General features: G+C 35.5%; 104 protein-coding genes, 3 pseudogenes, 4 riboswitches and 1 other annotated feature (1 of these 112 cut by a window edge). Of the genes and pseudogenes, 32 read left to right on the plus strand and 75 right to left on the minus strand.

The annotated features are described in order from the left end of the window. Positions 1-121: 121 nt before the first annotated feature. Together AABL52_RS24535 and AABL52_RS24540 are read left to right on the plus strand one after the other, a co-directional pair. Complete coding sequence (locus AABL52_RS24535; RefSeq protein ID WP_000914737.1) at positions 122-679, plus strand: GNAT family N-acetyltransferase; 558 nt, start codon at positions 122-124, stop codon at positions 677-679. A 110-nt stretch (positions 680-789) separates the two neighbouring features. Further along, on the plus strand, positions 790-909 hold the full coding sequence (locus AABL52_RS24540) for a YfhE family protein (RefSeq protein WP_000358484.1): 120 nt from the start codon (positions 790-792) through the stop codon (positions 907-909). A 370-nt stretch (positions 910-1,279) separates the two neighbouring features. Here AABL52_RS24540 and AABL52_RS24545 read toward each other — a convergent pair whose 3' ends face one another. From AABL52_RS24545 to nagE, 12 genes are all read right to left on the minus strand, one after another. Continuing rightward, the gene (locus AABL52_RS24545; protein ID WP_000594695.1) at positions 1,280-2,446 is read right to left on the minus strand and encodes a diglucosyl diacylglycerol synthase; all 1,167 of its coding nucleotides are present in this window, start codon (positions 2,444-2,446) and stop codon (positions 1,280-1,282) included. Positions 2,447-2,858: 412 nt separating this feature from the next. Next, entirely contained in the window at positions 2,859-3,590 is a 732-nt protein-coding gene (pflA, locus tag AABL52_RS24550) for a pyruvate formate-lyase-activating protein (RefSeq protein ID WP_341518608.1), read from the minus strand. Between the two features lie 68 nt (positions 3,591-3,658). Further along, entirely contained in the window at positions 3,659-5,908 is a 2,250-nt protein-coding gene (gene pflB, locus AABL52_RS24555) for a formate C-acetyltransferase (protein WP_341518609.1), read from the minus strand. Between the two features lie 339 nt (positions 5,909-6,247). Continuing rightward, a complete protein-coding gene (locus AABL52_RS24560) occupies positions 6,248-7,795 on the minus strand; it encodes a glycosyltransferase family 2 protein (protein WP_120449448.1) in 1,548 nt (515 codons plus the stop codon). Beyond that, entirely contained in the window at positions 7,788-8,753 is a 966-nt protein-coding gene (locus AABL52_RS24565; protein ID WP_000037045.1) for an NAD-dependent epimerase/dehydratase family protein, read from the minus strand. The genes AABL52_RS24560 and AABL52_RS24565 overlap by 8 nt, the downstream gene beginning before the upstream one ends. Further along, on the minus strand, positions 8,750-9,994 hold the full coding sequence (locus AABL52_RS24570) for a nucleotide sugar dehydrogenase (protein ID WP_001103210.1): 1,245 nt from the start codon (positions 9,992-9,994) through the stop codon (positions 8,750-8,752). The genes AABL52_RS24565 and AABL52_RS24570 overlap by 4 nt, the downstream gene beginning before the upstream one ends. Beyond that, a complete protein-coding gene (locus AABL52_RS24575; RefSeq protein WP_341518610.1) occupies positions 9,984-11,564 on the minus strand; it encodes a glycosyltransferase family 2 protein in 1,581 nt (526 codons plus the stop codon). Before AABL52_RS24575 ends, AABL52_RS24570 begins: the two co-directional genes overlap by 11 nt. Beyond that, complete coding sequence (locus tag AABL52_RS24580; protein ID WP_000899471.1) at positions 11,545-11,739, minus strand: hypothetical protein; 195 nt, start codon at positions 11,737-11,739, stop codon at positions 11,545-11,547. Before AABL52_RS24580 ends, AABL52_RS24575 begins: the two co-directional genes overlap by 20 nt. 17 nt (positions 11,740-11,756) lie before the next feature. After that, positions 11,757-12,158, minus strand: a complete 402-nt coding sequence (locus AABL52_RS24585) for a DUF2642 domain-containing protein (protein ID WP_341518611.1) — start codon at positions 12,156-12,158, stop codon at positions 11,757-11,759. 168 nt (positions 12,159-12,326) lie between these two features. Continuing rightward, complete coding sequence (locus AABL52_RS24590) at positions 12,327-13,142, minus strand: hypothetical protein (protein WP_016137009.1); 816 nt, start codon at positions 13,140-13,142, stop codon at positions 12,327-12,329. 187 nt (positions 13,143-13,329) lie between these two features. Beyond that, on the minus strand, positions 13,330-14,571 hold the full coding sequence (locus tag AABL52_RS24595) for a serine hydrolase domain-containing protein (protein WP_341518612.1): 1,242 nt from the start codon (positions 14,569-14,571) through the stop codon (positions 13,330-13,332). 262 nt (positions 14,572-14,833) lie between these two features. Next, the gene (gene nagE, locus AABL52_RS24600) at positions 14,834-16,327 is read right to left on the minus strand and encodes an N-acetylglucosamine-specific PTS transporter subunit IIBC (protein WP_000938886.1); all 1,494 of its coding nucleotides are present in this window, start codon (positions 16,325-16,327) and stop codon (positions 14,834-14,836) included. Positions 16,328-16,651: 324 nt separating this feature from the next. Here nagE and glsA point away from each other — a divergent pair, with 324 nt between their 5' ends. Together glsA and AABL52_RS24610 are read left to right on the plus strand one after the other, a co-directional pair. Next, on the plus strand, positions 16,652-17,581 hold the full coding sequence (gene glsA, locus AABL52_RS24605) for a glutaminase A (protein WP_144615606.1): 930 nt from the start codon (positions 16,652-16,654) through the stop codon (positions 17,579-17,581). Positions 17,582-17,757: 176 nt separating this feature from the next. Then, positions 17,758-18,099, plus strand: coding sequence for a DUF3969 family protein (locus AABL52_RS24610; protein ID WP_000766602.1), 342 nt, complete (start codon positions 17,758-17,760; stop codon positions 18,097-18,099). A gap of 122 nt (positions 18,100-18,221) precedes the next feature. Here AABL52_RS24610 and ytaF read toward each other — a convergent pair whose 3' ends face one another. Continuing rightward, positions 18,222-18,833, minus strand: a complete 612-nt coding sequence (ytaF, locus tag AABL52_RS24615) for a sporulation membrane protein YtaF (RefSeq protein WP_073518166.1) — start codon at positions 18,831-18,833, stop codon at positions 18,222-18,224. A 130-nt stretch (positions 18,834-18,963) separates the two neighbouring features. Here ytaF and AABL52_RS24620 point away from each other — a divergent pair, with 130 nt between their 5' ends. Further along, the gene (locus tag AABL52_RS24620; protein ID WP_097844083.1) at positions 18,964-19,617 is read left to right on the plus strand and encodes a helix-turn-helix domain-containing protein; all 654 of its coding nucleotides are present in this window, start codon (positions 18,964-18,966) and stop codon (positions 19,615-19,617) included. Between the two features lie 99 nt (positions 19,618-19,716). On the opposite strand, the gene AABL52_RS24625 is transcribed toward AABL52_RS24620, so the two are convergent. The 3 genes from AABL52_RS24625 to AABL52_RS24635 all read right to left on the minus strand — a co-directional run bounded on the left by AABL52_RS24625 (position 19,717) and on the right by AABL52_RS24635 (position 22,854). Then, positions 19,717-20,991: an acetylornithine deacetylase gene (locus AABL52_RS24625; RefSeq protein WP_098238094.1), complete on the minus strand. Its 1,275-nt coding sequence runs from the start codon at positions 20,989-20,991 to the stop codon at positions 19,717-19,719. Positions 20,992-21,099: 108 nt separating this feature from the next. Further along, positions 21,100-22,521: an amino acid permease gene (locus AABL52_RS24630; RefSeq protein WP_341518613.1), complete on the minus strand. Its 1,422-nt coding sequence runs from the start codon at positions 22,519-22,521 to the stop codon at positions 21,100-21,102. Between the two features lie 78 nt (positions 22,522-22,599). Next, entirely contained in the window at positions 22,600-22,854 is a 255-nt protein-coding gene (locus AABL52_RS24635) for a biotin/lipoyl-containing protein (protein WP_000859484.1), read from the minus strand. A 274-nt stretch (positions 22,855-23,128) separates the two neighbouring features. On the opposite strand from AABL52_RS24635, the gene AABL52_RS24640 reads away from it, so the two are divergent. Together AABL52_RS24640 and AABL52_RS24645 are read left to right on the plus strand one after the other, a co-directional pair. Next, complete coding sequence (locus tag AABL52_RS24640; RefSeq protein ID WP_016089440.1) at positions 23,129-24,532, plus strand: sigma-54 interaction domain-containing protein; 1,404 nt, start codon at positions 23,129-23,131, stop codon at positions 24,530-24,532. Positions 24,533-24,644: 112 nt separating this feature from the next. Further along, positions 24,645-24,842 carry a hypothetical protein gene (locus AABL52_RS24645; protein WP_341518614.1) on the plus strand — a complete coding sequence of 66 codons (198 nt, stop codon included), beginning with the start codon at positions 24,645-24,647 and terminating at the stop codon, positions 24,840-24,842. Between the two features lie 53 nt (positions 24,843-24,895). On the opposite strand, the gene truA is transcribed toward AABL52_RS24645, so the two are convergent. From truA to AABL52_RS24675, 6 genes are all read right to left on the minus strand, one after another. Then, positions 24,896-25,633 carry a tRNA pseudouridine(38-40) synthase TruA gene (gene truA / locus AABL52_RS24650; RefSeq protein WP_341518615.1) on the minus strand — a complete coding sequence of 246 codons (738 nt, stop codon included), beginning with the start codon at positions 25,631-25,633 and terminating at the stop codon, positions 24,896-24,898. A 56-nt stretch (positions 25,634-25,689) separates the two neighbouring features. Next, entirely contained in the window at positions 25,690-27,069 is a 1,380-nt protein-coding gene (gene rlmD / locus AABL52_RS24655) for a 23S rRNA (uracil(1939)-C(5))-methyltransferase RlmD (protein ID WP_341518616.1), read from the minus strand. A 10-nt stretch (positions 27,070-27,079) separates the two neighbouring features. After that, positions 27,080-27,943, minus strand: a complete 864-nt coding sequence (locus AABL52_RS24660) for a DNA-3-methyladenine glycosylase family protein (RefSeq protein ID WP_341518617.1) — start codon at positions 27,941-27,943, stop codon at positions 27,080-27,082. 59 nt (positions 27,944-28,002) lie between these two features. Then, positions 28,003-28,785 (minus strand): delta-lactam-biosynthetic de-N-acetylase, encoded by a 783-nt coding sequence (gene pdaA / locus AABL52_RS24665; protein WP_061676720.1) that lies wholly within the window; start codon positions 28,783-28,785, stop codon positions 28,003-28,005. Between the two features lie 126 nt (positions 28,786-28,911). Next, positions 28,912-30,432: a class I fumarate hydratase gene (gene fumA / locus AABL52_RS24670; RefSeq protein ID WP_341518618.1), complete on the minus strand. Its 1,521-nt coding sequence runs from the start codon at positions 30,430-30,432 to the stop codon at positions 28,912-28,914. A 205-nt stretch (positions 30,433-30,637) separates the two neighbouring features. Further along, positions 30,638-30,820, minus strand: coding sequence for an SE1561 family protein (locus AABL52_RS24675; protein WP_000513558.1), 183 nt, complete (start codon positions 30,818-30,820; stop codon positions 30,638-30,640). A 213-nt stretch (positions 30,821-31,033) separates the two neighbouring features. On the opposite strand from AABL52_RS24675, the gene yfkAB reads away from it, so the two are divergent. Then, on the plus strand, positions 31,034-32,161 hold the full coding sequence (yfkAB, locus tag AABL52_RS24680) for a radical SAM/CxCxxxxC motif protein YfkAB (RefSeq protein WP_000156026.1): 1,128 nt from the start codon (positions 31,034-31,036) through the stop codon (positions 32,159-32,161). Between the two features lie 35 nt (positions 32,162-32,196). On the opposite strand, the gene AABL52_RS24685 is transcribed toward yfkAB, so the two are convergent. After that, the gene (locus AABL52_RS24685) at positions 32,197-32,994 is read right to left on the minus strand and encodes a YfkD famly protein (RefSeq protein ID WP_341518619.1); all 798 of its coding nucleotides are present in this window, start codon (positions 32,992-32,994) and stop codon (positions 32,197-32,199) included. Positions 32,995-33,073: 79 nt separating this feature from the next. Continuing rightward, the gene (gene cax / locus AABL52_RS24690) at positions 33,074-34,129 is read right to left on the minus strand and encodes a calcium/proton exchanger (protein WP_341518620.1); all 1,056 of its coding nucleotides are present in this window, start codon (positions 34,127-34,129) and stop codon (positions 33,074-33,076) included. A 178-nt stretch (positions 34,130-34,307) separates the two neighbouring features. Between cax and AABL52_RS24695 the strand changes: the two genes are divergently transcribed. The 3 genes from AABL52_RS24695 to AABL52_RS24705 all read left to right on the plus strand — a co-directional run bounded on the left by AABL52_RS24695 (position 34,308) and on the right by AABL52_RS24705 (position 35,608). Beyond that, entirely contained in the window at positions 34,308-34,724 is a 417-nt protein-coding gene (locus tag AABL52_RS24695) for a pyridoxamine 5'-phosphate oxidase family protein (RefSeq protein ID WP_341518621.1), read from the plus strand. A gap of 154 nt (positions 34,725-34,878) precedes the next feature. Beyond that, positions 34,879-35,025, plus strand: coding sequence for a BH0509 family protein (locus AABL52_RS24700; protein ID WP_001250571.1), 147 nt, complete (start codon positions 34,879-34,881; stop codon positions 35,023-35,025). Between the two features lie 154 nt (positions 35,026-35,179). Further along, positions 35,180-35,608 carry an EamA family transporter gene (locus tag AABL52_RS24705; protein WP_000100307.1) on the plus strand — a complete coding sequence of 143 codons (429 nt, stop codon included), beginning with the start codon at positions 35,180-35,182 and terminating at the stop codon, positions 35,606-35,608. An 8-nt stretch (positions 35,609-35,616) separates the two neighbouring features. Here AABL52_RS24705 and AABL52_RS24710 read toward each other — a convergent pair whose 3' ends face one another. Further along, a complete protein-coding gene (locus tag AABL52_RS24710) occupies positions 35,617-36,213 on the minus strand; it encodes a DedA family protein (RefSeq protein ID WP_000434863.1) in 597 nt (198 codons plus the stop codon). A gap of 422 nt (positions 36,214-36,635) precedes the next feature. On the opposite strand from AABL52_RS24710, the gene AABL52_RS24715 reads away from it, so the two are divergent. Further along, positions 36,636-39,398: a tetratricopeptide repeat protein gene (locus tag AABL52_RS24715; RefSeq protein WP_341518622.1), complete on the plus strand. Its 2,763-nt coding sequence runs from the start codon at positions 36,636-36,638 to the stop codon at positions 39,396-39,398. Between the two features lie 42 nt (positions 39,399-39,440). Here AABL52_RS24715 and lepB read toward each other — a convergent pair whose 3' ends face one another. The 3 genes from lepB to AABL52_RS24730 form a co-directional block, all read right to left on the minus strand. Next, positions 39,441-39,977, minus strand: a complete 537-nt coding sequence (gene lepB / locus AABL52_RS24720; RefSeq protein ID WP_341518623.1) for a signal peptidase I — start codon at positions 39,975-39,977, stop codon at positions 39,441-39,443. Positions 39,978-40,230: 253 nt separating this feature from the next. Next, positions 40,231-40,911 (minus strand): lysoplasmalogenase, encoded by a 681-nt coding sequence (locus AABL52_RS24725; protein ID WP_001051061.1) that lies wholly within the window; start codon positions 40,909-40,911, stop codon positions 40,231-40,233. A gap of 121 nt (positions 40,912-41,032) precedes the next feature. Then, positions 41,033-41,983, minus strand: a complete 951-nt coding sequence (locus AABL52_RS24730; RefSeq protein WP_341518624.1) for a DMT family transporter — start codon at positions 41,981-41,983, stop codon at positions 41,033-41,035. A 270-nt stretch (positions 41,984-42,253) separates the two neighbouring features. Here AABL52_RS24730 and AABL52_RS24735 point away from each other — a divergent pair, with 270 nt between their 5' ends. Further along, entirely contained in the window at positions 42,254-44,179 is a 1,926-nt protein-coding gene (locus AABL52_RS24735; protein WP_341518625.1) for a heavy metal translocating P-type ATPase, read from the plus strand. A gap of 187 nt (positions 44,180-44,366) precedes the next feature. Here the strand turns inward: AABL52_RS24735 and AABL52_RS24740 are convergent, their stop codons facing one another. Genes AABL52_RS24740 through AABL52_RS24750 form a run of 3 tightly spaced genes read right to left on the minus strand, consistent with a single transcriptional unit; the run spans position 44,367 to position 46,276 of the window. Continuing rightward, positions 44,367-45,236 (minus strand): YihY/virulence factor BrkB family protein, encoded by an 870-nt coding sequence (locus tag AABL52_RS24740; protein ID WP_001226525.1) that lies wholly within the window; start codon positions 45,234-45,236, stop codon positions 44,367-44,369. Between the two features lie 6 nt (positions 45,237-45,242). Further along, positions 45,243-45,758, minus strand: a complete 516-nt coding sequence (locus AABL52_RS24745; RefSeq protein WP_151631904.1) for a DUF4075 domain-containing protein — start codon at positions 45,756-45,758, stop codon at positions 45,243-45,245. 53 nt (positions 45,759-45,811) lie between these two features. Then, complete coding sequence (locus AABL52_RS24750) at positions 45,812-46,276, minus strand: low molecular weight protein-tyrosine-phosphatase (protein ID WP_341518626.1); 465 nt, start codon at positions 46,274-46,276, stop codon at positions 45,812-45,814. Between the two features lie 173 nt (positions 46,277-46,449). On the opposite strand from AABL52_RS24750, the gene AABL52_RS24755 reads away from it, so the two are divergent. Together AABL52_RS24755 and AABL52_RS24760 are read left to right on the plus strand one after the other, a co-directional pair. Further along, positions 46,450-46,674, plus strand: a complete 225-nt coding sequence (locus tag AABL52_RS24755; protein ID WP_000366197.1) for a DUF1128 domain-containing protein — start codon at positions 46,450-46,452, stop codon at positions 46,672-46,674. A gap of 192 nt (positions 46,675-46,866) precedes the next feature. After that, positions 46,867-49,533, plus strand: a complete 2,667-nt coding sequence (locus AABL52_RS24760) for a cation-translocating P-type ATPase (RefSeq protein WP_341518627.1) — start codon at positions 46,867-46,869, stop codon at positions 49,531-49,533. A gap of 35 nt (positions 49,534-49,568) precedes the next feature. Here AABL52_RS24760 and AABL52_RS24765 read toward each other — a convergent pair whose 3' ends face one another. The 7 genes from AABL52_RS24765 to AABL52_RS24795 all read right to left on the minus strand — a co-directional run bounded on the left by AABL52_RS24765 (position 49,569) and on the right by AABL52_RS24795 (position 56,146). Then, complete coding sequence (locus AABL52_RS24765; protein WP_001064416.1) at positions 49,569-50,651, minus strand: toxic anion resistance protein; 1,083 nt, start codon at positions 50,649-50,651, stop codon at positions 49,569-49,571. An 18-nt stretch (positions 50,652-50,669) separates the two neighbouring features. Then, positions 50,670-52,301, minus strand: coding sequence for a YceG family protein (locus AABL52_RS24770; RefSeq protein WP_000492847.1), 1,632 nt, complete (start codon positions 52,299-52,301; stop codon positions 50,670-50,672). Positions 52,302-52,411: 110 nt separating this feature from the next. Then, on the minus strand, positions 52,412-53,203 hold the full coding sequence (locus AABL52_RS24775) for a TerC family protein (RefSeq protein ID WP_000025698.1): 792 nt from the start codon (positions 53,201-53,203) through the stop codon (positions 52,412-52,414). 72 nt (positions 53,204-53,275) lie between these two features. Continuing rightward, the gene (locus tag AABL52_RS24780; RefSeq protein WP_000236651.1) at positions 53,276-53,854 is read right to left on the minus strand and encodes a TerD family protein; all 579 of its coding nucleotides are present in this window, start codon (positions 53,852-53,854) and stop codon (positions 53,276-53,278) included. Between the two features lie 80 nt (positions 53,855-53,934). Continuing rightward, complete coding sequence (locus AABL52_RS24785) at positions 53,935-54,519, minus strand: TerD family protein (protein ID WP_000146729.1); 585 nt, start codon at positions 54,517-54,519, stop codon at positions 53,935-53,937. A gap of 23 nt (positions 54,520-54,542) precedes the next feature. Beyond that, positions 54,543-55,139, minus strand: coding sequence for a TerD family protein (locus tag AABL52_RS24790; RefSeq protein ID WP_001121594.1), 597 nt, complete (start codon positions 55,137-55,139; stop codon positions 54,543-54,545). A 128-nt stretch (positions 55,140-55,267) separates the two neighbouring features. After that, a complete protein-coding gene (locus tag AABL52_RS24795) occupies positions 55,268-56,146 on the minus strand; it encodes an ROK family protein (RefSeq protein WP_097844100.1) in 879 nt (292 codons plus the stop codon). Positions 56,147-56,348: 202 nt separating this feature from the next. Here AABL52_RS24795 and AABL52_RS24800 point away from each other — a divergent pair, with 202 nt between their 5' ends. Continuing rightward, positions 56,349-57,557, plus strand: coding sequence for a cell wall anchor protein (locus AABL52_RS24800; protein ID WP_341518628.1), 1,209 nt, complete (start codon positions 56,349-56,351; stop codon positions 57,555-57,557). A gap of 114 nt (positions 57,558-57,671) precedes the next feature. On the opposite strand, the gene proS is transcribed toward AABL52_RS24800, so the two are convergent. Together proS and AABL52_RS24810 are read right to left on the minus strand one after the other, a co-directional pair. Further along, complete coding sequence (gene proS, locus AABL52_RS24805; protein ID WP_097844102.1) at positions 57,672-59,102, minus strand: proline--tRNA ligase; 1,431 nt, start codon at positions 59,100-59,102, stop codon at positions 57,672-57,674. Positions 59,103-59,148: 46 nt separating this feature from the next. Next, positions 59,149-59,355 (minus strand) — a binding site (T-box leader). Positions 59,356-59,448: 93 nt separating this feature from the next. After that, positions 59,449-59,742 (minus strand): YesK-like family protein, encoded by a 294-nt coding sequence (locus AABL52_RS24810; RefSeq protein ID WP_000383867.1) that lies wholly within the window; start codon positions 59,740-59,742, stop codon positions 59,449-59,451. 154 nt (positions 59,743-59,896) lie between these two features. Here AABL52_RS24810 and AABL52_RS24815 point away from each other — a divergent pair, with 154 nt between their 5' ends. Together AABL52_RS24815 and AABL52_RS24820 are read left to right on the plus strand one after the other, a co-directional pair. Continuing rightward, the gene (locus AABL52_RS24815) at positions 59,897-61,210 is read left to right on the plus strand and encodes an ectonucleotide pyrophosphatase/phosphodiesterase (RefSeq protein WP_341518629.1); all 1,314 of its coding nucleotides are present in this window, start codon (positions 59,897-59,899) and stop codon (positions 61,208-61,210) included. Between the two features lie 108 nt (positions 61,211-61,318). Continuing rightward, a complete protein-coding gene (locus AABL52_RS24820) occupies positions 61,319-62,602 on the plus strand; it encodes an MFS transporter (RefSeq protein ID WP_341518630.1) in 1,284 nt (427 codons plus the stop codon). A gap of 42 nt (positions 62,603-62,644) precedes the next feature. On the opposite strand, the gene AABL52_RS24825 is transcribed toward AABL52_RS24820, so the two are convergent. The 8 genes from AABL52_RS24825 to AABL52_RS24860 form a co-directional block, all read right to left on the minus strand. Continuing rightward, positions 62,645-63,037, minus strand: a complete 393-nt coding sequence (locus AABL52_RS24825) for a hypothetical protein (protein WP_000514002.1) — start codon at positions 63,035-63,037, stop codon at positions 62,645-62,647. Between the two features lie 12 nt (positions 63,038-63,049). Continuing rightward, positions 63,050-63,301 (minus strand): helix-turn-helix transcriptional regulator, encoded by a 252-nt coding sequence (locus AABL52_RS24830; RefSeq protein ID WP_002070345.1) that lies wholly within the window; start codon positions 63,299-63,301, stop codon positions 63,050-63,052. Positions 63,302-63,357: 56 nt separating this feature from the next. Next, positions 63,358-64,590, minus strand: a complete 1,233-nt coding sequence (locus tag AABL52_RS24835) for an MFS transporter (protein ID WP_341518631.1) — start codon at positions 64,588-64,590, stop codon at positions 63,358-63,360. 66 nt (positions 64,591-64,656) lie between these two features. Continuing rightward, positions 64,657-65,238 carry a TetR/AcrR family transcriptional regulator gene (locus AABL52_RS24840; protein ID WP_341518632.1) on the minus strand — a complete coding sequence of 194 codons (582 nt, stop codon included), beginning with the start codon at positions 65,236-65,238 and terminating at the stop codon, positions 64,657-64,659. 80 nt (positions 65,239-65,318) lie between these two features. Continuing rightward, entirely contained in the window at positions 65,319-65,462 is a 144-nt protein-coding gene (locus AABL52_RS24845; protein ID WP_000817982.1) for a hypothetical protein, read from the minus strand. Positions 65,463-65,588: 126 nt separating this feature from the next. Then, positions 65,589-65,840: a hypothetical protein gene (locus tag AABL52_RS24850; RefSeq protein WP_000394367.1), complete on the minus strand. Its 252-nt coding sequence runs from the start codon at positions 65,838-65,840 to the stop codon at positions 65,589-65,591. A 13-nt stretch (positions 65,841-65,853) separates the two neighbouring features. Continuing rightward, on the minus strand, positions 65,854-66,168 hold the full coding sequence (locus tag AABL52_RS24855; protein ID WP_001091214.1) for a thioredoxin family protein: 315 nt from the start codon (positions 66,166-66,168) through the stop codon (positions 65,854-65,856). Positions 66,169-66,178: 10 nt separating this feature from the next. Then, on the minus strand, positions 66,179-66,550 hold the full coding sequence (locus tag AABL52_RS24860; RefSeq protein ID WP_000382352.1) for a DnaJ family domain-containing protein: 372 nt from the start codon (positions 66,548-66,550) through the stop codon (positions 66,179-66,181). Positions 66,551-66,956: 406 nt separating this feature from the next. On the opposite strand from AABL52_RS24860, the gene AABL52_RS24865 reads away from it, so the two are divergent. Beyond that, positions 66,957-68,981: a glycosyl hydrolase family 18 protein gene (locus tag AABL52_RS24865; RefSeq protein ID WP_341518633.1), complete on the plus strand. Its 2,025-nt coding sequence runs from the start codon at positions 66,957-66,959 to the stop codon at positions 68,979-68,981. Between the two features lie 448 nt (positions 68,982-69,429). Here AABL52_RS24865 and AABL52_RS24870 read toward each other — a convergent pair whose 3' ends face one another. Then, positions 69,430-70,974 (minus strand): ABC-F family ATP-binding cassette domain-containing protein, encoded by a 1,545-nt coding sequence (locus tag AABL52_RS24870; RefSeq protein ID WP_341518634.1) that lies wholly within the window; start codon positions 70,972-70,974, stop codon positions 69,430-69,432. 659 nt (positions 70,975-71,633) lie between these two features. On the opposite strand from AABL52_RS24870, the pseudogene AABL52_RS24875 reads away from it, so the two are divergent. After that, a pseudogene (locus AABL52_RS24875) lies at positions 71,634-72,989 on the plus strand (RNA-guided endonuclease TnpB family protein). 265 nt (positions 72,990-73,254) lie between these two features. Here AABL52_RS24875 and AABL52_RS24880 read toward each other — a convergent pair. The 6 genes from AABL52_RS24880 to AABL52_RS24905 all read right to left on the minus strand — a co-directional run bounded on the left by AABL52_RS24880 (position 73,255) and on the right by AABL52_RS24905 (position 78,872). Next, a complete protein-coding gene (locus AABL52_RS24880) occupies positions 73,255-73,995 on the minus strand; it encodes a hypothetical protein (protein WP_341518635.1) in 741 nt (246 codons plus the stop codon). Positions 73,996-74,062: 67 nt separating this feature from the next. Continuing rightward, positions 74,063-74,812 carry an ABC transporter ATP-binding protein gene (locus AABL52_RS24885; RefSeq protein ID WP_341518636.1) on the minus strand — a complete coding sequence of 250 codons (750 nt, stop codon included), beginning with the start codon at positions 74,810-74,812 and terminating at the stop codon, positions 74,063-74,065. Continuing rightward, complete coding sequence (locus AABL52_RS24890) at positions 74,809-75,807, minus strand: ABC transporter substrate-binding protein (protein ID WP_341518637.1); 999 nt, start codon at positions 75,805-75,807, stop codon at positions 74,809-74,811. The genes AABL52_RS24885 and AABL52_RS24890 overlap by 4 nt, the downstream gene beginning before the upstream one ends. Then, a complete protein-coding gene (locus AABL52_RS24895) occupies positions 75,804-76,577 on the minus strand; it encodes an ABC transporter permease (protein WP_001057159.1) in 774 nt (257 codons plus the stop codon). Before AABL52_RS24895 ends, AABL52_RS24890 begins: the two co-directional genes overlap by 4 nt. Beyond that, entirely contained in the window at positions 76,549-76,869 is a 321-nt protein-coding gene (locus AABL52_RS24900) for an MTH1187 family thiamine-binding protein (protein WP_000082898.1), read from the minus strand. The genes AABL52_RS24895 and AABL52_RS24900 overlap by 29 nt, the downstream gene beginning before the upstream one ends. Positions 76,870-76,969: 100 nt before the next feature. Further along, a riboswitch (TPP riboswitch) is annotated at positions 76,970-77,071 on the minus strand. A 61-nt stretch (positions 77,072-77,132) separates the two neighbouring features. Next, complete coding sequence (locus tag AABL52_RS24905) at positions 77,133-78,872, minus strand: methyl-accepting chemotaxis protein (protein ID WP_341518638.1); 1,740 nt, start codon at positions 78,870-78,872, stop codon at positions 77,133-77,135. A 143-nt stretch (positions 78,873-79,015) separates the two neighbouring features. Continuing rightward, positions 79,016-79,100, minus strand: a riboswitch (cyclic di-GMP riboswitch). Between the two features lie 283 nt (positions 79,101-79,383). Here AABL52_RS24905 and AABL52_RS24910 point away from each other — a divergent pair. Then, complete coding sequence (locus AABL52_RS24910; RefSeq protein ID WP_097844113.1) at positions 79,384-80,697, plus strand: anaerobic C4-dicarboxylate transporter family protein; 1,314 nt, start codon at positions 79,384-79,386, stop codon at positions 80,695-80,697. Between the two features lie 58 nt (positions 80,698-80,755). On the opposite strand, the gene AABL52_RS24915 is transcribed toward AABL52_RS24910, so the two are convergent. The 3 genes from AABL52_RS24915 to thiM all read right to left on the minus strand — a co-directional run bounded on the left by AABL52_RS24915 (position 80,756) and on the right by thiM (position 83,253). Then, positions 80,756-81,691: a DUF3089 domain-containing protein gene (locus AABL52_RS24915; protein WP_341518639.1), complete on the minus strand. Its 936-nt coding sequence runs from the start codon at positions 81,689-81,691 to the stop codon at positions 80,756-80,758. Positions 81,692-81,770: 79 nt separating this feature from the next. After that, positions 81,771-82,430 carry a thiamine phosphate synthase gene (thiE, locus tag AABL52_RS24920; protein ID WP_341518640.1) on the minus strand — a complete coding sequence of 220 codons (660 nt, stop codon included), beginning with the start codon at positions 82,428-82,430 and terminating at the stop codon, positions 81,771-81,773. Between the two features lie 16 nt (positions 82,431-82,446). Further along, positions 82,447-83,253 (minus strand): hydroxyethylthiazole kinase, encoded by an 807-nt coding sequence (thiM, locus tag AABL52_RS24925; RefSeq protein WP_341518641.1) that lies wholly within the window; start codon positions 83,251-83,253, stop codon positions 82,447-82,449. A gap of 72 nt (positions 83,254-83,325) precedes the next feature. Next, a riboswitch (TPP riboswitch) is annotated at positions 83,326-83,435 on the minus strand. A gap of 228 nt (positions 83,436-83,663) precedes the next feature. Between thiM and topB the strand changes: the two genes are divergently transcribed. Further along, positions 83,664-85,853, plus strand: a complete 2,190-nt coding sequence (gene topB / locus AABL52_RS24930; RefSeq protein WP_341518642.1) for a DNA topoisomerase III — start codon at positions 83,664-83,666, stop codon at positions 85,851-85,853. Positions 85,854-85,894: 41 nt separating this feature from the next. Here the strand turns inward: topB and AABL52_RS24935 are convergent, their stop codons facing one another. The 4 genes from AABL52_RS24935 to AABL52_RS24950 all read right to left on the minus strand — a co-directional run bounded on the left by AABL52_RS24935 (position 85,895) and on the right by AABL52_RS24950 (position 93,420). Continuing rightward, positions 85,895-88,810: a YhgE/Pip domain-containing protein gene (locus AABL52_RS24935; protein WP_341518643.1), complete on the minus strand. Its 2,916-nt coding sequence runs from the start codon at positions 88,808-88,810 to the stop codon at positions 85,895-85,897. 306 nt (positions 88,811-89,116) lie between these two features. Next, on the minus strand, positions 89,117-89,908 hold the full coding sequence (locus AABL52_RS24940; protein ID WP_001238540.1) for an endonuclease/exonuclease/phosphatase family protein: 792 nt from the start codon (positions 89,906-89,908) through the stop codon (positions 89,117-89,119). Positions 89,909-89,912: 4 nt separating this feature from the next. Next, the gene (locus AABL52_RS24945) at positions 89,913-91,550 is read right to left on the minus strand and encodes a PTS transporter subunit IIBC (protein ID WP_000705545.1); all 1,638 of its coding nucleotides are present in this window, start codon (positions 91,548-91,550) and stop codon (positions 89,913-89,915) included. A gap of 205 nt (positions 91,551-91,755) precedes the next feature. Then, on the minus strand, positions 91,756-93,420 hold the full coding sequence (locus tag AABL52_RS24950; RefSeq protein WP_341518644.1) for a glycoside hydrolase family 13 protein: 1,665 nt from the start codon (positions 93,418-93,420) through the stop codon (positions 91,756-91,758). Positions 93,421-93,665: 245 nt separating this feature from the next. Between AABL52_RS24950 and AABL52_RS24955 the strand changes: the two genes are divergently transcribed. Further along, the gene (locus tag AABL52_RS24955; RefSeq protein WP_341518645.1) at positions 93,666-95,000 is read left to right on the plus strand and encodes an FAD-dependent oxidoreductase; all 1,335 of its coding nucleotides are present in this window, start codon (positions 93,666-93,668) and stop codon (positions 94,998-95,000) included. 31 nt (positions 95,001-95,031) lie between these two features. On the opposite strand, the gene AABL52_RS24960 is transcribed toward AABL52_RS24955, so the two are convergent. Together AABL52_RS24960 and AABL52_RS27180 are read right to left on the minus strand one after the other, a co-directional pair. Then, positions 95,032-95,982 (minus strand): methyl-accepting chemotaxis protein, encoded by a 951-nt coding sequence (locus AABL52_RS24960; protein ID WP_422677943.1) that lies wholly within the window; start codon positions 95,980-95,982, stop codon positions 95,032-95,034. Positions 95,983-96,021: 39 nt separating this feature from the next. Further along, positions 96,022-96,324: pseudogene (locus tag AABL52_RS27180) on the minus strand (HAMP domain-containing protein); the annotation flags it as partial. A 210-nt stretch (positions 96,325-96,534) separates the two neighbouring features. Between AABL52_RS27180 and AABL52_RS24965 the strand changes: the two are divergent. The 3 genes from AABL52_RS24965 (at position 96,535) to AABL52_RS24975 (ending at position 98,938) form a co-directional block, all read left to right on the plus strand. Beyond that, complete coding sequence (locus tag AABL52_RS24965) at positions 96,535-97,257, plus strand: amino acid ABC transporter ATP-binding protein (protein ID WP_341518646.1); 723 nt, start codon at positions 96,535-96,537, stop codon at positions 97,255-97,257. Between the two features lie 100 nt (positions 97,258-97,357). Continuing rightward, a complete protein-coding gene (locus tag AABL52_RS24970) occupies positions 97,358-98,152 on the plus strand; it encodes an ABC transporter substrate-binding protein (protein ID WP_000823732.1) in 795 nt (264 codons plus the stop codon). Positions 98,153-98,245: 93 nt separating this feature from the next. Continuing rightward, complete coding sequence (locus AABL52_RS24975; RefSeq protein WP_000461617.1) at positions 98,246-98,938, plus strand: amino acid ABC transporter permease; 693 nt, start codon at positions 98,246-98,248, stop codon at positions 98,936-98,938. A 52-nt stretch (positions 98,939-98,990) separates the two neighbouring features. Here AABL52_RS24975 and AABL52_RS24980 read toward each other — a convergent pair whose 3' ends face one another. Continuing rightward, positions 98,991-100,076: a fatty acid desaturase family protein gene (locus tag AABL52_RS24980; RefSeq protein WP_098258448.1), complete on the minus strand. Its 1,086-nt coding sequence runs from the start codon at positions 100,074-100,076 to the stop codon at positions 98,991-98,993. A 582-nt stretch (positions 100,077-100,658) separates the two neighbouring features. Here AABL52_RS24980 and AABL52_RS24985 point away from each other — a divergent pair. Both AABL52_RS24985 and AABL52_RS24990 read left to right on the plus strand, forming a co-directional pair. After that, a complete protein-coding gene (locus AABL52_RS24985) occupies positions 100,659-102,185 on the plus strand; it encodes an FAD-dependent oxidoreductase (RefSeq protein ID WP_341518647.1) in 1,527 nt (508 codons plus the stop codon). A gap of 295 nt (positions 102,186-102,480) precedes the next feature. Next, complete coding sequence (locus tag AABL52_RS24990) at positions 102,481-103,782, plus strand: MFS transporter (protein WP_341518648.1); 1,302 nt, start codon at positions 102,481-102,483, stop codon at positions 103,780-103,782. Between the two features lie 14 nt (positions 103,783-103,796). On the opposite strand, the gene AABL52_RS24995 is transcribed toward AABL52_RS24990, so the two are convergent. Beyond that, positions 103,797-104,579 carry a nucleotidyltransferase domain-containing protein gene (locus AABL52_RS24995; RefSeq protein ID WP_341518649.1) on the minus strand — a complete coding sequence of 261 codons (783 nt, stop codon included), beginning with the start codon at positions 104,577-104,579 and terminating at the stop codon, positions 103,797-103,799. 120 nt (positions 104,580-104,699) lie between these two features. Next, entirely contained in the window at positions 104,700-105,809 is a 1,110-nt protein-coding gene (locus AABL52_RS25000) for a PRK06851 family protein (protein ID WP_341518650.1), read from the minus strand. A 149-nt stretch (positions 105,810-105,958) separates the two neighbouring features. Further along, positions 105,959-106,071, plus strand: a riboswitch (SAM riboswitch). An 85-nt stretch (positions 106,072-106,156) separates the two neighbouring features. Between AABL52_RS25000 and AABL52_RS25005 the strand changes: the two genes are divergently transcribed. Continuing rightward, the gene (locus tag AABL52_RS25005; protein WP_341518651.1) at positions 106,157-106,789 is read left to right on the plus strand and encodes a cyclase family protein; all 633 of its coding nucleotides are present in this window, start codon (positions 106,157-106,159) and stop codon (positions 106,787-106,789) included. Positions 106,790-106,816: 27 nt separating this feature from the next. On the opposite strand, the gene AABL52_RS25010 is transcribed toward AABL52_RS25005, so the two are convergent. The 7 genes and pseudogenes from AABL52_RS25010 to AABL52_RS25040 form a co-directional block, all read right to left on the minus strand. Continuing rightward, positions 106,817-107,197 carry a hypothetical protein gene (locus AABL52_RS25010; protein WP_000424110.1) on the minus strand — a complete coding sequence of 127 codons (381 nt, stop codon included), beginning with the start codon at positions 107,195-107,197 and terminating at the stop codon, positions 106,817-106,819. Positions 107,198-107,421: 224 nt separating this feature from the next. After that, a pseudogene (locus AABL52_RS25015) lies at positions 107,422-107,749 on the minus strand (ATP-binding protein); the annotation flags it as partial. Between the two features lie 157 nt (positions 107,750-107,906). After that, positions 107,907-109,172 carry an S-adenosylmethionine decarboxylase related protein gene (locus AABL52_RS25020; RefSeq protein ID WP_341518652.1) on the minus strand — a complete coding sequence of 422 codons (1,266 nt, stop codon included), beginning with the start codon at positions 109,170-109,172 and terminating at the stop codon, positions 107,907-107,909. A gap of 237 nt (positions 109,173-109,409) precedes the next feature. After that, on the minus strand, positions 109,410-110,078 hold the full coding sequence (locus AABL52_RS25025; RefSeq protein ID WP_098872610.1) for a DUF2642 domain-containing protein: 669 nt from the start codon (positions 110,076-110,078) through the stop codon (positions 109,410-109,412). 163 nt (positions 110,079-110,241) lie between these two features. Then, positions 110,242-110,691 (minus strand): hypothetical protein, encoded by a 450-nt coding sequence (locus tag AABL52_RS25030; protein WP_063262205.1) that lies wholly within the window; start codon positions 110,689-110,691, stop codon positions 110,242-110,244. 20 nt (positions 110,692-110,711) lie between these two features. Continuing rightward, a complete protein-coding gene (locus AABL52_RS25035) occupies positions 110,712-111,236 on the minus strand; it encodes a spore coat protein (protein ID WP_341518653.1) in 525 nt (174 codons plus the stop codon). A 236-nt stretch (positions 111,237-111,472) separates the two neighbouring features. Beyond that, positions 111,473-111,712, minus strand: coding sequence for a helix-turn-helix domain-containing protein (locus AABL52_RS25040; protein ID WP_341518654.1), 240 nt, complete (start codon positions 111,710-111,712; stop codon positions 111,473-111,475). A 179-nt stretch (positions 111,713-111,891) separates the two neighbouring features. Here AABL52_RS25040 and AABL52_RS25045 point away from each other — a divergent pair, with 179 nt between their 5' ends. Next, positions 111,892-112,260: a hypothetical protein gene (locus AABL52_RS25045; protein ID WP_097844138.1), complete on the plus strand. Its 369-nt coding sequence runs from the start codon at positions 111,892-111,894 to the stop codon at positions 112,258-112,260. 194 nt (positions 112,261-112,454) lie between these two features. Here the strand turns inward: AABL52_RS25045 and AABL52_RS25050 are convergent, their stop codons facing one another. After that, a complete protein-coding gene (locus AABL52_RS25050; RefSeq protein ID WP_341518655.1) occupies positions 112,455-113,504 on the minus strand; it encodes an NAD(P)/FAD-dependent oxidoreductase in 1,050 nt (349 codons plus the stop codon). Between the two features lie 332 nt (positions 113,505-113,836). Here AABL52_RS25050 and AABL52_RS25055 point away from each other — a divergent pair, with 332 nt between their 5' ends. Together AABL52_RS25055 and AABL52_RS25060 are read left to right on the plus strand one after the other, a co-directional pair. Then, on the plus strand, positions 113,837-114,754 hold the full coding sequence (locus AABL52_RS25055; RefSeq protein ID WP_000732569.1) for an iron-hydroxamate ABC transporter substrate-binding protein: 918 nt from the start codon (positions 113,837-113,839) through the stop codon (positions 114,752-114,754). Positions 114,755-114,802: 48 nt separating this feature from the next. Continuing rightward, positions 114,803-115,343: the 5' portion of a FecCD family ABC transporter permease gene (locus tag AABL52_RS25060; protein WP_341518656.1), read on the plus strand. It continues 500 nt past the right edge of the window; the window shows 541 of its 1,041 coding nt (coding positions 1-541); the start codon lies at positions 114,803-114,805; the stop codon falls past the right edge of the window.

Here is a 115,343-nt window from a genome sequence, read left to right on the forward strand (position 1 = left end):
GCGTTAGAAACTGGTTCTAGTGGGTTCGATTCCCACCCCGAAATTTTTTAAAGATTGATATAAAAATTTCGAGGGTGGGGTGCTTTTTCGTCATGCTACCCTCGTGTGAGGAGGAGTTAGTATGTTGAAAAAACGCGACTTACACGACAGCCACGTTCTATACGAGTTAATGGTGGATCCAGCTGTCTTCCCTTTTGTGCGTCAAAAGGCTTATTCTTATGAGGAGTATTTATTTTTAACGAAACAAACGATTGAAGCTGAAGAGCGCGGGGAATTAATTTCACGCACAATTTTAGATGAATGGGGTAACCCCATCGGAACAATTACTTTATTTGATGTGCAAGAAAAAGCCGGATTTCTCGGAACCTGGCTTGGCAAACCCTATCATGGAAAAGGCTATAATAAATTGGCGAAAGATTCATTTTTTAGTGAACTTTTCTATGAATTAGATATTGAAACAATCTTTATGCGTATTCGCAAAATAAATATTCGTTCTATTAAAGCTGCCGAAAAACTACAATATGTTAATCTAGCAAACGAAACAAGAAAAGCCGTTTATGATGAAATTAACGCAAATGAAGAAGTATATAACTTATATGAAATCCCAAAAGATCAATATACACTTGCTACAATGCGAGATACAACGTTCCAAGATGCTCACCAATTAAAAGAAGCATAATCTAAATTTTCAGAAAAAATAATTAACCATTAACATTTTGCCATATACGTATATCACCCCATGTCTTTGGAAACGATAGATAGTGACTTTAGGACACGAGGTGATTTGTAATGGATAAAAAGAAACGTGACAAAGCAAAAAATACATTATCTAGTACACAAGAGGTTCTCTACCAACGAGAATTTCGCAAAGCAGATCGCGCAGCGGGTTATCGCTCGAAAAGTATTTAAAGTGAGAATGAATAATTAGAAGTTTTCCCCCCTAATTATTCATTCTCATTACATATTTTTTCTACGTGATAGAATAGACAAAAAAGGTTCCTTATAAATAAGGAACCTTTTTTGTGTGGATAACGTTATCCACACAATTTATAGAATTGTGAATAAATTCAATAAACCCTTCACAAGTTTATATGTTGCAACGCATAGTAAATGTTAGAATTGTGGATATTTTTCTAAAAATTGTGGACAATGTGGATATAGTTGTTAATATTTCGACTTTACCGTTTATTGAAAGCGCAATCTCCATGTGGATAAGTTACTACTTTATCGTATAAAACAATAAAAAACCCTCTTTAACCATATAAAAGAGGGTTTCATATTAAGTAAATAATTGTGCAAGAGCAGGTGATTTAATAGGTATATGATTCGGTTCTACATGATTTTCTGCCAAAATTGTATCCACAATATGACCAGCTGGCTCCGGACGATAAATGCTTTTCATCGCTTCTTTCATTTGAAGAAGCTTCATATCATCTTGTAATAACGCCTCTGTCTTTGCAAAAACCTCACTATCATCACGAATGACAACTGCAGCTCCTTTTCTTTCAAAGTACATCGCATTTTCATTTTCTTGTCCTGGAACGGGCTTATATAAAATGACAGGTACTTGCAATGCTGCCGCTTCACTTAACGTAATACCGCCCGGCTTCGTAATCATACAAGAAGTAACACGGAATAATTCATCAATATTTTCAACATAACCAAATACTTTTAATGCATCAGGATTTTTTTCCTGAAGCCCTAATAAATCCTGTTTTAACGCTTCATTTTTCCCACAAACGACAACTACTTGTAAATCAGGTACTGACATAAATGATTGGCATAGTTCTTTTACACTTCCTAATACCCCATGAGCACCTGCTACAATTAGTAAAATCTTTTTATTCTTACATAACTGATATTTATTATATATAATGTCTGGATTGATCTTCAGCTCAAAACTACTACGAATCGGAATTCCAGTTTCAACAATTTGCTCCGCAGGCACACCGATATCAACCATAACTTTTTTCACGTGATCAGTTGCTACAAAATAACGATCTACTTCCCGATGAATCCATATTTTGTGCACACAAAAATCCGTTAATACGTTATACACAGGAATTGAAATACCTGTTTGCTTTTTTAACTCTGGTACAGCTATGATCGGAAATGTATTAATAACAATATCCGGTTTCTCTGCTTGTAAAAGTAATTTCAAACGTTTTCTTCCAAAATTCGCATACCAAGATGCTATTTTTTTATCATAAATTTTTTCTACGCCGTAATAAAACAAGCGGTATAATTCTTTTCCTATTGTATAACTTTTTAAATATAAATATTTTGTAATATCGGTTATAACTGGATGTGATTCTCCGAACAAATCGCATACAATTACATCTTCAATTCCTTTTTGGCGAAATGTTTGTTCTAATGTTTTCGCTACTTGCACATGACCATTACCGTAATGTGCAGTTAATATTAAAACCTTGGGGTTTTTTATCAAACAAATCCACTCCTAGCTTATTGTTTCTCCATATTGCATATACGACAATAGGAAAAACATTTTCCTTAAAAATTACATAAACAGATTCTAATACTTCTCTTTCAGCTATGTACCTGTCGTGGATATGCAAAGCATATAAGATTGACCCCTTAATCCTATCTGTGCTCATATCTTTACATTATACTTTCCTATAAGAGCTTTCGCAATAACTTACAAATGTTCTCTATTCCATGATACTCACTCTTTTACTTCTTAATTCTTTTTACTATTTTGATTTCCCTTTACAATTATGTAAATTTCTCCACTTATTCCTTACAAAAATATGGATATTCTATTTTCAGTATACTCTTTTCTATATACATACTCTAGGTTTTATTGTAAAGAAAGCAAAAAGTCTAATCCAATATTTGGATTAGACTGCTTGTAAAATATATCTTGCTTTCTCTACATTCTTTTCAGTAGGTGGTTCTACACTTGCAAGTGGATACTTATGCCCAAGTGCCTCCCATTTATATACACCAAGCTTATGATATGGTAGCACTTCAACTTTCTGAACATTAGACAGGCTTTGAATAAAGCTAGATAATTTTTGTAGATCCTCTTCATTATCCGTAATACCAGGAACTAATACGTGTCGTACCCAAATCGGTTTATTTTTATCCGATAAATAACGAGCAAATTGTAAAATATGTTCATTTGGTTTTCCTGTTAATTTACGATGTTTCTTTGAATCAATATGTTTCAAATCCAATAAAACTAAATCTGTGTAATCCATTAAAATGTCTAGCTTGTTTTGGAATTCTGGTTCTTCTGAATAACAACCACCCGAAGAGTCAATTGTTGTATGAATTCCAGCTTCCTTACATTTCTTAAATAATTCAATTAAGAAATCTAACTGTAATAATGGTTCCCCACCACTAACTGTTATACCGCCTCCGGAAGCTTCAATAAAAGGAAGGTAACATGTCACATCCTGCATTACTTCTTCAACTGTTATTTCTTTTCCTTTACCGATCTCCCACGTATCAGCATTATGACAATATTGACAACGTAATAAACACCCTTGTGTAAATATGACATAACGAATTCCTGGGCCATCAACAGTACCACAAGACTCTACAGAATGAATTCTTCCTTTTACCATGTTACTTCCTCCTTTATTGAAGCAGCCTCCCTCTGCTATTTATATAAAGCAGAGGGACACTTTTTCACTTACATACTTTCATGCATTGTACGGTTAATTACATCGATTTGTTGTTCACGAGTTAATTTAATAAAGTTTACAGCGTAACCAGATACGCGAATTGTTAATTGTGGATATTTTTCAGGATGTTCCATTGCATCCATTAATGTTTCACGATTAAATACGTTAATGTTTAAGTGATGACCTTCTTTTACTGCATAACCATCAAGCATTGATACTAAGTTACGTACTTGTACATCATCTTCTTTACCAAGTGCTTTTGGAATAATAGAGAATGTATTAGAAATACCATCCTGTGCATCTTCATACGGTAATTTAGCTACAGATAATAATGAAGCTAATGCACCTTTTGTATCACGGCCATGCATTGGGTTCGCACCTGGTGCAAATGGTTCTCCAGTACGGCGACCATCTGGAGTATTACCAGTTTTCTTTCCGTATACAACGTTAGATGTGATTGTTAAGATCGACATTGTATGAACAGAATTTCTGTATGTTTTATGTTTACGAAGTTTATTCATAAATGTTTTTACAAGATTTACAGCGATTTCATCTACACGGTCATCATTGTTACCGTATTTAGGGAAATCTCCTTCGATTTCAAAGTCAACTGCAATACCGTTTTCATCACGAATTGGTTTTACTTTTGCGTGCTTAATTGCACTTAAAGAGTCTGCTACTACAGATAGACCCGCGATACCTGTTGCCATTGTACGAAGAACATTTGTATCATGGAGTGCCATTTCAATACGTTCGTAGCTATATTTATCGTGCATGTAGTGAATAACATTTAATGTGTTTAAATATAGACCCGCTAACCATTCCATTGTCATATCAAACTTATGCATAACTTCTTCATAATCTAATACTTCAGAAGTAATTGGTGCGTACTCAGGACCAACTTGCGCTTTAGATTTTTCATCTTTACCACCGTTAATCGCATATAGTAATGCTTTTGCTAAGTTTGCACGTGCGCCGAAGAACTGCATTTGTTTACCAATTCTCATTGCAGATACACAACAAGCAATTCCATAGTCATCGCCGTAGTCAGCACGCATAATGTCATCATTTTCATATTGAATTGCTGATGTTTTAATAGACATTTTCGCACAGTAGTTTTTAAAGTTCTGTGGTAATTGTTTAGACCAAAGAACTGTTAAGTTTGGTTCTGGAGCTGGTCCTAAATTATCTAGTGTATGCAAGAAACGGAATGAGTTCTTTGTTACTAATGGACGACCATCTAATGCCATACCACCGATAGACTCAGTTACCCAAGTTGGGTCACCAGAGAATAATTCATTATAATCAGGTGTTCTTGCAAATTTCACAAGACGCAATTTCATAATGAAGTGATCCACAATTTCTTGTACTTCTTCTTCTGTTAAAGTACCATTTGCTAAATCTCTTTCAATATAAATATCTAAGAATGTAGAAGTACGTCCAAGACTCATCGCAGCTCCGTTTTGCTCTTTAATTGCTGCAAGATATGCGAAGTATAGCCATTGGAATGCTTCTTGTGTATTTGTTGCCGGCTTAGAAATATCAAAGCCATGAGAAGCAGCCATTTGTTTTAACTCTTGAAGCGCACGCATTTGCTCAGATAACTCTTCGCGTAAACGCATTGTATCTTCGCTCATTACACCGCCAGTTAAATTTAAATCAGCTTTTTTCGCTTCAATTAAATGATTAATACCATATAATGCTACGCGTCGGTAGTCACCAATAATACGTCCACGTCCGTATGCATCTGGAAGACCAGTAATTACACCTGATTTACGTGCATTTCTCATTTCTGGTGTATAAGCATCGAATACACCTTGGTTATGAGTTTTTCTCCAATCTCTAAAAATACGACTAAGCTCTTTGTCCATTTCGTATCCATAAGATTCACAAGCTTGTTCCGCCATACGAATACCACCATATGGTTGTAAAGAACGTTTAAATGGTTTTTCAGTTTGGAAACCGACTACTTTTTCAATATCTTTATTTAAATATCCTGGTTCATGTGATGTAATAGAAGAAACAATTTTTGTATCCATATCAAGAACGCCACCGTTTTCACGTTCTTTCGTTGTTAAATCCATTACTTGATCCCAAAGTTGTTTCGTTGCTTCAGTTGCTCCCGCTAAGAAAGATTCATCTCCTTCGAAAACGTTTACATTATTTAAAATGAAATCGCGAACATCAATCTCTGCTTTCCATTTTTCACCTTTAAAGTTTTCCCATGCGTTTTTAACATTTTCTAATACTTGAGTCATCCTAATCTCCTCCATTTTTGATTAGTACAGGACTAAGATTTTTTATATAACAGCTTACACACTTAGAATACTACTTTTTTGCGAAAGTGAACGAAATAGTTGTGACATGTTTGTGAAACGTTGAGCAAACTACTATATGCATAGTGTTAACTTCACTTAAAAGTCTTTATAATTAACCCTTTCCTTAATTGTATTTTTTTGGTATCCTTATATACGAGTCCTATTTTGTAATATAAGAACAATACCCATTGTAGAGCTGTAATACTCTTATCTCCTAATCTGTTATAGTTTTTATAACAGAACAAAAAAGTGTACATATGTTGTACACTTTTTTTGTTACTACTCTAAAGCATCTCTTTTTCTATTCCCATCATAGAATCCACCACGACTGCCTTCTAATACAATTAATTGCTCTAATCCTTCTATATGATCACCTATAATTCGCAAGACAGCTGGAGGATGACCTATTTTCGCAAAATGTTCACTGGGACGAATACGGTTCATCTTATCGACCTCTACACGACATACACACGCAATCTCGAATCCTGACAGAATAGCTTTCACTTGGGCTACACAAGGTGAAAGTAAAGATCTATATCCGATTTCTTTCAAACACTTACGACTAAACGCATTCGGTACAGCGATAAGAGAGCCTACTCCTAGATCTTTTCTATCACAAGCTAAATTTAATGCATATTTAAATGCAGTTACAAGATGAAGCGGTACTCTTAAATCTAAATAATGATTTAGATCATTTAAGGCGACATCCATTCCATCTGCAATAGCTTTTGCGAAAGGATATAACTCCCTAGCCGGAATAACAAAGTCGCCGTCTATAAATAATACAATTTCCCCTTTTGCAAAATAAGTTCCAAGTGAACGCCCCACATCATTTCCAAGTGCTTCTTTATATACAATTGTTGTTGCTCCCTTTTCTTTTGCAATCGTTGCTGTTTTATCAGCTGAACCATTTACAACAACGATAATTTCAAAAGGTTCAATTTTGCGGAGCTCTTCTATAACGTTTCCAATTGTTTTCTCTTCATCTTGTACAGGAATAATGACCGATAGTTGCTTTCCTTTATACAACTTAGAGGTGACGCCCCATCCTTGATAAAAATCTTCGAAACTTAAAGTATGATAAACACACTCTCTTTTCCTATTTCCATCATAATACCCTCCGCGCTCATCACTGCCTACTATTCGCTCCGCTACAGCTTCTATATGATCACCTATCATCCTTTTTTCAGATTGAGAAAGACCCGTGCCATATGCAGCATGCTCGGTCGGCCGAAATTTATTCGGCGTAATAACGTCAATTGCACAATGACGACTAATTCTCCATTTGCTTTGTACTAGGCGTAAATGAGCGACAATAGGATTAACAAAACATTCATATCCAATGCTTTGAACAACTTCTTTCGTCAACGCATGAGGTACAGATAATAAAGAATCAATTTTTAACTCTTCACGCTCTAACATTGCATTTAATATTTGGCGCCATACTGTCACGGAGTGCGGTTTTTGTTTCTTTAAAAATAGTGCGTCCAAATTATTTAAAACGATGTCGGCCTGATCATGTAAAATTGGATTCAGAAATAATTGTAATTTTGAAGTTTGAATAGCAAAATCTCCATCTATAAATAGTAGTACATCACCTATCGCGTGTTTTGCACCGACCGCACGTCCAACGTCGTTCCCGAGTAGCTCTGTATACTCGATTACTTTACACCCTAAACGACTGGCAACCTCTTCTGTACCATCGTTACAACCGTTTGCTACTACAATAATCTCTACTGGATTTAATCCGTTTACAGATTGAATAACGTCTGAAATCGTATCCGCTTCATTACATACAGGTATAATAATTGATAGCGACTTAGCCATTGTTTTCTTCACGAAACCATTTAATAGTTTCTTTCAATCCTTGTTCCCACGTTACTATCGCTTTAAACTGCACAAGTTCTTTTAATTTCGTTACATCTGGTCTTCTATTTGGAATTTCTTCAAAGCCATGTGGGTATACCTCTTCGAAAGGAACTTGGACAATCTTTGAAGAAGATTTCGTTAGCTTTTTAATTATTTCTGCTACTTGTTTTATACTCTTTTCGTTCTCAGAACCTATATTAATAATCTCACCATTTACCTTCTCATCCATCGCTCGAATCGTTGCCTCTACCGCATCACTTACATACGTAAAGCAACGTGTCTGCTTTCCATCTCCATATACGAGAATGTCTTCTCCTTGCAGGGCCGCACTGATAAATCGTGGGATTACCCCTGCATACGGACCATCTTTCGCTCTTGGACCATAAATATTAAAATAACGAACAATCGTTACAGGTAAACCTTCTAAAGCGTATCCTAAACATAATGTTTCTTCTAACGTTTTACAAATTGCATAACTCCAACGTATTTTAGAAGTCGCCCCGTATAATCGATCCCCCTCTTCAGAGAAGGGTGGCTTTGCCTTACCATATACTTCTGAAGTAGACGCAAAGACTACTTTCTTCTTTCCTTTTAGTGCTGCTTGTAAAATGTTTCTCGTTCCATCAAAATTCGTTTCAATAAGCTCTATACTCTTTTCCATTGTCGTTTTCACACCTAAAATTGCTGCTAAATGAAACACTACATCATGTTGATTTACTAATTCATAAATTGAGCTTTTATCTAAAACGCTTATTGGAATAACCCGAATTTCTTTCATTAACTCATCATGATATTTATTTTTTCCTTTATAGAAGTTATCAACGATTGTGACCCCATAACCTCTTTTCACCAATTCTTCAGCTAGATGTGATCCAATGAACCCTGCTCCACCTGTAATTAAACATTTCTTACTCATACACTCACCTTCTTTACAATTCCACGTGTATCTATTACTCGCTTCATTCCTTTAAAAAGCTTCCAATCGATATTAGAGTGATCAGTTAAAATTAAAATACAACCCGCTTGTTTAATGACTTGTTCATCCAAAGAAACAGATTGGTATACCTTATCTCCAAATTTTGCAGAAGAAATATATGGATCATGATATTCTATCTCATATCCTTCTTCTATTAACAATTCAATAATTGGCAACGCTGGTGATTCTCTTAAGTCATTTACATCTTTCTTATACGCAATTCCTACAATTAAAACTGATGCAGGTGATTGCACCATGCCTTTTACTTTCCGAACTATTTTCTCTGGCATTTCTTCATTAATTACATGTGCCGCCTCAATTAATTGACTAATTGCTCCATTCTTTTTTATTCTCCATTGAAAATATAAAGGGTCTACTGGAATGCAGTGTCCCCCTATCCCTGGCCCTGGCCAATATGGAGTAAATCCAAACGGTTTTGTAGATGCAGCTTCAAGCGCCTCATAAAAATCAATTCCTAAACTTTCACATAATGTGTTTAACTCATTTACTAATGAAATATTGACTAGGCGCTGAATATTTTCAAATAACTTACACATTTCCGCTACTTTCGGAGAACTGACTGGAACAACTACATCAAATGTAGTACTATACAACTCCTGTACTTTTTGTTTACACGTTTCTGTTTGTCCACTAATAACTTTTGGAATCGTTTGAACGGAATAATGACTATTAGCCGGATCAATTCTCTCAGGGGAATATCCGATATAGAAATCTTCTCCTACCTTTTGACCTGCTTGAGAAATAATCGGAATAATAACTTCCTCAAGTGTGCCTGGATATGTGGAGCTTTCGAAAATGAAGGTTTGTCCTTTTTGAAGATGTTGTTGTATATAATGAGAAGCTGAAATGAGGGCACTTAAGTCTGGTTCTCTTTTTTCATTAATTGGAGTCGGAACAGTGACAATAACATAATCACTATTTTGAAAATCAGCAATGCCTTGATCTGGTGTATTTACTATTAATTTTTTTTTAGTCAATAAACTTTGTAACAATTTAGAAGAAACATCTGGAATATAACTTTCTCCTTTTATAATCGATTCTATTTTTCTAGTATCTTTATCTAATCCAATTACTGTATGTCCTCTCTCTGCAAAATGAACTGCCAAAGGAAGGCCAACATATCCTAATCCGATAATAGCAACTGTACTACTAACATTCATCTGTATTCTCTTCTTCCTTTCTCAATTGTTGAATTATATTTCTATCCCGCTCTCCATCTGTAAAACTCCCACGCTCATCTGTGGATTGCAATAAATATGCAATTGCCTCAAGCTGATCACCGAAAATACGGTCAAATGCTGGAATACGTCCATTTACAAATCCATGTTGCTCTGGGCGTACCCGATTTGTTTTTATAACATCTACAAACTCTACCGCTGTAATAGAGAATCCCTCCAAAATAGCTTTCATTTGAGCTAGTGGCGGAATGATAAGAGAATCGTATCCTATTTTCTCTATTACCTTTTTATGCATAGCATGTGGTACTGCCGTTAATGAGTTATTCCATAAATCTGGTCGTTTCGCTACCAAATTCACAAAATATTTTCCCATGCTAATTGGATCTGCCGGATGAAACATATCTAATAAGCACTGTAAATCATTTAATGCCACATCATGTCCATCTTCAATCGCATGTAAAAATGGAATTAGTTTTTTTCCTGGAATAACAAAATCACCATCGACAAATAAACAAATGTCGGCCGTGGCATGCATAGCTCCTATCGCTCGAGCCACATTATGTCCGAGCGCTTCCTCGAATTCAATAACGATAACATTCTCTAACTTTGCTTGTTTAATTGTCTCCATATCAGCTCCATTCGCAACCACTATAATTTCATCTACACCTGCTTTTTTCACTTCTTGTATAACAGATCTTATAGTCATTTTCTCTTCTGATACGGGGATAATGGCACTATATTTCGCTTTTTTCTTTTGTAATACAACTGGTTTATACTTTCCTATAAACGCTCTATCCCTATTTCCTTCTGAAAAACCACCACGCTTACCATATATTTCGATTGCATATTGCAAAGCACGTAAATGATCTCCCATAATACGACTAGTCGCTTTCGGATAAGGAGAACCGGGTGATGTACCAGTATGAACAGGACGCACTTTATTTGTATGAATAACATCGACCGAAGCCATATCGACAATATCTACTCCTCTAGACATCGCCATCGCTTGAAACAGTGCTGGATCTGCTAAATTCCACCAACCAAATTTCTGAATAACTTCCCTACTCATTGCATGTGGAATTGCGATTAAAGATCCAACAACAAGCTCTTTTTTATTCAAATAGCGATTCAACATAAATTTGCCAACTGTCGTATAATGCGGTCTCACCTTTAAATATACGGACCATGTTAAATTATTCACAACAATTTGGTGGCCTTGCTGAATTCGTTTTATGAAATGTTGCAACTCTTTATTATCAATAACGATGTCACCATCTAAAAATAAAACCATGTCACCCTTCGCTTCTCTTGCTCCAATCGCCCGTCCAACATCATTGCCAAGAGAATATTGATAATAAATGACATGACAATGATGTTGTAACGCTATTTCTTTTGTCCCATCTGTCGATCCATTATCTACTACGATAATTTCATATGGTTTCAATTTCTCTACTTCTACTAAAACTTGTGATAAAGTACTCGCTTCATTATGCACTGGAATAACAACTGATACTCTCATACTTGTATCACTCTTACCCTTCCAAGCGAACATAAGCAATAATAGGAGTACGCACGATTACATCTTCCGGTGGTCCATAAGAAGGAGAAGTACGAACACTTACTGCCCCATCCGTCACAGATAACAGAATGCCTGCAACAATTTCTACAGCTGTAACAACTTGCACTAACTCACCAACATGGTTACGCAATTCATCAGTAAATAACATAATATAAGTCTCCTTTCTTACGCTTCTTTTATTGATATAATACTTGTAAATGGTAATAAAACTTCTGTCCCTATTCCTTCTTGCAGTGTTAAGAAATCATCACCAACTGCTACAATTACACCTGTTAGCTGTCCAACCGTCACAGTAATTTCAACGTTTTTACCTAAATATTGCTTTGCAATTTCTTTAAACGGTGATGTATTACATTCTTTTAATATGTTACAAATAATAGATTGAAATTGACTTGATTCAATAAATTCTTCCGTAGCTTTCTTTGAATTTCTTTGAATAAACCTTGCGAAGTTTTGTGAAAATAAAAGTCGTTCCACAGCAGGCAATAACTTATTATCTAAAAAATAATCTAATTGTCTATTAAACAATCTCGATAACTTTTTCCAATACTTACCGAACAGACACATACACTTCTCCTCCTATTATTTTTAGATTATAAAAATACATCCATACATCTTAATGTATACAAAGCAGATTTTTTTGTGATAGGTAAGACATACATTTTTTAACAAAACAATATGTTCTAATTACAAAAAAAAGATAGATGGTATCCCATCTATCTTTATATATATATATTAATTTTTAATTGTAACTATCGCAGAGACACTGTAATAAACTGCTCGTGGTAATTCTGCCTGTTCACTTATAGAAGCTGTAACAAGAGACCCTCCGCTTGCCGAAAAATACTTAACAGCTTCTAACGGAATACCGTCTTCTTTCACATCTATATGTGTTCCATCCCGCCAATCTATTTTCTGCATTGTTGCTGAAAGGTCCCCAGTCACTTTACCAAATTCTTTACCATCCACCCCTAAAAAAATCCATTCCCACTTTGTTAAACTTAGTATTTGTGTTAACTCTCCAATTTTCTTTCCATCTACATTAGAGAAAATATAGACGTTGCGTACTCCCATCTTCTTTTGAACACGCAACAATCTTTCTCCCGAGTGATTATATAAATACAATTGTTGCTTATGTAATCCCCTAAAAAGAAAAGAAAGTACAGCTTGCCATACACGTTGAATAACAAAATCATACTCTTCTTTTAAAAACCCTACTGTATTTCCATCTAATCCAAAGTACGTTATTGCTTGAAATACCCCTACCTCTTTGCGAACAACAAATTTTTGTTGCTCAAATAATTCAGAAGTCTCTATATTATAATTTTCCTGTTTAAGTATTTTTGATCTTCGTTTTTCCATAAAGCTATATATTAATAATCCAAATGCCGGTAGTACAACACCTATTAATTTTAGATTTTCTTTCTCCGAAGTGAATAGCGTCCCTTTTTTATATTCCATCAACAATGCAATTGCAACGATAATCCATACAATGATAGATACAAAGAAAATTCGTTTCGCATTACGTGCGTGATGCTTATGTATACTCATACCCCTCCTCCTTTTCCATTTATCCTGCATTAACGGGCAGTAAGACCCACACTTCAAAATTCGGCGAAAGCCAAGAAGTTAGGTGGGGGATGAAGCCCCCCCCACTGATTAAGGTTTCACTTTATTTCATTATCTCATTGCACATACACTTCCTCAATAAAAAAAGACTATCCATCAGGATAGCCTCTTACACTTCAATATTTCGCAACATCGTATAAATGTCGTTGTTCACTTTACCAAACGATTTAATGTTGTTTTGGATGTTAGATAATAAAACGACATATACACTTCCGTTTTTACTAAATCCATTTAAACAATTCCATCCTGGCATTACACCGTGATTCGAATAACTTCCCGGGTCTACATACCAACCAAATCCGTAATCCTTCTTCACGGCCGTAAACATTTGATTATAGCTCTCTTTTGAAATTAACTTTCCAGAGAATAGCGCTTCATTAAATAAATATAAATCATGTGCACTTGTATATATATCACCACAACCATATAGTTGTGACATACTTGGAATATTAGGTGTTGTCATATTGTTATTTACTATTTTATAACCTGTCGATGGAAACCTTGTTTGCTCTAACGCTTTACCGAAACCAGAATGTTTCATACCCGCAGTAGCAAAAATATGTTGTTTAATATATTCTTCTAGCGGTTGCCCACTTACCTTCTCAGCTATGTAGGCAAGTATAGAATAGTTCGAATCGGAATACTTCCATTTCTCTCCAGGACTCCCAATACGCTTTTGCTTTCCTATTCGTTTTATCAATTCTTCATGAGAAATATCCTCTGTTCCCTGCTCATACTCTGGAATTCCTGATGTATGTGTTAGTAAATGCTTTAACTGAATACCATTACCTTGAGGGAAATCTGGAATATACTTTGCAACCGTATCCTCTACGTTTAATTTATTTTGATCTTTTAATTGCATAATAGCAGTCGCTACAAACGCCTTTGAAATCGAACCAATATAAAAAGTTGTCTCTGAATTATTCGGTACTTGTTTCTCTTTGTTCGCCATACCGTATCCTTTATTCAAAAGAACTTTTCCGTTCTTCACAATAACAGCTGTTCCGCTAAATCCTGCGTTTTGTAAATATTGATCTAATTGAGCGTTTTCATTAATTTCTTGAGGTGGTCCCTCAGCAGGCTTTTCCACAGCTTGTACTTGCTTTACTTGTTCTTCCTGCTCTTTTTGTTTTTGTGCTTCTTGCTGCTTTTTTTCTTCTTTCTTTTTTAGCTCTTCTTGTTTCTTCATTTCTGCCGCTGCTTTTAAAGTTTCTTCTTTCTTATTATGCGCAACAATTTTTGTATACATGAAATATACAACTGAAAATAGTAAGACGAGAATGATTGTTCTTTTTATGTATACAATCGGCCGACGTGACTTCCCATTCGCATTATTTTTTTCTTGATCCATAATTGCTTTTTTCCCCTTATTTACCGATAATTTAATTCCACTACACAAGATTCATTCCGGATCTTTTTCATAGATTTTCGACATTCCATTCGACGTCATCCCTACTTTATCACGCACTGCACATATTACCAACCTATATGCATAAAAAAGAAAAAGAAAATTTACAAAAGTAAGATTCCCGTTAAATTGTTAACAAAAAAAAGAGGATATCCTCTAAAAATTGATGTTATCAATCTTTTTGGATATCCTCTTATCTCATTATTTATACGTGTTTTTTCATATCATCGGCAACAGATTCAACATTTGTACCTACGATAACTTGTACACTTGTTTCACTTAATTTCATAACACCTTTTGCACCAGCACGTTTTAATGCTGCTTCGTTTACTTGACCAGCATCTTTCACTTGTAAGCGTAGACGTGTTGCACAATTATCAATAACTGTTAAGTTTTCTTTTCCACCTAAAGCTGCTACGTAAGTTTCACCAATTGAACCTGCCACTGGTGCATCACCCTCTTCAGCTAACTCATCGTCATCTTCACGACCAGGAGTTTTCAGGTCGAACTTCTTAATTAAGAAGTAGAATACTGCAAAGTAAATTGCTGCATAAATTAAACCGATTCCTGCTAATAATACAGGTTTTGTTGCAATACCAAAGTTAATAACGTAATCAATAGCACCGGCACTAAATGTGAAACCATCACGAATGCCAAGTGATGTTGTAATAAATAGCGACAGACCTGTTAATACTGCATGCACACCATATAATACTGGTGATAAGAACATGAATGAGAACTCAATTGGCTCTGTAATACCAGTTAAGAATGAAGTTAATGCTAGACCAGCTAACATACCTGTAACCATTTTACGCTTTTCTGGTTTAGCAGCCGCAATCATTGCGAAACATGCTGCTGGTAAACCAAACATCATAACTGGGAAGAAACCAGTCATAAACATACCTGCTGATGGATCTTTTGCAAAGAAGCGAGCGATATCACCATGAACAAGATCGCCAGCTGCATTTGTAAAGTCACCAAGTACGAACCAGAAGTATGTGTTCATTACGTGATGTAAACCGATTGGAATTAATAAACGGTTTAATAATCCGAATAAACCAGCACCAACTGAACCTAAGTTTACGATACCGTGTGATACTGCATCAATACCAGTTTGGATTGTTGGCCAAATTTGACCGAATACTAATCCTAAAAGAAGCATTACAATAGAAGTAATGATTGGTACGAAACGTTTTCCAGCAAAGAATCCTAACCATTCTGGTAGTTTAATCTTATGGAATTTGTTGTATAGTAATCCCGCAACAACCCCTGCAATAATACCACCGAGTATGGCCATATTTATTTTTGGCGTCAAAGCTGCTGCTTTAGAAACCTTATTCATTGTATCCGCTAATTTAGTTGGATCTACTGAACCGACTAAATCTTGAACACTCTTTAATTTATCGTTTAGTTCTGCTGTTGAGTAAGTAACACTTAAAGCATTAGTTGTATTCTTCATAACTAAAAATCCGATAGCACCTGCAAGACCAGCTGCCCCACTACCATCAACAGACAAACCGATTGCAACACCAATTGCAAAAATAAGTGCTAAATTATCAAAAATTGCTGCACCGGCCTGTGCCATAACAGGAATGTTTAATACGTCTTCTTGTCCTAGACGAAGCAATAATCCTGCTGCTGGTAGCACTGCGATTGGAAGCATTAACGCTTTACCAATACGTTGTAGAAACTGCAACATTTTAATTCCCCCTATCAAATTTATGAAATCGTTATCATTATAAGTACGCCTTAGAAAACGCTTTCTATTTACATAACCATAATAACATATAGTTGTATAGATGTGTAGTTTTTATTTTCGAATTTTTTATGGATAAATCTCCTATTTCCAAACTGTTATATAAAAGGGAAATTCTCCTTTTTCAATATAGAATACTCAAAACGAACTACCTACTATAGAACATGTAACTTTCGTTTTATCATTCCACTTTTTCATGTTATTATTTATTTCCGAGCATATCGGGAAAAGTAAACTTAGTTAATTCGAAATAGGAGCGTTGGTACTATGCAGTGCATTGAAACAAACAACTTACAACAGTTGTTAGAACAAGTAAAACCATATACGAAAAAAGGAAATCTTGCTACTTATATCCCCGAACTAGGAAATGCAAATCCAGATGATTTAGGGATTGCCATTTTCCATAAAGAAACAGAATACATCCATGCTGGCAACTCACAAACACTATTTACTCTTCAAAGTATTTCAAAAGTAATTACACTTGCACTTGCCCTTTTAGATCGTGGTGAAGAATATGTATTTTCTAAAGTTGGAATGGAGCCAACTGGTGATCCATTTAATTCTATTATTAAGTTAGAAACGACAAGTCCTTCTAAACCACTTAATCCAATGATTAATGCAGGAGCACTAGCTATTACAAGCATGTTAGCAGGAAACGATAATGAAGAAAAAATGGAGCGCATCCTTCATTTTGTACGTGAAATAACAGATAATCCTACTATTAACTATTCTTCTAAAGTTGCCAATTCAGAATTAGAGACAGCTTACTTAAACCGTTCACTTTGTTACTATATGAAACAAAACGGAATTATCGATTGTGACATCGAAGAACTTATGGATTTATACACTCGTCAATGTGCAGTAGAAGTAAACTGTATCGATTTAGCACGTATCGGCTTAATTTTTGCGATGGATGGATATGATCCATATAAGAAAAAACAAATTATCCCTAAACATATTACAAAAATCTGTAAAACATTTATGGTTACATGTGGTATGTATAACGAGTCTGGTGAATTTGCGATTCGTGTTGGTATTCCAGCAAAAAGTGGTGTAGCTGGTGGCATTTTCGGCTGCGTAAAAGGAGAAATGGGAATTGGTATTTTCGGACCGGCTTTAGATGCAAACGGAAATAGTATTGCTGGTTTTAAAATTCTTGAACTTCTTTCTGCTCAAGAAGGTTGGAGCATTTTTTAATTGAGAGTTATCCTGCTATACTAGCAGGATTTTTTTATTTCATAAAATCCTCAATTTTATCAGCTATCCATCCCCCTTACAAAAACCGTATTGAAAGTTTCTCTATATCATGCATATTTGCTCCCCCCTCCTGAATAATATAGTACAACCTAGCGCTATATGTGGAGGTGTGAAAGATGAAACTAATATTTCAAATGGAAAAACAGCCTGTTCTTGAAAAAACAATTCTTCTTTTTATATTGAGTATTGTAGAAAGCCTGAAGTTAAAAGTGGTTTCACTCGATGAAGCTCACCGATACATATTCAATTTAGAAGTACTTGAACTATTAATGGATCGGAACATCGATGATCAAGTACTTGAACTTATTCATTTCGGAATGGGGCTTGAAGACATTCATCATGTACTTCCTGAAGAACTTGAACATACTATCGAAGAATTAAAGTGGCTTTGCATTCAAGTTTTAAGTGAGTACAGCATGCATGAAGAATCGGAACAATTAATTGAAGATATACGTTAAAAAAGCACCTATGTAGGTGCTTTAATATTTATACAAACAGTAACGTCTCGATAGTTACACATGTGCTGTCGATATATGCAATTCATTCGAGTATTTCCGAGGAAATGCTCGAACATTGTATGTTACAATAACTGATCTATCCCAATGAGAATTAATAGTACGCCCGCAATAACAGTAGCCCATTTCCCTAAGTATGCTGCTAAAAATCGTTTTCCTACATACGCAAAACCACTAATACAAATAAAACTAAACACCCCAGAAATAGTTGCTGTAAGCCACAGATTCAAGTTTGTTACCCCAGCATCAAATCCACCCGCAATATTATTAATAGACAACGCTATCCCTAAAACAATTGCTTCTGAAAAACTAATTGTTTTAGAACCATCAAAATCTGCTTTTTCTGGATCACGTAAAATGCCTATAAGTACACTATCACCTTTAGAGTCTACGGTATTTCTTTGCCCCAAGAAAGGCTGACACAAAATAAACACTCCAATTATACCTAAAACAATGGCCCCAATTAAATTTGCCGTAAACTCTGAAATAAATAATGCGATCCAGTTCCCAAAAAATCCAGCTAATAAAGTAAATAAAAATCCAAAAAATGCAATGATAAAATTATTAAGCCACGAAATTCGAATTTTACGAATGCCATATGCAATCCCAACACCTGCATTATCTAAATTAGAAGCAATTCCGATTAAAAAAATTGAAAATAGACCTGCCGTACTCATAAACAGCCACCCCTTTTTCTCACTTTTCCATGCATCTTATGAAAATGTTGAGCAACTGTGCCTGTCTGTTTCATATACATGTAATAAATGCTCAACATTTTTTCAACAATAAAAAAGGAGTGCCTTCACTATGCCTAAAGAAAATCCAAATGAGCGGCTTAGTACATTAATAAAAAAACTTTTAAAAGAGCGTGCCTTATCCATGCGCCAATTAGGAATGCATACCAATATTGATCCCGCAACAATCTCAAGAATTATGAATGGTAAACAAGCGCCAAAACAAAAACATCTACAAAAATTTGCAGAATGTTTGCAAGTTCCACCCCAATTGTTATTTGATGAAATGTATCCTGATTCTCCTCACATCAATAAAGAAAAGACGGATATGTACACATCTCTTGATACAATTCAGCAAACGCTGCAATCCTCTAACTTATTCGATTTCGACTACACAACAACGCGCGTAAAACAAGAACTTGAAAACTATGAACGCTATGCTCAGACAACAGAAGGTGAAAAACGTATTCATGAAAGTTTCGCGAGTAAATTAGAACAAATTGATAGCGCTGGCCCTTTTATTGAACAATTAACAGATATGTATCAACAGTTTTGCAATGAAACTATTTCAAATGAGGAACGTGCGGTTCTTGGAGGCGCATTATTGTATTTCATTTTATCAACAGACATTATCCCCGACTATCTCTTTCCAATTGGCTATTTAGATGATGCAATTGCTGTTGAATTAGCGAAAGAGAAATTAATCGAACTAAAACGAAAGACATAGAAAAACAAAGAACTATTTCAGTTGTTTCTGTTCAACTCTGAAATAGTTCACTAAAAAATCGTACAAGTATACCTACCTGTACGATTTCAACATACTAATCTATTTTTTTGTATGACACCATTCATATATAAATGCTGTTATTACTTTTGTAAATTCAATTAACTGTTCTACTTCAACTTTCTCATTTATTGAATGAGCTTCTTCTAATGTACCTGGTCCGTAAATAACAGCTGGAATATGAAATTCACTAAACCAACCACCATCCGTTACCGTTGCAGACATATCTAAAATTGCATGTTTAGATAGAATTGATTCGTGTACTGAGCTAAGATTTTTTACTGCTGCATGTTCACTATCTACTTCTAAAGAAGGGAAAATTTCGCCACGATCCACAATCATTGATTCTCCGCCCCATTTAAATTGTGGTGGATTTTTACTTAACCATGGATCGGCAGCCGCAACTTTCCCAATATACTCTTCAATTTCTTGTGCAATTTGTTCATGTGTTTCATTCGGATAGAAGTGTACTGTTATCCATAACCGGCACTCATCCGCAATAAACGCTGCATGCCTTCCGCCTTCAATAACAGCTGGGTTAATTGTTGTTGTTCCAGATGGATAACCTTCATATGTTTTCATAACTGCCCAATGACGCTCTAATTCTTGTAAACTTTGCACAATTTTCATCATTTTTTCAATCGCGCTTGCTCCAAATAAATGTCCTCCAGCATGAATCATTTGCCTGCGTGTTGCATCATGAAACGTCTGGGGGCTTTTCACAGTAATCCATCCAGTAATTACGCCGCCCTGTCCTTGCATATGTAAATCACTCGTATCCACTACGACTGCAAAATCAGCTTCATAACCTCTTTTGCAACATTGAAGTGTACCTGCTTCTCCAACTTCTTCCCCAATTACTGATTGAAAGATTAAATCTCCAGGTAATTCAATGCCAGCTTCTTGTAAAAGCTGAATAGCAAATAGCGCTCCAGCCAGTCCACCTTTCATATCTGCCGCACCACGCCCAACTAACCAACCATTTTTTATAAACGGATCAAACGGATTAGTCTCCCACGCCTCATCTGCTGACACTTCAGCTACATCCATATGTCCGTTAATAATAAGACTTTTATGTGTGTCACTTTCTATCCCTTTTTTCACACCAACAACGTTCGGATCATTCGGATATACATCCCATTTATCAACACTAAAATTTCGTTTTCTTAGAAAATCCGCAACAAATTCCTGTGCCTCATTTGTGTTTCTCGCCGGCGGTGCTGGTGTTTCAAAACGGATTAAATTCTTTGTAAGCTCTAGTAACTCATCTTTTCGTAGATCAATCTGTTCTAATAGCTGTGAAACTTCTTGATTCATCACTAATTCCCCTTTGCATACATAGTATGTTTCCAGCTTTATTGTCACAAAAAAAGAGACTGTTTACAATTTTACAGTCTCTTTTTTCAGCATAAGCTTCTAATATATTTATAAACTTTCTGCTTCTGTTGTATTTGTCTTTTCAATATGTTCCACCTTACGTGCCTTATTTTTAGTCGCACGGTAAAACAGTAAACAAACAATCATAAATGGAATACCACAATATAATGCCATTCTTTGTTCTGGAATAAAGGCCATACCAACAATTACTGTTACATTTAATACTAAGGCAAGCAGTGGTACGAATGGATACAGCGGTGTTTTGAATTTCAAGTCCTTCACATCCCCGCCCTGCTTAATGTATGACCTTCTAGCTGATAAGTTAGATAGAGCGATAGATGCCCAAACTAATATCGCCCCAAACCCTGCAATAGAAAGTAGCCATAAATAAACTGTATCTTCCGCATAAATACCTGATAGTAATGAAAGGCAACCTACAATAGTACTTACAATCAATGCATAAATAGGAACACCATTTTTAGATAACTTACCGAAAATTGGACTAATCATTCCTTGATTAGACATAGACCATAGCATACGAGAAGTTGCATATAATCCTGAATTCGCAACAGATAGAACCGCTGTAATAATAACGAAATTTATAATATCGGCTGCATAAGGAATACCAATTTTATCAAATACAACTACGAATGGACTTTCTATCACTCCTGCTTGCTGCCAAGGGAATAATCCCGCAAGAATGAAAATAGATAATACAAAGAACACAAGTATACGCCAAACTGTATTATTAATTGCCTTCGGGATCGTTTTCTCTGGATTTTCACTCTCTCCAGCTGCAATACCAACTAGTTCCGTTCCTTGGAAGGAAAAATTAACTGCAATCATCGTAATTAAAATAGCTGATAATCCATTTGGAAACAACCCACCATAATCAGTAAAACTAGAGAACATCGGTGCTGGTTCATTTCCTTTCATATCTAGAAAACCAAACATTGCTGCCCCGCCCAAAATAATAAATGCAATGATTGTAATTACTTTAATACTCGCAAACCAAAATTCAACCTCTGCAAAACTTCTTGAAGATAACGCATTAATAGCGAAGAGAAGCACTGCAAACACTACACACCAAATCCATGACGGTACATCAGGAAACCATCGTTTCATTAAAATACTAACTGCAATCAGTTCAATACCTATCGTAGCAGACCAGTTTAGCCACGACATCCATCCGACTACATAACCCGCTGCAGGGGAAATGTGCTTTGTAGCATACGTTTGATAAGATCCTGCGTCAGGCATCGCAACAGCTAACTCTCCGAGACAGAGCATCGTTAAATACATAACAAATCCTCCAACAAGATACGCTACAATCGCTCCTCCAGGCCCAGCTTCATGAATTGTATACCCAGATCCTAAAAAAAGACCGGTACCAATAACGCCTCCAAGTGCAATCATAAATATGTGCCTACTTTTCAATTCTCTTTTTAACCCTTGGTTTTGATCCATCATATAAATCCCCCCATTTCATGTAAGCGTTTTTAAAAATATTCATAATAATAATTATTAAAAAGAGCAAAATACATAGTATTAATCACTACCTGTTATTAAAAGATCATCCCTCACTGTTATTAATAACTTTTGATCAGCGATGGCTTGTCCTTCTACTACTTCTAATGATTCGATATACCCACTGATCCCTACCTTAATTTCTACTTTCTGTTTATCTATCGTTTCAATTAACGCTAATTTCTCCCACTCGTATACGTAAGAACTTTCCGCAACAAATAACTTCTCTACTTTCCCGTAACAAGGACTATACACGCCTTCTATAACCGTCTTCACTTTATAAACTCCTCCTTCTTATTAATTGGTACTGAAACGTTGCATATCCCTCCTTTAAAGATTTCAACTATTATTTATGCAAAAAGCATACCAATCTCCAATTCCTATTTAAAATGAGGATTCCTCACGAAAAAATCTTCATAACCGCAAAATTTTTCTATCATTCAAGAAGTTTTAAAAAGAAAATAGCAAAAAAATTTTGCGATTTTATAAGAATTTTAATAAAATTATAAAAAGTCAGTCTTCATAGGGTGAAATGAGGAGAAGATAATCTATGCGTACAGAAGACATTAATTTTAAACAGATCATTGAAATGAATATGCTATATGAAACTTTACTCAATGAACTCGATATCGGGATTCATATTATTAATGAGGAAAGTAAAACGATTATCTATAACCGCAAAATGATGGAAATTGAATCAATGGAACGCTCAGATGTGCTATATAAAAGTCCTTTAGAAGTATTCGCATTTGAAGAAAATAAAAATAGTACTCTTATAGAAGCATTAAAATTAGGAAAAACAAACAAAAATATAAAACAAACGTATTTTAACAATAAAGGGCAAGAAATTACGACGATTAACGATACTTTCCCTATAATAGAAAATGGAAAAATTAAAGGCGCTATTGAAATTTCAAAAGAGATGAATCACTTAAAGCAAACAATAAAAATGGACTCTTCTCGAAAACAAAACACTAAATTTACCTTTGATCACATAATTGGTGATTCTGAAGCCATTCAATCAACCATTGGGGAAGGAAAAAGGGTAATTCGTACATCTTCCTCCATACTTCTCGTAGGAGAAACAGGAACTGGAAAAGAACTATTTGCACAAAGTATCCATAATGAAAGTCAACGTTCAACAAAACCGTTCATTTCACAAAACTGTGCTGCTATACCTGATACGCTAATGGAAAGCTTATTATTTGGTACGAACCGAGGTGCATTTACAGGAGCTATCGATAAAGCTGGTTTATTTGAAGAAGCCAACGGAGGAACTTTGTTATTAGATGAGATCAACTCATTAAGTCCAGCACTTCAAGCGAAGTTACTGCGAGCTATACAAGAAAAAACAATACGAAGAATCGGGGGCACACAAGAAAAAGAAATTGATGTTCGTATTATAGCAACTATTAATGAAGACCCCCTTGAAGCTATTACACACAATCGATTACGGGAAGACTTATATTACCGATTAAGCGTCGTTACTTTATGTCTCCCGCCTTTACGAGAACGAAAAAAAGATATTCCAGCCCTTGTTCAGCACTTTATCGAAAAGTACAACATTCAATTTGGACTCGCTGTAACGGATGTAGATATACATGTAAGAGAATTCCTGTATGCATATAATTGGCCTGGAAACGTACGAGAATTGGAACATATCATTGAAGGTTCAATGAACTTGGTTGAAGATGAAAATATCATTACAGCATTTCATCTTCCCACTCGCTTTCGCGAACGAATAAAAAAAGAATTCAATACGCAACCTTTCCTAACCAGTAACGATACTGATGCACCTAAAACGTTAAAGCACACAATAGCAGAAATGGAAAAGAACTACATCAATCAAATTTTGAAAGAGTATCATGGTAATATTTCACAAGCTGCAAAGTTTTTGGGATTAAGTAGGCAAAACTTACAATATCGGATTAAAAAACTTCATTTACACATATGAAATGAAGTGAAACTTTAATCAAATGTAGGATAAATTCGCTTCCAAGTGCAAATAAACACTTGGAAAAATATGCTATAATAAACATATAACATACTAGAAAGGAACGATATATATGAGTAATGATAACAAATTAAAGTTATTACAATACTTAGCCTTCTTCCCTATCCTTGTATGTATGATGTTACTAGTTGAAATGAATGCTTATCCTTATGCAAAACTATTAGCAACAATTAGCGGCTCCTTTGCAGCTATTATGCTTGCTGCTTTTTGGAATTTGAAGATACGTATGAAGAAAGAAAAATCTTCTTAACGCCAAAACAATAAAAAAATCGAGCTTACACAGCTCGATTTTTTTATTGTTTATTAAAATTCAACATTCTCCAAATACAAACCACTCGCCTCAGCAAGACAATTAATTTGATTACGTTGTTTTTCCTCTAAAATATTTGGGATTGCGTCCGCATCTAATTGTCCTAATCCAACTTCAATTAATGCTCCAACAATTTTTCGTACCATGTTATGAAGGAATCCGTTACCACTTACTCTAATTTGTACAAATCCTGCTTCTTCCATCACTTCAAGTGTATATACTTCTCGAACCATAGACTTTTTCTTTGATTTCGCATTTGAAAAAGCAGTAAAATCATGTGAACCAACTAAATGTTTCGCAGCTTCTTTCATGCTTTTCACATTTAATTTTTTATTCACATGCATGCTGTATTTACGCATAAATGGATTTGTATGCTCTTCATTCCAAATTTTATAAAGATATGTTTTTGCTTTAGAATTGTAACGAGCATGGAAGCGATCTTGTACTTCTTCTACATTCGTAATGCTAATATCATTAGGTAAATATTGATTTAAATATTTTTTCACTTTATGTTCCACTAACTTCTCATCACTTTGAAAGTTAGCAACTTGATTTAAAGCATGTACACCAGCGTCTGTTCTACTACAACCGATAATTTCAATTTCTCTTCCGACCATTTCAGATATGACACTTTCAATTTTTCCTTGAATCGTATTATCGTTATTACCGAGACGTTGCCATCCTTTAAAACGTGCACCATCGTACTGAATCGTTAATTTATAATTGTACATTTCATTCTCCTTCATAGAAAATATTCCCTCGTGTCGTGAGGGAATATGAATACACTTTACTTTCTAACAAGCTTCACTACATTTTCTACATGAGCTGTATGCGGGAACATATCAACTGGTTGCACATACTCCACTTCATAACTCTTCATTAATGCTTGTACATCACGTGCTAATGAAGAAGGATTACAAGATACGTAAACAACTTGTTTCGGCTTCACTTTTAAAATTGTTTCCAGTAATTTATCATCGCAACCTGTACGAGGTGGATCGACAACAATTACATCTGGACGCCATCCTTCTTTTACCCATTTCGGTAACCATTGTTCAGCTTTACCCGCTTCATATTTCGTATTTGTAAATCCGTGACGCTTCGCATTTTTTCTTGCGTCTGCAATTGCTTCTGGTATTACATCCATACCACGTACTTCCGCTGCATCATTTGCAAGCCAAAGACCGATTGTACCAACACCACAATACGCATCTACAATTTTCTCATCGCCTGTTAAAGCTGCTGCTTTTTTCGCTTCATCATATAAAACAACCGTTTGTTCTGGATTCAACTGGAAGAATGCACGTGCTGATAATTCAAATGATAAATCACCAAGTGTTTCTTGAATTACTTCTTTTCCAGCTAATTTAAATGTTTTATCACCGAAAATAACTGATGTTTTACGCCAATTCACGTTTTGCATAATTGATTTCACACTTGGCATTTGCTTTTGTACTTCTGCGATAAACTGCTCCTTATTTGGCAATTCTTCTTTTGTTGTAATAAGTGTAACTTGTACTTCCCCTGTTTGAACTGCAGTACGTGTCACAATTGTGCGTACTAAACCTTTTTGTTTTTTCTCATTGTAAATAGAAATATTTAACTTTTCTAATATACGTCTTACAACTTTTGTCGCTTCATTCGTTGCTTTATGTTGAATCATACAATGAGCAATATCAATTAACTGATGTGAGTTTTGCTTATACAGCCCTGTAATAACCTTTTCGTCTTTACGTCCCACTTGTAGTTGACTCTTATTACGATAATGCCATGGATTTTCCATACCAAGCGTTGGACGGATTTTCTCTTCCAAACTGTTGTTCATATACTTCTCAAATGCTTGTACAACGATATCACGCTTTTGATTTAATTGTTCTTTATAATCTAAATGTTGCAGCTGACAACCGCCACACTCTTCATATACCGGACACGGTGCTTTCACACGATGTGGTGAAGCTTTACGAACTTTTTTCACTTTCGCTTCAGCGAAGCCACGCTGGATTTTCGTTGTTTCTGCAACAACTTCTTCTCCTGGTAATGCCCCTGGAATGAAAACAACTTGTCTCTTAAAATAACCAACGCCTTCTCCGTTAATCCCAAGACGTTTAATTGTCACAGGAAACGTTTGACCAACTTCCAACTTACTCTCATGTTGCTTTTGTATCATTATTACACCTCTACTCTATACTTTTCCATAAATATAACGCTGCATAACTGCAGTATGGTTCACACTCTTGTTTCACTTTTTCTAAAAATACATCATCAGGTTTATCCTCTAATTGAAATATCCCTTGCACCGCACGCTGAATCCCAATGTCCGCTTTCGGAAACATATTTTTCCGTCCAAGTCCAAACATTAAAAAGTTTTGCACTGTCCATGTACCAATCCCCCTAATTGGTAACAATTGTGCCGAAACCTCTTCTTCCGCCCTGGTTTCTATACTCGCTAAATCTAATGTACCGCTGACAATACTTCGACCTAATCCTACTATATATTCAGCCTTTCGCTGACTAAACTTCTGCTCTCTCAATTCCTCTATTGAAATATTTGCTACTGTTTCTGGAGTGGGGAAAAAGAATACACCGTTCTTCTCTGTTCCATATCGTTTCACAAACTGTTCTGTTAACACAGTAGCAAATTTCAAATTTATTTGTTGATGAATGATACAGCGAAGAAGACAAGCAAAATAATCAAATTCTAAAATAATTGGAGTATAAGCATATGTTTCAAATAGTGGCCGTAATGATGTGTTTAAAAAATGGTTTTGTATATCTTGAAACGGTTCATTCCAATGAAAAATGGCTCTCATTCGTTTCATGACTTTCTCCGGATCTCCTGTCTGACTAGAAATCCAAAACTGTGGATTTTGAACAGTACCAATCCCTTGTAAACGAACAACAATCTGTTCCTCGTCTATACAAAGCGGGACATACATAACTTTCTCATCTAATTGAATGACGTGAAGAGGGTCAAAAGATAAACGTCTTAATACCTCTTCAAAGTGATACGGATACTCTAACGTAACATGTTCGCTCCACATACGTTTCCCCATCCTTTTTACACATCATTATAGCATGAGAAAACCGCAAGCATACATGCTTACGGTTGATTGCTTTTTACTAAGTCATCTAGACTTTTAAAATGATACCCTTTCTCGCGCAAATCATCAATGATTTTCGCAAGTGCTTCTGCATTATCTTTCGAGATTGCATGAAGTAATAAAACAGATCCCGGATGAATCATCGTCATGACATTATTATGTGCATATTGCCATCCTCTTTGCTCATCCACTTTCCAATCCAAAAATGCAAGTGACCAAAATACATTATAATAGCCCATTTCTTTCGTAAGAGCTAACGTTCTTTCACTGAACACGCCTCGCGGAGGGCGTACATATTTGACCTCTTTTTGCCCAGTTACTTTTTTAATTTCCTCTGTTACACTCGTTAATTCTTCACGAAGTTTCGCATCATTTACCGTTGTAAAATCAGGGTGACTCCACGAATGGTTTCCAATAATATGTCCTTCATCCTTCATTCTTAATAACAAATCTTTTTGTGTTTTAATATAATGACCCGTTACAAAGAAAGTTGCCGGTACTTTTTTCTCTTTCAATACGTCTAAGATTTTCCCTGTGTATCCATTCTCATACCCATTATCGAATGTTAAATAAATATCTTTTTTCTTTGTATCCCCTAAATAAAACCCACCATTTTTTTGTAGTAAATCTGTATATAACTTTCCTGCATCTGGTACTGTTTCATTTTTAGGGCGCGGAATTCCCCAGTTATGTGGGGTATTTGTATAAGCTAATGTTGAAACTGGAACAAGTGCCATCATAATTGAAAAAATGAGACCGATATATAACCATTTATATTTCATAAATAGTCTCCTTTCCATATATAATCGTACTTGTAGTTTCTGTTGCTACGCATTCTTTCATGCTGAACATGTTTTTCTATATATGCCAAAAAAATGCATCCCGAATGATTCGAGATGCATTTTTGTTTACTTAAATACTGGCTCTTTAAAGCTAGCTAATTTTTCGAGTGATGTTTTATCAACATCTGCATGTAAGCTATTACCATGAGAATCCATCGTTACAACTGCTTTAAATCCTTCGATACGTAAATGCCACATTGCCTCTGGAATACCAAATTGTAAGAAATCAACATCTTTTACTTCTTTAATACATTCAGCATAATATTGTGCTGCACCGCCAATTGCATTTAAATATACACCGCCGTGCTCTTCTAAAGCCGCTAATGTTTTCGCACCCATACCGCCTTTTCCAATTACAGCGCGAATACCGAATTTCTTCATAATATCGCCTTGGTACGGTTCTTCACGAATACTTGTCGTTGGACCTGCCGCTTTAATTTGCCAATTGTCATTTTCATCTTTCACGACAACTGGACCACAGTGATAAATAACTTGTCCATTTAAATCTACTGGACAATCGTTATCCATTAAATGCTTATGGATTGCGTCACGACCTGTATACATCATGCCATTAATTGTTACAACATCACCAACGCGAAGTTCACGAATTTGCTCTTCTGTAATTGGTGCTTGTAATACAATCTCACGTTGCTCTGTTTTTTCTTGTGCTTCTTGCTCCAGTGTATCCTCACCTTCTTGATATAACCAATCCATAATTTCACCTGTTTCAGGGTGGATTGTTACGCCAAGGCGGCGATATGCCCAGCAATTATACGCCACAGACACATAGAAGCTAGCTGGCAGACGGTTATACACGCCAATTTTACAACCAAGTAAAGTTGTTTCTCCGCCAAATCCCATCGTACCAATGCCAAGCTTATTCGCATTTTCTAATACGTACTCTTCAAGCTTTTGTAACTCTGGAATTGGATTGACGTCATCTAATGTACGGAATAATTGATTTTTTGCTAATTCGTAACCTGATGTGCGGTCTCCCCCGATACCAACACCAATTACACCTGCACTACATCCTTGACCTTGTGCTTGATATACTGCATGAAGAAGGCATTTACGAATCCCTTCTAAATCACGGCCAGCTCGTCCAAGTCCTTCTAATTCACATGGTAAGCTATACTGAATATTTTTATTCTCACAGCCACCACCCTTTAGGATTAAACGAGCATCAATATAATCTTTTTCCCATTGTTCAAACTTAATAACCGGTGTACCTGGTCCTAAATTATTTCCACTATTGTCTCCAAAAAGAGAATCAACAGAATTTGGACGAAGTTTACCATCTTTTGTCGCCCGCTCAAGCGCATTATAGATAGCTTCCTTCAACTTTAATTGATTCACACCAACTGGTGTATAAATTTTAAACGTTGGCATCCCTGTATCTTGGCAAATTGGCGAGATGTTATCATCAGCCATTTTAATATTATTCGTAATTGTGCCAAGTGCCATCGCTGAACGAGTCCCTGCATTTTCTCGTTCTTTCGCTTGTTGAATCGCACGACGAACATCTTTCGGTAAGTTCGTTGACGTTTCAACAATTAGTTGATACATGCTTTCTTGAAGCTTTTCCATTGTTACTTCCCCCTCAATTGTGAACGCTACCAAAACGTTATGAGCTGAAAATTCCATCGTTATGCTCTTCAGCTTTTTATTTATTTCACGCTATAAAGCATAAATGAAATTTTTCACAACTTGATTATACCTTTTTTTCTACCTTCCTTCTATTATCCATACAGAAAAAGGCTGCCAATTTTGCTTTGGCAGCCTTTTTAATATATTATTCGTCTTTTTTAAATTGCTCACATTTTAATTCTAATTCATCTAACATTGCAAGTAGACGATCTACATCTTCTAACTCTACTTCTTCAGGTTCAATTGTATCAATCACTTCAATGAACATATTTAAACGTTCTTTTAAATATACTAATTGTGTATCTTTATCTTGAATTGCTTTTCCCATGAAGGCACTCTCCTTTTAATTCGAGTTGCTTTTATTATACCGCAAAAATGATTGCTATGGGCATGAAATTTCATCAATTTTGTCACGGTCATTCATTCAAATGTAAGCCCTCTCTCTTTTTTCACAAAAAAGTTTCACTTTATAAAAAGTACATATTCTTCTATTATAGAGAATGGACAAATTGTTATTTCAATAGTCAAAGGAGTATTTCATATGACGATATCACAAAAAATGAAGCCGATTACTCCTTCTTACGATCCATGGGAAGCGTATATGGACCTTGAAGAGTACGGCAAACTACTATTAACAAATGTTGAGTTTACAACGACGACGTTATGCAATATGCGCTGTGAGCATTGCGCTGTTGGTTACACGTTACAGCCGAAAGACCCGAATCCGCTTCCGATGGATCTTTTATTAAAACGATTAGATGAGATTCCTCATTTACGTTCTTTAAGTATTACTGGCGGAGAACCTATGCTTTCAAAAAAATCCGTCGACAACTATGTAACACCACTCTTAAAATACGCCCACGAACGAGGCGTTCGCACTCAAATCAACTCAAACTTAACTATAGATTTAGCACGTTACGAACAAATTATTCCCTATTTAGACGTATTGCATATATCTCATAACTGGGGAACAATTGACGACTTCGTTGAAGGCGGATTTGCAATGATGGAGCGTAAACCTACGTATGAACAACGTGCAAAATTATTTGAACGCATGATTACAAATAGTAAAGCTCTATCAGATGCAGGTGTACTCGTATCAGCCGAAACGATGCTGAATAAACGAACTCTACCACACATGGAACATATTCATCGTCAAATCGTTGACGAAATGGGATGTAAACGTCATGAGGTTCACCCAATGTATCCAAGTGACTTCGCGAGTAATCTAGAGATTTTAACAAAAGCTGAAATTCGTGATGCAATTGAGCATTTACTAGAAATTCGCGATGAAAATGTATGGATGTTATTTGGAACTTTACCTTTCTATGCTTGTAGCGATGATGAGCGAGACATTGCCACATTTAAAAAATTACAAGAGAGCAAAAACGTCACTGTTCGTAACGATCCAGATGGCCGTTCTCGTTTAAATGTAAATATTTTTGATGGAAATATTATTGTGACGGACTTTGGTGATGTTCCACTTCTAGGAAACATACAAACAAATACGTTACAAGAAGCGTATGACAAATGGAGCGCTTCAAAAACAGCAAAATCATTAAGCTGTCACTGTCCTGCAGTAAAATGTCTTGGACCGAATGTTCTTGTAAAAAACAGCTACTATCCAACCGAAGATTTCTTATCAAAAACAGCAAATATTACATTATAAAAAAACGTCAGCTTATAAGCTGACGTTTTTTTATATTATTGCGAGTGAGAAGAAGAAATGAATTTAAAATACAAATGATCGTGAATTGGAATAGCAGCTCCGATTCCTTGAGAAGTAATATTTTTTACAACAAGCCTTTTTTGATTTCCTTTTAATACGAGGTATACTTCCCCAAATGTCACTTTTCCTTTTTCATTTACTGCTGGTGTATAAGCATATAAATATCCAAGTTGACTCGGACTAATATTATACACGCGTTCATGCCCTGTACCATAACCAATAGTCGTTTTAAATGAAAGCGGCAATTGTACTTTTTCAAGTGCTTTGAGAAGCATCATTTTCTTCACATCTGCAGCATCTTTCATATCCGCTGTTAAATCGCCTTCAACCGTCTTTTGTGTTTCTTGCTTATAGCGTAACGGATATAAGCGATCTCCTCCGCGATTATCGTACACATTGCGATTTACTTGTTTATATTCCCAATTAATCGTTGTATCAACCGATTCATAATTCAAAGCCCATTGACCTAAATAGATTTTTGCTCGGTACCCTACCGCAAGCGGCGCATTCGAAATTGTCGTTTCATTAAACATTCGAATTAAGTCCGGATTTTCAATTTTAATATTTGCTGTTTTCAATAGTTCTTGAGCAAACTTACTCGGCTGTAAACGCGGCAAATCTTGCGCATCATTTGGAAACGTATTGTCTTTAGAAATATTTAAAACAGATGAAGGCATTTTTGTTTCTACCGTTGTCTTTGCAAAACTTATGTTAGGAAATAATAGAATAAACGAGACCATAGTTGAAAGACATATGCTGTATACTCGTTTCACCTGTCTGGCTCCTTCCTACGTAAAGGTATATACTACTTTTTTTATTGTTTTCTCTCAGCACAATTGTTATGCCTATTTTTCATAATAAATAAAAACCAATTCCCATAATGACATACGCCGCTAATAACGTACCTCCTTCAAACCAGTTTGTATCACCATCATTTGAAATCGCTATCGTTAAGAAAACAGCTGTAATCATAGAAACAAGTTCTGGTATGGTAAATACTAAAGGCATCCTATTTGCAAAAAACATGGATAGCAATACCAATACAGGAGCAACAAACATGGCAATTTGTAATGTAGAACCTACTGCAATTTCGACTGCAATATTTACTTTATTTTTATAAGCCATAATAATTGCAGATGCATGTTCTGCTGCATTCCCAACAATCGCAACGATAATAACCCCTATAAATAACTCTGACCAGCCAAATGATTTCGCGACTGTTTCAAATGTATGCACGAGCGCCTCTGACACATAAGCTACCGCAATTGTCGCTATTGCTAAAATGAGTAGCGCTTTACCTTTCGACCACTCTGGTTCTTCCTCATGAGCTACTTCATCCGTTTTATGTTGATATACACCACGATGCGTAACGAGCTTAAATAGCAGCGCAGCAATGTACATAATAATCATAATAATAGAAACACCGATACTTAATTGATACGTCTTTCCAGCTTCCATTTTCATTGAAAAGATCTCTGGAATAACAAAAGCTACTACTACAGCAAAGATTAATAAAGCTGAATTGTGTCTTGCATCATACACATTAAAACTTTGTCTTTTGTATTTCAGACCTCCTACAAAGAAAGATAGTCCCCCTACTAATAGTAAATTTCCAAGTACAGATCCTGTTAAAGAGGCTAACACCACTTCAATTAATCCCGCTTGAAGTGCAAAAATCGAAATGATTAGTTCAACAGCATTACCGAAAGTAGCATTTAATAATCCACCTATTCTAGGTCCAGAGACAATTGCCAAACTTTCTGTCGCTCTCCCCATAAAACCAGCTAACGCGATAATCGTAATACAATACACAGCGAACATAATTGTTTGGGGCCAATGAAGTGTTTTTCCAAGTACAGACAGTGGTACACCTATAAGCGCTACTATAAGAAATATTTTATTAAACATGCCTTTCATCCTTCCATCGTATGTATTTCTCCTCGATATTATTATTATTCTTCTCCTAACTTGTACGATTTCATCACAATTACGTTTAAAAAATCGGATTGAAGAAAACAGTATGAAAGATATTCAAATTATCTCGTTTAAACAGAGAAAATATAAATTAGGAAAAGAGGTAAAAAACATGCACTTAAAAGAAAAAATCACAACAATTATTCAAGGACAAAGAACTGGTGTATTATCAACTGTACGTAACGATAAGCCGCATAGTGCCTTTATGATGTTTTTCCACGAAGATTTTGTACTATATGTTGCAACAGATCGAAAATCAAAAAAGATAACAGATATTGAAAAAAATCCAAATGTACATGTACTACTTGGTCGTGAAGGAAAAAAATTAGATGAAGATTATATTGAAATGGAAGGCTTAGCCTCCATTGAGGAAGACTCCACATTAAAAAACAAGTTTTGGAATAATAGCTTAAAACGCTGGTTACTTGGTCCTGAAGACCCTAATTATGTACTAATTAAAATCAATCCTGACACAATTTATTACATCGATGGTGCTGGTACGACTGAGCCCGAGTTTTTACGACTATAAAATAAAACAAGCCCCCTTTAGGTGGGCTTGTTTTGTCGAAAAGTTCTTCTCAAAAAAACAATAAAATAGGTGGAACTTTCTAAAGATTCTGTTATATAATAGCATTAACTTAAATAAACTGTATTAAAACAGGTTGAGAGGAGAAATAAAATTGATGAGAAGAGAAGAACGCAAAAACATGATTGAGTTTATTGAAAAGAAAAAAGGGATTGAGCGTGACGAATTATTGTTTATGACAGACGATGAAGTAGAACATATTTATAATGTAACGTACTTTTTATATGAAGAAATTGCAGAGTAGTATAATAATCCCACCTTATTAAAAATATAAGGTGGGATTATTTCGTTATTTATTCCGCGATTTGCGGGGCAGTAAAATCCCACTGATTAAAGTTTCGCTTTATACGTGAGAATGATTTTCATGTATAATAATGTAAGATTGGAGGAATTTTACTATGAGTTCATGGCTCTTATTCGCACTATTATCAGCAATTGCTGCTGCCCTTGTATCTATTTTCGGAAAGATTGGTTTAGATGGAATCGATGCCAACGTTGCAACAACAGTTCGTTCTATTATTATGGCATTATTTATGGTGGGCGTTATTATTATACAAGGTAAATTTCAAAATATCGGCGACGTACTGCTAAATAAAAAAGCACTGCTCTTTATCACATTAAGTGGGGTTGCAGGTGCTTCGTCATGGCTATTTTATTTTCTTGCCCTCAAAACAGGGAAAGTTTCACAAGTGGCTCCTGTCGATAAATTAAGCGTCGTATTTTCTATCATTCTCGCGATGATTATACTCGGTGAAAAGTTAAACTTTATGACCGGTGTTGGTGTAGTCTTTATTACAGCTGGTGTATTATTTATTGCTTTCAGCTAAAAAAACCGCTAATAGCGGTTTTTCTTTTTCTTTATGTAAAACCATACAATACATGTAACAACTATTGAAATGGATAAAATCCATATTCCATAATGATGTAAACTATACTCAACGAAACGCCACTTCTCTCCTAACTTCCAGCCAAGTCCAATAAAAACACTTATCCAAATAAGCGCACCACCGTAAGCATACAAACAAAAACGCCAAAGTGTTAAATTCGACATCCCAGCAAAATATGCTGTTAAATGACGTACTCCCGGGATAAAGTAACCAATCATTAAAAGAAATGGGCCATATTTTTCAAATAAAATATGTGTTTTTTCAATATGATGTTCCTTAATTCTAATTTTAGGGCCATATTTTTTTAAAACAGGGAGTCCAAGTTTTAAACCTAATATGTAGCTTAATGTAATCCCCAACATCGCACCAGCCATCCCGCTTAAAAAAGCAGCAGTTCCTGACATAACTCCTTTTGAAACGTTATAGCCAACAAAGGTCAATAAAAACTCGTCTGGTATCGGTAACCCAACAATCCCACCGGCCAACGCTATAATAATTCCAAAATACCCATAATGCGCGATTAACTCGCCAATATGTTGTTCCATTCGGAAGACACATCCTATGCACGATCGTTATTCCACATTGTGCCCTTTCTATCTTTCAGACAAACATGGTATACATATTCACTATACATTGTTTTTATAATGAACTCTACTTCTATCCATTCCCTTAGCAGGAAGAAAGTAAACCATTAATCATGCGCCCGCCTACTTCCCTTGTATTCACCTCTTTTTGAAATGCTAGTCTTATTATCCGTAAATAGCGGGATTAAAAAATAAAAATTCATATGCTTGTTTTTTTGTTACAATAAAGGAAAGTTACTTTTCGCAACGGTTTAACTCTCAGGAAAAATGATATATCTAGCAAAAACGTAGTTTGGTCGATATAATGCAACTTCTACCTATAAAAAGAACATGCACCCTTTACATACAACATCATTTTTCTAAATTATACAGGGGGAACGAACATGACCATTGAAAATCAATTTATCCAAAAGGTTTACTATAAAACATTTTTAACAGAAGAAACTTCTACTCCAGTATCGGAAGTACTCGGTGAAGCATATATAAATGAATCTACAAACGAATTCTCCAACATTTCTAATATCCGCTTTGCTCAAGGTGAATTTTATTACCAAAATAAAGACTTTGAAGCAGCGATATTTAAATGGGAGAAAGTAAATAACGAACTTGCACTTTGGGCAACCAAAAATATTGCAGATTCTTATTTTGAATTAGGATTCTTGCCAAAAGCAGAAGAAATTTATCAATCTATCCAAACGGAAGATACAACTCTTACAATGGAAGTTTCCTTACAACTTCTTTCTCTTTATATCGAACAAGATCGTTTAGGTCTAGCATTTAAGACGATTAGTGAGGCTGTTGCATTTCAACCTGACTATCCAAATATTACTGCAATTGCTCGCTCATTCTATGAAAAACAAGAAGATTGGAATAACGCCATCGAACTTGCCGTTCAAGAAGGAATTCGAACAAAATCATTACACTGGTTCGATACTTTAATCAATTATGTGAATCAAGGATTCACGAAACAAATCAAACCAGAATATTTCTATGAATCTTTAAAAGCTTTATATGCGATTGATCAAGTCCAATTTAAAGAACTTGTTATTGCGCTTTGGAACAGCTATCAAAATGAAAACTTGCATCTACCTTGGATTCAAACAATAAATCATTTATTCTTACATATTGAAACAGATAACAATGACGATTGGCATGAAATTGTTGAACGCTACCAAGATACGTACTTTGAATTAATTACTGGTGAACATTTCATGCATGAAATGCAGGGACTTGTACCAGATTTATTAACAAATTGGTTTAGTTTAACGAAAGCAAAAGATGCCCTATTTGTCTCTGCTGCAGTGTTAGCATGGAATGAAGTTTCACCTACAACTTTAGAGTCATTACTCGTAAAAAGTGCGGGAGCCCTACTCTCTAATTCAACAGCTGAAAAAAATGTAAATCTGGAAACCGTTTCTCATTTATTCGAAACAATTGCTGTATGGGCTGAACAAAATGATGTGGATTTAAGTCATCAATTTACGTTACTTGTTCATGAACTATGTGATTTAAATGTTACACAATTACTAATAGCGGGAACTAGTGACCATGATAAGTCATCATTCATCAATTCAATATTAGGAGAGAACATCTTAACTGAGACTGTAACAACTCCTATTCTATTTAAAGATGATAGCAAAACTGAAATAACAGAATTCACTGCGTTAGATGTACACAATATACCGAACTTTGATGAATTCCATCAAATAATGGCTACACCTTCCGAGTCAGAACTTGAGAAGAAGTGTATAGAAATTAAGTTACCAAGTAGATTTTTAAGAAAGAATAAATTTGCATTCCTTGTTACGCCATCTGTTCAAGGGCAAGTGGATAAAAACAGCTCATATTTTGAATACTTACAAGCAGCAGATAGCCTTATTTACGTATTAAATTCAGCTTCACCATTGCATGGTGAAGAGCTTGATACATTACTTTATTTACGTGAACAAGTGCCAAACTTACAAATTCATTTCGTATTACACACAAATAGTGCGGCCAATAATGAAAAACTAATGAGTAAGATTAAGGTCCATTTCCCAAATGCAAAGTTCTTCCCATACTCTCCTTCACAAGAGAGTAGCCAGCAACTTGGAGACGTGACAGAGTCTATTCTTGCTAATCTAGCTGAACGCGACATAGAACAAGAACGTATAAAAAAACTAATATGGTTTACGCAAAAAACAATCGCATACCTTGTAAATGAACGTGTGGAATTAGAAAATACATTAGTGAAATCAGTACGCTGGAATAAACATATCTCAGTAAAACTAAACGGATTTATTAACAATCTTACTGCTCTTGAAAAAGATAAAATTCGTTCTATTACAGAATCTTATCTTTTAACGAAAGAAGAAATCACACGAGATATCCATTCTCAAATTCCTGAATTATTACAGAGCTGTTCTGATCTTGTTCAAGAAGATAGTGATTTCAAATTAGTTCATGAGGAATTAAATGCTGCAATGAACGAACGAATTCAAAAACATGTACAGCAAGTGCTTCTTCCTAAATTTACTGGGTTTATTCAAGAGTGGATTGAAACAGCGCATAATGAATTTATTCAAGCTCAATCTTATTTAGATGAAATGAGTGAAACGTTTAATAAATTATATAAAGAAGAACGCATGAAACTTCCTTGCGATTTCAAATTACTAGATGATTGGCATCGAGATGTTGTACGTATGACAAATCGAATTACAGTATCGAACATCAATATTTTATTACGCTTTACACCAACACAATTTTTCTTAAAGAGTGCGGGAAAACTATTTGGTAACATGCAAAAAAATCAATCTATGCTTGCAAACAAATATAAACAATACATTGAAACGGAAGATTATACGGAAATTGCTCAAACAATCTCAAAACAATTCTTCCTTCAATTTGAAGTATTTGAAGGCGCATTAGAACGAGATATCATGATGTTCTTTAAAGATCCACTTAGCATACTGAAACAAAATGTAGAATCAGCTCAACTTGAAATACAGGAAGACGAGCAAACATTAGCAACGTTAAGAAGCAACCCAGAAACTTATCACGATCCGTTAGCATTCTTTAAACTGCAACTATTGCAGCACAAATTCGTTTTAAGTACGAACAAAAATAATGAAGATGCCTATGAATTTAATGAGTCTCCTACGATTTAACATAAAAAACCAAGCAAACTAAAATTTGCTTGGTTTTTTACATTAATTCATTATTTTCATATGTTCAAATGGATAATAAATTGCAGCTAATTCACCTAACACATCAGCTTTATCAATAAGTCCTAAACCATTTCTACTATCTCTACTTATTAAACGGTTATCTCCCATAACAAAAATCTTATTTGTAGGAATTGTAATCGGTCCAAAGTCATCTGTTAAATTCATAAGTTTTTTTTCAGCTTGTTTTTTATTACTATACAAATACGCTTCCTCTATCACTTCATGATTCACATATAATTGATCATTTCTCACCTCAATGACATCGCCAGGCAAACCAATAACCCTTTTCACATAAAAATTATCCGTCTTCACAACAATAATATCTTCTCTCCCATAGCTTTCAAATTGCTTTGCCAACTTATTTACAATCACCTTATCCCCATCTTGTAACGTTGGCTTCATGGACGCTCCTTTTACAGTCGTAGGAAAAAACACGAAAATTTTCGCCAAAAACACCAACAAACATGCAATTGCAATTGTTCCAAAGAATTCACGCCAACGTTTTTTCTTTTGCATCATTCCACCATCTCATCATCTTTTTACTTTTATTATAAGGACTTCAACCATCTAATTTCCACAAAATTCTGAATTATAAAATTAGAATATTATGAACTTAGAATAACACCCCATAAACTTCTTATTTTATATACTATAATTTATATTTATCTCACTATGTGTCAGCAGTAAAACTCCATCTCAAAAATCGGCTGAAATAAAATAGTAAAAAAGATACTCTCAAAATAGTCTATCTACTATTTTTGAGAGTATCTTTTTATATTCCCACATATACAATACACATTTGAGCCGCTACATATGTAAACCAAATCCAAAGTGGTTCATATTTTAATTTGCGTCCTCCAATATCTGTCACGCCTATAATAAAATCAGAAATCACAAATAGTAAACCACCAAAAGCTGGTATCCACCATATTCCTGTATTCTCATAGTATAAGGCGAATGCAAAGCAAGCCATTCCTCCAACCCACAGTCCGTAAATTAGAGCTCCTATCGTAAATAATTTATCTTGTTTATCATTTCGTATAAAAAAGAACCATCCTATAATGAGAAAGAGTCCGTATACGAGTAAACCAATCCAAAAACCATTCCATGAGATGCCTGTTTGCAAAAATGCTTTTACATAAAAACAATGTGCAAGAGCGAAAGTAATCATCCCTCCAATTAACCTGTGACCAATTGGAATCAAACCTGCCATAAATAAATCTCCTACAGTTGATAACGTCATACCTAGTGCAACCCACGTACTATACTCCACTGATGGATCTTGTAACCATATCCAAATTGCACTTGCTGTTAAAGAAAAACTAAGAATAAGACGCACCGCTAAAGGTAACGGCATATTATTTCTTGTCTTTTTTGTCTGTCCTATTGCATACATTGCACCAATTAAAAAAAGAATGATTTGCCCAATTAACACCATGTAAAGTAGATTCATAACATGTTCTCCTCAATAAATGCTTTTTGTATCTTTTTTCGTTATACCTAGTCTATTATCCTTTTTCTATATAAAAAAGAAGAACAGTACTGTTCTTCCATTGTAATCGTTTTCCTGTTATTTATGCTACTTGTTTTTCTTGCTCCATTTTCTGCTTAGCTGGCGTACCATTCACCACGATAATTCCCGCGGCTACACATGCTAAACCGAATAATACAAATGAATGAATTGCTTCTCCTAAAATCATGCTTGATAATAACACACCAAAGACGGGTATAAAGAACATGTACATTGATACTTTTCCAACTTTGTTGTACTTCATAATTGTATTCCAAATACAAAAGCCTGCTGCGGATAAGAAAGATAAGTAGATAAGCATAAGTATTGCATGTATACTAAATGCAAATGGCATGACTCCAACTTGCAAAGCCCCTATACATAATAACCCGATAGAACCAAAAATCATTTGGTATGCTGTCATATAGCCAACATCTAATGTTTTGCTGCCTTCTTTCGCCAATATGTTTCCATATGAATACAACATTGCTGCACTAAGAAGTAATAAGCTACCGATTCCGAAATGGAATGACAGACTACCATCACTCGGTACATTTACTAAAATGACACCACAAAAGCCGATAGAGACCCCAATTATTTTTCTCATATTGAGAGCGTCATCTTTATATAAAAAGTGAGCAAGTAAAATTTGAAAGAATGATGATGTTCCTGAAATGATAGCTCCTTCAATACCAGAACTATAACTCATTCCAATATAAAAACATATATATTGAAGAAATGTTTGAAATAAACCAATTTGTATTAACTGCTTCCCCGTTCCTTTTTTGAAGCTCATATCTTTTCCTAACACTTTAAAGAATAATAAGAGCATGACTCCAGATAAAAAGAAACGATAACCAGCAAATAATATTTGCTCCCCAACTTCTTGTGGCTGAATTCCAAGTTCAGCATAACTTAATTTAATAAAAGGAAATGCGCTCCCCCATAAAAAAGTCGCTACTATTGCTGCAATCAGTACGCCAATCGGATGGGTAAAAAATTTCTCTGTCTTCACTTGTTGTCTTCCTTTCCGATCTTTTTATGAACAATATTCATATATACCAAAGGAAGTGTGAAAACACAAGTTTTCAGTTTATAGGCAAACAAAAACATATCATCAAATGAAAACATATGCTATACTATAGAATAATTACAACATAATAACTATTAAAATCAGATTCAACAGAAATGCTGCTATCCATTATGGATGGCAGCTTTCGTCGTTTTATAGGGGTTTCGATTTTGATTCTTTTTCTCAATAAGAATTTGGAAGGAGCGAGTAGTAATGAACTCAGAAGTAAAAACATTACAAGTACAAAAGTCTATTTCTCATCCCTCTTTATGGGATACATTAAAGAAACATTATGAGCTTATCTTTGCAATCGCATCTGGTATTTTCATTTTAGCTGGTTGGTTATTCACAAAGAACGATGTAATGAATGCAGGCATTACTTGCTATATCCTTGCTTATATCGTTGGTGGCTATGCAAAAGCAAAAGAAGGCATTGAAGATACAATTGAAGAGAAAGAGCTAAATGTCGAAATGCTTATGCTCTTTGCTGCTATCGGTGCTGCAATGATTGGCTACTGGGCAGAAGGCGCGATTTTAATCTTTATCTTTGCACTGAGCGGTGCGATGGAATCTTATACATTAAGTAAAAGTCAAAAAGAAATTTCTGCACTTCTTGATTTACAACCTGAAGAAGCATTACGTATTTCAAATGGAACCGAGGAACGTGTTCCTGTTGGACGATTACAAATTAACGACATTATTTTAATTAAGCCAGGTGAGCGCGTTCCTGCTGACGGTACGATTCATAACGGTGAAACAAATATCGATGAAGCTGCTATTACAGGCGAACCTATTCCGAATGAGAAAAAATTCGGTGATGAAATATTTGCCGGTACTGTAAATTTACGCGGTGCTATCGAAGTTAAAATTACGAAGCCGAGCGATCAAACATTATTCCAAAAGATTATCCGTCTCGTCCAAAGTGCACAAAGTGAAAAATCACCATCACAACTATTCATCGAAAAGTTTGAAGGAACATACGTAAAAGGCGTACTACTCGTTGTTGCGCTTATGATGTTCGTCCCTCATTTCTTACTGGACTGGAGCTGGAATGAAACGTTTTATCGCGCTATGATCTTACTTGTAGTCGCATCTCCTTGTGCACTCGTTGCCGCCATTACACCAGCAACGTTATCCGCAATTTCTAACGGAGCAAGAAATGGAATTCTCTTTAAAGGTGGCATACATTTAGAACGCCTCGCTTCCGTAAAAGCGATCGCCTTTGATAAAACAGGAACATTAACACAAGGAAAACCTACGGTAACAGATGTATATGTTCGAGAAAATATGACAGAAAAAGAAGTACTTTCGATTACAGCAGCAATTGAAAGTCACTCTACACATCCTTTAGCTGAATCTATTGTTAAATATGCACAACATGCGCATGACATTACATTACAAAAACCAGAAAATGTTGAAGATGTAACTGGCTTTGGGCTAAAAGGAATATTCGAAAGCAAAGCTTATAAAATAGGTAAAGCTGATTTTATCGGTGATGAAACAAAGACATTTCATAATGGTATTTCTGCCTCACTTGAAAAAGAAGGTAAAACTGTCGTTTATATTCGTGATGAGGATGGCATCCTTGGACTTATCGCTTTAAAAGATACACTTCGCCAAGAAACAATAGCTGCTATTCGCGAACTACAAAGCATCGGTGTCGAGGCAATTATGATTACTGGAGATAATGAAGAAACGGCAAAAGCTATTGCCTCTGAAAGTAATATAAAAGAATATTACGCATCATGCTTACCAGAAACAAAAGTTGAAACGATTAAAAAGCTAAAAGAAAAATACGGGACAGTAGCAATGGTCGGAGATGGTATAAATGATGCCCCTGCACTCGCTACTGCTAGCATTGGTGTAGCAATGGGGGAAGGAACAGACGTAGCTTTAGAAACTGCAGACGTTGTACTTATGAAGAACGAATTATCTCGACTTTCCCAAGCAATCCGTTTATCAAAACGAATGAACCGTATTGTAAAGCAAAACGTAATCTTTTCACTAGCTGTAATTGCAATGCTGATTTGTTCAAACTTCTTGCAATTTTTAGCTCTTCCATTCGGTGTTATTGGGCATGAAGGAAGTACGATTCTTGTCATTTTGAATGGCTTACGATTATTAAAAGGAAACAAATAAAAACGGGTCCCTCATAGAGGACCCGTTTTTATTTTAGTGATAGCTATTATGCCCGTTCGCACTACTACTCGTTTTATGCTTTGGATGTGAACTGCTCTTTTGTTTATTGTTATTTTTATTGTTGTGATTCTTTTTATTATTACTCATGAAATATCCCCCCTGTTCCCTATTATTATGGAACAAGAGATCATTTTTCATTACGGGAATTATTGTCACCCGTTCTATAATGATGGAGTAAACCATTAATTTCACCGCCAAGTAAAATCACCCATCCAGTTAAGTAAAACCATAACATTAAAATAATAATACCACCGAGACCACCATATGTATTGGCGTAATTCGCAAACTTATCTACATAATAAGCAAATGAGTACGATACCACAATCCATCCTACAGTAGCAAATGTTGCTCCTGAAATGACTTCTCTTCTTTTTAACTTTCGATCTGGTGCAAATGTATATAAAAAACTAAACAATGCGAATAAAACAAAGAAACTCGCTACTAATCGCATAATACTCCACACGTAAGAAAAACTATCCGATAACCCAATTGCTTTAAATACCGCTGCCCCAATCACTTGTCCAAACACTGGAACAATTAGCGCAAACACAATCATAAAAATAATCGCTAATGTAAACACAATTGATAAAGCTCTCGTTTTAATAAAGGAACGTGTTTCTGTTACATCATACGCACGATTAAAAGCATTCATAACCGCATTTACCCCGTTTGAAGCAAACCACAGCATTGATAATAAACCAAATGATAATAAACCACCATTTTGCTCATTTACAACTTTATCAACGTTTACTTCAATTAAAGACATTGCATCTTCGGGTACGTACGGTTCTAATAAGTTGAGCACACTTTCTGTTTGAAGGTCAATGAATCCAAGAAGCGTAATTAAGAAAACAAGCCCAGGAAAAATCGCAAGCAAGAAGAAATAAGCGAGCTGTGCTGCCAAGCCCGCTACATCATCGCGCATCGTCCGGTCATACAAATCTTTACCAAACGAATAAGTACGATTTCTTCTCACCTTTTCTAAAATTTTTCTCATATATGTTTAAACGCTTTTCTTCTCTTCTTTATCTTGCTTCAACTCAATGTACGCTTCAGTTTTTTTTTCCTCTGCATTTGAGTCTTTCATAAATAGTTCACGCGCTTCTTTCATACCGCCATCTTCAGCAACTACTGGCTCTTCTTCTGCTTTCAGCTCATCTACCTTTGAAGATACAGCTTGAATTTCAATCGTTTCTGGCTTCTCTGCTGGCTCAACCTTTTTCTTACTAAAAATTTCTTTCGTTTCTTTTAACGTCTCTACAACAGACGGCGTCAATTTTTTAATTTCTGCTACTTTCGCTTTTACTACATTGAAGTCAGCGAGTTCGCGCCCTTTATCTGTAACAGTTTGCACTTTTTCTTTTATCTTCGCATTTTCACCGATTTCAATCATCTTTGTTTTTGCTTTTTCAGCAGTATTTTTTACTTTTTCACGGTTTTCCTTCTTCAACATAGATACAGCTACACCTGCAGCTACACCAATCGCAATGTTTCGAGCAATATTATTTTTCTTTGCCATATTCCTTCACCCTTTCATTTCTTATGTTAGAAAGTATTTCTTTCTAAGCTTCCTCATATTCCTTGTTCATTTCGAATGAAAGCTAATAGCTTTGTACACCCTTCTGTTACAAGGTCATATACTTCTTGGAAATTCCCTGTATAGTAAGGGTCGGGAACGTCTGTCCAGCCACCGTCTGGAACAAAATCGGACAGTCTGCCAATATAGCCTCCAGTTTTACCTAAACTTTTTAAATCTGCTATATTCTTGTTGTCCATGGCAATAATATAATCAAACTTTGTTAAGTCTTCTTTTTCTACTTGCCTTGCTTTAATTCCTTCAAAAGTGACTGCATTTTCTTTTAAAATTTTTTGTGTTCCTTTATGTGGCGGATGGCCAACATGCCAATCTCCAGTTCCTGCAGAATCAATGACAATTTTCTCCTCGAGTCCCTCTTTTACGACAAGATCTCGAAAAATTGCTTCTGCCATCGGTGAACGGCAAATGTTCCCAAGACAAACAAACAATACTTGAACCATATTTTTGTTCTTCCCTTCTTGGTGCATTTCTTTATATATACTTATAGTATAAACAACCAATTATTAATTATAAAGGAAATCCCTACTAATTTAATAGGATTGAAAAGATTCATTAACGAAAATGATAAAAAATGTTAAGATATCCTTATGTTATTTTAAAGGGGGACACTTCGGTGGATTTATCCGTAAAGTCAGAAGAAAACGTTGAATATATGGTCGAAGCTATTAAAGAAAAATTACGTATGGTTAATGCTGGAGCGATGAGAGCTGCTAGCTTTAATGAAGAAATGTACGAAGACTTACGTGACATTTATGAGCATGTTATGAAACGTGAAACATTCAGCATCAGTGAAATGCAAGCTATTACAGAAGAATTAGGTACATTAATTAAAAAGTAAAAAAAGCCTCGTTTATATGAGGCTTTTTTTATTTCCAACAAATTCATGACAACTCTTCTCTTTCCCTCAACCAACTGTAAAATACTGTACAATGGAAGTAGAACCTCACCTTAGATTTTTTCTCCATACATACTACTCACAAATAATAGCAACACTACCATTGCTAACTGTTTTTACTGGAGGTGCTTACTTATGAGCAATTGGTACAGTAAGACGAAAAATCAAACATTAATCGACTTAGAAACAAACGAACAACACGGTTTAACAGATGAAATCGTAAATGAACGTTTAAAGCAATACGGTTTTAATGAATTAGCTACAAAACAAAAACGCACTTTATGGCAGCGTATTTTCGCCCAAATTAATGACATCCTCGTATATGTCCTTATTATTGCTGCTCTTATTTCAGCCTTTGTAGGTGAATGGGCTGATGCAAGTATTATTGTGCTCGTTGTAGTTTTAAACGCTGTTATTGGCGTCGTCCAAGAATCAAAAGCAGAACAAGCTTTAGAGGCATTGAAAAAGATGGCGACACCTAAAGCTATCGTCAAGCGAAATGGTGAACTAAAAGAAATTCCATCTGAGCACGTCGTTCCAGGTGATATCGTTATGCTCGACGCCGGACGATATATCCCATGCGATTTACGCCTAATCGAAACCGCAAATTTAAAAGTTGAAGAATCTGCTCTAACTGGTGAATCTGTCCCTGTTGATAAAGATGCAATTTACCACCCTTCCATGCAAAGTGAAGAACAAGTACCACTTGGTGATCAAAAAAACATGGCCTTTATGTCTACTCTTGTAACATATGGAAGAGGCGTCGGTGTCGCTGTTGAAACTGGAATGAACTCACAAATTGGTAAGATTGCTACCCTTTTACATGAAGCAGACGATGATATGACACCACTTCAAAAAAGCTTGGCACAAGTCGGAAAGTATTTAGGCTTTGTCGCTGTAGCTATTTGTATCGTTATGTTTCTCATCGGCTTTTTACAAGGCCGGGATACGTTAGAAATGTTTATGACTGCTATTAGTTTAGCCGTTGCAGCTATTCCAGAAGGGTTGCCAGCTATCGTTTCCATCGTTCTTGCAATTGGTGTACAGCGCATGATTAAACAAAATGTTATCATTCGGAAACTACCAGCTGTTGAAGCTCTCGGTTCTGTCACAATTATTTGCTCAGATAAAACAGGTACGTTAACACAGAATAAAATGACCGTTACTCACTTTTATAGCGATAACACATACGATCACTTAGAAAATTTAAATGTAAATAACGATGCGCAACGTCTATTGTTAGAAAATATGGTGCTATGTAATGATGCATCTTACAATAATGACTCACAAACCGGAGACCCGACTGAAATTGCGCTTCTCGTTGCTGGAAGTACTTTTAACATGCAAAAAAATCATTTAGAAAAGTTACATGAACGCATTAACGAGCTGCCTTTCGATTCAGATCGTAAAATGATGTCAACCGTGCATACATACGATGAAAACTACTATAGCATGACGAAAGGTGCTATTGATAAACTCTTACCTCGATGTACCCACATATTTAAAAACGGTAAAATCGAGGTTCTAACAGATGTTGATAAAAATCAAATATTAGAAGCTGCCGGGGCAATGTCTCAAGAGGCTTTAAGGGTACTTTCATTCGCGTTTAAACAATATAATTCAAACGATATGGATATAGATCATCTTGAAGAAAGCCTCATCTTTATTGGTCTTGTCGGTATGATTGATCCACCGCGAACTGAAGTAAAAGATTCCATTACAGAATGTAAAAAAGCCGGTATTCGCACAGTTATGATTACTGGTGACCATAAAGATACCGCCTTTGCAATCGCCAAAGAACTTGGCATTGCTACAGACATATCTGAAATTATGATTGGAACTGAATTAGATAACATTTCAGATACAGAGCTAGCAAGCAAAATTAATCACTTAAATGTATTCGCCAGGGTCTCTCCAGAGCATAAAGTGAAAATTGTAAAGGCATTACGCGCAAAAGGAAATATCGTTTCTATGACTGGTGATGGCGTCAATGACGCTCCATCTTTAAAACAAGCAGATGTTGGCGTAGCGATGGGCATTACAGGAACAGACGTTGCAAAAGGGGCTGCAGATGTCGTGTTAACAGATGATAATTTCTCATCTATCGTGAAAGCTGTTGAGGAAGGTAGAAATATTTATCGGAACATAAAAAAATCAATCCTCTTCCTACTCTCTTGTAACTTTGGAGAAATTATCGCTTTATTTTTAGCCATTTTACTCGGCTGGGCAACACCACTACGACCTATTCACATTTTGTGGGTGAATTTAATTACAGATACACTACCTGCATTATCACTTGGGGTTGATCCTGAGGATCCAGATGTGATGAAGGAAAAACCACGACATGCGAAAGAAAGCTTATTTAGTGGTAGTGTTCCTTTTCTTATTTTCAATGGGGTTGTCATTGGGCTTTTAACGTTAATAGCCTTTATCGCCGGAGCAAAATTCTATACTGGTGATACAAATTTATTTCCTCTTTTCCCAGAGCAAATTGATGAGGATGCTCTATTACACGCTCAAACGATGGCATTTGTCGTTCTTAGTTTTTCTCAGCTCGTTCATTCATTTAACTTGCGTTCAAGAACGAAATCCATTTTTTCAATTGGGATTTTTACAAATAAATATTTAGTCTTCTCCCTTCTTATCGGTATTCTTATGCAAGTGTGTATTATCTCCATCCCACCTCTTGCAAATATATTCGGTGTGCATGCATTAACGATGCGAGATTGGGGATTTGTTCTCTTATTAAGTATCATTCCACTTGTTGTGAATGAGATCATTAAATTAGTGAAGAGAAACTAAAAGGCAATGAGGACTCTTCCTCATTGCCTTTTCATTTATCCTTGTAATTCTTTTTTAATGTTCTCAGTTAATGTAGCCATACGTTTGCGACTTTCTTCACGCTCACGTTTATTTTGTTCTTCAATTTGTTGCGTTTCTTGCATACCTCTTGAAATAATGTTCCAAGTTTCCTCAAGTGTTTCCATCTTAATACTAGAAGAACCTGATAATCTCGCCACTTCCACACTTTGCGTTGCAATATTTTGTGCATTTTTCTTAAGTAATTCATTTGTACGGCGATCCAGTTCGGCCATAGAATCTGCAACAAGCTTTTGACGCTTCGCATTTACCGCTTGAATGATACCATTTTTAAAGATAGGAATCGTCGTAATAAATGCTGTATTGATTTTACCAATTAATTTATTATTACCACGTTGTATCATACGAATTTGTGGTGCTGTCAGTAACGCAACCATACGTGCTTTTTCTAAATCATCAATACGCTGTTCTAAAATTTCAACAGAGTTTTTAAGTGACTCTAATTCAATACCTGCTAATTGGTCATTGTTACGTACACGCTCTTCATACATCGGAACTAGTTCTGTATTTAAACGCTCTAATAACATTTCCCCTGCTACTACATATTTTTCTAAGTCTAAGTAATATTTTAAGTTTTGCTCATATAAACCGTCTAACGTACCAATTGATTTTTTCATTTCATCTTGATACTTCGTAATTTCCACATATACTTTATCAATTTCACGGCCCATCGTTTGGTACTTACTAAAGATTTGTTCAATCATTTTATCCGCTTTTTTGAACATACGTGAGAAGAAACCACTTTTCTCTTCCGCAAAGTCTTTGCTATCGAATCGGTCCATAATTTTACCAAGTTGTTTTAATAATTCACCCGAATCTTCTATTTTTGATAATGACATTGTATGTAGAATTTGATCAGCAAAACGTGAAATTTCCATAGAAGGTTCTTTTCCAAGCTCGATTAATTCTAACTGATCTTTAATATCTACTGCATTATAAATACGTTGTACTTCTGCATCTTGTCTAAGTTGTAAACGAACATCTTGTGCTGTTTGCTCATTTAATTCTGTTTTCGAATCTAGTACGACTGGGTTATTCATATGGTATTCTCCCTTTCCTTATAAAAATGGACGAAATAGTCCTTTTATTGTTTGTGATAAATTTTTATAGGCTGATGAACCATGAAACTCAAGATCGAAATTAACTTCTTCAAGCCAATGTGAATCAAATGCTGCTGCATCAATATACGGTTCAATATCATTTCGTCCCGTTGGATTGAAGTGGAACACATCTACTCCTATTTGATTTAAAAATAGTAATAAAACAGCATCAGAACGAGTTAATTCTCCACTCTTCTCATTATTAAATATAACAATTTTCGGTACATCTTGTGAATAATCAAATTTCTCAAGCTGTTCTAAAATATTTGGTGGTATTTGAGAAAGTTGCGCGAAAACATATAGCGCTACATCTTGTTTCGTCTCTTTTGCAATTGGTTTACACATTTCACTTTCGCACGCATGAATGATCGCCTCTGCAATACCATGTTGTAATCCTTCTGGCAATCTTTTATGTGGCCACCAATGACTGTTCATAATTAAATCTGGATGTAATTTCCCCCCGCGGTCTAAAGCATCTCGGTAATGATATTGGAAATTTGCTTTTTGTTCTTTCGTAAATGGGAATGTATTAATTAATAAACTGTTATCAAACGATGTAACAGCCTTTAATCGCTGAAAATACTCTTTATCATTTTTTGAAACACCTGATATTTTCGCAAATAAAGAAGGGATATAAATGTGTTTATTCTCAACAAAGAATGTCGGACGTACAAATGCCTTTTCTTTCGTAATTAAAAAGAGTTCATCATACGTTGTTTTGAGCGTACGAGCTACAGGCGTATATGAACGGAATTGCCACGGCTTGTATAGCAGTGAATTATCGTGGTGAAGTACTTGCTCAATTTCTTTTGAAGCTTGATATGCTACTGTTGCAACTCGCTCACGGCGGCGATCTGGAAACGGCTCAAGAGAAATCCGACTTGGATGAGACACGACAAAACTTCTTCCTTCCTCATCAACATTCTCAAATCCATCTTTTCCTTCTGGGTGATAATAAAGTACATCGCAGCCGAGCATAATAAGAAAGTATAAGAAATATATACGACTTTCCTGTGCATCACCGTACCAAACGATACGCGGCATTTGTTTCTTATAATTAATCGTAGAGAACCACTTCGCTACGTAATTTTCACTTAACTTAATCATATCGATTAAGAAACGACGGAATCCTTCTGTTTTTAATGATTGGTTATGTTGTTTTTCATACAATTTCAATACAGAAATAAACATCGTATGTATATAATGCTGTAAGTCAGGATTGTCTACTTGTGGTAAGAGTTGTTTTCCAGACAAATGGGCTACAAGCCTATTTACTGTAAGTCCATTCGGTGCTTCTTGATGTAATGTAAAAACATCTTGAATATGGCGCAGTTTTTCGGGATCAATCACCTTATTTAAATTTTGTTCATGCAAAACCTCAATCCCTTTTACTTCACTATAATCAAATAGCTCATTGAAATATTCATCTACATCATTAGGAACACCAAGAATACGAGTTGCTATATAACTAAACTTCATCTCATTCTCTGTCAGTTCATATTGTGGGCGTTTTTCTAAAAGTGCTTCAAATTGCTTTAAATCTGATTCGTCTTTTAATGCATATGGTTGAAGTGTAAAACGTGAAAACACAACAGTTCACCTCCAAAAACATTTACTTTTTTTATAAAGTCTCTCTTCTATTATAAACTATTTTTGATTATAAAAAATGGGCGCTCGCATAACGAGCAAACCCATTTCAATTATTTATGATTATTTTTAGTAGCTGCAACTTCTTCTTTAGCTTGTCCAGAATTCTTCATATAGTGAAGTATAAACGTTGCTCCAAATGCTACAACTAAAATAATAAAGAATAGCGTATGGCTTACTTCAATATGAATAACAGACAATAACATTTTTGCTGCAATAATTAAGATTAAAATATATGCTGTCGTTTCAAGTTCTGGAATACGCTCTAACAATTTTAAGAATACACCAGCGATACCGCGCATCATTAAAATACCGAGCATTCCACCTAATAATAAAATCCAAACTTGATTTGATACACCAAATGCAGCAAGTACGCTATCTACAGAGAACGCGATATCCATTAATTCAACCATCGCAACTGTTCCCCAGAAGACACCAAACATTCTGAAGAGAATACTGTTTTGGTTCATACCATGAGCTTCCTCTTCTTCTGCATTACCTTTTCGTTTATCAATGAAGTATTTAACTGAAAGCCATGCTAAGTAAAGTGCACCTAACACTTTTACCCATGCTAATTTAATTAAGAACATTCCAATTCCAATTGCGATAAATCGAAATACATAAGCTCCAATAAGTCCATAGAATAATGCTTTTTTACGTTTTTCTTCCGGAAGGTGTTTTACCATTACTGCTAATACAAGTGCGTTATCAGCAGATAACAATCCTTCAAGTACAACAAGTGTACCTATTAATCCCCAAGATACTGGATCTTGCAACACTTTAATCCACATGTCCAAGTCGAAAAACTGAGCATACGTATCAAGGATTCCTTGCAAAATACTCATCTTACCTATATCCCCTATTCTTTGCTAGATTTATAGAAAGGTCAAAAAAAGGAAACGAATATCGTTTCCTTTCTATGCATCCAAGCCATACGCTCTTACAAGCGCGCCTAAGCCACCTTGGAAACCGCTTCCTACTGCATTAAACTTCCACTGTCCATTATGACGGTATAATTCACAAAAGACAACTGCTGTTTCGATGGAGAAATCTTCCCCTAAATCAAAACGAAGAACTTCTTCATTCGTTTCTTCATTTGCTAAACGAACGAATGCGTTTCCTACTTGTCCAAAGTTTTGACTACGGCCTTCTCCATCATAAATTGTAACTGTAATAGCAATTTTGTGCACATCTGCTGGAACTTTCTTCAGGTCCACAACAAGTTGTTCATCATCGCCTTCACCTTCACCTGTGCGGTTATCCCCTGTATGTAGAACAGATCCGCAAGGGGACTGTAAATTATTATAGAAAATAAAATCAGTTTCCTTCGTACATTTTCCATTGGCATCTAATAGGAATGCTGATGCATCTAAATCGAAATCTGATCCACCGTCATAAGATTTAATGTCCCACCCAAGACCAATTACTGCTTTTGTTAAACCTGGGCTTGTCTTACCTAAATCAATCTTCTGTCCTTTTTGCAATTGAATAACCATTTATATTCACCTCTATAATTTAATTTTTAAAAATAAATCCATCAGTAAACATACGTTTCACTGATGGATTTATTAATCTATTACTCTACATCTAAACCAAAGTTATTACATAGAGACGCTAATCCACCTTGGAATCCACTTCCGATTGCATTGAACTTCCAGTCACCTGCATGACGGTATAATTCACCTACTACAACAGCTGTTTCAATAGAGAAATCTTCTCCTAAGTCGTAACGAATTAACTCTGCATTCTTTTCTTCATCTAAAATGCGTACGAAAGAGTTAGAAACTTGTCCGAAGTTTTGGCTACGACCTTCTCCATCGTAAATTGTAATTGTAAAACAAATACGTTCGATATGTGCAGGTACATTTTTCAAATCTACTTTAATCGATTCATCATCGCCTTCACCTTCACCAGTTCGGTTATCTCCTAAATGCTCTACAGCGCCATTCGCACCTTTTGGGTTATTATAGAAGACGAAATCCTCTGCACCTGAAACTTTACCGTTAGCACCTACTAAGAAAATACTAACATCTAAATCGAAATCATTTTGTCCATCATAACGATTCGTATCCCAACCAAGTCCTACAAGAACTTTCGAAAGACCTGGATTCGTTTTTGTTAAGTCGACCTTTTGTCCTTTTTTCAATGAAATTGATGCCATATACAATTCCTCCTCGGTTTATTTTATTGATAACGTGATACAATCTCACTTAAGTTTTTATCTTGTGTGCCTTCTCCAACAGCTGAAAACTTCCATTCACTTCCGTGACGATACATTTCTCCTGCAATTAGAGTCGTTTTGCCAGCATAATTATCCGATAAATTATAGCGTGCTAATTCTTCACCAGTTTGCGGGTTTTGAATACGAATATATGCATTACGAATCATCCCGAAATCTTGACGACGATTTACACAGTCATAAATATTTACAACGAATACTAAACGATTAATACGGCTCGGAACTTTATGTAATTCTACGAAAATTGTTTCGTCATCACCAGCGCCTTCACCTGTTAAATTATCTCCTGAATGAATCATACTACCACAAGTAGAAAGCTTGTTTCCGAAGTAAACCAAATCGTTTTTGTTTACAAAACGATCCCCTTCTAACATAACAACAGATGCATCACAATCTACATTTGGTTTACTTCCAAATAATGAAGACAGAAACCCACCTGATTGCCCAATTGGATCCCAGCCTAAGCCAACCTGTAGTTTTGCTACTTTTGGTTGTCCTTTCGTTAAATCGATCTTTTGACCTTTTTCTAAAATAATAGGCATGCAGTTTCTTCCTTTCTACAAAGCATTTTCCAAGGCGGAAAATATTGTATTCTTCCCTTATATTGTAGCATTATTTACCTAGTGATAAAAAGGATAAATTCTCAGTTATATGAAAACATTCATATAATTTACTTATGATGATGTAAGAAGTGGTAAATAGCACCAATCATTCCTGCACAATTACCGTTTTGTGCAAGTTCAATCTCACAATTACTATAAATCTCTTTGTTTAAATATTTTTCTACCTCTTCTTTTACTTCTTTTAAGAACTCATTTCCTCTATCAGTAATTCCTCCACCTATAACGATCATTTCGGGATTAAAAATATAAGCAAGATTACTAATTCCAATCGCTAAATGTTTAAAGAAAACCTCAACCGCTTGCGTAACTTCTCTATCTCCTTTATCATACAGTTCGAAAATCGTTTTTCCATTCCAATCACTTTCACCTTTATATTTTCGCACAAGACGAATTAACCCTGAAATGGAAGCGACCTCTTCAAACTGCTTTCCTTCTATTAACATATTTCCCCATTCACCAGCACTAAAAGAATGTCCCCTGTATAACTCTCCGTCTATAAAAATCGCTCCTCCAATACCAGTTCCAAGAGTAAGCATAATAAAATTTCTTTTTCCGTTTCCAATACCTTTCCACTTCTCACCCAAAGCTGCACAGTTCACATCATTTTCAACGGACACAGGAATTTGTAATACTTCTTGCAATCTATCAATAATAGGAATAGTCGCGTAGTTCGGAATATGCTCTGTCCCTCCCGTTACAACTCCTTTATGAATATTAACAATTCCCGCAGTACTAATGCCAATTCCTGAAATCGTATGTTCATTCATTAATTGTTTGGATAGAAGAATAAGTTTTTGAATGATTTGTTCCCCACCCAAATGAATTTCTGTTAGAACCGTTTTATGCTTTCGTACTGTTCCTGTTTCTGAAACAATTCCATATTTAATTTGTGTACCACCAATATCAAATGCAATATATTCTTTCATCTGCTGTCACTTCCTCTACTGTAATGCGTGTAAAATTCCTACTGCTCTACTATTATAAAGAATTTACACTAACTCTTTTCTCTCTTCAGAAATACACCACCTTTTTCTATATATAGTTTTTTTTGCATAAAACTCTTTTTCCTAAGAAATATTACAAAGGGATGTATTTTAGATGGAATATTAATTTCTTAGGAGGAAAACAATGACGAAAATCTTCATTTTAGCATCAACACTCTCTTTATCTTTTTTTAGCGGTTTAAATATCGGTAATGCAGCAACAGAAAACTTCTCTCCAGCAGCAAACGCAATTGTACAAAATAACGATCATTTAGCCGAAGGCAACTCAAAAGATAATAATAAACCTCCAGGAAACAATGGTTCTCAGGACGATAGTGGTTCTGATGGCAATGGCTCGGGCGGTAGTGGTTCGGGTGGTAACGGTTCCGGTGGTAACGGTTCCGGTGGCAACGGTTCCGATGGTAACGGTTCCGATGGTAACGGCTCGGGTGGCAGTGGTTCCGGCGGCAATGGCTCGGGCGGTAGCGGTTCGGGCGGTAGCGGTTCGGGCGGTAGCGGTTCGGGCGGTAACGGCTCTGATGGCAGTGGTTCGGGCGGTAGCGGTTCGGGCGGTAACGGCTCTGATGGCAGTGGTTCGGGCGGTAGCGGTTCGGGCGGTAACGGCTCTGATGGCAGTGGTTCGGGTGGTAACGGTTCCGGCGGCAATGGCTCAGGTGGCAATGGCTCGAGTGGCAATGGCTCGGGTGGCAATGGCTCAGGTGGCAATGGCTCGGGTGGCAATGGCTCGGGTGGCAATGGCTCGGGTGGCAATGGCTCGGGTGGCAATGGCTCGGGTGGCAATGGCTCGGGTGGCAATGGCTCGGGTGGCAATGGCTCGGGTGGCAATGGCTCGGGTGGCAATGGCTCGGGTGGCAATGGCTCGGGTGGCAATGGCTCGGGTGGCAATGGCTCGGGTGGCAATGGCTCGGGCGGTAACGGTTCTGATGGCAGTGGTTCTGATGGCAGTGGTTCTGATGGCAGTGGTTCTGATGGCAGTGGTTCGGGTGGTGGCAGTGGTTCTGATGGCAGTGGTTCGGGTGGTGGCAGTGGTTCCGGCGGCAACGGTTCCGATGGTAACGGTTCTGGCGGCAATGGCTCTCAAGGTGGCAACCGTGTTAAAGGCGATAGCAGTTCTCAAGGCGGTAATGGCTCTCAGGGCGGTAACCGTATTAAAGGCAATAGCAGTTCTCAGGGTGGCAACGGCTCTCAAGATGGAAATGTAAAAGATAATGAGAAAAAACAAGGCGATAAGTTACCTAATACGGCAACACATTATCCTGCATCTATTTTAATAGGTCTTTCAACATTCTTAATCGGTATGTTACTATTTATTCGCCGTAAAAATGTAAAATAAAACACATCCTTCCATCTAAAACATACATGAAATAAATTGTAAAACTAAAAAGGACTTTGGATTGCATTTTATTATGCAGCCCAAAGTCCTTTTCATCCTCTATCAACAAAAGCATTAATACGCTTTTCCCCAATACACCATTTGCTTAGCTTCTTTCCCACAACAAATACATTCATCAGCTACATGCTCTTGCTCAAAAGGCATACAGCGTGAAGATACTCCGACTTCTTCTTTTAGTTTCTCTTCACAAGCTAACTCTCCGCACCACATTGCCTTAATAAATCCTTGCTTTTCATCCGCTACTTTTTTCATCTCTTCGAAATTCGTTACACTATACGTATTCTCATCGCGGAATACTTTTGCCTTATTAAATAAAGAATTATGAATTTCCTCAAGTAGCGCTGGAATACGTTCTTCTAATTGATCCATTGCTATAAATTCTTTTTCTTTCGTATCTCTTCTTACAAGTACGACTTGATTCTTTTCAATATCTTTAGGACCAACTTCTAGTCGAATTGGAATGCCCTTCATTTCATACTCATTAAATTTCCAGCCTGGTGTTTTATTACTAGCATCTATTTTCACGCGTGCAACCTTTTGAATATGTTCTTGTAACTCTGTTGCTTTCGCTAAAACTCCTTCTTTATGCTGAGCAATTGGCACAATAACAACTTGCACTGGTGCGACTTTAGGAGGCATTACAAGCCCATTATTATCACTATGAACCATAATAAGTCCACCTATCATTCTTGTTGATACCCCCCAAGATGTTTGGTGTACATATTGCCACTTACCGTTACGATCTAAAAACTTAATATCAAATGCTTCAGAGAAATTCGTTCCAAAGTTATGAGATGTTCCTGTTTGAAGTGCTTTCCCATCATGCATTAAGCTTTCAATCGTATAAGTTGCCTTTGCGCCTGCAAATTTTTCTTTCTCTGTTTTTTGTCCTTTAATTACTGGTATCGCTAAGTAATCTTCACAGAAAGAAGCATATAGATTTAAAATATGTAACGTTTCAGCTTGAGATTCTTCTGCTGTTTCATGAATTGTATGACCCTCTTGCCATAAGAATTCCGTTGTACGAAGGAATGGTCGCGTTGTTTTCTCCCAACGAACTACTGAACACCACTGATTATATAGCTTTGGCAAATCATTATAGGATTGCACAATTTTTGAAAAATGCTCACAGAATAAAGTTTCAGATGTAGGGCGTACACAAAGTCTCTCCGCTAACTTTTCATCCCCGCCATGTGTCACCCATGCTACTTCAGGAGCAAATCCTTCTACATGATCTTTCTCTTTTTGCAATAAACTCTCTGGGATAAACATTGGCATATACACATTTTCATGACCAGTTGCTTTTAGCTTCTCATCCATCACTTTCTGCATATTTTCCCATAAGGCATAACCGTACGGGCGTAGAATCATACATCCTTTTACACTTGAATAATCAACAAGTTCTGCTTTTTTCACAATATCTGTGTACCACTGTGCAAAGTCCTCTTCCATCTTCGTAATCGCTTGTACTTGTTCTTTTGCCATAGTCAGTCTTCCTCCTTTTGAAAATACAAAAAAGCCCGCGTCCCTAAATAGGGACCGAGCTTTGCCGGCGTTACCACCCTGATTCATGCACAAAAATTGCGCATGCTCTCTTTTTGATAACGGGAAATTCCCGCTGCATATGCAGAACTCAAAGGTAGGTTCCATATCATCTTTTTAAGAATCTTTCAGCCAGGCGGATTCTCTCTCTGCTAAAAAGGTTAAACATGTACTAGTCCTTTTTCATCGTTATAACGAAATAAATTTGTTGATTATCATAATACAAATTCTTTTTTAAAACAATAGCTAATTTTCTCATTTTTATATATTCTTTTCGTTTTTTGCAGTTTTATACGTAGCTTTTTCTCGTGATTTTTAAAAGTTGATGTGCAATCATACCGATAAGTGTACCAAGTAGAACGAAGAAACCAATAAATCCATATCCCATTCCTTCCCATCCACCAATCATCATCATTGTAACCGGAAAGGATGCTAAGCAAAGAAGTATTAAACTAAGTGCAAATATAATATCGAACTGTTTGTTTGGAAACCGTTTCTTTAGTAAATACGAAATAGCAAATACAAGGATAATCGTAATTCCGCCAATGATATAAAAAATACTAAATCCATCTAGCCAATCCACAGTATTCCCTCCTTCCATTCATTCCCTTATACTTAATTATATGTTTAACTTTTCTGAAAATAAATAATAAATTTTCACCTAAAAATATATTTTTATTACTAGGTATTAATAGTAATATATAAGAATAGGTTTTATATAATCAGGAGGGAACTTTATGGATAAAGCATTAACAAACCGCGTCATTATTTTATCTTTCGATTGCTTATCAGCTTTAGATTTTCCTATACTACAAAAACTCCCTAATTTCCAAACATTAATAAATAAGGGCGCGATTGCGACAAAAGTGGAACCTATTTATCCTTCTGTAACATACCCAAGTCACTCAACAATCGTTACTGGGAACTACCCTAATAAACATGGCGTAGTTAGCAATACGTTACTCCAACCTGGACGTGAGTCACCCGATTGGCATTGGTACCGAAAATCCATTAAAGGAACAACGTTATACGATGAAGCACGTAAAGAAAATTTAACGACAGCTGCCCTTCTATGGCCTGTCACCGGCAGAGCAAATATTGATTACAATTTACCAGAAATCTTTCCAAATAGACCGTGGCAAAATCAAGTTTTAGTTTCATTATTTAGTGGTAGTCCGCTATATCAATTAAATTTAAATCGTCGTTTCGGCCATATACGAAATGGTTTGTCACAACCTGAGCTCGATGATTTCGTACTTGCTTCTGCTGTACATACAATCCAAACGAAGAAGCCTAATGTCATGTTTGTACATTTCACCGATCTAGACACTCAAAGACACTATCATGGCTTTGAATCAAAAGAAACAATAGCTGCAATTCATAGACACGATGAACGGCTAGGGAAAATTATTCAAGCTTTAAAAGACAGTGACCTATACGAAGAGAGTACAATTATCGCTCTTGGTGATCATAGCGCTTTAAGTGAAAGCAAAGCCATTCAATTAAATGTACTATTTCATCAAAAAGGGCTTATATCTATAAATTCCAAAGGAAAGTTCGTAGACTGGAAGGCCTATTGTCAAAGTTGTGACGGATCTGCCTATGTATATGTGAAAGATAAGAACGATACTGATACCATTCGAGACGTACAACTACTACTTGAAGAACTACTTCAAAATAAACAAAATGGAATTGAATTTATACTTCATGATGAAGCTGCAAAAGACTGCGGTGCCGATGGTAATTGTTTATTTATGTTAGAAGCGCGAGAAGGATATTATTTCACTGAAAACTATACAGGAGATTTTATAAAAGAGATTACTGAAAAAGACGTTACGCCTAGTAAAAAATATACATTTGGTACGCATGGATACTCCCCGACAAAACCTAACTATGAAACAATTTTTATCGCTGCTGGGAAAGGGATAAAAAGCGGCGTTACCATCCCGTATATGAGACTTATTGATGAAGGTCCAACTATCGCTAGACTACTCGGTTTACACTTAGGTGAAACAGACGGATCAATTGTAGAGGATTTACTTCAATTGTAAAGAACTGTGTATATATGTAAAAGTTATGTAAAAATCATCACTGTTTCTCTTTTTATAATTTTTATTTTTGTACACTGTTAGTAGAACAAATTTAAGGGGGAACATTATATGAAAAAAATGTCCAGACAAGAAAAAAGCTGGATATTATACGATTGGGCGAACTCAGTATATTCGCTCGTCATTACAACTGCATTATTCCCAATTTACTTTAAAGCAGCTGCAAAAGAAGCTGGACTATCTGGTGCAACTTCAACAGCATATTGGGGATATGCAAACTCATTCGCTACACTTTTAATTTCTATACTTGCTCCTATTCTCGGCACAGTTGCTGATTATAAAGGATTTAAAAAACGATTTTTCACATTCTTCTTTGGACTCGGTATCGTATTTACAAGTATGCTAGCAGTCGTCCCAACATCTCAGTGGTACTTATTACTAGGATGCTATATGCTCGCATTAATCGGTTTTGCGGGGGCAAACATCTTTTATGATGCATTTTTAGTAGATGTCACTTCTGAAGATAGAATGGATCGAATTTCTACGCGAGGTTTCGCATTAGGCTATATTGGGAGTACTATTCCTTTTATCGGTTGTATCGCTCTTATTATTCTTTCTCAAAAAGGAACTATCCCTTTATCTGTTGGTATTGCTAGTCAAATTTCATTTGCGATAACAGCTCTTTGGTGGGGGTTATTTACGATTCCAATGCTAAAAAACGTAGAGCAAACGCACTATATTGAACGTCACCCTAGACCAATTACAATGAGCTTCAAACGCCTTGCTGCTACTTTTAAAAATATTAAAGAATATAAAACTGTATTCATGTTCCTAATCGCTTACTTTTTCTATATTGATGGGGTCGATACAATTATTACTATGTCCACCGCTTACGGAACAGATCTCGGTATTAGTGCAACGAATCTATTAATCATCTTATTCGTCACACAAATTGTAGCTTGTCCATTCGCTTTATTATACGGAAAATTATCAGAAACATTTACAGGTAAAAAGATGCTATATGTCGGTATTATGATTTATATCATTATCTGCACATATGCTTATTTCTTAAAAACGACACTCGATTTCTGGATTTTAGCAATGTTAGTTGCCACTTCTCAGGGCGGGATTCAAGCACTTAGCCGTTCCTATTTTGCAAAACTAGTACCTAAAGAATCTGCAAATGAATTCTTCGGATTTTATAATATCTTTGGTAAATTCGCAGCAATTATGGGTCCCGTATTAGTCGGTGTTACAACGCAATTAACAGGAAAAACAAACGCTGGTGTCCTCAGTATTATTGTACTGTTCATTATCGGTGGATTCTTATTAACTAGAGTTCCCGAAAATGATACATCCGTTACACCACCTAGTCCAAAAACGAAAACGCTATAAGAAAAGATCCTCTTCATATGAGAAGGGGATCTTTTCTTTATTTTATCGATAACGTCTTACAATTAAAAATTCTACAGCCGGCTTTACAACTATCGCAGCGCATAACGCAAACAAAAGCGGTATGTTATGAAAATCAATCCATTTATTAAAACCTGCCGATGCGAAAAACAAACCAAAAATTAATACAACAAGTACATAATACGTAACATTTGCACTTGTTCTTAATACATGTTTTTCTACATCTTCTTTCTCCTCCGTTGTCCCTTCCACATTATGCGATGCCAAACTTTTAAACATATAATGTAATGCGATGCTACAAATAAATAGTGCATACCAGTTTACTTGAAGTTCAGTTAACCAATAATAAAGTGCAAACACTAACGTACTTATAGCCACTAATGCCGTAACTACAAGGTTTATTTTCTCTTTCCCCAACAACTACTCCCCCTACAGCTTGTACAAAAATAGTTTATCAACAGTTGTTCCTAATACTTCAGCTAAACGGAATGCTAACGCTAAGCTTGGATCATATTTATTATTCTCAATTGCATTTATCGTCTGTCTAGAAACTTTACACTTATCAGCCAATGCACCTTGTGAAATATTGTTTTCAGTGCGTAATTCATAGATTTGATTTTTCACACCATTTCTCCTAACCTGTAAAATCGTTTTTACATCATCAGTATATAGTTGGGGCATTTCATTGTCAAAAGATTGCCACAAGAAAAAGGAGCAACTCTGCTCCCTTACAATGGTTATTTCGAAGCTAACGAATTTGTTAGTTCCTCTTTATTAGTGACACCTTCTTTATTTATTTGCATGCGTAGAACCGGCCCTATCGCCAATAAAATAAGTGTCATTGCTATACAAAATACAGTAACTAGTGAGGTCATCTCCTTCAATCCTCCAGCTAGTGAAGTTCCAATTAACATTGCCCCCATAAACAGTGGTAAAATTGTTCCATTTACTCTTCCAATCATATTTTCTGGTACAAGTTGAATCATAAGCGTACCGACAACGATATTAACACAAGCTAAACAAATACCTGTTCCAAACCTCATGAAACTAGTAATCCAAAATGATGTAGATAGCCCTTCTACTAAAAATGACATCGCTAATATGCTCATACCGAATACAAACATCTTTTTCGGGTTCACTTTTGAAGCGAAAACTGCAGCAACAATACCACCAATTAACATACCTATTCCATCAGCTGCGGCTAAATATTGAACGGCTTCTTTTTCCATTCCAAGCCGTTCAATTACAAGAAACACTTCTAATGGATTCGTTAGTCCAACAGCTAAGCCCATAATGGTGAAAGTAATCGTAATCATACGTAAATTTTTCGTATGAAGAACATATTTCCAACCTTCTTTTATATCATTTTTTAATGAATCTCTCGCTACTTGCTCTTGTTCCATCCATTTTGGTAAAAACGAAAGAGCGATAGCAGATAACAAAAATAAAATGATTAAGCTATATAGTGATGTAAATAAACCAAGTTGTGTATACACAAGCGATCCTACCACTGGTCCGAAAATTAGAAATAATGACTGTAATGTTTGGTTAAATGCAATCGCATTTGCTACCTGTTCTTCTTTTACGTAGCGCTTAAATATACGCGAAGATGATGGCTGAGAAAACTGACCTACAATCGCGGAAATAAGTGTTGCAAAAAATATAGCCTGCCAATAATCCAGCTTTAACAACAAGACAATTCCTATAATAGACAGTACACTTAATACATCTCCAGCAACCATCGTTCTTTTCGGATTCCAGCGATCAGCTAGCGCCCCACCGATAAACGAGAAAATAAAAATAGGTGCATATTCCATAACCGATAACAAAGAAACTGAAACTGGATCATTATTCGTTCGCTCCATTATGAAATACAAAAGAGCCATATTTCTGATCCAAATTGCAAATTGTTGTAAAATATCAGATGCCATAACGAGCATAAATGCTCGATTTTTAAATAAAGCGTTCATTTTCATTCCCCTTTCATAAACCGACCGTTCGGTCTAATTTGTTTTGTAAGAAAAGCAACTGACTTATTATTCAGCTGCCATTCCTTTTAACAATACATCTATTGCCTTTTTATAAATACGTTGCAGCTCTTTATGATCTAACTCGTAGTAAAGTACTCCAAGCCCTGATAATAATCCATTCACAATATACATAAGGTCGCGCGTATTATCTTCGCGAAACTCTCCAGACTGTATGCCTGCTTCAATTAGTTTCTCAAACATAACATATGATTCTCTAGTTAAAGCCAATAGTTCATCCAAAATCTCTTTACTTACAACTTGGCTCATAGAGAATTCCTCTATTGCATTTGAAATTGGTTGCTGTATGTCCTCGACATGATATTCCGCGAGACCATATAGTTTTTCAGTATTCGTACTATACAACTTCTCTTTTTCATTCCATTTTTCAAGCCAATCATACGTATGCTGTTTCACTACAAATAAAAATAATTCTTCTTTACTTTTAAAGTGATAATAAATGCTTCCTTTACTTCGCTCTGTAATTTCACAAATCTCTTCCATAGATGTAGCTGCATAACCCTTCTGTGAAAACAGACTTTCTGCTTTATAGGCAATTTCTTTCTTTATCTCTTCTGCGCTTCTTCTCATATTCACACCTCTTTAAACCGACCGTTCAGTCTAATAATAACAAATTAAAAACCTCTATTACAAGAGGCTATATTCCTTATTTAAGAAAACGTACTTTCAAACCACATTCGAATCATATGTATTATTCCAATTTTAAATCCTAATTTAACAAGAAATACGCCTCCCGCAGCTAATAAAAATAACACTACTTTCCCCTTATTTTTCACTTTCGGTTCCCTTTTCATTTCTATTCCCCTTATTACGTTAAAAATATTAATCAAACGTTTGTTTAACTGTTTTTATGCATATGTAAGCCAACTAATCAAACGTTTGTTTAAAAAGAAATACGCCCCATATAGGGCGTATTCTCATCAATCACCGCCACCTCCGCCACCATCGCAGCTGCCTCCGCTATCTCCACCGAAAGATCCTCCACAATCATGTGAACCTCCATGCGAGCTATCATTATCAGATCCAGCAAAGAAAAATAATGGTGATGAGTTGTTAGATGAATTATGAATGTTATTTTGTTTTGTAAGATTTACCTTCTTTTTGTTTGATCGCACTGCTGTTACAATCGTTCCAACTACAACAAATAATAGTATGACAATAATAAATTCCATATAAAATCCTCCCTTAATCTTCGAATAATTGAATGGTTCTCTCTAAATTTTCAAGTGAAATGAAGCGCGATTCACGAAGGATCTCTTTTCCATTATAAAATAATAAAACTGTTGGCCCTGTAAATACTGCATATCGCCCCGCGATCTCTTGCATGTCTTGTAGTAATATTTCTACTTTCTCTACGTAATCATAATTCTCTAGTACGCTATTTACTTTTCTTAGCATAACATCACAAACACCACAATTTTCTGTTTTAATAAAAAGCAGCACTAATTGTTGTTCTTCAATATATGTTGCTAATTCTTCTATCGTTTCAAATGTATTCATCTTATCCCTCTTAGCGTAATTTACGAAATACTTTACCCTGATACATACGAAAAGCTGAACTATCTTTAATCTTTCTCTTTTCCATTACCTGCTGAAAACGAAGCGTTTTTGCTGTTAACTCTTCTTGTAATTCCTTTCTCTCTGCTTCATCATAACAGCACGCAATTAAGTCTTCTATTTTTAATATATCTTTTTGTAGTTCCATTTCTGGTGGAATCATGCCCGCATTTTTTAAAATTTTATAACTCATTCTAAGCTCTGGAGGTACCATTGAAAGGTCTTCTAATTGTAGTGGTTTTCCTTTTCCCGGAATATGATCAAGGTCTCCATTCCGTATTGCTTGTCGAATTTTTTCTTCAGCAATGTTCAAAAAGACATCCACACCATTCGCTCCTTTACATATTTTTACTATTATTTTACATGATATTTCCTCATCTCGCTACGCTATTACAAATTGACTTCATACAATTTTTTCTCAAATTTAATTACAAGAAGCCTTTTTCCCCCTAATCAATATTTTATTTTCATGTGTAATCTGTATTAGAGCCACTTCATATTGAGAAAGTCTTTTCAAATCAAATAAAGCGTTTACACCAAATCTTACATTTGCTACGATTTAATCACCCCCAGCTCCCTTGTATAGACTTCGTGATGTCTGATCATTTTTATCCCGCTTTAATGGGCAGTAAGACCCCCACCACTGATTAAAGTTTCATACGTCTAGATTCATTTTGGTTTATTGGCGCATGCCTTTAAATATATCTTTTATTTTGAAAGGAGAAATGACCATGAGATCAAAAAAATTCACGCTGCTATTACTATCCCTACTACTCTTCTTACCTCTTTTTCTCACAAACTTTATTACTCCAAATTTCGCATTAGCAGATTCACCAAAGCAAGGTCAAAAAATTGTTGGGTATTTTCCTTCATGGGGCATTTACGGACGTAATTATCAAGTTGCAGACATTGATGCATCAAAGCTAACTCATTTAAACTATGCTTTCGCTGATATTTGCTGGAATGGAAAACATGGAAACCCTTCTACTCATCCGGATAATCCAAATAAACAAACTTGGAACTGTAAAGAATCTGGTGTACCACTGCAAAATAAAGAGGTCCCTAATGGTACTCTCGTACTCGGTGAACCGTGGGCTGATGTCACAAAATCTTATCCGGGGTCGGGTACAACTTGGGAAGATTGTGATAAATATGCCCGCTGCGGAAATTTCGGAGAACTGAAACGATTAAAAGCTAAGTATCCTCACTTAAAAACAATTATTTCCGTTGGTGGCTGGACTTGGTCTAACCGTTTTTCTGATATGGCCGCTGATGAAAAAACAAGAAAAATATTTGCTGAATCTACAGTAGCTTTTCTTCGCGAATATGGATTTGACGGCGTTGATTTAGACTGGGAATACCCGGGTGTTGAAACGATTCCTGGTGGTAGTTATCGTCCTGAAGATAAACAAAACTTCACCCTACTTCTTCAAGATGTTCGAAATGCATTAACGAAAGCTACTGCAGAAGATGGAAAACAATATTTACTAACAATCGCGTCAGGTGCAAGCCAACGTTATGCGGATCATACAGAGCTAAAGAAGATCTCTCAAATACTGGATTGGATTAATATTATGACATATGATTTCCATGGTGGATGGGAAGCTACTTCTAACCATAATGCAGCACTATACAAAGATCCAAATGACCCAGCAGCGGATACGAAATTTTACGTAGATGGTGCGATAGACATTTATACAAATGAAGGGGTTCCAGCGGATAAACTCGTATTAGGTGTACCTTTTTACGGACGTGGATGGAAAAGTTGCGGAAAAGAAAATAATGGGCAATACCAACCTTGTAAACCAGGTAGTGACGGAAAGCTAGCTTCTAAAGGTACTTGGGATGATTATTCTACCGGTGACACAGGTGTGTACGATTACGGTGATTTAGCAGCTAATTATGTGAATAAAAATGGTTTTGTTCGCGGATGGAACGATGTAGCGAAAGTACCTTATTTATATAATACGACTACAGGAACGTTTATTAGCTATGATGACAACGAATCTATGAAATATAAAACAGACTATATAAAGACAAAGGGTTTAAGTGGCGCAATGTTTTGGGAACTAAGCGGGGATTGCCGTACAAGTCCAAAATATAGTTGTAGTGGACCAAAATTACTTGATACGTTAGTAAAAGAATTACTTGGTGGACCTATTGCTCAAAAAGATACTGAGCCCCCAACAAACATAAAAAATATTGCTGTTACAAATAAAAATTCAAACTCAGTTCAATTAAACTGGACTGCATCTACTGATAACGTAGGCGTTACTGAATATGAAATTACTGCCGGAGAAGAAAAATGGAGTACAACAACAAATAGTATTACAATTAAAAACTTAAAACCTAATACAGAATATACGTTTTCAATATTAGCAAAGGATGCTGCGGGGAATAAATCACAGCCTACTTCCATTCTTGTAAAAACAGATGACGCTAGCACAACACCTCCTGGTGGAAATGGCAATGCTACCTTTTCAGTCACTTCAAATTGGGGGAGCGGTTACAACTTCTCGATTGTAATTAAAAATAGCGGAACGACTCCTATTAAAAACTGGAAATTAGAATTTGATTATAACGGCAATTTAACACAAGTTTGGGATTCTAAAATTAGTAGTAAAATAAATAATCATTACGTAATTACGAATGCAGGATGGAATGGTGAAATTCTTCCTGGTGGGTCTGTTACAATCGGAGGAGCAGGAACAGGCAATCCTGCTGAACTTTTAAATGCATCCATTAGCGAAAACTAAACGTAACCTCCATTAATTACTTCACTAAAGTTTGAATTTAGGTTTGAGTGCTCTGACCTAAATTCAAACTTCTAATTTTATGAAAAATCGCAAATCTACATTAAGATAACCTATTATAATTATATTTAGTTTATAATATGAAGTTCATGTGAAGTTCATCTGAATTTTACATGAATTTCCTTTAAGTTCTATTGTCTTCCTATACTAATCACATTATCCTTTACATATAGGAATTATTTTTCATTCCACTTTAAACTATCTATATATATAAAGAAAAGATAGTCGCCTATTAGGGAAAGGCATCTAAATATAAACATAACATAAGAAAAAGCACGCTTATAAGCGCACCATAAGAGTGCTTCTTCATACAATTCTCATGTAAGAGTTCTCGAAAATCATGTTAATCACAAAGAAAAGGCATTAGCTTATATAAGCTAATGCCTTTTCTTTATTCATATTGTTCAGCGTTCCATTCTTCTATATTCCATACTTTTGTGATCCACGCTTCATAGAAAGAAGGCTCATGTGAGACCAGTAAAACCGTTCCTGTATATTGTTGTAACGCTTCCTGCAAAGACTTCTTTGTTTCTATATCCAAATGATTAGTCGGTTCATCTAAAATTAAAACATTGCTTTTTGTTACGATAAGTTCACATAAACGTACTTTCGTTTGTTCCCCGCCGCTTAATAAACGAATAGGTTTTAATACATGTTCTTCTTTCAATCCACACTTTGCTAATGCTTGGCGTACTTCTTTCTTTGTCATATCTGGTCGTTCTGCCCAAACTTTTTCTAATGGTGTTGTTTCTGAAGCAAACTCTTCCTGCGCAAAATAAGCAGGATTTACTCGTTCTCCAACAGAAATTGAACCGCTTAGCGGCTTTATTTGACCTAATAACGTTTTTAACATTGTCGTTTTTCCAATTCCATTATGACCAACAATCGCTATCTTTTCCCCTTTTTTGACTTGCAAATTCAATTCTGGAAATAACGGAGAACTATATCCTATCCTTAGTTTTTCAGCCTGTAATACGCGACTAACTGGCTCCTCATAAACATTGAAATCAAAACGGGATCGAGGTACATGATTAACCTTTTCGATCCTTTGCATTTTCTCCAATACTTTCTCTCGACTTTTGGCCTGTTTCGCTTTTCGAATTTTATTTTTTTGAATAAATGTTTCTAACTGAGCAATTTCTTTTTGTTGTTTCGCACGCGCCGATTGTAATTGTTTCCTTTGCAATTGATAACTTTGCACAAATTTTTCATAACTTCCTACGTACCGCTTCACTTTCCGTTCTTCTAGATGATAAATAACATTCGTAATACTGTTCAAAAATACTTCGTCATGTGAAATGATCACATAAGCTTTTTCATACTGTCTCAAATACGATTGCAACCATTCTATATGGGCTGTATCTAAATAGTTTGTTGGCTCATCTAGCAATAAAACATCAGCTTTTTCTAAAAGGAGCTTCCCAAGTAATAACTTTGTTCGCTGTCCTCCACTTAACTGTGAAACATCCTTTTTCAAGCCTATTTCAAGTAAGCCTAAGCCGATTGCTACTTCTTCAATTTCTGTATGAATTTGATAGAAATTAGAACTTTCCAATATAGTTTGTAATTCTCCATACTTTACTAACAGTTTTTCTATTTCTCCTGCTCCATTCATTTCTTCAGCAATTTTTAACATTTCACACTCAATCGCATACAAATTAGAAAATGCACTTTGTAAGTATCCCTCAATTGTTATTCCCTCTTGTAAATCCATATGCTGCTGTAAAAAACCTATCTTCACATGTGGAAACCATTCAATGTTTCCGTCATCATGTATAAGTTCTCCTGTTAAAATCCTTAACAATGTTGATTTTCCAATTCCATTTTTCCCAACTAACCCAACATGCTCGCCCTTTAATAGTCGAAAACACGCATTATATAAAATGGTTTTCTCACCATACGAATGACTTAAATTTTCTACTGTTAATATACTCATTTTTTTCTCTCCTCTACTTATAGTTCATAAGCTAAATAGAGAGAGCAACAGTATAAAGCCTTATTTAATTGTATATATAAAAAATGGGTAAGGTGAACACACCTTACCCATTACATATTATCGTAAAAAAGGATTAAGGTTCTTTACCTGCTGTCTTCAATTTAGCTTAATCGTTAAAAATGGGCAGACTTCTCCCGCATCAAGCTAAAACCATTTGAAGAACAGTTGATAAAGTCATTTTATCCTTTCACTCCTTTAACATTTGTTATATTAAGAGTATAAACTACTCTGTTATATTCTATTCTCTATTTTTTCTTTTGTTCCTTCTCCATTTTTTCATTTTCTACGTAAATTTCTTTATCCTTTTCGGCAAGAAGACTCCATCTGATTTGTGTTACGAGTGAAACCCAACAATTCAGGTGGAGATGAATTGCCGTCAGAAGGTAGGCTGAACTCTTTTGTTTCGTTCATAACGATGTTCCTGGGCGAATATTTATCCTTGATACAATCTGCCCTTAGATAAGCAGGGAATAGATCGTAAGACGACGAAATTGGATAATCATAATCATTTTGTTACTTGAGCCAATAGGAATTGCGATGAAGGCCCCAATATGAATGTGTCAAAAGTAATGAACTTTCTAAGAAAGGTGGTGAAAACAATGGCTAAAAAGAAAGCAGTGAAAGTATTACGTAAACAAAAGAAAAGAGAAACTATGCAACGATTCACGCAGAAATAGAATATCGGACGAGCTTGTCTTACCGCAAAAGAATTCCGCTTACTGCAGCGCATGTCATATAGTTCAAAAGCATTGCGGAATGTTGGATTGTACACGATGAAACAAAGTTACTTGAATCATAATAAAATGGCTACTGTAAAAGAAGTGGACACTGCTATGCAAGCCGATATGAATTACTGGGGCATGCAATCAAACTCTGTCCAAGCGATTCGTAGAGCCTTATTTACAGAAGTGAAGAGCTTTTTTAAAGCGTTAGAACAGTGGAAGAAAAAACCTAAAGCATTCACAGGACGTCCTAGGTTTCCGAATTATTCTCGTTCCACTGATAAACGAATTATCGAAATCTATCAGGTCCCAAAAGTAGATGATAACGGGTATTGGATGATTCCGATGAGTGTTGCATTCAGAAAAAAATTCGGTTCCATTAAAATACGTATGCCTAAAAACTTAAAAAATAAAAAAATCTCCTACATTGAGATTGTACCGAAGCAAAAAGGTCGGTTCTTTGAGGTGCATTACACATATGAACTGCACGTTTCTCAAATGAAGAAACCATCCACGACTACTAGTAACGCTTTGAGTTGCGATTTAGGTGTAGATAGATTAGTAAGTTGCGCAACAAATGCAGGTGATACTTTCTTAATTGATGGAAAAAAATTAAAATCCATAAACCAGTACTTCAACAAAATGATACGTAACCTCCAACTGAAAAATGTTAAAAATGGACTTTCTAAACGAGTTGTAACGAACAAAATGGCTACACTTTGGCATAAACGAGATCGACAAATAAATGGTTACATTTCACAAACTGTAGGTCTGTTGTTTAAAAAAGTGAAAGCATTTGGCATAGATACGGTTGTCGTAGGGTATAACGCTGGTTGGAAACAAAAATCTGATATAGGGAAAAAGAATAATCAAAAGTTTGTTCAAATCCCGTTCCATAAACTGATTGCAGCGATTGAGAATAAATGTATAAAAGAAGGTATACGATTTTTCAAACAAGAAGAAAGCTATACTTCTAAAGCTAGTTTTCTTGATAAAGATTCGGTTCGAGTTTGGTCTAAGGATGATAGGACCCATTATCGCTTTAGTGGCAAACGAATCACTCGTGGTCTGTACAAAAGTAAATCAGGGAAATGTATTCACGCTGATATTAATGGTGCGCTGAATACGTTGGAAAAATCAAGAGTTGTAGAATTGGATGGCAATCTCAAAGTGAAAACGCCGATTCTATTAGAGGTACAAAAACGTAAGGCTGTTGCTTCGCGCATAGCTTAGTGGTTGCGTCAACCATCCATGTGTACTCGACTTGTCGGGGCTTGTAGTACACGCCAGATTCATCTGAGTGGTGGCTTCTTCCATAAGGAAGAACTGCTCTTTTTCGAAAGGGTGGTGCAAGTGGGGAAACGATTGCTCGTTTCTAGTACCAACCAAAAACTTACTTGGGGTGTTACCGTAAGGTGGCATGAATGCTAGAGCGTCAAACTGTCTATCGATAGACGAAAAGACCTAGCGTTCGAACTCAAGCCCCCACTGAAACGTTTCATCTCAGTGGGGGTAGTTGACACATCTTTTCTAATGCATATGGACTTGTAAAGATGAGCGTTAACGATTTCCACATATAAATTCTTCTTTGTAGTTCTATCCCATACTCTTTACTAACCATATTTTTCACTTCTGGAATATGTTCTTCGTTTTGAAATTGTTGTACAGATTTCAATTCCTTCGTCTTAAAATCCGTTAAAAGGCCTATTACAGTTCGTCCATGTTCCTGCGACCTTTCTTCTAAATCAAACTGAATGGAATGAACAAAACCTAAAACGTGAAAGATTTGAGCATGCAACCCGACAGCAGCACGCTGTTCCATTAAGTTGTAGCACTCTCGTTTTAACTCTTCTACCATTTCTAAAGAATTTCTATTAACTTTCCTTTTGCCAACAAACATAATTTTTACAATATGAGCGACTGCTCCCATACTTTTTAATACGCTCTCTAGAATTTCTACCGCATCTTCCACATAACCATTTGAAATTATAGAATGAATAAATTCATCTAATAGCGCTTGAAACTTTTTAACTAAATGTAAATCACGTAATTCTGGAACATCTTTTCTCAATTGATCCCGGCCTTGAACCCACTTTAAAACTTCTGTCATTTCTTCTTCTTTTAATTCAGGATGTTCCATACCATACTTCATTAATAAAATATGATTTTTTAATAAGGACTTTCCTTCTTCAAGATTATCAGCTGTTAACGAGTCAACTATTTGCTCTATAGATTTCATCTTTCTCCCCCCTATATAAAAAAGCCTCTTAACAGTAATTATACCAAAAACTGTTAAAAGGCTTTTTCTATTTTTTCATATACGGGGCTAATACTCTCAGAATTTCTTCCTTATCCTTCTTTAACTCAAGTGATGTTAACATATCCATCGTTCTCGGCCTAGGTAATTTCACTTGTACCTCACCAACTATTGAGGCTGGTCTTTGAGATAAAATAAATACGCGATCCGAAAGCAAGATTGCCTCATCCAAGTCATGTGTGACCATAACGATTGTTTGCTTCTCTTGGTGCCAAGAGTTTAAAAGCCAACTATGTACTTCCATTTTTGTAAAGGCATCTAATTTTCCAAAAGGCTCATCAAGTAGCATAATTGGCTTTTCACATAAATAAGTGCGCAGAAAACTAATTCTTTGACGCATACCACCAGACAATTCATCTGGATAATGATCTGCATATTCATCTAGTTCAAACTGCTTTAATGCTTTCATTCCCTCTGTTAGCCTTTGTTTTTTCGGTTTCCCTTCGATTTCTAATGGAAGAACTATATTTTGCAAAGCTGATCGCCACGGCAGTAATAAATCCTGTTGCGGCATATAACTTACAACATCTTGCTCTTGCATTTGCTTATCGTTATACGTTACATTCCCACTTGTTGGATTTTCAACATTTGCAATCATATTTAATAATGTGCTTTTCCCGCAACCACTTGGGCCTACAAAAGAAACGAACTCTCCCTCTCGTATAGAAGCACTAATATTTGCTAATACATTCTTTCCATCAAAAGCTTTTACAACCTCGTTTATTTGTAATCCACTCATTTTTCACTTGGAAGGAACTCATTTGTAAAGGCATCTTTCACATCAATTTTCTTCTTAATAACTTTGTTATCATATAAGAAATTCATGTAATTCGTCCAAACTTCTTCCTTCTGTACTCCCCATGCTTTTGCATCATCTTGATACTTCGTGCTTAACCACTTTTGACTTTCTTGTACTAAGTCTTTATTTACATCTGGAACAGCTTTAATTAAAATATCAGCAGCTTCTTTCGGTTCTTTAATTGTAAAATTATACCCTTCTGTCGTTGCACTCATAAACTTTTTCACAAAGTCTTTATCTTGCTTCGTATGTTTTTCACTCGTAATAATAACAGGACTATAGAAATCAAGCGCTGGGTCTAGGTCTTTCACCATAATCGTATTTAACTCTTTTCCTTGGCGCTTCGCTTCAATTCCATCCCATCCGTAATAAATCCATTCAAAGTCTGCATCACGGCCGATTGATTTAAAGAAATCGGTTTGTCCTAAGATGATTTTTTCAACTTTATTAAAATCAGCTTGATGTTTCTCCATAATTGTCTTTAACGTTGCTTCTTCTGCTGGTCCTCCCCAGCCTCCGTAACGTTTACCTTCAAAATCTTTCGGTGAAGTCATGTTATCTTTCTTAAGCGATGCAAAAGCTGAAGTGTTATGCTGAATAATCGCCCCGACAGATACAACAGGAATACCTTCTACACGAGCCAACGTTACATTTTCTTGTGCGCTTATTGCGAAGTCAGCTTTTCCTGAAGCTATCATTTGCTCCGCTGTCACATTATCACCAGGCTGAATAATTTCTACATCTAAGCCTTGCTTTTTATAATAATCTTTCGCTTGCGCTACATATAAGCCAGTATGATTCGTATTTGGAAACCAATCTAATACTACTTTTACTTTTTGATCTTTACTTGCACTTTCTTCTTTCTTCGCCGGATTACACCCAACCACACTTACTGCTAATAAGGCAGCCAACATAACTTTTAAACCTTTTTTCATTTTCTGCCGTCCTTTCTATATATCCATGGTGCTGTTATTCTTGCCATAAACTCCACGATAAAATACAGACATAATGTCACCATAACAATAATTGCTGCCACACCAAATACTCGGGCTGTTAAAAAGGATTTCGTAGCTCTCGTAAGCATAACTCCTAATCCTTCACTGGCACCGAGCCATTCCCCAATAATCGCTCCCATTACGCTATATGTAACTGCAATTTTTAACCCTGAGAAAAAGTATGGAAGCACTGCTGGAAACTTTACTTTCTGGTAAACTTGCCATTTCGTTGCCTTCATCGTTTGCAACAACTTCAACATATTTTTATCTACTGTTTGAAAACCTTCTAAAATGCTAAGCGCAATCGGGAAGAAACAAACGAGTATTACTACCATTACTTTCGGTAGCATTCCATATCCAAACCAAATAATAAATAACGGTGCAAGTACAACGATTGGAATCGTTTGCGAAATAACAAGCAACGGATTTATTAAAATACGAAATAAAGGGATAACATCCATAATAATTGCAATACTTGTCCCAATTAAAATCGCAAAAAACAGTCCGATTAGAACCTCTTGTAACGTTTGCATCGTATTCGGTAATAATAAATCTTTCATTCCAATTAATTCTTGAACAATGGCAGAAGGCTTCGGTAAAATCCACGGTTCAATTTTAAATAATGAAACAGATCCTTCCCATATCGCAATGAGAAGGATAAGCCAAATAGTTGTAATTATTTTAGATTGCTTCTGGTTTTGCATATTCATCACGGTACTTCCAAACCTTTTCATCTATCGTTACACCAGTGCTTGGACGATAATGGATTTTAATAGAAGTAATCACTTCCTCTGCTCCAGCATCCACACAAGCTTGTTGCGCACGTTTAATGACATCAAGAAGTACATCTAATTCTCCTTCCAGCGTTGTTTCCATTGCCCCTACTTCATAACGAACTCCCGATTGTTGTACAACCTCAATTGCTTTATCAACAACAGAATACACATCTTTGTTCTTCGCTTGTGGTACTACTGAAAATGAAATTGTAACTTGTTGTGACATAGTAAAATCCCCCTTATAAAATGAAATATTAAAACAAGAAAAGGCTTTCCTACTGCGTAGGAAAGCCTTGTATGCAAGTTATTATAGAATAACATATGCTACATCACTTTAAGTAACTCCCTACGCTGGCATTATCCAGATCAGGTTGAGGGTCGATGTTTGTTTACATCCTCTCAGCCAATTGGCTCCCCGGTCCTTAATTCGTTTTCATTGTAGCATGATTTATTTTATTGAACAAACAAAAGCGCGTATAATCATTTCATTTAACTTTTGAATTCTCCTATTAACTCTTGTAACTCCTGCGAAAGCCAGCTTAAAGAACTAGCTAATTCCGCAATATCTTGTACAGACATTTCCTGTTCTTTCATAATTTCTTCAACATTACTACTACTATTCGCATACGTATTGGCGATAAGTGATAATTCATTTACAACCCGAACAATATTTTGGCTATTTTGCAATATATCACTTGAATTGGCAGAAACAACTCTAACCTGATTTGTAACAGATTGTGCTGATTTTGAAATCCCACCAAAGAAAGCACTACTACTTTCAACAAGTTTCATGCCCGATTCTACTTCTTTTAAAGCATTTTTCATTGAAACAACAGCTTCTTCCGTACCAGCTCGTGTTTCCCCTATTAATTTTGCTATATCTTTTGCTGATGCTTCGGTCTGCTCTGCTAATTTACGCACTTCATCCGCAACAACGACAAATTCCTCACCAGTTTCCTCAACACGTGAAGATTTAATAAAAGCATTTAGAGCTAGCGAATTCGTTTGATTTGAAATACCGGTAATTACTGTTACAATATCACTAATTTCTTTTGATCTTGTTTCCAAAGAATAAATAATAGAAGATAAATCTTGTACTGCATTTTGTATTATGTTCATTTGATTAATCGTCTGTTCAATAATACCATTTCCTTTTACTGAATGATGCTTTGTACCTTCAGACTCTTTCGCCATTTGTTTTGCAGTATTCGTTATCTCTTCCATCCTATCTTCCATTTCATATATAATGTCTAAATACTTTGGTACTGCAGTTTCTTGTAGTTGAACGCCAGCCCTTAACTCAACTATAGAACTTACGATTCCTTGGACTGCCATGCTATTTTCTTTCGTACTCACTGACAATTCTTGTGAAGATGAGGAGACCTGTTCTGCTGTCTGCTTCACTTTATCTATAATTCCTTTAAACTTTTCGATGGTATTATTAAAATACGCATTAATAATACCAATATCATCTGGTCTTTCCTCTAATTTAATACTTAAATCACCTTCACCGACTTTACGTAATCCTTCACGTAAATCTCGCAATGGAGCAAGTGCGTTACGTACGATTAGGAATTGAATAACCGTTGCAATTAAAACAGAAATACAAATAAACATTAAACCTTGTATAATGAACTTTTCTTTTGTCATAGGAACAATAGAAGCATCTACATCAGCTGCAACAAGTGCCACAATGTTTCCTTCTCCATCTTTAATTGGCTCTAATATCGTTACCCATGATCCTAATGCGTCTTCATATACTACTGTCATGTTTGCTTTTTTTGTGCTCATTACTTTATCATATGCTTCCATCCAAAGATCTGGTTGTTTATAATATTCTCCCGGCCTTACTTCAACAACATTTGCTAAACCTGTAGACAAATCGATGATTTGTAGCTCACCTTTTTCATTTTTTTTCGCTCCAACAATATACGTTTGTCCAACACTATTCAGTTCTTCCGTTGATTCATCTAATTTCTCTGTTAACTTCTCTCTCTTTTCTCTTTCTGCCGCTGGGTCTTTTGCAACATCTCTCAATATTTCTGTATCTAATTTATGTAATACCGTATCTCCCGTTTCAAAAGAATGCCTTTCAAATATAGACATCATACTATTTTGAAACATGTTAAAACTTAACGCTCCCATAGTACCAACAAGCGTCAAAATAACTAACACAGTTAACAATACATTTTTTTGAAGAAATGATAGCTTATGCCAATATTTTTTCATTAACATCACCTTTCTTAATTAACTTAATTTAAAGTAAAACTATTAAAATATAAACCTTATTAATAAATGATAAAAGTTCTCATTTGTTTACAAATAAAAAAAAGACCAATGAAAAGAGCATTGGTCAAGACCAACCCTATCCGTCCGGTAACTGGCTAGCATAGCCTTGCGGCCTTAGCTCCTGTAGTTTTGCGTCCTAATGTTTCCATCAGTTTGCCTTTCTCGCTGAACGAGTTGAACGATATGGGAGTTCTATGAGAATTAAAGTATTCTCTATCAAAGATTACAACATAAAAATTAAAATGTCTACCTATTTAGAGATGCAAATGTAAAGTTTCAACGTATTATTTTTTCGAAATAATTTAACAAAGTTCGTGAATGTTACAATTCTTGTGTTATATAATAAAAAATGTATATAACACAAGGATTGTTTTGAGTATTTATTTTAATTTTCATTCAAATTAAATTATTCGAATATATCTTAACTAATGAATTTCGGAGGTAGTTTATCATGTTTTGGCTACAATTTCTTACGTTACTACTCTGCATTTTTATTGGCGCACGCCTAGGCGGAGTGGGTCTAGGAGTAATGGGTGGCGTTGGTATGGCAATACTTGTTTTCGTCTTCCACTTACAACCTACAGCTCCTCCTATTGATGTAATGCTTATGATTTTAGCAGTAATTACAGCCGCCGGTGCACTGCAAGCCGCTGGAGGAATGGACTACCTTGTTCATCTGGCTGAGAAAGCATTACGAAAAAATCCAAAGCGCATTACATTCTTTGCTCCAATTGTTACTTATTTATTTACACTGTGCGCAGGAACTGGTCACGTTGCTTATTCTGTACTTCCTGTTATCGCAGAAGTCTCTCGCGAATCTGGGATTAGACCAGAACGACCAATGTCAATTGCCGTAATCGCTTCCCAACAAGCAATTACAGCTAGTCCTATATCAGCTGCAACAGTTGCACTTTTAGCAATGTTAGCTGACTATAAAATCACTTTATTAGATATTTTAAAAGTAAGTATCCCTTCTACTTTCATCGCTTGTATGGTAGCTGCATTTGTTGCTAGCAAAATGGGGAAAGAATTAAATGAAGACCCTGAATACTTAAAACGATTAAAAGAAGGAATGATTCCTAAAATTGAAGAGAAGAAAGAATTTGTTGGTTTAAAAGGCGCTAAACTATCCGTTATCCTTTTCTTAGTAGGAACTTTCCTTGTCGTACTTCTCGGTTCATTTGAAGCACTTCGTCCAGGATGGATAGTTGATGGGAAGTTAACCCGTCTTTCCATGCCAAATACAATTGAAATGGTTATGTTAACGATCGCAGCTCTTATTATTATTTTCTGTAAACCAAATGTAGAAAGCATCGTGTCTGGTAACGTCTTTAAAGCGGGGGCAACAGCAGTTGTTGCTATTTTCGGGATCGCTTGGATGGGAGATACTTTCTTTAACGGAAACTTAAATATGATTCAAGGCTCCATTCAGCACCTAGTAACAAGTGCACCATGGCTATTTGCCATCGCATTATTCATTCTATCTATTTTACTATATAGCCAAGCCGCAACAGTACGCGCTTTAATGCCTCTTGGATTATCACTCGGTATTCCACCAGCACTACTAATCGCGATGTTCCCTGCAGTAAATGGATACTTCTTCATTCCAAACTATGGAACAATCGTTGCTGCCATTAACTTTGATCGTACTGGTACAACTGGCATTGGTAAATATGTTTTAAATCATAGCTTTATGATTCCAGGCCTAATCGCAACATTCACTTCTATCGGAATTGGAATGCTCTTAATTTCAATTATGTTTTAAAGAAAAAGCACAAACCTACAAATTTACAGGGTTTGTGCTTTTTTAATCAAACGTTTGTTTAAATATTTTTAACTGTCCATTCTTCCATTATGTTTTTTAATATTTGTTTAAAGTCCTCTGGGAAAAGATGACCTAAACCTTCCCTCACAATTAATTTACAGTTCACATTATATTCCTCGAACATTGATATTAATTGAAGTGTGTTTTCGTAAAATAGATCTTTGTCTCCCGTAACAATATATCCTTCTACATTCGTTATATCATTTGATGCAACTATACTTTCAATTGCCTTAACATCTCGAATAGCAGGTATAACTGCAACAAATTTTTGAGTCGCTAGCATATTCTTTAACGCTAACTCTATCGCTATATTTCCCCCTTGAGAAGCTCCCGCAAGAATGGTATCTTCCAAGTCATATTTATCTATAAAATCATTAAAAGTTTTCATAATATCTTTTATAGCTATATCATGATTATCCCAGCTATAAGAATTCATTCCGTATATTTGTGAGGACTGAGAAAAACCTAATATATACTCCCGTAGTACTTCTTCCCCACACCAATATGGTGCAAAATCATTTATATTTGATCCTCGCCAATGTAAAGAAAATAACCCTATCTTCGCCTCTTTATTTCCATAAGTAAATAATTTCGGTTCGGCTGTTAGCTGCTGTTTCTTAAAGATTTCTTCACACTTTTTCACTATTATTTTAAAAGCTGCATTCTCTCGTAATCCCTTTAAATCTTCATCCTGCATAAGTGTATGTGGATTCCACCAAATCCCCTTTTCTAAAGCTTCGTTTAAACTAACAATTACTTCCTCATACTTACCTTCTGCCGAAAGTACACACGCTTCCCAAAAACTAGTTTTTTCTATTCTTTCAGGAAACTCCCTTTTTGCTTTATCTATGCATCTATAAATCGCTTCGAATTCCCTTTTTTCGAATAAACGAAACAACTCATTTTGCAACTCTACAAACTGTTTCCTTTTCAAACAATCCTCCCCCTTTTTCTAACTACCGATATCAAAAAATAAAAAGCTATGTAGCGTTTTAATACTACATAGCCTTCTTCTACAAACTCTTACTTACTTCCTCTACTAGCTTCTTCGTACTTTCATAGGCAGATTCCGCTAAACTAATCGCAGAAATAATGGAAACACCGTCCGCACCTGCTTCTATAACTGAAGCTGTATTTTCAATTGTAATACCACCAATCCCAACGATCGGTATTGTAATTCCTTGTTCTCTAAAATGAGCTAAACCTTTCGTTCCTTGAACTGCTTTCGTATCTTTTTTCGTACTCGTTGGGAAAATAGGGCCAACACCTAAATAATCAGCTCCGTTTTCAATTGCCCAGTTTGCTTCTTCAATTGTATGTGTAGATACACCAACAATTTTATCTCTCATTTTTTCACGAACAGAAGTAATCCCTTCATCATCTTGTCCAACATGCACGCCATCTGCATCTAACTCGAGAGCTAATTCCACATCATCATTTACGATGAATGGGACACCGTACTCCTTACAAATTGCTTGTAGTTCTTTTGCGAAATAAATGCGTTTCTCTCCCGTTAAAGCGTCTTCCCCCTTTTCACGAAATTGAAAAATTGTTATACCACCTTCAAGTGCATCTCTCAATACTTGCAGTGGATCCTTCGTACAATTGTTACTTCCCATAATAAAATATACTGATAATAACCTAGACATTTCTGCCTTTGAAATACGCGACATTTATTTTCCCTCCTTACTATATAACCTCAATCTTCCCATACTTCTCTATATCACCCGAAGTCGTATTCGCTAACTGATTTAAAAATTCAATTTGGAAACTACCAGGTCCCTTTTCCACTGTCTTAGCAGCTGCCAGTTCTGCAGCTACGCCATAAAACGTTAATGCCGCTACCGCTGCCTTTACATAATCTTTTTCTACCGCTACAAATGCTCCTATTACAGAAGTTAGTAAACAACCAGTACCCGTAACTTTCGTTAAAATAGGATGGCCATTTCGAATAACAATAGTTCGCTGCCCATCTGTAACAACATCCTCTTCTCCAGTAATTACCGCAACTGTATTCAATTCATCCGCTGCCTGCTTTGCAATACTTACGACATTACCATTTCCAGCACCAGCGTCTACCCCTTTAATTTTCCATCTCTCATTAATAACGTTCGCTATTTCAGCTGCATTTCCACGGATAATCCCTAACTCGATTTCAGCCGGAATATGTCTCGCAACTTCTGTTCGATACGATGTTGCTCCTGCACCAACTGGATCAAACAGTACCGGTACATCATTCGTATTAGCCGACTTACCAGCAAGTAACATCGCTTCTACCTCGTCAGGACGAAGTGTTCCCATATTTAATACTAACGCTCCAGCAATGCTAGCCATTTCTGCTACTTCTTCTTTTGCATACGCCATGACAGGCGATGCTCCTAGCGCTAACAAACCGTTAGCTGTAAAATTTGTTACAACAACATTTGTAATATTATGAACGAGCGGATTAGACTCTCTCACCAAATCCACTACTTTACTAATTTCTTTCATATTCATCCTTCTCATCTCCTAACTATAGTGATGGGAGATACACAAAAAGGCACTTTGCGCGTACGCAAAGTGCCTGAACATGTGCTTTTACACTCTCCCTACGCTGGCATTATCCAACAGGTTCAAATGGTCAATGACGGATTAGTCATACTCTCAGTTTGCATCCACAAACTCCCATGTGTTTAGTATTCTTCTACTTCAAAGTCTACTCTTATTCTAATAAAATAACAAGCTCTTTCCTTTTATAGAATGATAGAGATCATAACTCTTCTGGTTCAACCATTCTTCTCCTTTATATAGGTAAAACTCTCACACTTATATTTCATCACAAATAACTCAAACCGTCAGCAAGACTGAATAGAACAAAGATGTATGCTATATTTAACGTATGGAAATTTGAAAGGATGTTTTTAAATATGGCAAAAAGTATTGTAATTGCTGAAAAACCTTCTGTTGCACGTGATATCGCACGTGTACTGAAATGTGATAAAAAAGGGAACGGCTATCTTGAAGGTAGTAAATATATTGTAACTTGGGCTTTAGGTCACCTTGTTACGTTAGCAGATCCAGAAAGCTATGATGTGAAATATAAACAATGGAATTTAGAAGATTTACCTATGCTACCTGAGCGTTTGAAATTAACGGTTATTAAACAAACTGGGAAACAATTTAATGCTGTAAAAAGTCAGTTACTTAGAAAAGATGTAAATGAAATTATTGTAGCAACAGACGCTGGGCGTGAAGGAGAATTAGTCGCTCGTTGGATTATTGATAAGGTTCGAATTAACAAACCAATCAAACGTCTATGGATTTCATCCGTTACTGATAAAGCAATTAAAGATGGTTTTGCAAATTTAAAACCAGGTAAAGCATATGAAAATTTATACGCTTCAGCAGTTGCACGTTCAGAAGCTGACTGGTATATCGGTCTTAACGCGACTCGCGCTTTAACGACTCGCTTTAATGCCCAGCTGAATTGCGGCCGTGTGCAAACACCTACTGTCGCGATGATCGCTAATCGTGAAGATGAAATAAAGAACTTCAAAGCTCAAACTTACTACGGCATCGAAGCTCAAACGACAAATCAGTTAAAGCTAACTTGGCAAGATGCAAACGGCAATAGCCGTAGTTTTAATAAAGAAAAAATTGATGATATTGTAAAAGTTTTAGATAAGCATAATGCTACTGTTGTGGAAATTGATAAAAAACAGAAGAAGTCATTCTCTCCTGGTCTTTACGATTTAACTGAATTGCAACGTGATGCCAATAAAAAATTCGGTTACTCTGCGAAAGAAACATTAAACATTATGCAGAAATTGTATGAGCAACACAAAGTGCTAACATACCCTCGTACAGATTCACGCTATATTTCATCTGATATCGTTGGGACACTTCCAGAACGTCTAAAGGCGTGCGGAGTTGGAGAATATCGTTCTTTAGCACATAAAGTATTGCAAAAGCCTATCAAGGCTAATAAATCATTTGTTGATGATAGTAAAGTAAGCGATCATCACGCAATTATTCCAACAGAAGGATACGTTAACTTCTCCGCCTTCACAGATAAAGAACGTAAAATTTATGATTTAGTTGTCAAACGTTTCTTAGCTGTTTTATTCCCGGCCTTTGAATATGAACAACTAACGTTACGCACAAAAGTTGGCAATGAAACGTTTATTGCACGCGGAAAAACAATTTTACATGCCGGCTGGAAAGAAGTATATGAAAACCGCTTTGAAGATGATGATGTAACAGATGGCGTAAAAGAGCAACTTCTACCTCGCATCGAAAAAGGCGATACATTAACTGTAAAGTTAATTATGCAAACATCAGGGCAAACGAAAGCACCTGCACGTTTTAATGAGGCGACTTTACTTTCAGCAATGGAGAATCCTACAAAATATATGGATACGCAAAATAAACAACTTGCTGATACGTTAAAATCAACTGGTGGATTAGGTACTGTAGCAACGCGTGCTGATATTATCGACAAGTTATTCAATTCGTTCTTACTTGAAAAACGTGGTAAAGATATTCATATTACTTCAAAAGGCCGTCAGTTACTTGATTTAGTGCCAGAAGAGTTAAAATCACCTACACTAACTGGTGAGTGGGAACAAAAGCTAGAGGCAATCGCAAAGGGTAAACTGAAAAAAGAAGTATTCATTTCAGAAATGAAGAACTATACGAAAGAAATTGTTGCTGAAATAAAATCAAGTGATAAAAAATATAAACATGACAACATTTCAACGAAGTCTTGTCCAGATTGCGGTAAACCAATGCTAGAGGTAAACGGCAAAAAAGGAAAAATGCTCGTTTGCCAAGACCGTGAATGTGGTCATCGTAAAAACGTATCTCGTACAACAAACGCTCGTTGTCCGCAATGTAAGAAGAAGTTAGAATTACGTGGTGAAGGTGCAGGACAAATCTTTGCATGTAAATGTGGCTATCGCGAGAAATTATCCACATTCCAAGAAAGACGTAAAAAGGAATCTGGAAGCAAGGCTGATAAGCGCGACGTTCAAAAATATATGAAACAACAGAAAAAAGAAGAAGAACCATTAAATAATCCGTTCGCAGAAGCTTTAAAGAAATTAAAATTTGATTAAACAAAAAGGTTCCTACCACTCTCGGTAGGAACCTTTTATTATTAATGAATAATTTTACTTCCTTTTGCGTTCTCAACAAACTTTTCACTCGATTTGTTAATTGGTGTTTTCAGTAATAACGCAGCTACAATCATAACTACTACGAAAGCACTTAACACAAGTAAATCTCGCGTTACGATATCCCATAGCATTCCGCCTACTGTTTCACGAATTGCACTAATTGCGTATGTGAACGGTAAGAACGGATAAATTGCTTGGAAGAACGCTGGTGTCATTTGAATTGGGAATGTTCCGCCCGATCCTGCTACTTGCAGTACAAGTAAAATGATCGCCATCGATTTCCCAACGTTTCCGAAAATAGAAACGAGTGAGTATACGATACAAACGAAGACTCCACCAATAAATAAACTAAATAACACAAACCAGAACTTATCGACTACGTACGTACCGAGCAAGAATATATCTCCCATCGATACGATAAACGCTTGTGAAAGACCTATCGTTAAGAATGTTAATAAACGTCCAAAGTAAATTTCATGGCTCTTATAATTCGCGCCCTCTTCGTGTACTTCTACTGTTAATAATGAAACCATTAATAATGCGCCTACCCATAATGCAAGCACTGTATAGAATGGTGACATCGCTGAACCGTAGTTCGGCATCGCAAATAATTTATTCTCTTTTAAATTTACTGGATTCGCAAAGTAATCACTTTGTTTTTCAACATCATTTTTCAATAAGCGTATGATGTCTTTTATATCCTCTTCCGATTCAAAATCACGAATTTTATTTGCTAAGTCTTTAATCTTCTTCTCAGTCTCCGGCATGTCAGCCTTAATGTCTGTTAATTTCTTTTTACCGTCCACTAAGCCTTTTGATGAATCTTCTAGTAGCTTTTTAACATCTGGAAGCTTTTTGTCTGCTTCTTTTAAAATTTGAGATGTGTTTTTCGACATCTCTTTTGTACGAGCAATTGCTTCATTAAAGTTTGGAACGATTTCTGAATCGTACTTAGCTAAGATGTCACCTATTTGACCCGAAACATTTTTAGATACTTCATTAATACTCTCAATAACATCTGCCGCTGGTTTTTGACCTTTATTAATAGCGTCAATTCCTTTATCAGTTAAATCGATTCCTTTTTGAAGACCATCTTTTACTTTATTCAATTTAGAAATCATGTTATTCGTGTTCTTATCACTATTTACATCTGCTAAAACTTTATTCGTATTTTCCATAACAGGAATCATATCGTTAACTAAATTTAGCCCGGCTTTGAACTGGCCATTTAAATCATTTAAAGCTACTTTTGTAGAATCTAGTCCGTTAACACCTTTATTACTTAAGTCTTCTCTAGCTTTTTCAAGCTCTGTTTTTAATCTGCTGTAATTATTTACAGCCTGATCATAGCCTTCTCTACCATTGTCTAATATCTCGTTAACTTTTTTTATTTCTTGATTTAAATTCTGTTGCGCATTTCCAGCTTTATCTTTTAATTGTTCAGCCGTACTTACCGCTTTTTCAAAATCCGCTACAAACGTCGCATTATAATCTGCCTCCGCTTGGTTTACTAAATTATTTATTGCATTTAACTTTTGATTAGTAGCATCTCTTACATCTTGTTTCACTTCTTGCCCTGTACCTATAATATTAGCGATATCTTTAACGCCGCCATTTGCATTTTCGATAGCTGATTTAAGATTCGTTAATTTATCTATTCGTTTTTGGAAGAAGTCTTTTCCAGAATCAGTTGGTGCGGATTCTTTAAATTTAGTAAAGATATCAATTACATATGAAACACTATCCACACGACCTTGAAGATTCTCAGAAACCTTATTAAGATCTTGTTTCGCTTTTTCTGGATCAAAATTACCATTTTGTAACCCGTTTATAACTCCCTGTGCATAAGTTGTTCCAACACGTATTGAGCCGAATACATTATTTACAGTTTGATCAATATTTTTAGCTATATCTTTATATAATTGACCATTCACCTGCGGTAATTCTGGTATCTGTGGAATAGTTATATTAGGTAACACTGGGAATTTAGATGGATCTGGAAGTGCCATATTGAAATCAAAAGATGGATTTTTTAAGAAATCCGTAATCGCCGCCGCACTATTCAAACCTGTTTGCATTGCGATTAAATTATTCTTAATAGTTCCTGGAGCACGATTCAATGTTTCATCGTTTCTCGCAAAGAATGCATCTAAGCTCTTAAGTGTATCCTGACCATCATTAATAACACTCTCTACAACCGGCAATTCTTTCTGCGCTACTTTTACTACATCCTCTGCTCGAGTCGCATCATCTAACGCCTTATCCATCAGTGTATTCATTTCTGGGAACTGCGCTTCTAACTTAAATACAAGGTCTTTTACTTTCTCGATACTTGGTAAGTTTGTTTCTAAATCGATTCCAAGATCATTAAAAACTTTAAAAATCTCACCGTTCGCTGTTTTAACGAAGTTTTTACTAATTTCTTCCGTAATACCTGATGCACCTTTTGCTGTAATTTTCGGTGCAATCGCATTTACTTTTTCATTTACATAGTAATCAAGTTCTGGCTTTTGTGGATTTTCATCCAGAACAGTTGCAATTTTTTCAGAGAAGTCTTTTGGGATTGTAATACTTGCATAATAATCCCCACGCTCAACTCCGTAAATCGCCTGCTTTTGGTCTACAAATTTCCAACCAAGTTTCTTGTTTTTCTTTAGAGAATCTACAATCTCGTCCCCGATATTGATATCTTTCCCTCTTAAATTAGAGCCTGCATCTTGGTTAGAAACTGCAATGGGAACCTCTTTTGTATTTCCATATGGATCCCAAGAAGCTTTAATGTTAAACCATGCATATAACGATGGTAAAATCATTAACCCTAAAACAATAACAATTGCAGCCCAATGTTTAGCTACATTCCGTAAATCTGTCTTATAAATACGCCAAATTTGTTTCATAGAAGTTATCACCTAATTATATATTTTTCCTTCTTTAGAAAATGATACATACATTTTGCAATTATATCACTTTCTACATCGTGGATTAAACGAAAATACACTATTTTTCCCATTAAATATTTCACTTACTTCATTATATAACGAAGTAAAAAAAGTATGCATACAAAATGACCAAATTAGTTTTACATTCAATAATAACAAATATATAGGAAATGTCATAAAAAGTACAAGTATTTTCTCTTGGCAATACTTGTATTCCTCAAAAAAATCCTCACAGCTTTTCATCATCTGTGAGGATTTCTTCTATTATATATCTACTTGTACTTCTACACCGAAATGATCTGAAATTACATTTCTGTTCGTATCATTAAAAATGACTTTTGAAGAACGAACTTTTTCACTTTGGTTACACAATATTAGATCGATTCGTAAATTATGTTTATTTTTATCCCAACCAGCAATTTCACCTTGGACAGTCGTTCCTTCGTCCTTCTCTGCTGCTAGTTCATACGTGTCATACAAACCTTTTTGCATCATATACTCATAACCCTCTCCTTGCAAGCGGGCATTATTATTAAAATCACCCATTAAGAAGGAAAGTTCATCGCGATTTACACGCTCCATTAAACGATCAACTTGACCTTTGAATGACTCTTCTTCATCATTCCACCAACCGAGGTGACAAGAGTAAAACGTGATGTTCTTACCATTATAAGCAATTGTTGCACTTACAATTTTTCGTGTTTTCCAATACGTTGTATCCTTATTTTCTGATACAAAAAACGTATCTTCTTTTATAACATTATGTTTCGTTAGAATCGCTAATCCTTCTTCATACACATCATATCCAATATGAGAGAAATCCCAAGTAATATTGTAATCTTTTACATGTAACGCTTTTAACTCTTCTAATAGTAAAAGTCCAAAATTATCTTTTTTCTTGTGACCGCATACATTTTCAGCTTGTATAGACTGACTTACTTCTTGCAATGCGATCACATCATAATCTTCTTCTTGAATGACTTTAGCAAGATATTTTATCTTTTCTAGTTGATTCTCTTCTTGCCAAGAGTGACAGTTTAAAGTTAGCAATCTCATCTTATTACGCACCTAACATATCTTGAATGTCTGACTTTAATACGTCAGCTTTCGGGCCATATACTGCTTGTACACCTTTATCTTTTACGATAAGTCCTAAAGCACCATTTTGTTTCCATTGTGCTTCTGGTGCAACAACATCTAAATCTTTTACTGTTACACGTAAACGCGTCATACAAGCATCTACGTCAGCAATATTTTCTTTACCACCTAATAAATCAATAACTTTTGTTGCTAATGAACCATCTTGTACATTTCCTGTTCCTTCTGATGACTCATCTTCATTATCAATATAGTTACCTGCACGGCCTGGTGTTGGTAAGTTGAACTTTTTAATTAAGAAATTGAATAATGTAAAGTTCAGACCGAAGAATACTAATGAAACGATAACGAAATTGATTAAATCTCTAGTTAGTCCTGCATTAACCATCATCGGTGTACGAGTAATTAACTCAATAAATCCAAATGCATGAACACGTAAGTTAATTAAATCTGCTAATGCGAATGCAAGTCCTGTTGTAATTGCATATACAACATATAATACTGGAGCAATAAACATGAACATGAATTCAATTGGTTCTGTTACACCTGTTAAGAATACTGCTAATGCTGCTGATAAGAACATTGGTTTATATTTTGCACGTTTTTCTTTATCAACATTACGGAACATCGCGAATGCAATCCCCATTAACGCTGCTGTTGAACCGATAACTTGTCCAGCTTTGAAACGAGCTGGTACAACATTATTTAATAGATCGTTATATGCTTTTGTATCTCCATTTGCTAATAAGTTATTTAAATCTGTAATCCATGCAAGCCATAATGGATCTTGTCCTGCTACAATTTGTCCAACTTTTGAGCCAGTTAACATCGTATATGTTCCGCCTAGCTCTGTGTAGTTCATCGGAATCGTTAACATATGGTGTAAGCCAAATGGTAATAGTAAACGCTCTAACGTTCCATATACAAACGGTGCAACAACTGGTGCGCTATCTTTAGATGCTGCAATCCAGCGACCAAATTCATTTAATCCACTTTGGATGAATGGCCATAAAAGTGATAATACAATTGCAGTGACTGTAGACCAAACAATTACAACGAATGGTACAAATCGTTTTCCGTTAAAGAATGCTAATGCCTGTGGCAGTTTGTTATAGTTATAATATTTGTTATATAGAGTAGCTCCTAAGAAACCTGTGATAATCCCTACGAAAACTCCCATGTTTAATGCTGGTGCACCAAGTACAGAAGTAAAGTAATCTTTTACAATTAAATCTCCTGCTAATACTGAAGAAACTTTCGCTTTTGAATCCGCTAACATTTCAGCATTTACACCAAATATAGCTCCTGTAATTCTGTTTGTTAAGACGAATGCTAATAGTGCTGCGAATGCACCACCTGCGCGATCTTTCGCCCAAGATCCCCCAATTGCTACTGCGAATAAGATGTGTAGATTTGTAATAATTGCCCAACCGATGTCTTCCATTACGCGAGCGATTGTATGAACTGCGTTAATATCCCCAGCAGACATCCCAATTAACTTACCGATAGAAATCATTAAACCAGCTGCTGGCATTACAGCTACAACAACTAATAATGCTTTCCCGAACTTTTGCCAAAAATCAAAAGACGTAATTTTCATCTGTTCTTCCTCCCCTTTATTTATAACAACATAATGATTTAAATTATAATTTCTGTTTCTATTATGAAAACGATTCCTTATGTTACTTTATCTTTATCTTTACGCAACCGTTTTCATAAATCTATTTTAATAAAAGCGTTTTCACTTTGCAATAGAAATTTATTATTTTTCATAAAAAAAGATGCTCTAAGAGCATCCTTTTTTATTATAAAATGCGATAAACCCTTGTTTCATAAGGCTTTAACGTGATTGTAGTTACTTGTTCATGTTCCGCAACTTTATAGTTATTTAAAAGCAAACGTTTGCGCTCTAGTGCAAATGAGCCCTCATTATACACCGCTTCCTCTTTTGAGATATTACTAATTACAACAATTTTTTCATCGTTTAATGTACGAGTATATACATAAATTTGCGGATCATCTTCTAAAAGTAAATCATACGTGCCGTAATTCAGTACATCATGCTCTTTTTTCAGGGCAATCATTTTCTTATAGAAGTTAAAAATAGAGTTTTCTTCATTCTTTTGCTTTTCAACATTAATTTCTTTGTAGTTTGGATTCATACCAAACCAAGGTGCACTTGTTGTAAAGCCAGCATTCATCTCATTGTTCCACTGCATAGGTGTACGTGAATTATCGCGGCAAGAAGCCCATATAATCTCCATCATATCTTGATGTGATACACCCTCTGCAATTTTCTCGCGATATAAATTTTTAATTGCTACATCATCGTAATCTTCAATATTTGGGAATTGAACATTCGTCATCCCAATTTCTTGTCCTTGATAAATAAACGGTGTACCGTGCATAAAGAAATACATTGCTCCAAGAGCTGTTGCACTTTCACGCCAATATTGTTTATCATCTCCCCAAGTTGAAACGATACGTGGCTTATCGTGATTCTCAATATATAAAGCATTCCATCCTTTATTTTCTAACCCTTTTTGCCATTTCGTTAATACCTTTTTCAATCCTACAACATCAAGATCTTTCTTCTTCTCTGCATCCCATAAACTTAAATGCTCGAATTGGAATACCATATTGAACTTACCTTGCTCTTCTCCAACCCAAAGCTCAGCATCTTCAATTTTAACGCCGTTCGCTTCACCAACAGTCATAATATCGTACTTAGAAAACGTATTTTCTTTTAACTCTTCTAATAAAGGTTGAATACCATCCACATTCATATGTTTATCAAAAGATGGTACATACTTTAGTTCTTTTGGGTTTGGCATATCTTTAAAGCCATCTTCTTTTTTAATATGGCTAATTGCATCCACTCGGAAACCATCAATTCCTTTATCAAGCCACCAATTAACTGTATCGTATAACACTTCGCGAACTTCTTTATTCTCCCAGTTTAAATCTGGTTGTTTACGCGAGAATAAATGTAAATAATATTGTCCTGTTACTTCATCATATTCCCATGCCGAACCATTAAAAATACTTTCCCAATTGTTTGGTTCCGCACCATCTTTACCATCGTGCCAAATATACCAATCACGCTTCGGATTGTCTTTAGATGAACGAGACTCAATAAACCATGGATGTTCATCACTTGTATGATTAATAACTAAATCAATAATAAGCTTCATATCACGCTTATGAACTTCATCTAGTAAAGCATCAAAGTCTTCCATCGTACCAAACTCATCCATGATATCTTGATAATCACTAATGTCATAACCATTATCATCATTAGGTGACTTATACATTGGACAAATCCAAATTACATCTATACCTAAATCTTTTAAATAATCCAATTTCGCAATAATACCTTGTAAATCTCCAATACCATCACCATTTGAATCCATAAAGCTACGTGGGTAAATTTGATAAGCAACCGCTTCTTTCCACCATGTCTTATTCATACTAATTCTCTCCTTTTGCATCCCGTCGGAAAATTTATGCAAACGTTTTCGTAACACTATCATAACAAAATATGAATAGTTTGCAACTGTTTTCATTGAACTCTATGTAGATTCCTTATTCTTATGCTTTATTTATTTCTCACAAAAGCAAATCTCATTCCTCACCTGCTCTTGTCCACGCACGTTACATACGCTTTTCATATATTAATAAAAAGCACTGCTTATTTTTAGAAAGGAGTGATAAATTGAAACAAACAAAATTAACAGGTCGTATCGTTGTTCCCTCAGATCCTGACTATGACGTAGCCCGAATGAATTTAAATTTAAGTATTCCAAAACTCCCCTGTATTATTGTTTTTTGCCAAAATAAAAATGATGTGTGCAACGTCTTAAAATGGGCACGCGAACGTCATGTACCATTTCGCTTAAGAAGCGGTCGTCATAGCTATGAAAATTTTTCTCTTTTAAATAGAGGACTTATTATTGATGTGAGTGAACTGCATCGCATTACTGTTAATACAGATACATTAACAGCAACAATTGAAGCTGGTGCAAATCTTGGCACTGTTTATAAAGAGCTTTGGAATTATGGTGTGACAATACCGGCTGGTACAAGTGCAAGCGTTGGAATTGTTGGATTAGCACTTGGCGGTGGCATCGGTATGCTTTCACGCTTATTTGGATTAACATGTGATCAATTAGTAGAAGTTGAAATGGTACAAGCGTGCGGTAAATTTGGAGCAAAAATCATTCGCGCAAACGAACATGAAAACCATAACTTGTTTTGGGCATGCCGCGGTGGGGGTGGTGGAAACTTCGGAATTGTTACTTCTTTAACTTTTCGAGTACATCCTATAAAGAATGTATCAATCTTCTCAATTACATGGGAATGGGAAGATTTTATCGCTGCATTTCAAGCGTGGCAAAACTGGGCACCTTATATAGACGAGCGTCTCACTTCATCAATTGAATTATTCGCAAAACAACGAAGTAAAATTGAAGTAAAAGGTGAATTTGTTGGCCCTCCCTCTGAACTCCATTCCTTATTATCTCCTCTTCTTGAAACTGGTACCCCCTCACATTTTATAGATGAAGTTCCGTATATAAAAGCGGTTCAATTCTTTAATAGCGGTAATATTCCTGAAAACTTTAAGCGTTCTGGTTCCTACGTGTATAAACCTATCCCTCTTAAAGGAATTCAAATCATGCAACATTTTCTTTCTCATGCTCCAAATAAAGATGCGAGTATTTGGCACCAATCGCTCGTAGGTGCTGTTGAAAATATTCCTCCTACTGAAACAGCTTATTTTCACCGTAAAGCAATTATTGCGCAAGAATACATTACCTCTTGGAAATGCGACGCTGAAGAAAATCGTAACATACGCTGGGTTAAAGATTTAAGAGAAAGCTTAGATCCTTATACACTAGGTGACTATGTCAATTGGCCTGATATTGATATCAAAAATTGGCAAGTTAGTTATTATGGCCCTAATTTTCAAAAGCTACGAAAGGTGAAGACCTTATATGACCCGTGCAACGTTTTTCGGTTTCAACAAAGCATTCCTCCTTTTCATACGTAAAAAAGGAAGAACAGAATGCTGTTCTTCCTTTTTACATTGAAAATCGTTCAATTGTTTGTTTCAAGTCCGCTGCTTGCTTCTCTAAATCCTTTAATAGTTGATCGATTACTACCATATTTTTAGATTGTTGCAACGTCACACGTGCCACTTCTTGTGAACCAGCTGATGTTTCCTCAGCAATTGCTGCTACAGCCTTCGTCTGTGCTCCTGTTTGATGAATGTGACTCACTTGTTCGTTCATATAGCCACTAATTTGCTTCGTTGCATCGGCAACTTCCATAATACTTGACGACATTTCTTTTAAAATTAATTCCGTAGCTGCCCCACGTTGTGCTTCTTCTTTAGCTGTTTTCACTTGCTCTGTCATTTTCAATGCGACTTGTTGGACTTCCTCTTGCATATTCCGTAATAACTGCGATATGTTTCTTGCAGAATGATCGCTTTCATCAGCAAGTTTACGTACTTCTTCAGCTACAACTGCAAAGCCCCTTCCATGCTCTCCAGCACGAGCTGCTTCAATAGAAGCATTCAGCGCTAATAAATTCGTTTGGCTAGCAATCTCACTCACAACAGAAACAATATGTTCCACTTGTTTCATTCGTTCTTCTAACTTCTGTACATTTTGCATCGAATTTTCATTTTCTTTTGCCAATGTTTGAATACCTTGAATTAAAGAAGTAAAGACTCGTGTACTTTGCCCCAAAGCTTGAACCATTTCTAAAGACAACTCATCAGACTGTTTTGCTTTTTCTTCCACTTCACTCGCAATGGAAGTTGTTGTATCAACAGCCGAAACAATCGCCTGAATTGATGCTGCTGATTGCTCAGCACCTGAAGAAATCTCTGCAAGAGTCTCAGATACACCTTGCGCTTGTCTCGTTGCTTCGCCTGTTTGTTTTCTAATCTGCTGTACTTGATTGTTTGTATAAGAAAATGTTGTATCAATATTTTTTACCATGCCCCTTAAGTTTCCTAACATCATATTAAATGCAACACTTAAAGATTTAATTTCATCATCTATCTTCGGTAATGGAACATCTTCACGAATATCACCCTCAGCTGCTTTTCTTGCCGCCTCCTCTAACTTGCGAAGCGGTTTAATTAAAAATACAGCTGCTCCATATGCTAAAATTCCAGACCATACTACCCCTAATAACATAACGATAATATTATATACAGTTTGACTTACATAACTTTGAAAATAATCGTATATCACGTAAATAAAAAATATACTTGTTGAATATGTAATGAAAGCTAAAACTGTAGTGAATAGCATAAGTTGTGTACGTAATCCAAAAGAAAATGTTTTCCTTTCTTTTTCCATCTTCTCTTTCCCCCTTTTTATAAGCAATATAAATACTCCCTATATATTATTATCCATATTTTCATTATAGAAGGATATAGGGATTTTAAAAATCATTATTTCTTTGAATATCCAATTGCACGAAAAAAATAAAGGATTCTGACAATTAGTGGCTAATAACAGAAATAAGGGGCAACATTTGTAAAATATATTTTTGACTGGGGGTTTTGTATGATTCAGGTTCGAAATCTAGTAAAGTCATTCGGCTCACTTGATGTTTTAAAAGGAATTGATTTAGAAGTAAAAGAAAAAGAAGTTGTTGTTTTAATTGGTGCCAGTGGTTCCGGTAAAAGTACATTACTTCGCTGTCTGAACTTTTTAGAAATGTACGATGAAGGTGAAATTCACTTACAAGGTGAACAAATTAATCCTAAGCATTCAAATTTAAACAAAGTCCGCGAAAATGTCGGTATGGTTTTTCAGCACTTTAACCTCTTTCCCCATATGACCTCACTAGAAAACATCATAGAAGCACCTATTCATGTAAAAAAATTAGAAGCAGCAAACGCAAAGGAAATCGGAAATCAACTATTGCAAAAAGTCGGCCTACAAGATAAAGCAGATGTAACGCCCCACCTTCTGTCAGGTGGTCAAAAACAGCGCATTGCTATAGCACGAGCTCTTGCTATGAACCCTAAAATTATGCTATTTGATGAACCTACCTCAGCCTTAGACCCTGAACTTGTTGGAGAAGTATTGCAAGTTATGAAAGAACTTGCTGAAGAAGGAATGACCATGGTTATCGTTACTCATGAAATGAATTTCGCAAGGGATGTAGCCGATCGCGTCATTTTTATGGATGATGGGAAAATTGTCGAAGACGCTCCGCCAACGCAATTCTTTTCAGCTCCATCACATGAACGAGCAAAACAATTTTTACGCAACGTTTTATAATGTAACTTCTGTTTCAAACGAAAAGAAATACATTCATACGGTGCACAACTCAATAACATACTTAAAACCATCCGTATGATCAATATATAGGAGGGGTTTTATGAAAAGAAAACTATTAACCATTGTTGCGAGTATTACATTATGTACATCCTTCATACTAGGAGCCTGTAGTAAGGAAAGTGCTACTACTTCTTCAAATGGTGAAAAAGAATTCCGTTATGCGATGAGTGGCTTATATAAACCTTTTAACTATAAAGAAAATGACGGAAAGCTTGCCGGTTTTGATGTGGAAATTGGTGAGGCACTTGCGAAAAAAATGAATATGAAACCCACTCCTATTACAAATCCGTGGGAAACACTAATTCAAGGTCTACAATCGAAAAAATATGATGCTATATTGGGCAGTATGGCAATTACAGAAGAACGCTTAAAAGCTGTTAATTTCTCAAATCCTTATTATCGTTCTGGTGCCCAAATTTTTGTGGCTAAAAAGAATACATCTATCTCTTCTCCAGAAGATTTGAAAGGTAAGAAAATTGGTGTTGTAAAGGCTAGTACCTTTAAAGCCCTTGTTGCAAAACATACAGATCAAATCACAGAATATGACAGCGATATTACTGCACTTATGGACCTAGAGCCTGGGCGTGTTGACGCAGTAATCACTGATCAAATGGTCGGTTTACGTATGATCAAAGAAGGTAAATCAAATATAAAAGAAGCTGGAAAACCATTAAATCTGGATGAAATGGGAATTGCTATTCGGAAAGATGATAAAGAAATGGTTGAGAAAGTAAATAAAGCTTTAGATGAAATTATTAAAGATGGTACGTATGAAAAAATCAGTAAAAAATGGTTTGGGCGTAATATTCTTGGTGAAGAGGAAAAAACAAAGTAAATTTGCTAGTCAAATGTTTCATACATTATGCCCCACTTTTTATGTGGGGTATTTCATTCCCTACCAAAATCCATACAATATGAGGTGACACATATGTTTGAAATTTTCATGTCTACTTATCCCACACTCTTAAAGGCTACTATTGTCACATTACAATTAACATTAACTTCCCTAGTACTCGGTTCACTAATTGGATTACTATTCGCTTTTTTTCGAATCTCTAGCAATAAGATTTTAAATAGTATTGCTCATGTATATATCGCCATTATTCGCGGTACACCTTTAATTGTTCAAATTGCCATTCTCTATTTTGGGATTACATCCGTTGTTGTTTTCACTCCTTTTTGGGCAGGAGCAATTGCTTTAGCAATCCATAACGGTGCATATATTACTGAAATTTTCCGCGGATCCATTCAATCTGTCGACCGTGGACAATTAGAAGCCGCTCGCTCTCTAGGTATGCCTTACCCTTTAGCAATGCGCCGTATTATATTACCGCAAGCATTTCGACAATCTCTTCCTCCTTTAGGAAATCAGTTTATTATTGGATTAAAGGATTCTTCGCTCGTTGCATATGTAGGATTGTCCGAATTATGGGGATCAGGTTTATCAATTGCTGCAGGTAACTTCCAACAATTAGATACATACATAATCGTTGGTTTATATTACCTCGTACTTGTTCTTCTATTTACTTATTTTGTTAATCTTTTAGAGAAACGATTACAAAGAAAAGAAACAAATTCAGTTCAATTTAGCAAAAAGAATAAAAAAGAAGTCTCTTTATAAAAAAAAAGCAAGCCTGAATGGCTTGCTTTTTCACTGCAAAATATATCAATTTTTACTGATTTATTTTTTTAATACTCTCTTCTTCCTCTATATGTTCCTCACGATATGAAATATTATGAGGATCTAGTCCATTTCCTAAAGAACCATAGAAATGCTCTCTATGCGGATCCACTAATTCACTTCCTTGATAATACACACGTGGTGTATTCCATAGCGCTGCCAAAGCTTTTGTCATTGGCATCTCATGATAGCGTTCCGGCCACATTTCTTTAATTTTATCTTTTACTAACGGATAGTATTTAGAGCTCATAGCAGGGAACAAATGGTGTTCCGTATGATATGAGAAATTGAAATGTAAAACGTCTACCCAACGCGGCACTGTTACTGATAAACAGTTTGCTAACGGATCATTTACTGGAACAATTGGATTTAAGCGGTGATTTGTTGCGATATATGCCATTACAATAAAGTTAGCAATTAACAACGGAATCACATATGCAAATAACCATTTTCCTGGTCCCATAATAAACAATAAACTAATCCAAACTGTCCAAGGCAAAAGAAGTTGAAGCCATACAGATTTTTGATTGGATGACTTAAATTCTTTTATAAAATGAAAGAACATTCGAGTCGAATGCAATGTAAATTGAATGGTTAGTGACAGAAAACTAAAGAATGAACGTACATGAAGAGGCATACGATATACCCAGCTCAAAAACTTACTCTTTTTAAGTTTCTCAAGTGTCGGCCATGCATCTGGATCATTCTCTTCATGTTGTGTATGAACGTGATGCGTTGCATTGTGCCACTTTCTCCACAGTTTAGGTCCTGTTGATAATGGCATAAACGCAATTGCTCCTAAGAAATCTCGAAGCCATGCCTTTCTTACAACAGTTCCATGTAAAATTTCATGCCCTAAAAACCCAAGTGAAGCAAAACATAACCCAAGAACAATCGCAATTCCTAGATTCGCCCACACATTCAATTCAAATACACCAATCGATATTAATCCCGCCAATGCCACAAGCAAATAAGCCAGTCCACCAAATAAACGAGTAGGAACTGGTTTAAATGCTTTTTTCGGCAAATGTGGTGATACACGTGCTGCATACCACCCAAACGTATGAAGCTCCTTCATCCTTTTGCCCCTTTCTTATGCCGCGTCTTGCGCAACTTACATATATCAATTCTTGCTTCCAGATTGATTTTACTAGCTGATTAAAAAGCATCTATGTATAAGGAAAATATACTCACTCTATCGTCACTTATTTTTTCGCTTTTATTATCAATGAAAAACATTTCTCTTTTTACTCTCTATCAACCTTTCCACATGATGAATCATATCAATAGAATTTCCATATTGTCAACAACTTTTATGACCTAGTAATAAAAGTTGGTTATATTTTTATAATTATACTTTATTTCACTAAAGAAAAAACATAGGATTTATAAGGTTTCGTCCATTATGCATCTACATACACTGACATACTATAGACTCTAACTTATTCAAGAATTCTCTATGTAAACAACAAATAAACTCACCTTGATCTAGCTTTACACAACTCCTATCTCTTCATACCGACAACATTAAATAATTATATTAAAATAATTTTATCTTTCTTTTAATAAAAATAGACTCTTTCTAAAACAGCACACATGAATTTCATATCATATGGAAATATTAAAAGGAAAATTGTTCTAAAATCGGGAGGTTTCTATAATGACAAGCGATACATTTCCACAATTCCCATTATCTTATTGGATTGAATCTACTCAAATCCCTGCTTTTCCCCCTTTATCCGAAAATATAAAGACGAAAGTCGCTGTTATCGGTGCTGGTATTACAGGTATTACTACTGCCTATTTACTTGCGAAAGAAGGCATCGATGTTGTTTTAATTGATTCTGGTCTTATTTTAAACGGAACAACTGGGCATACAACAGCAAAGGTAACAGCTCAACATGATCTTATTTATGATGAGTTAATAAGTCATTTCGGTTTGGAAAAGGCAAGGCTTTACTATGAATCAAATAATCATGCTCTACAATTCATAAATGAGACTGTGCAAACATATAAAATCGACTGTAATTTCTCAAATGAAGATTCATATTTATATACAACTACTGATAATGGATTAAGAAATTTATCGAAAGAATATGAAGCCTATGAAAAATTAAATATATCTTGTGACTATGTTCAATCTCTATCGATTCCTATTCCCGTACAATCTGCACTGGTCATGAAAAACCAAGCACAATTCCATCCCCTTCTTTATTTGAAAACACTTTTAGAAAAGTTTGTGGAGATGGGCGGCAAAGTTTATGAACAAACAACCGCTATTGATGTGGAAAAGGGTGATTATCCACAAGTCATTACAAAGGGCGGACATCGCATCACTTGTGAATATGTTGTCTCTTGTTCACATTTTCCTTTTTATGATGCGTATAGCTTTTTCTTTACGCGAATGTATGCTGAACGATCTTATGCTCTAGCAATCAAAGCAAAAACGGATTATCCAGGTGGCATGTATTTAAGTATCGATGATCCAAAACGCTCCTTACGCTATACAACAAACAATGGTGAAAAATTAATTTTAATCGGCGGAGAAAGTCATAAAACAGGACAAGGAATAAACACGATGCTTCATTACGAAGCACTTTATTCTTTTGCGGAAGCAACGTTTGGAGTAGATGAAGTTCCCTATAGATGGTCAGCACAAGATTTAATCACGCTAGATAAGCTCCCTTATATTGGACATATTAACGAGAGTAATCCAAATATATTTGTTGCAACTGGATATCGTAAATGGGGAATGACAACTGGAACCGCTGCTGCTCATTTACTGAAAGACTCCATTCTAAAAGTCCACAGTCCTTATAAAGAACTGTATGCACCATCACGCTTCCATGCAAATCCAGATATAAAAACGTTCCTCTCCCAAAACCTTGATGTTGCGAAACATTTAATTGAAGGAAAGATTGAAACTGCATTACGTAAACCAGAAGATCTCGAAGTTGGTGAAGGATCTGTCGTACATGTTAATGGGAAACGAGCAGGTGCTTATAAAGACAAAGATGGAAAATTACATATTGTCGATACAACTTGTACACACCTCGGCTGCGAAGTTGAATGGAATAATGGTGATTGTACTTGGGACTGTCCTTGTCACGGTTCCCGCTTTTCAATTGAGGGCGATGTTATGGAAGGTCCAGCAGATCAACCGTTAAAGCGAGTTGATAATGAGTAAACAAATAAAGAAGTTCAACAGGAATCCTGTTGAACTTCTTTATTTGTTATAAAACCATTTCAGATAAAGTGAAACTTTAATCAGTGGGGGTTTTCTTCATCCCCCACTGATTATTATTTGAACCAATCGGACTTTTATGGGCCGTTGATCCCCCACCTAACTTCTTTGCTTTCGCTGAATGTTGAGGTGGGGGTCTTACTGCCCATTAAAGCGGGATAAATTTCGACATAAGAAGGTGAATTTTAACATTAAATAAAATAATATATTTATCTATAAATCAAAAGGAGTGAACATTATGCAACCTTCAGCTCCACCTCATCTAGAATCTACAGAAACTGTCTTTTCAAGCTCTATTACAAAACTTGTTGTTTTTATTTGTTGGCTAGCCATTCTAGCTGATGGATATGATTTAGGTATTTACGGTGCCGTTCTACCAAAACTCCTAGAAGACAAAAGCTGGGCACTTTCACCGACACACGCTGGTACAATTGCTAGCTATGCTTTATTTGGGATGTTTATTGGTGCTATTCTAGTTGGAACCATTACAGATCTAATTGGACGAAAATGGACACTTATATGCTGTTTAGCACTTTTTTCTATCACAATGGGTCTAGCTGCACTTGCTCCTTCCCCCGAATTATTTGGGCTATTTCGATTTATTGGAGGAATCGGATTAGGCGGTGTTATTCCAACAGCTTCAGCACTTACTGTTGAATATTCACCAAAAAAGCGACAATCTTTTATTTATGCTCTTATGTTTACTGGCTATCCTTTAGGGATCGTGTTAGGGGCTATTTTGTCTATGTTTATGTTAGAAGATTTCGGATGGAGAATTATGTTTGGCATCGGAATGATTCCACTGCTCCTCATTCCTTTCATTATCCGTTATTTACCTGAATCCATTCAATTTTTATTATCACGTAATCGCCAAGAAGAAGTGAACCAAATTCTTAATCGTTTTCAAATTGAATTCCATGAAAAAGATGAAATTCCTGAAACACCAGCTAATACACAAAAGAAAAACGGATTTCTTACTCTATTCTCAAAAGAATACATAAAAGCAACGCTACTTTTTTGGATTACTTATATAATGGGAATGTTTTTAATATATGGTTTAAATACTTGGTTACCACAGATGATGCGCCAAGCAGGATACCCTCTTGGATCTAGTTTATCATTTCTACTTATGCTAAATATTACTGCCGCTATCGGTGCATTATTTGCTGGAGCAATCGCGGATCGTATAGGAGCTAAAATTGTTATTAGCATCTCCTATCTTATGGCAGCTATATGTATTGGACTATTAACAATTAAACCATCTGTTACAATCATCTATCTTTTAATTGGTCTTGCTGGAATTGGATCAGTCGGCATTACTCAAATATTAAATGCATATGTAACACAATACTTCCCATCCCATATCCGGGCTACTTCCTTAGGTTGGGGACTTGGACTTGGCCGAGTTGGTGCAATTGCTGGTCCTATTCTTGTCGGTATTATTATGACAATGCAATACGACTTAGCATGGAATTTTTACTTATTCTCATTTGCAGGTCTTCTTGCAGCTATATCCGTTTTCTTTATTCCTACAAAATAAAAAAGAGCACAAACTCACTTGTGCTCTTTTTCATATACTGCAAACAACATATCTCGAAACAATGTATTCAAACTCTCAATATCAATCCCTGATCCCTTTTCAATTCCTTTTACATATTGCTCATAGTAATGAATTTGTTCTTCTAAAAATTGGTTCAACACCTCAATTTTCAATCCAATATCTAATTCAGTACCTGCCTTTTTCTTTATTAACAACTGTCCAATTTCATCTAGTACGCTACGTTCTAATGATAATTCTGTAATCAATCGATCGAATTCTACAGGAGGCAAAGTTGTTTTCTCCTCTAACCACTTACAAGCTAAAATAGGACGTAATACATAAAAGTACTTTTTCAATTTTACATTCTCACCTTGCAAAAATTCACGATAATTTTTTGAAGCCATATGTAAGTAATGATATATCGTTGCTTTTGGATCAAATTGCTTATCACTCATTTGCTGAAGCTGTTCTGGAAAATGAGTGTTTTTCGAATAAAAAATTGGTGATCGAATCCATTCAAGTAAAGCTGAGTTTGACTTTGCGAATAGTTGTAACGCCTTTTTAATATCCCATCCACTTATATCTAAATCATCACTAATCGGATACTCAATTACATCTCGTTTATCATGAATTGATAAATACCACTCTACCGGATGCATATAAACAAACCTAACATCATAATCGCTATCTTTCGATGGAAATCCCCAAGCACGACTCCCTGATTCTACCGCAAATAAAATTTTCACATCATTCTCTTGTTCAATTCTTTCTAACTCCGACCTAATTTTCTCTCTCATTTCATACCCTCTCCATTTTTTGATTATTTCCTTGGAAATTCGACAAATATATTACTAAGTTTACTACATACTAAAATAGCTGTCAGAAAATTCCCGACAGCCTGCCAAAGTTCCTTATTTTTACTTGTTCTTTTCTCTTACACTAACCGCAATTCGTTCAAACTCTTTTTGAATCTCCTCTTTGTATGCATCTACTTTTGAAAAATCCATAGCAGCAATATAAATTCGTTCTAATTTATCACGAACTGATTTCGCTTTCGCTAAGAAAGACATCGCCTCATTCATTTTTGCTTTATATTGAATCGACACGTCGCGAATTTCTGTCGCATACTTCTCATCTGTCCCTGGTGTCACGATCAGGGCATACATATCTATAACTTCATCACCTTCGCGACTCGGAAAATATTCATGTGGTGCGGTACTATCAAAAATGGCAAACCCTAACTCTCTTACGATAACCATATCAAGACTATTTGGATCAAATCCACAATGATATACTTCAACCGCAAAGCCTTTTTCTTCTGCTGCCTTAGCTAATTTTTTGAGCATTGTTGATTTCCCAGAGCCTGGGCGTCCTTTTATAAAATAACGATGTGATAATCCTTCTGTTAAATTAGGAACAAAATCAACTGCTCCTTTTGGTGTAGCTGCTCCTAAAAAGCGATGTTTCACAAGCGATTGTTTCCCGCCTTTATCTGTAAATAGCTTCTGAATCAGCTGATCTGTTAGGTCATTTGCTTTATTAAAATCAATATTATTAATATATATTTTCTCCCACTCATCATGTATAATTAGAGCCTCTTGAAAACAAGCGTAAGCAGCTTGAAAAGCTTTGCTTGCTTCTGAAACAAATCGTTCAATTTCCACCTTCTGCTTTCTTAATTTATCTGAGTCCCAAGCAACTCCTAAATTAATATACTCCTCAACAACTCCTGGCATTTTCGGCTCGATAACATGGGGAGATGTTCCATCAACAATTCCTACTTTTAACTTCGGGATAATTACACCATCAACCGATTTATTATCGGAAGAACAATGTAAAAATTCAATATCATATCCTTTTTCAACCCATTCACGACCTATTGCCTTAATTAAAGAAGATTTCCCGGTTCCAGGACCACCCTTTAAAATAAATAATCTGTCTAACCCTTTCAAATTCTCATCATATAAATTATGAAATCCTCTAGCTGTATTTCCACCAGCGTAATAATTCAATACATTCCCTGTCACTGCACTCACTCCTTCGCAGCATTCTATTTACATAAGCTACAATATGCGAGCAACTTTATTTGGGTGAATACCTATTTTGTATTGCGCGAAAAAAGGAAATGAATTACAATTTAAATACAATGAATATTCAGAACCAAAAATTTAATATGTCTTTATCAAGAGAGGCAGAGGGACCGGCCCTTTGACGCCCAGCAACCTCAGTTTATACAAACTGAATAGGTGCTAATTCCTGCAAAATGCATTGCATTTTGAAAGATAAAACGTAACTATTGTGTGCAAAACTCATCTTTCTTGATTATGAAAGGTGAGTTTTTTATATTTCAAAACATATATTGGAGGTATTTAAATTGAAAGTAATTGACCTATCACAAACATTTGAAAACAATATGTCCCAATTCCCTGGAACACCAAAAATCAATTTAGGAGCCATTACAAGCGTTGAAGAGACAGGCTATCAAGTTACAGATTTTCATTCTGTCGTTCATGTTGGCACGCATTGTGATGCTCCTGCGCATTTCATTTCAGGCGCAACGACTATTGATCAATTACCCCTAGATCAATTTATAGGCGAAGCTGTTCTTATTGATGTAACTCATGTACAAGAACGAAAACTACCTAAAGAAGTATTGCACAATGCTGACATAAAAGAAGGAGATATTGTTATTTTTCACTCCAATCTATCTACTAAATGGAACACAGAAGCGTATGAACAAGAAGCTTTTTATCTTTCTGAAGAATTAGCCGAGGAATTAGTTCAATTAAAAGTAAAATCGGTCGGCCTAGATTTCATTTCTCCTGATGAGGTAACGACAGAAACATCACCAATTCATCACATACTACTTGGGAATAATATTTATTTAATTGAAAACTTAACAAACTTAGATGCCATTCAAACGAAACGTTTCTTTTTCTCAGCGGCACCTTTAAAAATTAAAGATAGCGACGGTGCTTTTGCAAGGGCATTCGCTGTAATTTTTTAAACAAACTATACAAAAAAGCAAAGATCATCATTGACCTTTGCTTCTATTTTTTTTATTTAAACCAAGAAAGAATTGCTCAACACGAGGACGTAACCAAGCCAAATAATCTTTCTCTTTCTTCTTTGTACAAGCTATTTCTTCCCCATCTACCATTCCGACAAGCTCTAGCTCTAACAGTTGCCTCGTAAATGCTAACATATTTATTTCTTCGTCTGGATACTCTTCTTTTAATTTCTCCTCAATTTCTCCCAATAAAAAACCGTCACGCATCATTGCCAATGCATCAATCCAAAGTGGCGGCATTTCATATTTTTCTCCTGTAATTGTATCTTTTACAATATAATTCTTTTGCTCTTTTCGAAATTGAATCGTGTGTAAACATACAGTCGAATTTAATGTTAATTCCATCATACCACCTCTTTCATAATATCTGCATAGAAAAAAGGATGCGCGTGCACCCCTTCTTTTTCTAACACTACCGAACCGTTACATGAATAACAAATTTCATGTCGATATTTTCCTCCATTATAAACGAAGTATTTTATAAAAAAAACCCTTCTTGGAACATTTTATAAAATGTTTATATTTACACAACAAGAACACTTTTCTGAAAAATATTTTCTTCTAGCACATTATACTGTTGGTAAAGAAATTTCCACTTTCGTTCCTATTCCCACGCTACTTTGAATCGCGATACTTCCTTGATGTTCCTTAATAATTTTATATGTAATTATTAACCCCAGTCCCGTACCATTCTCCTTTGTTGTATAAAAAGCCTTCCCCACCTTCTGGCATTGAGTCTATCCCGTTTTTAATAATATTTAATAAAACTTGTTTTACTTGTTTATCATCACCATTTATAACAGGTAGATTCCCATCTACTTGCAAATGAAATCTCACTCTATATCGCACTGCATAACTTTCCATTAGTTGTACAACATATAAAAGGATTTCCTGTATCAAGCTTTTAAATTTGTTCATATAAATACTCCTCATGATCCATACAAAAAATCTACGTGTTATCTCCTTAAATTATAAGTATGAAATTGCTTTCAGGGCAATATACAACCTTATCATACGAAAAGGAAGGAGATTTCTCCTTCCTTTTCGCTATAACTTATATCCATCTTACCCGATCATGTAGCAGACCATCCGTAACATTATTATGTCCTATTACAAAATTATTCATATATAAATTTAGATATTCACCGTACTTACTTTCTGTATTTAATAATAATTCCTCGACATAGTAAGCACCTTGTCCAAAGTGATCTAATAATAAACTGCACAGACCTGCATAAATCCCGCACCCTACTTGAAAGTAAGTTGCATTCGTTTTATATTTATGAAAAACTTGGCTACTATTCATTACATTGTACATATACGTCTCGCTATTTTCATAAACGAGTAGCACACCAACCAGGTCCTCCCCTGCAATCTCTTCTTCCGCTGGATTAAATACTTTACGATTCCAATTCCATAAATCTTCTACTCGATCTAAGTTCTGTCTAATTACATTGGTCGTATACTCATTAATTCGGTACAGAAAACCCACTTCCATATTGAAGTTTTTCCCTAAAATTAAAACTTCCTCATGTGGCATTAAACAACCATGAAACTCTTTCTCTCCTAACTTTACTTTATACTCTGAAGCATATACATCTTCATAAAAGTAAAGGGGACGATGATGACTCATATACATCGGATAGCTCCATATCGCTTCATCTAGAAATCGCTCTACTGCCCATGAAGCATAAAGTGTATGAGGCTTTATCAGTGCTGTATCATTCAAAAATGAAGTATCATGTTCCACTATATAGCATGCCCTTGGCTTTTCATTTGGTCGTTCCTTCATAAGTTCAACGACCATCCATTGCACAACACCTGGATTCATACCTGAGCCTATAATTGCTTTTGTATTTGTAAATTTCTCTTTCTCCTTCTCAAACCTCGTATATCTTTCCGTAAGCTGAAAACCGATTAAACTATCATCCTGATCTACTGCTTCATTTTCCAAAGCTGAATTAATATAACAAATTCCAAGTTCATTACAACAGCTTAATACTCTGATCGTATCTGCCCCCGAAACATCAATAACAACACCCGTACTTTTTTCTTTCAAATGTTGTTTGAATTTCACTACATCTTGAAGGTCGATTTCATATAAAAACAATTGATCTTTCAAATTCGGAAACAACTCATCATAATAAGTCCTATCTTTTTGTTTTATATCAACCAAATGAAATGTAACATTCTTTATCGATTCATAAATCGGGTCCTTTTCATTTACTATCGCTTGATTTAAAATGGCTAAAACTGCTTTTGCTGCTCCACCAGCACTACCAAGTAATGTAATCGATAACGAATTTGAAAACTGCTCCACAAACAAAACCCCTTTAATATAGTAGTTGAACAGTTCTCCCTCAAAAAAACAAATCGAATATATGAAAAAATGGCTCGTACATATTTTTTATAATTTTGCACAAGATTAGCTCTTCATAGATCAGGCTAACATATTTCTATTCAATTCATTTTTCCCCTCATATTCAAATCGAGCTAAACAAATAGGCTCGACCTTTTCTTCTACATATAAAAGAAAAAGCCAGGCCTTTCAACGAATCTACGGACAATGGACAGATTTCACATGTTGAATATTCACATACATTTTTGCATCACGTGCTTTTAATATTTCAATATGCCCCTCATCAATCTTCGCCATTTTTCCGATTTTATTAGATTCCTCACCTAAATCAAACACCATGATTTTGCCAGCCATTTTAATAAGTTGCTCTTCAAATGTTCTAGCTAACGTAATATTTAACGGATTCACGGGGAGTTCATTTTTATTGAGGGCATAAGGGACTTGATTTTCTTTATACGGAATTAACCATTTCAAATGCTTTAAAGATATATATACTGTTTTATAAACTGGACTATAAAAAACAATATAATCGTTCATTACACTTGTAACATAACCATGTATTGGAGCATTTCCTGCTACATAAACTTCTGTAAAAATTCCTTTAGAAGTACTTAATACTTTTCTTAAAGAAATGGTAGGCGACTCCCTCTTAATTACAGAATCAACATCTGGTTTTAATATTTCTTCATCATGTGGTCTTAAAAATTTATAATATTGTACATGATATAAAGATATATATACGTAGTCTTGTCCATTGTAAAGAACAACAATATCATTTCCCACGTCTATTAATACACCTTTAAATCTTTTTTCACCGATTAATTTAACATATATATTTTCTCCAATACTTTTGTTTAACTCATTCATCTATATCCTCCTTCCTATAAATTTTTTGCTTTCCTATTTTTCATTTCAAAAAATAATCAGGGGCAATGTTCCGTCTGAATAGTAAGGACTTCCTTTTCGTACTATCCGAAATAAGAAATCGTTCTTCACCTTCAACCATAATGCCCCTCTTATTTATCAAACATTATTCTTCTTCATTCTTTTTACATTTAACTATTTGGCTCACACTCTTAATATGAGACTTAATTACATAAATAACTTCATCACAGTTTACTAGTGTAATACATTTAGCATGTACTTCGCTTAATAAACCTTCCACACATTCTGGACCGCCACGATTAATTTTTACCCACTTATACTTCAAGTCTTTTAATATATCTAAAAAAGTATCCTCATCAGAGCAGAAACATGAACTATAGCAATCGCCACATTTACTTTCTTTCACTTTCTTAACTAGACTCTTCACATGTTTCAACTGATAATACACTAATTCACCATGAGGTAATTGTAACGTTAGATAATCTTTTCCTAACGATACGAGCTCACCCACTCGACTTTCTGGTCCACGAAGGTTTACCTTTACAGTCTCACCAACTAAACATTTAATTTGGTCACAGCATAATACGTTCTCCAATTTTGTATCCCCCTTTCTTATTATCTTCCTCTACTTGATTGTCTTTGTGCACGAGCGCGACCTGAATTATTGCTACTACTTTCTTTACTGCTACTATCGTCGCTCTCATCGCTCTCTCCACATGCTAATGCATTATAGTTAACGCTTTTAATATGCTTTATTGCAACTAATATAATTTCTTCTTTTACGATCAATGTCACGAAATCACAAGAAACATCTTGTAAGATGCCTTCTACTTTCTCTGGACCACCGCGATTAATTTTCACCCAGCAATATTTGAAGCTTTGAAGTAGTGCTTCAAAGTCTTCTGCACATGCGCAATCTTCCCAATCGCAATCACCTGATCCACAGTCTTTCGCATTTTTTGTAATACTTTTTAGATGATTAAGTTGATAGTAATACAGTTCACCTTTTTCATTCTGCAATACGAAGTAGTCCGGACATACTGATATTATTCTTCCTTTTTGAGATTCTGGACCACCCCTGTTTACTCTCACAAAAGATCCAATTAAGTCTTTCAAAAAATCCCAATGAAATAAACTCACGAGAAAACCCCTTCCATTAATTTATAAGCTTTTGCACTGATAGTATATGTATCTGTACAGGTTACGTTCTCTATGTTTGTCCTAGCTAGAAAAAAATATGCTTTTAACATGGTAGACTACTACCTATCAAAATCCCGAAAAATCCTAAAACCTCCTTAATTTTTTGATATTTCGAGACAAAAAAATCCCGTATGAAGATACATTTCTGCATATCTTCATACGGGATTTCCCATCGTTTAATCTTCGTCTTTAACATCCATATCTTCTGGAATTGGTTCGTTTAATATTTCTTCCACTAATTGCTTATATTTCTCCATTTGTTCTAAATGTGTATTGAATTGTTCTTTATTTAATAAATATTGCTCTCCATCAAATAGCGCACGAACTTTCTTTTGCTGAATTAGCTCTTCAATATACAACTTTGGTAAATTCAAATACTCCGCAGCTTCTTCTACTGTTATATACAACGCGTTCATTCCTTTATCATTTTTTCCTATATACTGTATCTTACTTTATTTTTGTAAACAAATAAAAAAGATTTTGTAAATGCAATTTAAAAAGAAGGTGGATGCATTCCATTTATTGTATAATAATATAGTAAGGATTTTTTAAATATAGAATGGTATTACCCATTTACACAAAGGAGAGTTAACATATGGCTACTCGTCACATCATTACAATGTTAGAAAAAACATTACAGGCTGAAACAGAAAACACAATTTCTCATTTAACTACATCTTTATCTGATCGTATTCTTTCTCAAAGCACAGCAATACATGAAAACAATTGTTACCATACAATTAGGGAATGGTATAAAAATCATTTCTTATTCCAACAAGATGATTTCCTTTGGGCTAAATACGCTTTCTATGACGCATATTGTGAAGCTATAAAGGAACAAGGACATCTTACAAAGCGCGTCCGTCAAATATTAGAATCATTAGCTCGTATGCATGGCAAACAGTACATTGCTTCTATATTAAATATGCCATTTCCTAACGAACGAGCTAAAGGGACAGCATAATGTAATACTGTTCTTCGTCAGCAAAACATAGATTCATTGTTTTCTAGGCAGATTTACAAATAAAACGTTCATTCCACATGAACTAATGAAACCGGTGTCATTATAATGATTGAAAATATAGTAAACAGGAAAACCCCCATTTGCCTCTCTTATCATTCGAATAGAGAAGTAAATGGGGGTATACTTGTTATTTATTATTTCATCATCTGATTGATCAATTCACGATTTCTCTTCTTAAATACTTCATTATGCGAAGAAACCATTCCATACTCGCTTGCATCTGGCTGAATAAATTGTTTCGCTTTATTTACAGCATTTCCAGCATCTTGGAATGCTCCCGCAATTAAGTGTAATTTCCCTTCATGCTTTAAAATGTCTCCCGCAGCATATAATCCATCTACTGAAGACTCGCTATTTGCATTCCCTGCAATATAATAATTATCTATAATTGCAACGTCTAATTCACTATTTTCTAATAATGTAATGTCACGCTCATATCCATGGTTAATAATCACTTCCTCAATAGGCAAATGGGCAACTTCACCTGTCTCGTGATTTGTTAATTCTACATATTCAATCGCTTCATGATTATCACCAGCAATTAATTTTGTAATAGAGGTATTAAAGAAACACTCCGCTGAGCTGTTCATAAGTTGCTTCACTTGTGCTTCATGACCAGATAATTCTTCTTTTCTATATGTTAAATAAACTTTTTTCGCAATTGGTTCTAACTCATTTGCCCAATCAATTGCCGAGTTACCTCCGCCTGAAATAATGACCGTTTTATCTTTGAAACGTTTTAACGATTTAACTGTATAATTTAAGTTTGATACTTCAAATCGCTCCGCACCTTCAATTGATAACTTTTGTGGATTTAATATACCACTTCCAGTTGCAACGATCACTGTTTTTGAAAAGTGTTCTTCTCCATTGCTTGTTTTTAACGTAAAAATCCCATCTTTATTACGAATAATGGATTCTATTTTTGTATTCAATACCACTTCTGGCTGAAATGTTAACCCTTGTTGTACCAGTTGCTCAATTAACTTTTCACCAGTAACCGGTAATAACCCGCCAATATCCCAAATCATTTTCTCCGGATAAACATGTATTTTTCCACCTAACTGTGGTTGAAATTCTATTATTTTTGTTTTCATCTCTCTGAGTCCACTATAAAAAGCTGAATAAAGCCCTGCAGGTCCCCCGCCTATCACGGTTACATCAAACAATTCTTCTCTATTCATTAACCTTCACTCCTCAGCTACTAATCATTGATTATCATTCTCAATAAAATATAACCTGTTTCCGCAAATTTTACAATCAAAATTACTATTGACAATACAACTATATAAAATTATATTATTTAAAGAATCAATAGTGATAATCATTATCAATTTGTTAATAATTAGCAAATTTGAGATTACATCTTCTTTTATTAATATGGTTAATACTATATTATAAAATCTCATATTCAAGATTTTTAATGAACATTTTGCATTACCACTACTCATTCAAAAAGATCGCAGTTAAACAAATTATTGTATACACATATCATCTATGTTAAAGGAGAAAGACGATGAAAAAGTTATTTATTTCACTAACAGTTCTTTTCGTTCTTGTTATGAGTGCTTGTAGCAATGGCTCTACAGACAAAAAGAACGATGCAAAAGGCAGTAAATCAGAAACAATTACATACCAATCTGAAAATGGTAAAGTAGAAGTTCCCGCAAACCCAAAACGTGTTGTTGTTTTATCATCATTCGCTGGTAACGTAATGTCATTAGATGTAAATCTTGTTGGGGTAGATTCATGGTCTAAACAAAACCCACGTTTTGATAGCAAACTTAAAGATGTTGCTGAAGTATCAGATGAAAACGTTGAAAAAATCGCTGAACTAAATCCAGATTTAATCATTGGTTTATCAAATATTAAAAATGTTGATAAGTTAAAGAAAATCGCTCCTACTGTAACATACACTTACGGAAAAGTTGATTACTTAACACAGCATTTAGAAATCGGTAAGTTATTAAACAAAGAAAAAGAAGCAAAAACTTGGGTTGATGACTTCAAGAAACGTGCACAAGACGCTGGTAAAGAAATTAAAGCAAAAATCGGTGAAGATGCAACAGTTTCTGTTGTAGAAAACTTCAACAAACAGCTTTATGTATACGGCGAAAACTGGGGCCGTGGAACAGAAATTCTGTACCAAGAAATGAAATTAAAAATGCCTGAAAAAGTAAAAGAAAAAGCATTAAAAGAAGGTTACTACGCATTATCTACTGAGGTATTACCTGAGTTTGCTGGTGATTACTTAATCGTAAGTAAAAACAAAGATACTGATAACTCATTCCAAGAGACAGAATCATATAAAAACATCCCAGCAGTAAAAAATAATCGCGTATACGAAGCAAACATGATGGAATTCTATTTCAATGATCCACTTACATTAGATTTCCAACTAGACTTCTTCAAGAAGAGCTTTCTTGGTAAATAATACAAACATGAGGAATTCTTAAATTAAGAATTCCTCTTCCTTTATTCTATGAACAGAAAAGATGTGAAACGAATGACAAAAGATCACGACAATCCACGTTCTATAGCTTTTACATACAAACTCATTTTGAGCATAATTGCATTCTTTCTTATTTTTATGGTGGCAATGGTATTAGGGGCTGCGGATACTTCAATCAGAGATGTATGGTTAGCACTCACTTCTTCTGCTAAAGGGGACAAACTATCTATTATTCGAGAAATTCGTTTACCACGTGAAGTAGCTGCTATTTTTGTAGGAGCTGGACTTGCTGTTTCTGGAGCAATTATGCAAGGATTAACACGAAATCCACTTGCAGATCCTGGATTATTAGGATTATCTGGTGGAGCAAATGCTGCACTTGCGTTAACGCTAGCCTTTAACCCTTCCATCAGCTATCTTTACTTAACATTTGCTTGCTTTATCGGTGCTGCAATTGGCGCAATTATGGTATTTGGCATTGGCATGGTGAAAAAAGGTGGACTTTCTCCTCTTCGAATTGTATTAGCAGGGGCTGCCGTTTCAGCATTTTTGCTTGCAATTTCAGAAGGTG

This window comes from Bacillus paramobilis, from assembly GCF_038096195.1.
GTDB lineage: Bacteria > Bacillota > Bacilli > Bacillales > Bacillaceae_G > Bacillus_A > Bacillus_A mobilis.

What these genes read in the sequence shown, in the direction of transcription:
- AABL52_RS24535 (WP_000914737.1), top strand. Translation starts at nt 122, where the DNA reads ATGTTGAAAAAACGCGACTTACACGACAGCCACGTTCTATACGAGTTA.
- AABL52_RS24540 (WP_000358484.1), top strand. Translation starts at nt 790, where the DNA reads ATGGATAAAAAGAAACGTGACAAAGCAAAAAATACATTATCTAGTACA.
- pflA (WP_341518608.1), bottom strand. Translation starts at nt 3,590, where the DNA reads ATGGTAAAAGGAAGAATTCATTCTGTAGAGTCTTGTGGTACTGTTGAT.
- pflB (WP_341518609.1), bottom strand. Translation starts at nt 5,908, where the DNA reads ATGACTCAAGTATTAGAAAATGTTAAAAACGCATGGGAAAACTTTAAA.
- AABL52_RS24560 (WP_120449448.1), bottom strand. Translation starts at nt 7,795, where the DNA reads ATGGCTAAGTCGCTATCAATTATTATACCTGTATGTAATGAAGCGGAT.
- AABL52_RS24565 (WP_000037045.1), bottom strand. Translation starts at nt 8,753, where the DNA reads ATGAGTAAGAAATGTTTAATTACAGGTGGAGCAGGGTTCATTGGATCA.
- AABL52_RS24570 (WP_001103210.1), bottom strand. Translation starts at nt 9,994, where the DNA reads ATGAATGTTAGTAGTACAGTTGCTATTATCGGATTAGGATATGTTGGC.
- AABL52_RS24575 (WP_341518610.1), bottom strand. Translation starts at nt 11,564, where the DNA reads ATGTTCGCTTGGAAGGGTAAGAGTGATACAAGTATGAGAGTATCAGTT.
- AABL52_RS24580 (WP_000899471.1), bottom strand. Translation starts at nt 11,739, where the DNA reads ATGTTATTTACTGATGAATTGCGTAACCATGTTGGTGAGTTAGTGCAA.
- AABL52_RS24585 (WP_341518611.1), bottom strand. Translation starts at nt 12,158, where the DNA reads ATGTGTCTGTTCGGTAAGTATTGGAAAAAGTTATCGAGATTGTTTAAT.
- AABL52_RS24590 (WP_016137009.1), bottom strand. Translation starts at nt 13,142, where the DNA reads ATGAGTATACATAAGCATCACGCACGTAATGCGAAACGAATTTTCTTT.
- AABL52_RS24595 (WP_341518612.1), bottom strand. Translation starts at nt 14,571, where the DNA reads ATGGATCAAGAAAAAAATAATGCGAATGGGAAGTCACGTCGGCCGATT.
- nagE (WP_000938886.1), bottom strand. Translation starts at nt 16,327, where the DNA reads ATGTTGCAGTTTCTACAACGTATTGGTAAAGCGTTAATGCTTCCAATC.
- glsA (WP_144615606.1), top strand. Translation starts at nt 16,652, where the DNA reads ATGCAGTGCATTGAAACAAACAACTTACAACAGTTGTTAGAACAAGTA.
- AABL52_RS24610 (WP_000766602.1), top strand. Translation starts at nt 17,758, where the DNA reads ATGAAACTAATATTTCAAATGGAAAAACAGCCTGTTCTTGAAAAAACA.
- ytaF (WP_073518166.1), bottom strand. Translation starts at nt 18,833, where the DNA reads ATGAGTACGGCAGGTCTATTTTCAATTTTTTTAATCGGAATTGCTTCT.
- AABL52_RS24620 (WP_097844083.1), top strand. Translation starts at nt 18,964, where the DNA reads ATGCCTAAAGAAAATCCAAATGAGCGGCTTAGTACATTAATAAAAAAA.
- AABL52_RS24625 (WP_098238094.1), bottom strand. Translation starts at nt 20,991, where the DNA reads ATGAATCAAGAAGTTTCACAGCTATTAGAACAGATTGATCTACGAAAA.
- AABL52_RS24630 (WP_341518613.1), bottom strand. Translation starts at nt 22,521, where the DNA reads ATGATGGATCAAAACCAAGGGTTAAAAAGAGAATTGAAAAGTAGGCAC.
- AABL52_RS24640 (WP_016089440.1), top strand. Translation starts at nt 23,129, where the DNA reads ATGCGTACAGAAGACATTAATTTTAAACAGATCATTGAAATGAATATG.
- AABL52_RS24645 (WP_341518614.1), top strand. Translation starts at nt 24,645, where the DNA reads ATGAGTAATGATAACAAATTAAAGTTATTACAATACTTAGCCTTCTTC.
- truA (WP_341518615.1), bottom strand. Translation starts at nt 25,633, where the DNA reads ATGTACAATTATAAATTAACGATTCAGTACGATGGTGCACGTTTTAAA.
- rlmD (WP_341518616.1), bottom strand. Translation starts at nt 27,069, where the DNA reads ATGATACAAAAGCAACATGAGAGTAAGTTGGAAGTTGGTCAAACGTTT.
- AABL52_RS24660 (WP_341518617.1), bottom strand. Translation starts at nt 27,943, where the DNA reads ATGTGGAGCGAACATGTTACGTTAGAGTATCCGTATCACTTTGAAGAG.
- pdaA (WP_061676720.1), bottom strand. Translation starts at nt 28,785, where the DNA reads ATGAAATATAAATGGTTATATATCGGTCTCATTTTTTCAATTATGATG.
- fumA (WP_341518618.1), bottom strand. Translation starts at nt 30,432, where the DNA reads ATGGAAAAGCTTCAAGAAAGCATGTATCAACTAATTGTTGAAACGTCA.
- AABL52_RS24675 (WP_000513558.1), bottom strand. Translation starts at nt 30,820, where the DNA reads ATGGGAAAAGCAATTCAAGATAAAGATACACAATTAGTATATTTAAAA.
- yfkAB (WP_000156026.1), top strand. Translation starts at nt 31,034, where the DNA reads ATGACGATATCACAAAAAATGAAGCCGATTACTCCTTCTTACGATCCA.
- cax (WP_341518620.1), bottom strand. Translation starts at nt 34,129, where the DNA reads ATGTTTAATAAAATATTTCTTATAGTAGCGCTTATAGGTGTACCACTG.
- AABL52_RS24695 (WP_341518621.1), top strand. Translation starts at nt 34,308, where the DNA reads ATGCACTTAAAAGAAAAAATCACAACAATTATTCAAGGACAAAGAACT.
- AABL52_RS24700 (WP_001250571.1), top strand. Translation starts at nt 34,879, where the DNA reads ATGAGAAGAGAAGAACGCAAAAACATGATTGAGTTTATTGAAAAGAAA.
- AABL52_RS24705 (WP_000100307.1), top strand. Translation starts at nt 35,180, where the DNA reads ATGAGTTCATGGCTCTTATTCGCACTATTATCAGCAATTGCTGCTGCC.
- AABL52_RS24710 (WP_000434863.1), bottom strand. Translation starts at nt 36,213, where the DNA reads ATGGAACAACATATTGGCGAGTTAATCGCGCATTATGGGTATTTTGGA.
- AABL52_RS24715 (WP_341518622.1), top strand. Translation starts at nt 36,636, where the DNA reads ATGACCATTGAAAATCAATTTATCCAAAAGGTTTACTATAAAACATTT.
- lepB (WP_341518623.1), bottom strand. Translation starts at nt 39,977, where the DNA reads ATGATGCAAAAGAAAAAACGTTGGCGTGAATTCTTTGGAACAATTGCA.
- AABL52_RS24725 (WP_001051061.1), bottom strand. Translation starts at nt 40,911, where the DNA reads ATGAATCTACTTTACATGGTGTTAATTGGGCAAATCATTCTTTTTTTA.
- AABL52_RS24735 (WP_341518625.1), top strand. Translation starts at nt 42,254, where the DNA reads ATGAACTCAGAAGTAAAAACATTACAAGTACAAAAGTCTATTTCTCAT.
- AABL52_RS24740 (WP_001226525.1), bottom strand. Translation starts at nt 45,236, where the DNA reads ATGAGAAAAATTTTAGAAAAGGTGAGAAGAAATCGTACTTATTCGTTT.
- AABL52_RS24745 (WP_151631904.1), bottom strand. Translation starts at nt 45,758, where the DNA reads ATGGCAAAGAAAAATAATATTGCTCGAAACATTGCGATTGGTGTAGCT.
- AABL52_RS24750 (WP_341518626.1), bottom strand. Translation starts at nt 46,276, where the DNA reads ATGGTTCAAGTATTGTTTGTTTGTCTTGGGAACATTTGCCGTTCACCG.
- AABL52_RS24760 (WP_341518627.1), top strand. Translation starts at nt 46,867, where the DNA reads ATGAGCAATTGGTACAGTAAGACGAAAAATCAAACATTAATCGACTTA.
- AABL52_RS24765 (WP_001064416.1), bottom strand. Translation starts at nt 50,651, where the DNA reads ATGAATAACCCAGTCGTACTAGATTCGAAAACAGAATTAAATGAGCAA.
- AABL52_RS24775 (WP_000025698.1), bottom strand. Translation starts at nt 53,203, where the DNA reads ATGAGTATTTTGCAAGGAATCCTTGATACGTATGCTCAGTTTTTCGAC.
- AABL52_RS24780 (WP_000236651.1), bottom strand. Translation starts at nt 53,854, where the DNA reads ATGGTTATTCAATTGCAAAAAGGACAGAAGATTGATTTAGGTAAGACA.
- AABL52_RS24785 (WP_000146729.1), bottom strand. Translation starts at nt 54,519, where the DNA reads ATGGCATCAATTTCATTGAAAAAAGGACAAAAGGTCGACTTAACAAAA.
- AABL52_RS24790 (WP_001121594.1), bottom strand. Translation starts at nt 55,139, where the DNA reads ATGCCTATTATTTTAGAAAAAGGTCAAAAGATCGATTTAACGAAAGGA.
- AABL52_RS24795 (WP_097844100.1), bottom strand. Translation starts at nt 56,146, where the DNA reads ATGAAAGAATATATTGCATTTGATATTGGTGGTACACAAATTAAATAT.
- AABL52_RS24800 (WP_341518628.1), top strand. Translation starts at nt 56,349, where the DNA reads ATGACGAAAATCTTCATTTTAGCATCAACACTCTCTTTATCTTTTTTT.
- proS (WP_097844102.1), bottom strand. Translation starts at nt 59,102, where the DNA reads ATGGCAAAAGAACAAGTACAAGCGATTACGAAGATGGAAGAGGACTTT.
- AABL52_RS24815 (WP_341518629.1), top strand. Translation starts at nt 59,897, where the DNA reads ATGGATAAAGCATTAACAAACCGCGTCATTATTTTATCTTTCGATTGC.
- AABL52_RS24820 (WP_341518630.1), top strand. Translation starts at nt 61,319, where the DNA reads ATGAAAAAAATGTCCAGACAAGAAAAAAGCTGGATATTATACGATTGG.
- AABL52_RS24830 (WP_002070345.1), bottom strand. Translation starts at nt 63,301, where the DNA reads ATGCCCCAACTATATACTGATGATGTAAAAACGATTTTACAGGTTAGG.
- AABL52_RS24835 (WP_341518631.1), bottom strand. Translation starts at nt 64,590, where the DNA reads ATGAACGCTTTATTTAAAAATCGAGCATTTATGCTCGTTATGGCATCT.
- AABL52_RS24840 (WP_341518632.1), bottom strand. Translation starts at nt 65,238, where the DNA reads ATGAGAAGAAGCGCAGAAGAGATAAAGAAAGAAATTGCCTATAAAGCA.
- AABL52_RS24845 (WP_000817982.1), bottom strand. Translation starts at nt 65,462, where the DNA reads ATGAAAAGGGAACCGAAAGTGAAAAATAAGGGGAAAGTAGTGTTATTT.
- AABL52_RS24850 (WP_000394367.1), bottom strand. Translation starts at nt 65,840, where the DNA reads ATGGAATTTATTATTGTCATACTATTATTTGTTGTAGTTGGAACGATT.
- AABL52_RS24855 (WP_001091214.1), bottom strand. Translation starts at nt 66,168, where the DNA reads ATGAATACATTTGAAACGATAGAAGAATTAGCAACATATATTGAAGAA.
- AABL52_RS24865 (WP_341518633.1), top strand. Translation starts at nt 66,957, where the DNA reads ATGAGATCAAAAAAATTCACGCTGCTATTACTATCCCTACTACTCTTC.
- AABL52_RS24870 (WP_341518634.1), bottom strand. Translation starts at nt 70,974, where the DNA reads ATGAGTATATTAACAGTAGAAAATTTAAGTCATTCGTATGGTGAGAAA.
- AABL52_RS24880 (WP_341518635.1), bottom strand. Translation starts at nt 73,995, where the DNA reads ATGAAATCTATAGAGCAAATAGTTGACTCGTTAACAGCTGATAATCTT.
- AABL52_RS24885 (WP_341518636.1), bottom strand. Translation starts at nt 74,812, where the DNA reads ATGAGTGGATTACAAATAAACGAGGTTGTAAAAGCTTTTGATGGAAAG.
- AABL52_RS24890 (WP_341518637.1), bottom strand. Translation starts at nt 75,807, where the DNA reads ATGAAAAAAGGTTTAAAAGTTATGTTGGCTGCCTTATTAGCAGTAAGT.
- AABL52_RS24895 (WP_001057159.1), bottom strand. Translation starts at nt 76,577, where the DNA reads ATGAATATGCAAAACCAGAAGCAATCTAAAATAATTACAACTATTTGG.
- AABL52_RS24900 (WP_000082898.1), bottom strand. Translation starts at nt 76,869, where the DNA reads ATGTCACAACAAGTTACAATTTCATTTTCAGTAGTACCACAAGCGAAG.
- AABL52_RS24905 (WP_341518638.1), bottom strand. Translation starts at nt 78,872, where the DNA reads ATGAAAAAATATTGGCATAAGCTATCATTTCTTCAAAAAAATGTATTG.
- AABL52_RS24910 (WP_097844113.1), top strand. Translation starts at nt 79,384, where the DNA reads ATGTTTTGGCTACAATTTCTTACGTTACTACTCTGCATTTTTATTGGC.
- thiE (WP_341518640.1), bottom strand. Translation starts at nt 82,430, where the DNA reads ATGTCGCGTATTTCAAAGGCAGAAATGTCTAGGTTATTATCAGTATAT.
- thiM (WP_341518641.1), bottom strand. Translation starts at nt 83,253, where the DNA reads ATGAATATGAAAGAAATTAGTAAAGTAGTGGATTTGGTGAGAGAGTCT.
- topB (WP_341518642.1), top strand. Translation starts at nt 83,664, where the DNA reads ATGGCAAAAAGTATTGTAATTGCTGAAAAACCTTCTGTTGCACGTGAT.
- AABL52_RS24935 (WP_341518643.1), bottom strand. Translation starts at nt 88,810, where the DNA reads ATGAAACAAATTTGGCGTATTTATAAGACAGATTTACGGAATGTAGCT.
- AABL52_RS24940 (WP_001238540.1), bottom strand. Translation starts at nt 89,908, where the DNA reads ATGAGATTGCTAACTTTAAACTGTCACTCTTGGCAAGAAGAGAATCAA.
- AABL52_RS24945 (WP_000705545.1), bottom strand. Translation starts at nt 91,550, where the DNA reads ATGAAAATTACGTCTTTTGATTTTTGGCAAAAGTTCGGGAAAGCATTA.
- AABL52_RS24950 (WP_341518644.1), bottom strand. Translation starts at nt 93,420, where the DNA reads ATGAATAAGACATGGTGGAAAGAAGCGGTTGCTTATCAAATTTACCCA.
- AABL52_RS24960 (WP_422677943.1), bottom strand. Translation starts at nt 95,982, where the DNA reads ATGATGTTAGGAAACTTAAGGGGCATGGTAAAAAATATTGATACAACA.
- AABL52_RS24965 (WP_341518646.1), top strand. Translation starts at nt 96,535, where the DNA reads ATGATTCAGGTTCGAAATCTAGTAAAGTCATTCGGCTCACTTGATGTT.
- AABL52_RS24970 (WP_000823732.1), top strand. Translation starts at nt 97,358, where the DNA reads ATGAAAAGAAAACTATTAACCATTGTTGCGAGTATTACATTATGTACA.
- AABL52_RS24975 (WP_000461617.1), top strand. Translation starts at nt 98,246, where the DNA reads ATGTTTGAAATTTTCATGTCTACTTATCCCACACTCTTAAAGGCTACT.
- AABL52_RS24980 (WP_098258448.1), bottom strand. Translation starts at nt 100,076, where the DNA reads ATGAAGGAGCTTCATACGTTTGGGTGGTATGCAGCACGTGTATCACCA.
- AABL52_RS24985 (WP_341518647.1), top strand. Translation starts at nt 100,659, where the DNA reads ATGACAAGCGATACATTTCCACAATTCCCATTATCTTATTGGATTGAA.
- AABL52_RS24990 (WP_341518648.1), top strand. Translation starts at nt 102,481, where the DNA reads ATGCAACCTTCAGCTCCACCTCATCTAGAATCTACAGAAACTGTCTTT.
- AABL52_RS24995 (WP_341518649.1), bottom strand. Translation starts at nt 104,579, where the DNA reads ATGAGAGAGAAAATTAGGTCGGAGTTAGAAAGAATTGAACAAGAGAAT.
- AABL52_RS25010 (WP_000424110.1), bottom strand. Translation starts at nt 107,197, where the DNA reads ATGGAATTAACATTAAATTCGACTGTATGTTTACACACGATTCAATTT.
- AABL52_RS25025 (WP_098872610.1), bottom strand. Translation starts at nt 110,078, where the DNA reads ATGAATGAGTTAAACAAAAGTATTGGAGAAAATATATATGTTAAATTA.
- AABL52_RS25040 (WP_341518654.1), bottom strand. Translation starts at nt 111,712, where the DNA reads ATGAACGCGTTGTATATAACAGTAGAAGAAGCTGCGGAGTATTTGAAT.
- AABL52_RS25045 (WP_097844138.1), top strand. Translation starts at nt 111,892, where the DNA reads ATGGCTACTCGTCACATCATTACAATGTTAGAAAAAACATTACAGGCT.
- AABL52_RS25050 (WP_341518655.1), bottom strand. Translation starts at nt 113,504, where the DNA reads ATGAATAGAGAAGAATTGTTTGATGTAACCGTGATAGGCGGGGGACCT.
- AABL52_RS25055 (WP_000732569.1), top strand. Translation starts at nt 113,837, where the DNA reads ATGAAAAAGTTATTTATTTCACTAACAGTTCTTTTCGTTCTTGTTATG.